Annotated in this window: 87 protein-coding genes, 1 tRNA gene and 3 pseudogenes; 54 read left to right on the plus strand and 37 right to left on the minus strand. The window is 40.3% G+C overall.

What is annotated here, in order from left to right; genetic code table 11:
• Positions 1-607, plus strand: a pseudogene (locus PL9631_RS17075) (transposase); the annotation flags it as partial.
• A gap of 256 nt (positions 608-863) precedes the next feature.
• Here PL9631_RS17075 and PL9631_RS17080 read toward each other — a convergent pair.
• Positions 864-1919, minus strand: coding sequence for a glycoside hydrolase family 10 protein (locus tag PL9631_RS17080; RefSeq protein ID WP_083622173.1), 1056 nt, complete (start codon positions 1917-1919; stop codon positions 864-866).
• An 836-nt stretch (positions 1920-2755) separates the two neighbouring features.
• Here PL9631_RS17080 and PL9631_RS17085 point away from each other — a divergent pair.
• Together PL9631_RS17085 and speD are read left to right on the plus strand one after the other, a co-directional pair.
• Positions 2756-3811, plus strand: coding sequence for a pentapeptide repeat-containing protein (locus PL9631_RS17085; RefSeq protein ID WP_083622174.1), 1056 nt, complete (start codon positions 2756-2758; stop codon positions 3809-3811).
• A gap of 101 nt (positions 3812-3912) precedes the next feature.
• On the plus strand, positions 3913-4332 hold the full coding sequence (speD, locus tag PL9631_RS17090; RefSeq protein ID WP_083622177.1) for an adenosylmethionine decarboxylase: 420 nt from the start codon (positions 3913-3915) through the stop codon (positions 4330-4332).
• Between the two features lie 293 nt (positions 4333-4625).
• Here speD and PL9631_RS17095 read toward each other — a convergent pair whose 3' ends face one another.
• Positions 4626-5237, minus strand: coding sequence for a hypothetical protein (locus PL9631_RS17095; RefSeq protein ID WP_083622178.1), 612 nt, complete (start codon positions 5235-5237; stop codon positions 4626-4628).
• A 154-nt stretch (positions 5238-5391) separates the two neighbouring features.
• Here PL9631_RS17095 and queF point away from each other — a divergent pair, with 154 nt between their 5' ends.
• The 8 genes from queF to PL9631_RS17135 all read left to right on the plus strand — a co-directional run bounded on the left by queF (position 5392) and on the right by PL9631_RS17135 (position 11268).
• Positions 5392-5826: a preQ(1) synthase gene (gene queF / locus PL9631_RS17100; RefSeq protein ID WP_083622180.1), complete on the plus strand. Its 435-nt coding sequence runs from the start codon at positions 5392-5394 to the stop codon at positions 5824-5826.
• A gap of 70 nt (positions 5827-5896) precedes the next feature.
• Positions 5897-6094 carry a 50S ribosomal protein L35 gene (gene rpmI / locus PL9631_RS17105; protein ID WP_071782535.1) on the plus strand — a complete coding sequence of 66 codons (198 nt, stop codon included), beginning with the start codon at positions 5897-5899 and terminating at the stop codon, positions 6092-6094.
• A gap of 37 nt (positions 6095-6131) precedes the next feature.
• Positions 6132-6488 carry a 50S ribosomal protein L20 gene (gene rplT, locus PL9631_RS17110; protein WP_083622182.1) on the plus strand — a complete coding sequence of 119 codons (357 nt, stop codon included), beginning with the start codon at positions 6132-6134 and terminating at the stop codon, positions 6486-6488.
• A 122-nt stretch (positions 6489-6610) separates the two neighbouring features.
• Positions 6611-7153, plus strand: a complete 543-nt coding sequence (locus PL9631_RS17115; RefSeq protein WP_083622183.1) for a tetratricopeptide repeat protein — start codon at positions 6611-6613, stop codon at positions 7151-7153.
• 191 nt (positions 7154-7344) lie between these two features.
• Positions 7345-8247 (plus strand): lipid kinase, encoded by a 903-nt coding sequence (locus tag PL9631_RS17120; RefSeq protein ID WP_083622185.1) that lies wholly within the window; start codon positions 7345-7347, stop codon positions 8245-8247.
• A gap of 286 nt (positions 8248-8533) precedes the next feature.
• Complete coding sequence (locus tag PL9631_RS17125) at positions 8534-8749, plus strand: hypothetical protein (protein ID WP_083622186.1); 216 nt, start codon at positions 8534-8536, stop codon at positions 8747-8749.
• Positions 8750-8953: 204 nt separating this feature from the next.
• The gene (locus tag PL9631_RS17130) at positions 8954-10021 is read left to right on the plus strand and encodes an amino acid ABC transporter substrate-binding protein (RefSeq protein ID WP_083622188.1); all 1068 of its coding nucleotides are present in this window, start codon (positions 8954-8956) and stop codon (positions 10019-10021) included.
• An 86-nt stretch (positions 10022-10107) separates the two neighbouring features.
• Positions 10108-11268, plus strand: a complete 1161-nt coding sequence (locus PL9631_RS17135; RefSeq protein ID WP_407947591.1) for an amino acid ABC transporter permease — start codon at positions 10108-10110, stop codon at positions 11266-11268.
• Position 11269: 1 nt separating this feature from the next.
• On the opposite strand, the gene PL9631_RS17140 is transcribed toward PL9631_RS17135, so the two are convergent.
• The gene (locus PL9631_RS17140; protein WP_083622192.1) at positions 11270-12157 is read right to left on the minus strand and encodes an alpha/beta fold hydrolase; all 888 of its coding nucleotides are present in this window, start codon (positions 12155-12157) and stop codon (positions 11270-11272) included.
• Positions 12158-12360: 203 nt separating this feature from the next.
• Between PL9631_RS17140 and PL9631_RS17145 the strand changes: the two genes are divergently transcribed.
• The 6 genes from PL9631_RS17145 (at position 12361) to PL9631_RS17170 (ending at position 18426) form a co-directional block, all read left to right on the plus strand.
• Positions 12361-14073, plus strand: coding sequence for an FAD-dependent oxidoreductase (locus PL9631_RS17145; RefSeq protein ID WP_083622194.1), 1713 nt, complete (start codon positions 12361-12363; stop codon positions 14071-14073).
• Between the two features lie 144 nt (positions 14074-14217).
• Positions 14218-15753 carry a carbohydrate porin gene (locus PL9631_RS17150; protein WP_083622195.1) on the plus strand — a complete coding sequence of 512 codons (1536 nt, stop codon included), beginning with the start codon at positions 14218-14220 and terminating at the stop codon, positions 15751-15753.
• Positions 15754-15913: 160 nt separating this feature from the next.
• The gene (locus PL9631_RS17155; RefSeq protein ID WP_083622197.1) at positions 15914-16459 is read left to right on the plus strand and encodes an NYN domain-containing protein; all 546 of its coding nucleotides are present in this window, start codon (positions 15914-15916) and stop codon (positions 16457-16459) included.
• A gap of 125 nt (positions 16460-16584) precedes the next feature.
• Positions 16585-16656: transfer RNA gene (locus PL9631_RS17160), tRNA-Asn, on the plus strand.
• A gap of 137 nt (positions 16657-16793) precedes the next feature.
• On the plus strand, positions 16794-18149 hold the full coding sequence (locus PL9631_RS17165) for a DUF3370 domain-containing protein (RefSeq protein ID WP_083622304.1): 1356 nt from the start codon (positions 16794-16796) through the stop codon (positions 18147-18149).
• Positions 18150-18219: 70 nt separating this feature from the next.
• On the plus strand, positions 18220-18426 hold the full coding sequence (locus PL9631_RS17170; RefSeq protein ID WP_083622199.1) for a hypothetical protein: 207 nt from the start codon (positions 18220-18222) through the stop codon (positions 18424-18426).
• Between the two features lie 86 nt (positions 18427-18512).
• Here PL9631_RS17170 and PL9631_RS17175 read toward each other — a convergent pair whose 3' ends face one another.
• Positions 18513-19859, minus strand: a complete 1347-nt coding sequence (locus PL9631_RS17175; protein WP_083622201.1) for a peptidylprolyl isomerase — start codon at positions 19857-19859, stop codon at positions 18513-18515.
• A gap of 180 nt (positions 19860-20039) precedes the next feature.
• On the opposite strand from PL9631_RS17175, the gene PL9631_RS17180 reads away from it, so the two are divergent.
• Entirely contained in the window at positions 20040-20588 is a 549-nt protein-coding gene (locus tag PL9631_RS17180; protein WP_156090605.1) for a peroxiredoxin, read from the plus strand.
• A 299-nt stretch (positions 20589-20887) separates the two neighbouring features.
• Here the strand turns inward: PL9631_RS17180 and PL9631_RS17185 are convergent, their stop codons facing one another.
• The 5 genes from PL9631_RS17185 to PL9631_RS17205 all read right to left on the minus strand — a co-directional run bounded on the left by PL9631_RS17185 (position 20888) and on the right by PL9631_RS17205 (position 25284).
• Positions 20888-21091 (minus strand): DUF751 family protein, encoded by a 204-nt coding sequence (locus tag PL9631_RS17185; protein WP_083622204.1) that lies wholly within the window; start codon positions 21089-21091, stop codon positions 20888-20890.
• A 76-nt stretch (positions 21092-21167) separates the two neighbouring features.
• Positions 21168-22232, minus strand: coding sequence for an ABC transporter ATP-binding protein (locus PL9631_RS17190; protein ID WP_083622206.1), 1065 nt, complete (start codon positions 22230-22232; stop codon positions 21168-21170).
• A gap of 34 nt (positions 22233-22266) precedes the next feature.
• The gene (locus tag PL9631_RS17195) at positions 22267-23130 is read right to left on the minus strand and encodes a carbohydrate ABC transporter permease (RefSeq protein ID WP_083622208.1); all 864 of its coding nucleotides are present in this window, start codon (positions 23128-23130) and stop codon (positions 22267-22269) included.
• On the minus strand, positions 23131-24039 hold the full coding sequence (locus PL9631_RS17200) for a carbohydrate ABC transporter permease (protein ID WP_083622209.1): 909 nt from the start codon (positions 24037-24039) through the stop codon (positions 23131-23133). It abuts the gene before it with no gap.
• Between the two features lie 9 nt (positions 24040-24048).
• Positions 24049-25284: an ABC transporter substrate-binding protein gene (locus tag PL9631_RS17205; RefSeq protein WP_231516765.1), complete on the minus strand. Its 1236-nt coding sequence runs from the start codon at positions 25282-25284 to the stop codon at positions 24049-24051.
• A 340-nt stretch (positions 25285-25624) separates the two neighbouring features.
• On the opposite strand from PL9631_RS17205, the gene PL9631_RS17210 reads away from it, so the two are divergent.
• The 5 genes from PL9631_RS17210 (at position 25625) to PL9631_RS17230 (ending at position 28527) form a co-directional block, all read left to right on the plus strand.
• Entirely contained in the window at positions 25625-26056 is a 432-nt protein-coding gene (locus tag PL9631_RS17210) for a globin family protein (RefSeq protein ID WP_083622212.1), read from the plus strand.
• Between the two features lie 39 nt (positions 26057-26095).
• The gene (locus PL9631_RS17215) at positions 26096-26650 is read left to right on the plus strand and encodes an HPP family protein (RefSeq protein WP_083622214.1); all 555 of its coding nucleotides are present in this window, start codon (positions 26096-26098) and stop codon (positions 26648-26650) included.
• A gap of 40 nt (positions 26651-26690) precedes the next feature.
• Positions 26691-27296 carry a MarR family winged helix-turn-helix transcriptional regulator gene (locus PL9631_RS17220; RefSeq protein WP_231516766.1) on the plus strand — a complete coding sequence of 202 codons (606 nt, stop codon included), beginning with the start codon at positions 26691-26693 and terminating at the stop codon, positions 27294-27296.
• 9 nt (positions 27297-27305) lie between these two features.
• Complete coding sequence (locus tag PL9631_RS17225) at positions 27306-28031, plus strand: response regulator transcription factor (RefSeq protein ID WP_083622218.1); 726 nt, start codon at positions 27306-27308, stop codon at positions 28029-28031.
• Between the two features lie 241 nt (positions 28032-28272).
• Positions 28273-28527, plus strand: a complete 255-nt coding sequence (locus PL9631_RS17230) for a hypothetical protein (protein WP_083622220.1) — start codon at positions 28273-28275, stop codon at positions 28525-28527.
• A gap of 80 nt (positions 28528-28607) precedes the next feature.
• Here the strand turns inward: PL9631_RS17230 and PL9631_RS17235 are convergent, their stop codons facing one another.
• Positions 28608-29540: a glycosyltransferase family 2 protein gene (locus PL9631_RS17235; protein ID WP_083622222.1), complete on the minus strand. Its 933-nt coding sequence runs from the start codon at positions 29538-29540 to the stop codon at positions 28608-28610.
• Between the two features lie 174 nt (positions 29541-29714).
• Here PL9631_RS17235 and PL9631_RS17240 point away from each other — a divergent pair, with 174 nt between their 5' ends.
• Positions 29715-30917 (plus strand): argininosuccinate synthase, encoded by a 1203-nt coding sequence (locus PL9631_RS17240; protein WP_083622224.1) that lies wholly within the window; start codon positions 29715-29717, stop codon positions 30915-30917.
• 641 nt (positions 30918-31558) lie between these two features.
• Positions 31559-32363 (plus strand): annotated as a pseudogene (locus PL9631_RS17245) (transposase).
• A gap of 365 nt (positions 32364-32728) precedes the next feature.
• Here PL9631_RS17245 and PL9631_RS17250 read toward each other — a convergent pair.
• A complete protein-coding gene (locus PL9631_RS17250) occupies positions 32729-33127 on the minus strand; it encodes a transposase family protein (RefSeq protein ID WP_083622226.1) in 399 nt (132 codons plus the stop codon).
• Positions 33106-33477 carry a transposase family protein gene (locus PL9631_RS26235; RefSeq protein ID WP_083622228.1) on the minus strand — a complete coding sequence of 124 codons (372 nt, stop codon included), beginning with the start codon at positions 33475-33477 and terminating at the stop codon, positions 33106-33108. The genes PL9631_RS17250 and PL9631_RS26235 overlap by 22 nt, the downstream gene beginning before the upstream one ends.
• 295 nt (positions 33478-33772) lie before the next feature.
• On the opposite strand from PL9631_RS26235, the gene PL9631_RS17260 reads away from it, so the two are divergent.
• From PL9631_RS17260 to PL9631_RS17275, 4 genes are read left to right on the plus strand one after another with little or no spacing between them, the layout of a single operon-like run.
• On the plus strand, positions 33773-34174 hold the full coding sequence (locus PL9631_RS17260; protein ID WP_083622230.1) for a tetratricopeptide repeat protein: 402 nt from the start codon (positions 33773-33775) through the stop codon (positions 34172-34174).
• 27 nt (positions 34175-34201) lie between these two features.
• A complete protein-coding gene (locus PL9631_RS17265; protein ID WP_083622232.1) occupies positions 34202-36505 on the plus strand; it encodes a rhamnosyltransferase WsaF family glycosyltransferase in 2304 nt (767 codons plus the stop codon).
• Positions 36499-37188 (plus strand): sulfotransferase family 2 domain-containing protein, encoded by a 690-nt coding sequence (locus tag PL9631_RS17270; protein WP_083622234.1) that lies wholly within the window; start codon positions 36499-36501, stop codon positions 37186-37188. Before PL9631_RS17265 ends, PL9631_RS17270 begins: the two co-directional genes overlap by 7 nt.
• Before the next feature lie 43 nt (positions 37189-37231).
• Positions 37232-38677 carry a WcbI family polysaccharide biosynthesis putative acetyltransferase gene (locus PL9631_RS17275; RefSeq protein ID WP_083622236.1) on the plus strand — a complete coding sequence of 482 codons (1446 nt, stop codon included), beginning with the start codon at positions 37232-37234 and terminating at the stop codon, positions 38675-38677.
• Positions 38678-38919: 242 nt separating this feature from the next.
• Here PL9631_RS17275 and PL9631_RS27545 read toward each other — a convergent pair.
• Positions 38920-39449 (minus strand): annotated as a pseudogene (locus tag PL9631_RS27545) (transposase).
• A gap of 70 nt (positions 39450-39519) precedes the next feature.
• Here PL9631_RS27545 and PL9631_RS17285 point away from each other — a divergent pair.
• Together PL9631_RS17285 and PL9631_RS17290 are read left to right on the plus strand one after the other, a co-directional pair.
• Positions 39520-39684, plus strand: coding sequence for a hypothetical protein (locus tag PL9631_RS17285; protein ID WP_156090606.1), 165 nt, complete (start codon positions 39520-39522; stop codon positions 39682-39684).
• Between the two features lie 55 nt (positions 39685-39739).
• Positions 39740-39916, plus strand: coding sequence for a type II toxin-antitoxin system HicB family antitoxin (locus tag PL9631_RS17290; protein WP_156090607.1), 177 nt, complete (start codon positions 39740-39742; stop codon positions 39914-39916).
• Here the strand turns inward: PL9631_RS17290 and bchD are convergent.
• Positions 39913-41886 (minus strand): magnesium chelatase ATPase subunit D, encoded by a 1974-nt coding sequence (gene bchD, locus PL9631_RS17295; protein ID WP_083622237.1) that lies wholly within the window; start codon positions 41884-41886, stop codon positions 39913-39915. The two genes, PL9631_RS17290 and bchD, sit on opposite strands and share 4 nt — an antisense overlap.
• Before the next feature lie 76 nt (positions 41887-41962).
• Here bchD and PL9631_RS17300 point away from each other — a divergent pair, with 76 nt between their 5' ends.
• On the plus strand, positions 41963-42511 hold the full coding sequence (locus PL9631_RS17300) for a pentapeptide repeat-containing protein (RefSeq protein ID WP_083622239.1): 549 nt from the start codon (positions 41963-41965) through the stop codon (positions 42509-42511).
• Here PL9631_RS17300 and PL9631_RS17305 read toward each other — a convergent pair whose 3' ends face one another.
• A complete protein-coding gene (locus tag PL9631_RS17305) occupies positions 42512-42730 on the minus strand; it encodes a hypothetical protein (RefSeq protein WP_083622240.1) in 219 nt (72 codons plus the stop codon). It abuts the gene before it with no gap.
• A gap of 220 nt (positions 42731-42950) precedes the next feature.
• Here PL9631_RS17305 and PL9631_RS17310 point away from each other — a divergent pair, with 220 nt between their 5' ends.
• Both PL9631_RS17310 and PL9631_RS17315 read left to right on the plus strand, forming a co-directional pair.
• Complete coding sequence (locus tag PL9631_RS17310) at positions 42951-43178, plus strand: antitoxin family protein (protein WP_083622242.1); 228 nt, start codon at positions 42951-42953, stop codon at positions 43176-43178.
• Positions 43165-43608, plus strand: coding sequence for a PIN domain-containing protein (locus tag PL9631_RS17315; RefSeq protein WP_083622245.1), 444 nt, complete (start codon positions 43165-43167; stop codon positions 43606-43608). The genes PL9631_RS17310 and PL9631_RS17315 overlap by 14 nt, the downstream gene beginning before the upstream one ends.
• Positions 43609-43661: 53 nt before the next feature.
• On the opposite strand, the gene PL9631_RS17320 is transcribed toward PL9631_RS17315, so the two are convergent.
• Complete coding sequence (locus PL9631_RS17320) at positions 43662-44036, minus strand: type II toxin-antitoxin system RelE/ParE family toxin (protein WP_231516768.1); 375 nt, start codon at positions 44034-44036, stop codon at positions 43662-43664.
• 80 nt (positions 44037-44116) lie between these two features.
• Positions 44117-45199 (minus strand): IS630 family transposase, encoded by a 1083-nt coding sequence (locus PL9631_RS17325; protein ID WP_083616166.1) that lies wholly within the window; start codon positions 45197-45199, stop codon positions 44117-44119.
• A 162-nt stretch (positions 45200-45361) separates the two neighbouring features.
• Here PL9631_RS17325 and PL9631_RS17330 point away from each other — a divergent pair, with 162 nt between their 5' ends.
• From PL9631_RS17330 to PL9631_RS17350, 5 genes are all read left to right on the plus strand, one after another.
• Positions 45362-45619, plus strand: coding sequence for an AbrB/MazE/SpoVT family DNA-binding domain-containing protein (locus tag PL9631_RS17330; protein ID WP_083622248.1), 258 nt, complete (start codon positions 45362-45364; stop codon positions 45617-45619).
• The gene (locus tag PL9631_RS17335) at positions 45607-46008 is read left to right on the plus strand and encodes a type II toxin-antitoxin system VapC family toxin (RefSeq protein WP_231516769.1); all 402 of its coding nucleotides are present in this window, start codon (positions 45607-45609) and stop codon (positions 46006-46008) included. Before PL9631_RS17330 ends, PL9631_RS17335 begins: the two co-directional genes overlap by 13 nt.
• Positions 46009-46687: 679 nt before the next feature.
• Positions 46688-47626 (plus strand): ribbon-helix-helix domain-containing protein, encoded by a 939-nt coding sequence (locus tag PL9631_RS17340; protein WP_083622250.1) that lies wholly within the window; start codon positions 46688-46690, stop codon positions 47624-47626.
• Between the two features lie 202 nt (positions 47627-47828).
• Positions 47829-50231, plus strand: a complete 2403-nt coding sequence (locus tag PL9631_RS17345; protein ID WP_083622252.1) for a DUF1565 domain-containing protein — start codon at positions 47829-47831, stop codon at positions 50229-50231.
• Between the two features lie 91 nt (positions 50232-50322).
• Entirely contained in the window at positions 50323-50898 is a 576-nt protein-coding gene (locus PL9631_RS17350; protein WP_083622255.1) for a Uma2 family endonuclease, read from the plus strand.
• Positions 50899-50933: 35 nt separating this feature from the next.
• Here PL9631_RS17350 and PL9631_RS17355 read toward each other — a convergent pair whose 3' ends face one another.
• On the minus strand, positions 50934-51464 hold the full coding sequence (locus PL9631_RS17355; RefSeq protein WP_083622257.1) for a helix-turn-helix transcriptional regulator: 531 nt from the start codon (positions 51462-51464) through the stop codon (positions 50934-50936).
• A 4-nt stretch (positions 51465-51468) separates the two neighbouring features.
• On the minus strand, positions 51469-51735 hold the full coding sequence (locus PL9631_RS17360; protein WP_083622258.1) for a hypothetical protein: 267 nt from the start codon (positions 51733-51735) through the stop codon (positions 51469-51471).
• A gap of 258 nt (positions 51736-51993) precedes the next feature.
• Between PL9631_RS17360 and PL9631_RS17365 the strand changes: the two genes are divergently transcribed.
• Positions 51994-52569: a Uma2 family endonuclease gene (locus PL9631_RS17365; protein ID WP_083622260.1), complete on the plus strand. Its 576-nt coding sequence runs from the start codon at positions 51994-51996 to the stop codon at positions 52567-52569.
• Between the two features lie 88 nt (positions 52570-52657).
• Here PL9631_RS17365 and PL9631_RS17370 read toward each other — a convergent pair whose 3' ends face one another.
• Together PL9631_RS17370 and PL9631_RS17375 are read right to left on the minus strand one after the other, a co-directional pair.
• On the minus strand, positions 52658-54229 hold the full coding sequence (locus tag PL9631_RS17370) for a hybrid sensor histidine kinase/response regulator (protein ID WP_083622262.1): 1572 nt from the start codon (positions 54227-54229) through the stop codon (positions 52658-52660).
• Between the two features lie 205 nt (positions 54230-54434).
• Positions 54435-60818, minus strand: coding sequence for a HAMP domain-containing protein (locus PL9631_RS17375; protein WP_083622264.1), 6384 nt, complete (start codon positions 60816-60818; stop codon positions 54435-54437).
• 392 nt (positions 60819-61210) lie between these two features.
• On the opposite strand from PL9631_RS17375, the gene PL9631_RS17380 reads away from it, so the two are divergent.
• From PL9631_RS17380 to PL9631_RS17395, 4 genes are all read left to right on the plus strand, one after another.
• Positions 61211-62182: a carbohydrate kinase family protein gene (locus PL9631_RS17380; RefSeq protein ID WP_083622266.1), complete on the plus strand. Its 972-nt coding sequence runs from the start codon at positions 61211-61213 to the stop codon at positions 62180-62182.
• A gap of 114 nt (positions 62183-62296) precedes the next feature.
• Positions 62297-62698 (plus strand): photosystem II protein Psb27, encoded by a 402-nt coding sequence (gene psb27, locus PL9631_RS17385; RefSeq protein WP_083622268.1) that lies wholly within the window; start codon positions 62297-62299, stop codon positions 62696-62698.
• Positions 62699-62883: 185 nt separating this feature from the next.
• Positions 62884-64398 (plus strand): family 10 glycosylhydrolase, encoded by a 1515-nt coding sequence (locus tag PL9631_RS17390; RefSeq protein ID WP_083622269.1) that lies wholly within the window; start codon positions 62884-62886, stop codon positions 64396-64398.
• Between the two features lie 82 nt (positions 64399-64480).
• Positions 64481-65338, plus strand: a complete 858-nt coding sequence (locus PL9631_RS17395; RefSeq protein WP_042157494.1) for a prohibitin family protein — start codon at positions 64481-64483, stop codon at positions 65336-65338.
• Between the two features lie 3 nt (positions 65339-65341).
• On the opposite strand, the gene PL9631_RS17400 is transcribed toward PL9631_RS17395, so the two are convergent.
• Complete coding sequence (locus PL9631_RS17400) at positions 65342-65722, minus strand: DUF5615 family PIN-like protein (protein WP_042154316.1); 381 nt, start codon at positions 65720-65722, stop codon at positions 65342-65344.
• 11 nt (positions 65723-65733) lie between these two features.
• Positions 65734-65976, minus strand: coding sequence for a DUF433 domain-containing protein (locus tag PL9631_RS17405; RefSeq protein ID WP_083622271.1), 243 nt, complete (start codon positions 65974-65976; stop codon positions 65734-65736).
• Between the two features lie 116 nt (positions 65977-66092).
• Here PL9631_RS17405 and PL9631_RS17410 point away from each other — a divergent pair, with 116 nt between their 5' ends.
• A complete protein-coding gene (locus PL9631_RS17410; protein WP_083622273.1) occupies positions 66093-68033 on the plus strand; it encodes an ABC-F family ATP-binding cassette domain-containing protein in 1941 nt (646 codons plus the stop codon).
• Here PL9631_RS17410 and galT read toward each other — a convergent pair.
• The 4 genes from galT to murA form a co-directional block, all read right to left on the minus strand.
• Entirely contained in the window at positions 68026-69042 is a 1017-nt protein-coding gene (gene galT, locus PL9631_RS17415; protein WP_083622309.1) for a galactose-1-phosphate uridylyltransferase, read from the minus strand. The two genes, PL9631_RS17410 and galT, sit on opposite strands and share 8 nt — an antisense overlap.
• Before the next feature lie 148 nt (positions 69043-69190).
• Positions 69191-70234: a DUF2891 domain-containing protein gene (locus PL9631_RS17420; protein ID WP_083622274.1), complete on the minus strand. Its 1044-nt coding sequence runs from the start codon at positions 70232-70234 to the stop codon at positions 69191-69193.
• 110 nt (positions 70235-70344) lie between these two features.
• On the minus strand, positions 70345-71001 hold the full coding sequence (locus tag PL9631_RS17425) for a DUF4340 domain-containing protein (RefSeq protein WP_083622276.1): 657 nt from the start codon (positions 70999-71001) through the stop codon (positions 70345-70347).
• A 167-nt stretch (positions 71002-71168) separates the two neighbouring features.
• Entirely contained in the window at positions 71169-72515 is a 1347-nt protein-coding gene (gene murA, locus PL9631_RS17430; RefSeq protein ID WP_083622278.1) for a UDP-N-acetylglucosamine 1-carboxyvinyltransferase, read from the minus strand.
• Between the two features lie 218 nt (positions 72516-72733).
• On the opposite strand from murA, the gene ald reads away from it, so the two are divergent.
• Positions 72734-73819: an alanine dehydrogenase gene (gene ald / locus PL9631_RS17435; RefSeq protein WP_083622281.1), complete on the plus strand. Its 1086-nt coding sequence runs from the start codon at positions 72734-72736 to the stop codon at positions 73817-73819.
• Between the two features lie 218 nt (positions 73820-74037).
• On the opposite strand, the gene PL9631_RS17440 is transcribed toward ald, so the two are convergent.
• Entirely contained in the window at positions 74038-74880 is an 843-nt protein-coding gene (locus PL9631_RS17440; RefSeq protein ID WP_231516770.1) for a hypothetical protein, read from the minus strand.
• 437 nt (positions 74881-75317) lie between these two features.
• Here PL9631_RS17440 and ctpB point away from each other — a divergent pair, with 437 nt between their 5' ends.
• The gene (gene ctpB / locus PL9631_RS17445) at positions 75318-76616 is read left to right on the plus strand and encodes a carboxyl-terminal processing protease CtpB (protein WP_083622284.1); all 1299 of its coding nucleotides are present in this window, start codon (positions 75318-75320) and stop codon (positions 76614-76616) included.
• Between the two features lie 219 nt (positions 76617-76835).
• On the opposite strand, the gene PL9631_RS17450 is transcribed toward ctpB, so the two are convergent.
• Positions 76836-77615: a transposase family protein gene (locus tag PL9631_RS17450; RefSeq protein ID WP_331281244.1), complete on the minus strand. Its 780-nt coding sequence runs from the start codon at positions 77613-77615 to the stop codon at positions 76836-76838.
• A gap of 378 nt (positions 77616-77993) precedes the next feature.
• Between PL9631_RS17450 and PL9631_RS17455 the strand changes: the two genes are divergently transcribed.
• The 3 genes from PL9631_RS17455 to PL9631_RS17465 all read left to right on the plus strand — a co-directional run bounded on the left by PL9631_RS17455 (position 77994) and on the right by PL9631_RS17465 (position 85585).
• Positions 77994-80747: a tetratricopeptide repeat protein gene (locus PL9631_RS17455; RefSeq protein ID WP_083622285.1), complete on the plus strand. Its 2754-nt coding sequence runs from the start codon at positions 77994-77996 to the stop codon at positions 80745-80747.
• A 135-nt stretch (positions 80748-80882) separates the two neighbouring features.
• Positions 80883-83411: a tetratricopeptide repeat protein gene (locus PL9631_RS17460; protein ID WP_083622287.1), complete on the plus strand. Its 2529-nt coding sequence runs from the start codon at positions 80883-80885 to the stop codon at positions 83409-83411.
• A gap of 203 nt (positions 83412-83614) precedes the next feature.
• A complete protein-coding gene (locus tag PL9631_RS17465) occupies positions 83615-85585 on the plus strand; it encodes a glycosyltransferase family 2 protein (protein ID WP_083622288.1) in 1971 nt (656 codons plus the stop codon).
• Between the two features lie 119 nt (positions 85586-85704).
• Here PL9631_RS17465 and PL9631_RS17470 read toward each other — a convergent pair whose 3' ends face one another.
• Positions 85705-88557, minus strand: a complete 2853-nt coding sequence (locus PL9631_RS17470; protein ID WP_083622290.1) for a glycerol-3-phosphate acyltransferase — start codon at positions 88555-88557, stop codon at positions 85705-85707.
• Positions 88558-88708: 151 nt separating this feature from the next.
• On the opposite strand from PL9631_RS17470, the gene psb35 reads away from it, so the two are divergent.
• Positions 88709-88882, plus strand: a complete 174-nt coding sequence (gene psb35 / locus PL9631_RS26245) for a photosystem II assembly protein Psb35 (protein ID WP_197046408.1) — start codon at positions 88709-88711, stop codon at positions 88880-88882.
• A 196-nt stretch (positions 88883-89078) separates the two neighbouring features.
• Here psb35 and PL9631_RS17475 read toward each other — a convergent pair whose 3' ends face one another.
• The 5 genes from PL9631_RS17475 to PL9631_RS17495 all read right to left on the minus strand — a co-directional run bounded on the left by PL9631_RS17475 (position 89079) and on the right by PL9631_RS17495 (position 92698).
• Positions 89079-89837, minus strand: coding sequence for an LmeA family phospholipid-binding protein (locus tag PL9631_RS17475; RefSeq protein ID WP_083622291.1), 759 nt, complete (start codon positions 89835-89837; stop codon positions 89079-89081).
• Between the two features lie 225 nt (positions 89838-90062).
• On the minus strand, positions 90063-90344 hold the full coding sequence (locus PL9631_RS17480; RefSeq protein WP_083622293.1) for a type II toxin-antitoxin system RelE/ParE family toxin: 282 nt from the start codon (positions 90342-90344) through the stop codon (positions 90063-90065).
• A complete protein-coding gene (locus PL9631_RS17485; RefSeq protein ID WP_083622294.1) occupies positions 90325-90552 on the minus strand; it encodes a hypothetical protein in 228 nt (75 codons plus the stop codon). Before PL9631_RS17485 ends, PL9631_RS17480 begins: the two co-directional genes overlap by 20 nt.
• 103 nt (positions 90553-90655) lie before the next feature.
• Positions 90656-91270, minus strand: coding sequence for a pentapeptide repeat-containing protein (locus tag PL9631_RS17490; RefSeq protein WP_083622296.1), 615 nt, complete (start codon positions 91268-91270; stop codon positions 90656-90658).
• A 24-nt stretch (positions 91271-91294) separates the two neighbouring features.
• On the minus strand, positions 91295-92698 hold the full coding sequence (locus PL9631_RS17495; protein ID WP_083622297.1) for an HD domain-containing phosphohydrolase: 1404 nt from the start codon (positions 92696-92698) through the stop codon (positions 91295-91297).
• Positions 92699-92913: 215 nt separating this feature from the next.
• On the opposite strand from PL9631_RS17495, the gene PL9631_RS17500 reads away from it, so the two are divergent.
• Entirely contained in the window at positions 92914-93933 is a 1020-nt protein-coding gene (locus PL9631_RS17500) for an adenosine deaminase (RefSeq protein WP_083622298.1), read from the plus strand.
• A 110-nt stretch (positions 93934-94043) separates the two neighbouring features.
• The gene (locus tag PL9631_RS17505; protein WP_083622299.1) at positions 94044-94826 is read left to right on the plus strand and encodes a calcium-binding protein; all 783 of its coding nucleotides are present in this window, start codon (positions 94044-94046) and stop codon (positions 94824-94826) included.
• A gap of 7 nt (positions 94827-94833) precedes the next feature.
• On the opposite strand, the gene PL9631_RS17510 is transcribed toward PL9631_RS17505, so the two are convergent.
• Positions 94834-95763, minus strand: a complete 930-nt coding sequence (locus tag PL9631_RS17510) for a sensor histidine kinase (protein ID WP_231516771.1) — start codon at positions 95761-95763, stop codon at positions 94834-94836.
• A gap of 695 nt (positions 95764-96458) precedes the next feature.
• A complete protein-coding gene (locus PL9631_RS17515) occupies positions 96459-98441 on the minus strand; it encodes an ABC transporter ATP-binding protein (protein ID WP_083622302.1) in 1983 nt (660 codons plus the stop codon).
• 130 nt (positions 98442-98571) lie between these two features.
• On the opposite strand from PL9631_RS17515, the gene PL9631_RS27550 reads away from it, so the two are divergent.
• Entirely contained in the window at positions 98572-98661 is a 90-nt protein-coding gene (locus PL9631_RS27550; RefSeq protein WP_456238472.1) for a type II toxin-antitoxin system HicB family antitoxin, read from the plus strand.
• Positions 98662-98964: the final 303 nt, after the last annotated feature.

Genomic DNA, 98964 nt, shown 5'->3' on the forward strand with positions numbered 1-98964 from the left:
GTTTTTGATGATACGGTACTCGATAAAAGATTTTCCTCAAAAATTGAACTTGTCCGCCGTCAATATATATGCAGCGCAAAAGTTAATGGCTTTGATTGATAATTTAGGGAAAATTTATTATGTTCCGCTCAAAAAAAACCGGCTGGTTGATGATACAGGAGGTCAAAAAAAATATCAGCCTATTGAACAGTTAATGTGGTCTGAAATTGAAGAAAAACAGGGAAAGCTAATCAAAATAAATAAATTCCCCTCATATAAAAAGGTCAAACTATTTCGGGTGACTGTTTCTGCCAACAGAACGGAATATGTAGCTACAAATGATTTAAATCAGTCTTCAATAGATGAGGTCATATCTGAATGTAAACTGCGATGGAAAATTGAGGAATTCCACCGAGAAATTAAACAATTAACCGGGATAGAATCTTGCCAATGCCGTAAAGCGAGTGTTCAAAAAAACCACATTGCTTGCGCTTTATTAGTTTGGGTTTTTCTGACTCGTATGGCTAAGAAAGTTTCTCAAACTGTCTATCAGTTAAAAGCTGGTTTATTAGCAGATTACCTGAGCCAAGAGCTTAAACATCCCTCTCTAAAACTTTCTTTTATTTAGTTTACTCATCAGTTCAAACACAGATTGATTCTCTTTATTATCAGCGCGATGCCGACAGATGGCGGCATCACCATCGCGTAGCGTGCCGGACGCATATTGCCCTTCTGTTTGAATAATGCGCTATATATAGCGTCCTTGCGTAAGTCCTGATCAATTCAGTTAGAATTACTCACTTTTCTCGCCTCGATTTTGCCAAATGAAACACCCCTTCCCCCCCTCCGTCCCCTACTCCCCCTGCTCCCCTGCCCTCCTTAACCTATCTCAATTTAGCAGGAATAGCATAGGGGCCTTTTTTCAAAGCCGTTGCCAAGGCATTATTATTCAATCTTAGGGCTTCATAAAAGAAAAATATTTCTCCCTGAACTCCTTTAAAACGATTATAGTCAATTGACTTTAATAAATCATCAGTCGTAATGCAATAGGAACCTATTTTTGCTAAAATTCCTGGAGAAAGTTTAGGTAACTGCCAATCCCTAAACTGAACATCAACTAATTGATCAACTAACCCTTTATAACTCCAAAAATTGCGTCGATATAATTGAGGGTGAATCCAATCAACTAAATCTTGATCAATCCAAGCAATATAATCCTGTAAATATTCATCTAACCCCCATTTATAAACACTAGGAGCCATGGAAATCATCAAATGTGGTTTAATTGCCTTAACTTCTCGACGTAAACGAATTAAAAAATTTGTTAGGATATTCGCCCGCCATTGTACCCATTGGGGATCTTTATGATAGGTCGGAGGTTGACGCCCAAATTCTTGTCGATAAAGAGCAACCGTTTTCGGATCATAACCTCCTTCCGAGGGCATTGCCGGCATCCGGTCATCCCCCTGAATCCCATCAATATCGTATTTTCTTACCACTTCTAAGACTAAACTTAGGACAAAATTTTGTACTTCTGGGTCAAAAGCATTCATCCACTCAAACCCATTTTTAGCAACTAATCCCCCCGTGGAATTAATCCCCGACCACTCAGGTTTTTGAGATAAAATTCGGCCGCCATTTTGTTGATAGGAACTCGCAAATCCAAATTCAAACCAGGGAATTACTTTCAACCCAACCCGATGACCTTCCTCAATCACTTCCTGTAACGGGTCACGTCCCTTAGAATAGAAATCGATTTCAATGCCGAAGGTTTGGGCCATCACCTGAGAGCGATACAAAGTCACGCCCTTATTCCAAACCACCGGAAACACCACATTAAAACCCGTATCCGCCAAAAATCCCATCGCTTCGGCAATGGTCTGTCGAGAAAACATAACTCGACTGTCCGTATTGGTTAACCACACACCGCGAATTTCCATAAAACCTCCTGAAAGCGATCACACTTTAATCTTAGTATGGAGGTTTTCCCGGTTTAGTGATTCAGTCCTTAAAACTTTTAGCTTGACTGAGATCCAGGCTAACTTGAAAAACCCATCTTGCCGAGTTAAGCCGCCAGCGATTATGATTAGTTTAAGAAATAATTGTGATCAATCGAGGCAAAAAGATCAGTTAATCTTTGATCCTAACCCACAAAAATCCCCTAACTCTCAAGGGAAGGCAGTTTTGCCTAAACCGTCGTAGAATTAGGAAGAAGGAGGGTTTAGGATTAAAACATCCTATGAATATCCCAAATCAACAGCGATGGAGGAGTTTCTTCCGGGTTAGACCTCTAGCCCGTCGTTTTCATCCGAAACCGATATTTCACTCGAACTCGGTTGTAAGTTTACCTAGGCTTGGGGTGTTTCCCGTCCCAGGTAATCAACCTAGGTCTAGGGCTTATAAACCCTCTCAGTCTCCAATTATTTTATCGACATGGCGGGATATTCCACTTCAGCCGCAATGTGATTTTCAGCAATTCTGTTTAGTAATAATCTGGCGATTAATCGCTCAATACACCTATATTGCAGGTGATACCAGTTAAGCCCGATTAACTTTGGGGTTGGCGATTCACCGAAGTGTAGTCCGGTAGCAAAGCCCGATACAGTTAGATTCTAGCAAAGAATTTAGACTGAAATCCGATCCCGGTTGAGTTATCCGTGATTACACACCCATAACTGTATATTGTGCATTCCTTTTTCCCCGCCATGAACTGCGATTAAAGCCATTCATGGTCGATTTCTACTATTAACACATTAAATAAAACCGTTCATTTTTTATGAAGGCTAGTGAAAGCATTGATGTCGATAAGCTATTAACCCGATATGCAACGGGAGAGAGAAATTTTAGTGGCATCCATCTGATGGCGGCCTGCTTGAAACAGGAAAATTTGAATCGGATTAATCTAAGTAATGCTAACTTACAAGGGACTAATTTATCTCGCGCCCGCCTCATCGGAGCCAATCTCAATGGGGCTGATTTGAGTCAAGTCAACCTGTCCATGGCGGTTCTGGTTGAAGCAAATCTCAGTGGTGCTAGTCTGACCGATACTATTTTACGCAATGCTGACCTGAGTGGAGTTATGCTCAGTGGTGCGATTTTGTCTCAAACCGATTTGACTGGGGCGAACTTGACCGGAGCGAGTTTAATTTCAGCCTGTCTCCTGAATGGTTGCAAACTCAACGATGCAATTTTAGTGGGGGCAACCCTCAGCCGAGCAATTTTAAGCGGGGCTGATTTAAGTGGGGCTAACTTAACTCGAACCATTTTAACTGAAGTTGATCTCAGTGGTGCTAATTTAAGTCATGCTAAATTAGTCCGAGCTTACCTCAATCAAGGGAATCTGAGTGGGGCTAATCTGAGTCATGCCGATCTGAGCGAGGCTAGTCTACGAGAGGCTAATTTAGGTGTGGCTAACCTGACGGTGGCTAACTTACAAGGGGCCGATTTAAGTGGCGCGAACTTAAACGGAGCCAATTTAAAAGGAGCCAACCTCCAAGACACAAATCTGAAAAATTCCTATTTAAACGGTTTGAATTTGCAGAATGCTGATTTAAGGCACTGTGATTTGACCAAGGCTAATTTGCGCGGAGCGAACCTCAGTTGGGCGAATTTAGAGGGAGCGACTTTATTAGAAGCCGATTTGCGGGGAGCGAACTTGAGCCATGCTAATCTCACTGGAGCCGGACTGCTTTTGACTTCCCTCAAAGGAGCCAATTTAACCGGAGCCAACCTCTGTGCAGCTAACTTAATCGGTGCGAGTCTCAATATTGCTAACCTGAATGAAGCCACCCTCGAAGGAGCAATTATGCCTAACGGAGCCAGCTATTCATAGAAATTCAGAGCGGTTTCGATAAAACTATTGCACAATTTCTAAAAACGTGTGATATGATCAGAGGGTTTGATACACTTTAGGGTGGAGGTAAAACCCGAAGAATGAAACAATTGGGAACTCATCTGGTCGTTGACGCTTGGCAGTGTCCTGCAGAACTTCTGAACGATCCCGAACGCATCCGTCGCGCGATGCTTGATGCAATTTCTGCTGGAGGGGCTACCCTCATCGACTTATGTGTACACCAGTTTAGTCCTCACGGAGTAACTGCAACAGCCACTTTGGCTGAGTCTCACATTGCTATTCACACTTGGCCAGAATTAGGCTATTTCGCCGCTGACTTATTCTTTTGTGGAGCAGGCAACCCCCAGCGAGCCATTAAATTTCTAGAAACCGCGCTTCAAGCCAAACAGGTAAGATCCAGAGAATTCAAACGCGGTTACGAACCCGAAGCGACTGAGATCCCAGATTCAATTAGCGAAGAATCTTTAGCAACTTTAGTTGAAACTGGAACTCGCGGCTAGAACCCGTTCATCGGTTATCCGAGTCAAGTCAAATCGAAACAAAAGACTGTGTTTCTCATCCTTTCGTTGGTATTGATAGTTTCCTACAATTTAATAGTGAAAAGATTAATACCAACACCGAGTTAACATAGTCAACTTTCCATCTGGAAATTCTATTACAGTCACTTAATAAAGTGACTAAATCCTTGAAAGTTGCATTAATATTCACAACTTCAAAAACAGTATTGGCGGAGGGTCTTCCTTCCGCCATTATTTTTATAAAATCATGTTTGGGAAACAATTCCTAAGTAAAACTAGCGTTGTTGGTTCAACAAAGGACGAACAATCCAATAACCCGCACCAAAGGCGACTACTACAATCAAAACAATTGATACAATTAGCCAAAAACCGCTCAATTCAGAACGCTGAGATTTAGACATCGGGCGTAACCGAGCCTCCGTTGGTTCTGTAAATAAAGGTTGGGCTATTTCGGGATTTAAGGGGGGTTTGGGAGACTCGGAAAACGGAAAACTGGGTTCATTTCCCCTGGGTTCAAGTTTAATTGAGGGTGCAATTTCCATCATGGGGGAAGTCGTGGGAGTGGCTCCGAGATGGGTCGGAATTTCAACGGTAAAAGAACTCGCTCCCGGGGGTGAAAATTGAGATTTTTTGCCCTGACTGATGTTTTGGGCTTTATTAATGGCTTGGTGTAACTGAATCGCCGATTGCACCACAGTTTCTAATTCTTGCCTAAGTTGTTGATTTTGCTGGGTTAGCTGTTGATTTTGGGTTTTGAGGGTTTGCAGTTGAGATTGAACCGTTTGCAACTCCGCCGTAACTTCTCGATAAATGGAAATGGGAATCGATGGAGAGTAATTACTCGATGCCACTGACGGATTAGGGCTAGAGGCGTCAGCATTTTGCATAAGACTTTTAATTGAGGGTGAACATTTTATTAGAAACTTATTATGTTTCAGGATACCTGTGATTAGAACGATTTAAACGAATTTTTTCCAGCAATTTCAGAAAAATTTCCCCTTCCATCACTACACTTTAAAGAGTTACTGTTGAATTCTAACCATGAGTCACTCTTATACTGAACCCACAGAAGTTCCTACCGCCAGTCCAGAAGCATTAAAGTATGGTGAACGGGAAATCGAGGAAGGTCAATTGATTACCTTTCCCAATCCCAGAATCGGTCGTCGCTATCAGGTTGAGATTACCTTACCTGAATTTACCTGTAAATGTCCTTTTTCCGGGTATCCCGATTTTGCTACGATTTATTTAACCTATGTTCCCGATCAGCGGGTGGTGGAATTAAAGTCGATCAAACTGTACATTAATAGTTATCGCGATCGCTATATTTCCCACGAAGAATCCATCAACCAAATTTTAGATGATTTTGTCGCCGCTGCCGATCCCTTAGAAGTCCGAATTAAAGGGGATTTTAACCCCCGGGGGAATGTGCATACCGTCGTGGAAGTTGCCCACCAGAAGCCCAACCCCAAACTCTAAAGCGCGGGACTTGTGAGAATATCAACTTCCTATGATACAATTGTAGGCTGTGTCGAATTTAGGCGAATCCATGCCCAAACTCAAAACTCGTAAATCCGCAGCCAGACGATTCAAAGTCACTGGCAGTGGAAAAATTGCGCGTCGTAAAGCTTACAAAAGCCACCTGTTACAGCATAAAAGCTCTGCTCGCAAACGGAATCTGTCTAAGATGGCGCTAGTGAGTGAGACTCAAACAGATAACGTGCGTTTGATGCTGCCCTATTTGTAAGCCTCTAAACGAATTTTATTAAAGGAAACAAACGTAAATGACCAGAGTTAAGCGCGGTAATGTTGCTCGCAAACGCCGCAAAAAAGTCCTGAAACTTGCCAAAGGATTCCGGGGGTGTCAGTCTACTAACTTCCGCACCGCGAATCAGAGAGTCATGCAGGCGTTGAAAAATTCCTATCGCGATCGCCGTAACCGGAAACGGGATTTTAGACGGTTATGGATTACTCGGATTAATGCCGCGGCTCGGATTAACGGAATTAGCTATAGTCAGTTAGTTGGCAATATGAAAAAAGCCAATATCTTACTAAATCGTAAAATGTTAGCCCAACTTGCTGTTTTAGATCCTCAAACCTTTGGGAAAGTCGTTGATCTTGCCAAAAGTGGCAACCCGTAGTTTTAACCCGTTAAAACCACCTGTTCAACTGAATAAAAAGATTGCCCATTGTTGGCCAAGGTGAAGGATTGAATTAAATCTATCCTTCGCCTTTGTATTAAAAAAACTCTTCTTTTAAAATTATGGATAAGAACCTTCCCCTTGCCTATTTGTTACTTTTAGTGGGGTTGCTTGCAGCAGCTATTGTCTTTGTCATTCGTCAAATTATTAAAACCCGTCGGATAGAAACCACCCTTTTTGATTTACAAAATAAATTATCTAAGGAACCCGGAACCGCTCAAGAATACTACGAATTGGGCAGTATTTATAATGACAAAAAACTTTATTCTCAAGCCGTTACCATATTACAAAAAGCCTTAAAAGCCGGTGAAGATGAAGACCCTCAAAACCTAGCCATGATCTATAATGCCCTAGGATATGCTCATTTGGCTAAAGAACAGTATGATATTGCGATTCGTCAATATAAAGAAGCCTTAAAATTAACTCCCATTTATCCCACAGCTTCTAATAATTTGGGTTATGCTTATGAAAAGAAGAAGCTAACCGCCCAAGCTTTAGAAGCCTACGAAGAAACTTTAAAAAATGATCCCGATAATCAAACCGCAAAATATCGGGCCGAATCTTTACGCAAACGGATTGGAATTCCCTCGGAATCGGCTAAGTAGGGGAGCAGGTTCGGGGGCAGGTTCGGGAGCAGGGGGAGCAGGGGAGGCAGGGGGCACTTCGACAGGCTCAGTGGCCGCAGGGGGAGCAGGGGGAGCAGGGGAGGTAAACTCCTTTTCTAACCCATTACCCATTACCCATTACCTATTACCCATTTATTACCCATCATTAACTTAACTTTGAACCAACTGTTATGGCGATTTTTCCCCGTCCGGCTTATGCAAAAACCGCTTTACTGTTGGTGAATCATCATGCCAGCCAAGCCCAAAAGAATTTGTCGCAAGTGATTTATCAGCTTCAGGCTTTGGGTTTTGATATTATTCAAGAATCTCCTGAACATCCCGAGGAGTTTACACCGACGATTCAACGGTATCGAGAGCAAGTGGATTTTGTGATTGTAGCCGGGGGGGATGGAACTTTAAATGCGGCGGTGGATGGACTGGTGGAAACCAATTTACCCCTAGCCATATTACCCTTGGGGACTGCTAATGATTTAGCCCGGACTTTAGGGATTCCTACGACCTTGACGGAAGCCTGTCAAGTGATTGCCCAAGGACACCGACAAAAGATTGATTTAGGTTGGGTGAATGGCAAACACTTTTTTAATGTGGCTAGTTTAGGGTTGAGTGTGAGTATTACGAATAAACTCACCAAACAGTCAAAACAACGCTGGGGGGTGTTAGCCTATGCCTGGGCAGCGATTCAGGTGACGCTGAAAGCTAGGCCTTTTCATGCCTTAATTGAACAAGATGGCCAAAGAGAACGGGTAAAAACCTTACAAATTGCGGTGGGAAATGGTAAATATTATGGGGGCGGAATGCCCATTGCCCACGATGCGGCCATTGATGATCAACGCTTGGATCTTTATAGTTTAGAAATCAAACATTGGTGGCAAGTGCTGTTTGTCTGGTTAACATTGAGAACGGGAAAACATCGCCAACAATTAGGGGTTAGGGCAATTCAGGGTTCGGAATTCGCAATATATACCCGTAAACCTTATCCGATTAATACGGATGGGGAAATTACGGCCTGGACACCAGCCCAGTTTCGGGTAATTCCCCAAATTTTAACGGTTTTGGTTCCTAAACCCCAATAGAACGCTAAATATAAAAAATCAGTATAAAACAACACAAATTTTAACTCTATATTCAGGCATTTGTCAAGATTTGATGCAAAGGATTAAAAAAGTTATAGTTCTTGTGACATCTTGTATTTTTTTTTCTCCAATTTGGGAAAACTCGGTTATTCTTGAAACTTGAAGAAAGTAAAGAAAGTATTAAGCCTTTTCGTCATTGACGCATCGGACTACCTTCTAACTGACTCAGAAAAACACTGTTATTTTCTGTATAAAAACAGACAAAACTGCATCCATCGGAGATTTTATGACTCCTACAATGCTTCGTCAACTTTGGTCACTGGTAGAAACCACTCAAGCATCCACTTTGGTTGATCTTGATGATGCGAGTCTTGTCCAGTGTTTAGTCAAACAGTTCAAAAAACAAGCGGCAATTAACGCAAAAGAGGCTGATCTATTAAGGGATTATATCTGCTCTCGGATTGCTTTAATTCGAGATATGGCAGAAGGCCGCCTATCTTGAGACGCTTCTTAGGCTTCCCTCCTATCTGTCCAATATTTTCCCACTTTATGGAGGTATAACTCTGGGGACATTTTTCTCAAAAAGCTGCATGGAAAATTCTCAGATTAAGGTAAGCTTAAAGCGTTTGAGGTCGCTCCTTGAGAGTTAATGACCTCAAAACCTTTTTTGTTAACTGCCTAACTCATACACGAGTAATATAAAACTATGCACAAATGCGGTTCTTTGCTAGTAGCAACCCTACTGTTAGTTGCACCCCTAACAGCCTGTGAATCCTCGAATTCTACTAGCACTGGTACAACTTCGTCTGGGGGAAGCTCAATTAATAGTCGCCTTGATACTATCAAGCAGCGAGGAAAGTTAATCTGTGGAGTTGATGGTAAAATCCCCGGATTCAGCTTTGTAGATGAAAGTGGTCAATATTCCGGCCTGGATGTGGATATCTGTAAAGCAGTCGCCGCAGCCGTTTTTGGTGATCCTAAAGCCGTTGAATATCGCAATTTGGATTCTACAGAACGATTTGAAGCTTTAAAATCGGGGGAGGTCGATATACTCTCCCGCAATACCACCTGGACGATTAGCCGCGATACCTCTGTTGGACTGGAATTCGCCCCGACTACATTTTTCGACGGTCAAGGGATGATGGTTCGTCAAGATAGTGGGATTACTAAATTAGAAGATTTAGAGGGCAAAGCCGTTTGTGTAGAGGCAGGAACAACTACCGAGCTAAACCTAACTGATGCTCTGCGCCAAAGAAATATCAAGGCTGAAACCGTTACTTTTCAACAGGCTGACCCGGCCTACGCGGCCTACGCAGAAGGTCGATGTCAAGGGATGACCTCGGACAAATCCCAACTGGTCGCCCGTCGCAGTACCCTCCCTAATCCCGACGAGCATATTCTTTTGGATGTTACGATGTCGAAAGAACCCCTTGGCCCGGTAACAGTTAATAATGATTCCGCTTGGTTTGATGTGGTGAAATGGACAACTTATGCTTTGATTGAGGCGGAAGAATTAGGGATTAATCAAGGGAATGTGGATCAACTCAAAACCAGTGAGAACCCCAATATTAAAAGATTTTTAGGAACAGAAGGCGACCTGGGTACGGGGGCGCGATTAAGTAATGATTTTGCGGCTAATGCGGTTAAAGCTGTTGGTAATTATGGTGAAGTTTACGAACGTAACTTAGGTCAAGGTTCACAATTTAAACTACCCCGAGGACAAAATGCTCTGTGGACAAATGGGGGTTTGATGTATTCTCCACCTTTACGTTAAAGTCGGTTATCAAGTATCCCCATTATCAGTAGAGACGTACCATGGTACGTCTCTACACTCATAAGTGATTAATAATTAATGATATTATGACCAACCCAGATCAAAAAATTCCCCTTTGGCGAGATGACCGATTTTGGCGAATTGCTTTGCAGGTTTTAGTAATTGTAATTGTGGTTAGTGTATTTGCTCTTTTGGGAGGAAACCTAAATCGCAGTCTCAGACAAACTGGAAGTAGTTTTGGCTTCGATTTTTTAAGAAATTCGGCGGGATTTAATATTCTTGATAGTTTAATTCCCTATACTCCCACTGATCCTTATATTCGGGTTTTATTTGCCGGATTATTAAATTCTCTGCGGGTAATGTTTTTTGGGATTATTCTCACAACTCTATTAGGAATTACTGTTGGTATTGCCCGTTTTTCTGATAATTGGCTTTTGCGTCAGTTATCGTTTATTTATGTGGAAATTGTTCGTAATACTCCATTATTATTACAGCTTGTTTTTTGGTATGGGGTTTTTGTGCAGCTTCCTCAGATCAAAGAAAGTTTTAGTTTTTTTAATGCAGTTTTCTTTTCTAAGCAAGGGATTTTTATGCCTTGGCCGTCGGGAATACAAGGAATTATAGGATTTGCAGTTTTATTAATTTGTGCGATCGCAGCCTTCATTATATCAAAAAAACGCATCAAAGTTATGATCGAAAGGGGAGAATCGGGAAAACCTCAATTGATCACTTTGGGAATTATTGGTATTATTGCTTTATTAATATTAACTATCGGATTAAATTGGCAAACTCCCATATTTAATCCCACAACCAATAATATAGAAGGAGGATTACGACTGACAATTGAATTTACAACCCTTTTAGTCAGTTTAGTCGTTTATACGGCGGCTTATATTGCGGAAATTGTGCGGGCGGGGATTCAATCTGTGCCCAAAGGTCAATGGGAAGCGGCTAGATCTTTGGGTTTACAATCGGGTTTAGTCATGCAGTTAGTGGTATTTCCTCAAGCCCTGCGGGTGATTATTCCCCCTTTAAATAGTCAATATTTAAACTTAGCAAAAAACTCCAGTTTGGCGATCGCCGTTGCCTATGCGGATATCTATAATGTGGCGACAACCACCTTTAATCAAACCGGACGTGCCATCGAAGTTATGTTAATTATTATGGGAACCTATCTCACTATTAATTTATTAATTTCTTTGGGAATGAACCAATTAAACCGCAGTGTTCAGTTACAAGAACGATGAATTAAGACTCAAAAAAATCATCTTCAATTTCTCTTTGAATACAACACTGATTCAGAATATTTTTGATATGATTAACTACATTATTGGTCTGTTCTAACATCGCTAAATGTCCACAATTGTCAATTTCAATCACATTATTATCCCCCTGACGAAATAGCCAATGAAAGCTGGCTAAATGGCGAACATATTGGGGCTCCATAATTAAATCTTGACATCCCGCCAAAAAATAAACCGGTTGCCCGAGTCGAGAAACTACCTGGGGTAAACGATGGACTTCCGCCTCGGTAGTGGAATCTAATAACGCCCCTAATGCCGCTTCAGGGCAAGCTATAACAAAATCGATTAATCTTTGGCGTCCCCATCGTTGTTGAATCGGACACGCCACTTGAGCACGGGTAAAGATTAAATCCAATAGGGGTAAATAACATAACCATCGGGGGCGGAATTTAACAATTTTTTCTCCCACGGAACGAAATTTCTCAAATTCTTCTTTGAGGTAAATTCCTCCCCCGGCGTTGATACAGATAACTCCTTTCACCTGTTGCGAGAGTTTATCTGCTGCTAAAAGGGCAATAGTCCCGCCCAGGGAATGACCCACTAACCAGGCATTTTCGATATTCAGGCTTTGTAATAGAATCGCTAAATCTTCGGCGTAGGAAATAGGGGTATAGATGGCGTGTGATGGGTTTCCCGCCAATAATTGAGAATTTCCAAATCCCCGTAAATCGTAGGATAAACATTGATATTCGGGCGCTAACAGGTCGATGACAGGTTGCCAATACTGACGACTCAGTAGCCACCCATGAATAAACACCAGCACGTCACCCGATGATCTTGGTGGCGTCAATTCGTAACTGTGTTTAACTCCCTGGATATCGATAGTAGCCATGATCCTATCGTATCGGTGAAATGTACTTTTCTCAATACCGCGTGGGGCAATAACCCAGAAATAACCCAGAACTGACACCAGTGGTACATTAGCAAGCGGATCAAATCTAAGCTCAGTGCAAAATAACACCGGGCAAAATGTTCACTCCTGCAAAATAGAGGGATAATCAATAGGTAAAAATCGAGTTAAGTGAGAATAAGTCAATGAAAGTCGTCATTGTGGGTGGAGTGGCCGGGGGGGCATCCTGTGCGGCTCGTCTGCGCCGATTAGATGAAACGGCTGAAATCATCATGGTAGAACGCGGCCCCTATGTTTCCTACGCCAATTGTGGGCTCCCTTACCATGTCGGGGGATTGATTGAAAAAGAGTCCAGTCTATTAGTCGCGGATGAAAGCACATTCCGAAACCAGTTTGCGATTGATGTGCGGACACGCTGCGAGGCGATCGCCATTTCACCAGAAAATAAAACCGTAGATTTGCGGAATGTTGCCACGGGTGAAGTTACCACCGAATCCTACGACAAATTGGTACTCTCACCCGGGGCTGCTCCAATTCGTCCCCCAGTGCCCGGAATTGATCTTCCGGGTATTTTTTCTGTTAGGACTGTACCCGATGCCCGCACCATCCGCACCTGGATTGAACAGGGTACAACGGAGCCCTGTGGAATGGACACCTATTCGGGATTTCAGACGGTTAAACGGACAAAGCGGGCGGTGGTCGTCGGTGGTGGCTTTATTGGACTGGAGATGGCAGAAAACCTGATTCATCTCGGACTGGAAGTGACCCTAATCCAGAGGGGTAATCAAATCCTGTCTCCCATCGATCAGGAAATGGCCCGTTTTGGCGAACGCTACCTAGAAAAACACGGTCTTCGCATTTCCCTGAATGACGGTTTGACCGGATTTCAACAAGCTGCCAATGGCTCGTTAGAAGTTCTCACGAAATCGGGTAAGACTTATCCCGCAGATATTGTCATCCTGGGAATTGGGGTAAAACCCGAAACGGATCTGGCGAAACAGGCAGGACTAGAAATTGGCGAGCGAGGCGGCATCCGGGTTGATGACCAAATGCGAACTAGCAAACCGGATATTTTCGCCGTTGGGGATGCGATCGAGGTTAAAGATTTTGTTACCGGGCAATGGGCTCTCTATGCTCTGGCTGGCCCCGCCAATCGTCAGGGTAGAATTGCCGCCGATGTCATTGCCGGGCGTAACTCCCGTTTCCGAGGGACTCAAGGCACTGCGATCATTGGCTTGTTTGGAGGTGCGATCGCCTGGACGGGTGTTAGTGAAAAAGTCCTAACCCGACTCGGGGATACGGATTTTGAAAAAATCTATATCTATCCCAACTCCCACGCCGGATATTATCCCGGTGCGAAAATGCTGGCGATGAAAGTCATTTTCCGCAAATCCGATGGCCGGATATTGGGAGCGCAAGCCCTGGGTTTGGACGGGGTGGACAAGCGGATTGATGCTATTGCCATGGCAATTCAGATGGGTGGGACAATTTATGACTTAGAAGAAGCCGAGCTTTGCTATGCACCGCAGTTTGGTAGCGCTAAAGCTCCTGTCAACTTTGCGGGAATGGTGGCCGCCGATGTTCTCAGAGGTGATATGCCTTTAAGTCATTGGAATAACATAGAATCAGGCCTGCTTCTCGATGTCCGTAATCCAGCAGAACTCGAAATAGAAAATGTACCCGGCGCAGTCAATATTCCCTTACCTGAACTCCGCGCTCGTTTGGGCGAACTTCCTCAAGATCAAGAGATCCTCGTCTTTTGCCGATCGGGTCAGCGTGCTTACTACGCAACCCGGATTCTAGTACAAAATGGATTTAAAGCCCGAAATCTATCGGGAGGGATGATGTCACATTCGGTTATTTTAAGGGAGGAAACCGTGGGTGGTACTTTATACTAAAATCTTGATTGAATAAACCCCAACCTGAAAAATCTATACTTTCGGGTCTAGTTATTATTAAGAAACCAGGTTGATATCCTCAGATACTAACCTGGGGGTCTGTTTTTTAAATGTGGTTTTACCTCATCAAAAATCAAGGTAGTAATGAACACTATCCCATCCGATGTCCTAGTCTTTTTTGGAGCTAGAGGCGATGATGCTAGTAAACTTTTGGTTGGTAGTCTGTTGACATTATCAATCGCGATCGCACCCTTCCCTGTGAGAGCCAATCAGCGATCGCCGATCTCTACCCCTTCAGAGAAAATCAATTCTAATCATCAGCAATTACCAGAATATTCAAAATTATTCACTGATCACCCAGCCATTCTCTCATTATCAGAGATACCTGTCTTTTCTACTCAGGCGAAAGATCTATTCGTTGAAAATAGGACAGATTCAACCCTTGAGACTCCTTCCCCTCAAACCAACCCAACTGAGACTGAAGATCAACCTCAATCCCCAGAATCCCAACCTGCAAACCCTTTTAATGACAAGCTGACGGGTGATTGGGGTGATTTTCGCAGCACTCTTGCCGATCACGGGATGACATTCGACTTAGAATTCACCCAGTTTTACCAGGGGCTAGTATCCGGTGCCGGAGATCAACCCTTTGAATATGGCGGTCGGCTGGATAGCTTTGTAAAATTGGATACCGCCAAACTCGGACTCTGGGAAGGAGGAAGTCTGAATACCCATATTGAGTATCGCTTTGGCAATCTCCCTGGAGCTTTAGGGAATACTTTTTTCCCGACCAATACGGCGATGGAGTTTCCCTCAGAAAGTCCTAATACGGTGATCGCGACATCTCTCTATTTCTCCCAACGCTTGGGCGATCGCGCTTCCTTCCTAATCGGCAAAATCAATGCCCTCGATCTGCTGGAAAACGATCTCTTTTTTGGGGGATGGGGCAACCGCCGATTTATGAATTCCGTCTTTGCGGCTCCACCCAGTGGGTTAGTGCCACCGGTGTTTATCGGTGCGATCGCCAATGTCAGACTTGATCCGGTCAATCTGTCGTTTTGGGTCTATGATCCTGATGATCGGACTCGGGATTACTGGCCAGGGGATCTGTTTAGCCATGGGGTAACTTTTTCCCTCACCACCTCCTATAACACCCAGATTGCCCAACGTCCCACCAGCTTTTCGCTGACAGGCATCTACACCACCAAAGCAGGAACGGATTTTAGTTCTATATCTGAGAGTTTTAGGGCGGGCATAGAACCTTTGACAAAGCAGGGGGCTTATAGCGTTGCCTTCCAATTCTCCCATCTATTGCATCTAAATCCGAGTCATCCCCGACAGGGGTGGGGCGTATTTTTCAAGGGGGCTATCTCCGACGGGAATCCGAATTATGTCCAGAAGTCTCTGATTGCAGGCATTGGAGGGATGGGACTATTCCGGGGACGGGAGTTAGATAGTTTTGGCTTAGGGTATTACTACTATGACTTAAGTAATGATCTGCAAGACACCCTAAATTCCAGAAAAAATAGGTTTGGCGATGAACAGGGATTCGAGGTGTACTACAGTTATGGGGTGACTCCCTACTTCTATCTCACGGCTGATTTTCAATATATTGATCCTCCCCGTAATTTCATAGATGATGCCTTTATTGCTGGACTTCGAGCAAATATCCGGTTTTAAGGTGAGAAAGTCATGGGGTCAGGGCGATCGCTGCGTCCGTTGCATAAGTCCTCTTACCTTAAATTACCCTAAAGTTCTGTGATAATATGTAAACAAAAATGGGTTATGGGCGATTTTTGATGGGTCGTCTAACCCAGGCAAGTTTATTTAAAATTGAACCATGAGTAGCTCCCTCACAAAAGCTGTCTTATTTGTAGACGGCTATAACATAATTGGAATCTGGCCCCTATTGCGACAGAAACGCGATGTTGACGATATGGAAACAGCGCGCAGACACTTGATTGAGACTTTAGTGGACTATAGCGCCTTTGAAGGACTCGATGCCCGACTGGTCTTTGATGCTCACTATCAAAATACCCCCGGCGTTAGCGAAACCATTACTCGCAATGTGTCGATTCATTATACCGGTTTTGGGCAAACCGCAGATACCTATATTGAAAAACTCTGTGCTTCCTTGGGTCGTCAACTTAGGTTGTCCCGACGTCGGTTAATTGTGGCGACCTCAGACCGCGCTCAACAGTTGACCGTCACCGGCTATGGTGCGGAGTGGATGTCCGCCGAACAGTTGGCTGAAGCCGTCGAAGCCACCACCCAGCGTCGTCAGCGTCGTCATCAACCCCGGAAGCCATCTCCGAGCCGTTTTTTGGCTCATTCCTTAGACCCGGAGGCTCAAAATCGTTTGGCTCGGTTAAGAATGGGGTTGTAATTACTGTATCAAGGGGGTTTCAGCTTTTGCAACCAAAGTCAAAAAATTTTTTTTCAAAAAAGCTTGCAAAAATTCAGGATCTAGCGCTACTATTATTAACTGTGGCTAAAAGAGAGACACAACGTTCCTCGGTAGCTCAGTGGTAGAGCGGTCGGCTGTTAACCGATTGGTCGTAGGTTCGAATCCCACCCGAGGAGTTTAACAAAATATTCTTTGAATTTCAGGTTAGACTATAGCCTAATCTGAAGTTTTAAGTCCAGTATCCTACATTTCTATTGAGAAAGGTAGGATATTGTTTTGTATATGCTCAAAACCATTCAATCTGATATCGATGATCTTACCCTTATTTCTGAGTTTAACTCTATTTGCTCAAGCTGCCCCTCCGGTGAATGAAATTGTACAACCGCAGCAGGTGCGACCCTTACCCGGAAAATTAGATCAAATTCCTGTGTTTAATAGTAATAGTCCCGAACTAATTTTAAACGAAGGAATTTTACTATCTACCTTTCCAAAAAATAATAAAAAACAGCCAGAAGCCCACTTAAATTTTCCCTTCAAAGGCAAATTTGATATTTTTGCCCATCATGTTGCTAAACCACCCCAAGAAAATGATTTAAGAACCCTTTATTTAGGAATATTAGCCTATAATCCGGGGAATCAACCCGTTACTATTAATATTTTAGAAGCCGCTAGTTATTTAAGTCAACCCGACGCGCCTTTTATTCCCCTGGATGCGGTTTTAGATAATTCGGCAGGTAATATTTTTGCTGGGCCAGGAAGTCGGGTAATGAATGATATTTTACGGGGAAAACGACAAACTGAATTTGAGGAAAAAATTATAATTCCGCCCCAAAGTAGTCGTCTATTATTAAATGCTCCCATTCCGGTTAAAGATTTAGAACCGCCTTTAAATGGTCGGTCTACTTTAATGCGTTTAGAGAGTAATGGCGAGGTTTATATTGCTAGTTTGGCTAAATATGCAACGGTGCAATCAAATAGAATAGAAATCGCCCCGACATTAACAGAATGGGAACAATTATTACAGCAAGGAATGTTAGTTACACCGAGAGATCGTAACCCGACTCCTCCTAATACCAATTCTGAGCAAATTATCTATGGGCGGGTGGCTGGAGTGGCATTGGGTTCCCGTTGGAATGCTAATATTGTTGATCCAAATCGTTCTATTTTAACTATTCCTGAACCGGGAGAAATCTTTTCTTATCCTATTTCCACTTTACCCAGAGGACAGTTAGGAACCAATCAAATTCAAAGCGCTCCTTTAGTAGTTAGATATCCCGATACCGCCTATCAAGCCCACGGAAATTATGGGGTAGAATATAACTTAATTTTACCACTTTATAATCCCAAAAGTCAACCCCAAAAAGTTGTTTTAACCTTACAAACTCCCATCAAAGAAGAAAAATTATCCCAACCGGGATTAAGGTTTTTTGACCCTCCAGCCCCTCAAGTTTTCTTCCGGGGAACGGTTAGATTGAGTTATGAAGATGATCAAGAAAAATCCCAAATTCGCTATATTCATTTAGTTCAAAAACGGGGACAACAGGGAGAAGCGTTAGTAGAATTAACCCTAAAACCCCAAGAAACTCGACCGATTAAAGTTGATTTTCTCTATCCCCCAGATGCGTCTCCTCCTCAAGTTTTGACTGTGAAAACATTACCTATTAAATAATAGATTTGAGTCTTTATTTAACCACAAAGACACAAAGAATTTATAAACACTAATTTTGTAGGTTGATTTTATGTCTCAAAGCGATGCACCCAAACCTAAACTTCCTGTTGATAAACCCCCGCCACCGCCCCCAAAACCGCCAGACTGGGGAACGTTGGGATGGTTAATTATTGCTTTATTTTTTTTTATTATTATCATAGGAAATTCTACGGGATTGGGAGATAGTCAAAACCAACCTTTAACTCCTGATTTGGATCAAAGAGAATGGGATAAGTAGGGGGCTATTATTACTATAAATAATCTCGTTGTTGTGCTTTAGCACCCCTATTAAGAGCGCTAAAGCGCAACAACAATCAAAAACCATTAACCAATTGTTAAGGCTAAATCCGTGGGTGATGTGATAACCGTAGCCGTTTGAACAACACTGGGTTGGACGTTTTTAACAACTCCTAAAATTCCCGAATTGGCAACTCGAATAATGGTGTCATTCCCAGAGGATGTAAAACTTAAATTAGCCAGATTAATTGTGTCAAGGACATGAATTTTATCGCCTTCGGTGACATTAAAATCCGTAATAATATCGGCTAAATTGATATCAGAAACCGTGGCGGCTTCATCCCCTCGTAATAGGAAAATATCAGCCCCGCCACCTCCGGTTAAAATATCTGTTCCTAAATCTCCGATTAGAAAATCTTTACCATCATTACCATTTAAACTATCATTACCTTGTCCACCTCGAATAAAGTCTGAACCTGCACCTCCAAAGATGGTATCACTCCCCCGATTTCCATTTAAAATATCATTACCCTGTCCGCCAGTAATACTATCATTATCTTTTCCTCCCAAAATATAATCATTGGCGTCATTTCCATCCAGAGAATCATTCCCTTGATTGCCATTAATTACATCATTTCCGATGGAACCTGTAACCCGATCATTTCCGCCTCCAGCTAATAATCCGCGAGGATTATTTTGGGTAATATCAGGGGTCATGGTTATGACATTATCGGCATCTAAATCACGAGGATAGGCATAGGATAAAGGCAGACTACCACGATTGATAGTATTAATAAATCCATTCAAAATATTGACATCTGAAATAATTCCAGACACTCGACTGGGAATAATTCCATCAACGACGGCGGCATCCCAAATTACATTACCGACTCGAATTTGATTGACGATATCGAAGCCTTGAGTTACTGTGCCAAAAACCGCATAATTGCCATCCAAATTTGTGGAATTATCCGCTAAATTAAAATAGAATTGGGAGGAAGCGGTATCGGTTCCTGAACTAGACCGCGCCATGGCAATGGAACCGACGATATTACTTAACACCGGAGGAACGGTAATTCCTGCTTGTTGAAAGGTTTGACTATAAAGGGGTTCTGTGGCGCCTTGGGGTTTAATTTCTAAGGGAATATTTCGGACTTGACCCGTAGCAGGGTCAATAAAACCGCCAATTCCTAACACATTAGGATCAATATTAGGATCTTTACTTTGGGGGTCACCACCTTGAGCTACAAAGGGATTGGGGTCAATAACAACGCGATGAAATAGGGTGTTATTATAAACATTTCGTTCAACTAAATCAACGAAATTTCCCGCCGTTATCGGAGCATTTGCACCATCAACTTGAATGGTAATAGGTAATCCTTCAACCACCATAATCACGGTGGCAGCACTGGTTAATTGGGGTAGATCAGCCATAATAAAATAATGTGTTAGATTGTCTTAAATTAACCTAATTTTCTCTTGATATTTTACAATAAAGATTGTAATTAGGATAAGATATTGCCAATATTGAGACACCAAACCTAAAATTTAAGTTCCTGTTACTTCTGAAATTGTGTAAACTTATATAAAGAGTTGTGATTATCCTAAGTAATAATGTCCCGTCGTTTATTTCTGAGTTTTCTGTTATCTCTGGGTTTCGTGGTGTTTAGCTTCAACCTAAATTCACCCGCTTGGGCGTTAGGGGGAAAACTGCCCACTTTGAATCAACCCGCCCCTAATTTTACCTTACCAACTAATAGTGGAGAGGGAAAAATTTCTTTATCTGATTATCAAGGACAATGGGTTATTCTCTATTTTTATCCAAAGGATTTTACCTCTGGATGTACTTTAGAAGCTCGTCGTTTTCAACAGGATTTACCAAAATATTTAGCGAAAAACACCCAAATTTTAGGGATTAGTGCTGATGATATTCAATCCCATGCTGAGTTTTGTGATTCGGAAGGATTAAAATTTCCCTTACTGGCTGATGTTGATGGAAAAGTCAGTAAATCCTATGGTTCATGGATTAATTTTATATCCATGCGTCATACTTTTATTATCGATTCCGAGGGGATTTTAAGGGAAATATTTCTAGGGGTTAATCCGGCTATTCATAGTCAGGAAGTGTTAGTCCGTTTGGATGAATTGCAAGAAACAAGTTAGTTGGAATCAGGACTTACGCAAGCAGGCTATATATAGCGTGTCAAAAGTAGGCGATCGCATACCAATGATCATAGCAATCGCCCTAAAAAGTCCTAATTATTTATTTCCCCCCCAATGTTGGGGGCTAGGGGGCTAGATAATGATCAGGTTATGAAGGATTGATCAGCAGTTTTAGAGACTATTTCTCAAGCAGCAATATTTGCCCCCTAAATCCCCCAAAATTGGGGGACTTTAAGAGGTTGTCCTGTTAATTTAAACAAAATATAAAAAGGGAAATTTAAACCTTCCCTCCCTTTTTTTTAAACCGGGTTTAATCCTAACATTGCCTTTAAGGTAAAAAAGGTAAATGCAAAAACACTTAATAATAAAATTACTAATGCAGTTGCAGTTACCGGGCGATTTAAGAGGGGTTTTAGACGTTCAAATAGGAAAAAGAAAATTCCTAGGGTAAAGGTAATAAAATAACGGGGATAGCGAGAAACGTTTTGAAAAAATTCTTGCATTGTCGGGGTGGGAATAAACTTCAGATTAAAGGTTTTATAATTTTAACAGATTTTGGGATTATTTTTTAAGATAATTTTAAAATAAGCGATCGCCCGATTCAGCATCAAACCAGTGTATCCGTTGGGGCGATAAACTTAAGTTTACTGTTTCACTTTCCCAAGTTTGCTGGGCTGGAACCAAAAAACGGATTGTTTGATGGGATTGATTGATTCTCACATTCAAAAGTTTTTCTTTTCCTAAATCTTCCACTAAAAAAATTTGACCTTCTAAATCCACAGAATCTTCCCGATTTTCTAAATGAATATCTTCGGGGCGAATTCCCAATATAATTTGAGAGGGTTGGGTTTTTAACTCCGGTAATGGAATTTGAAATGCTCCTAAAATCCCATAATTTTCTCGACAATTTAAGCGAATTAAATTCATCTGAGGACTTCCCACAAAACCCGCAACAAATTGATTGGCTGGAGCATTATAAATCTCTGAAGGAGATGCTAATTGTTGTAAATAACCTTGATGAAGTACAGCAATTTTACTTGATAAAGTTAGAGCTTCGGTTTGGTCATGGGTGACATAAACAACGGGTTTTTGTTGAGAATTAAATAATTGTTTTAAATCGGCTCTTACCTGTTCTCGTAATAGCGCATCTAAATTACTTAAGGGTTCATCTAATAAAAACACCTCGGGATTTCTGACTAAAGCTCTCCCTAAAGCCACCCGTTGACGTTGCCCCCCGGACAGTTGAGCAGGTTTTCTGAGTAATAAATGTTGAATATCTAAGCGATGAGCAACATCATTAACACGGGATTGAATCTCATCCGTTGGAATTTTTCTTAATTTTAAAGCCGTCGAAATATTATCAAAAACCGTTAAATGGGGATACAGAGCATAACTTTGAAATACCATGGCAATATTTCGTTCACTCGGGGGAAGGTTGGTCACATCTCGATTGCCTAAAATAACTTTTCCCTGGGTGGGTTGGTCAAGTCCTGCAATCATTCTTAATAAGGTTGATTTTCCACAACCCGAAGGGCCTAATAGGGTGAGAAATTCTCCATCATTGACTTCTAAAGTTATATCTTTTACCGGAATAACCTGGGAGGAAAATTGCTTTTTTAAATTGATAATTTCGAGTTTTGCCATGATTCATGATCTCCATTAATTGTTAAGATTATGGTTAACCTTTGACGGCTCCTGCGGTAATTCCTTGAACAATTCGGCGTTGAAAAATCAAAACTAAAATAATTAATGGAAATGTTCCCGCTAAAGTTGCCGCCGCCATTGGCCCATAGGGAATTTCTAATAAAGAAGTGCCCCCTAGTTGAGCAACAGCAACGGGGATGGTATATAAATCTTCTCTGGTAATAAAGGTTAAGGCAAAAATAAATTCATTCCAAGCAAAAATAAAGGTTAATAGGCCTGTGGTGACTAAGGCAGGAAGGGTTAAGGGTAAAACAATATTTAATAGCATAGATAAAGTATTGTAGCCGTCAATTTTGGCAGAATCTTCTAAATCTTTAGGAAGTTGTTGGAAAAAACTTCTTAAAATTAAAATGGTCAAGGGTAAATTAATTGCGGTATAGGGGATGATTAATGCTAAATAATTATTTCCAATCTGAAAAAATTTAACTAATTCTAATAACCCCATAAATAACAAAATATAGGGAAACAATGTTATAACCAGAATCAGTCCCAAAATCAAATTTTCTCCGGGGAGTTTTAATCTTGTTAGGGCATAAGCAGCCGGAGCACCTATGGTTAAGCATAATAAAGTTGAAATAATGGAAACAAAAGCACTATTAAAAATATATCTTAGAAATTGACTACCTAAGCTGAGATAATGTTGAAAAGTCAGTTGTTCTAAACTGGGAAAATAAATATTAGGAACTGTTGAAATTGCAGCATTGGTTTTAAAAGAAGTCAGTAATTGCCAAAAAACCGGAGCTAAACAAAACAAAATAGTGAAGATTATACCCAGGGTGAGTAGAATCTTTTTTCCAGGAATAAAACTAATAGAATTTGAGGGATTAAAATTTGCCATTTATTGATCTCCAATCATATTAACACGCAGTTTTGATAGGAAACAAGCCGCAATACAAACCGCAACAATTAATAATAAAAAGGTGACGACCACTAAAGCCGCCCCATAACCAAAATCAAGATACCGTCTAATGGTGGCATAAATATAAACAGAAACGGTTTCCGTTGCCCCGGCTGGCCCCCCTCCAGTCATGACTTGAACTAAATCAAAAATCCCAAAGGCTTGAGCAAATCTAAACAATAAGGCAATGATAATTTGAGGGGTAATTAAAGGAAGGGTAATTTGAGAAAAACTTTGAATTGAGTTTGCCCCATCCATGGCATGGGCTTCATATAAATCTTGGGAAATAGATTGCAGTCCGGCTAGTAAAATAATAGCAATAAAAGGGGTAGTTTTCCAAACATCGGCAATAATTAAAGCGAACATTGCCCGACTGGGTTCTCCTAACCAAGTCATGGGGCTATTAATCAGATTAAGACGTTGTAAAATATCATTGACGACACCATATTGGTCATTAAAAATCCAAGCCCAAGCTAACCCCATCACCGCCGTTGGTAAAGCCCAAGGAATTAAAGTTGCGGTTCTGACCAAACCTCGACCTTTAAAACTTTGATTCAGAATTAAAGCTATGAATAAACCCAAGATTAATTCCAAGATAATAGAAATACTGGTAAAAACCGTTGTATTCCAAAGGGTTTGCCAAAATCGACCATCTGCTAAGATGCGTTGATAATTATTCAATCCTGAAAAAATAGGTTGTAATTGAGTTCCTAAATTTTGTGTGAATACGCTTAATGAAAAAGCTCTTAAAATGGGGTAGATAAACACTAAAGCAATGATGAACAAAGCTGGCAAAATCAACAGCCATCCGGTTCGTTTTTCTTGTTTTTCCAAAGAATTAGTATTCATGCTCAAAATTCATTCATTAATGTTTAACAACGTGCGAGTTTCTCCTGCGGCTGCTTTCATGGCGGCTTCTGGAGTTTTACTCCCGGTTAACGCCGCACTTAAATAGCGTTGGAGAATATCTGAGACTTGAGCATATTGGGGAATGGGTGGGCGCAAAACTGCATTTTCAGCCCCTTGTAATAGGGCGGGTAAATAGTTATATTGGGCAACTAAAATATCATCGGTAAATAGGGACTTTTGAGAGGGAACATAGCCCGTTTCTAAAAAATATTGTCGTTGGATATCGGGTTGATTAAAATATTCAATCACTTGCCAGGCTTCGCGTTGATGCTTAGAATTTTTAGAAATCCCAAATCCCCACCCTCCTAAACAAGCACCGCTTTGTTTTCCAGGTAAATGAACCATCGGTTGAATCCCATATTTTCCGCCAATAGGAGAGTTAGCAGCCAAAGCATAAACGTACGGCCAATTTCTTAAAAAAACTGTATTTCCACTTTCAAATAATCGGCGAGTTTCTTCTTCTGCATAGGTCGTAACGCCGGGGGGAGAAATACTTTGTTGAATGGTTTGTCGTAAAAACTTAACGGCTTCTATACTTTCGGGCGCATCTAATCCGATAGCTTGGGTTTCAGAATTCACCCAAAATCCTCCATATCCCTGTAAAATTTCCGTGAACATGGCGGCTAATCCTTCATATTGTTTTCCCTGCCAAACATAACCCCATTGGGCTAAATTTTGATTTTGAAGGGTTTGGGAGGTGGTGAGTAAATCTTGAAAGGTTTTAGGGGGTTTTAATCCGGCTTTTTCTAATAAATCTTTTCGATAATATAACATTCCAACATCAGTTCTAAAGGGCATTCGATACAATTTATCGTGATATTTTCCCCCCTGAACATCCCCTTGAATATAATTATCTAGGGTCTGAGGATCAACTTTTTTAGTTAAATCTTCTAACCACCCGGCGGCGGCAAATTTTTGTACCCACACCACATCCATATAAGCTAAATCATAGGGAGAATCCCCCAGTAAATAGGCAGAAGTATATAAATCTTCCACCAGATTACTATTATTTGGAGCTTTAACCACTTCTAAACGAATTTGTGGATGGGTTTGATGGAAACTATTAATAATGGGTTGCCATTGAGTTGATTCTAAGGCTTGAACTAAAACTTTAATAGTAACAGGTTGTTGTGTAAATACAGGTTTAACTATTAATAGACTGATGATTAAGCCTATTAATGCCATTAAAATCAATCGATAAAAGAGTGGAAGTTTGAACTCTGAAAAAAACATTTTTAATCTAAGTTATAATAATGGGTTTTTAGTCTGAACTTTATCCATGAAGAAACAATATTACAGCTTTAGTGCTGGTTTATTCTTAATTACTAAAAACCCAGTTTATTTAAAAAAGCTAAATTTCTAGTAATTTTACATCTATCTTAAGTTATAAATCTCTCTCGATTGTGGGGTTCTTCCAAATTAATAATTGGTTCTTAATAGGTAGGGGTTGACAGGTTGAGGAAACCATGATATTAGTTAGGAGTCCTAATAATTAGGATTCCTAACTAATGCTCTAGTGACTGATATGACATTAAATATTCAGGTTCTACAGACGAGTTTCCAACTGGTAGAGGATCGAGAGCAAGATTTTAAGCAGGCTTTCTACACCAATCTTTTAGGTGATTATCCAGAAGTCAAGCCCCTATTTGCCCATACAAAAATGGATGAGCAAGGAGATCATCTGTTTGGGTCATTGAAGTTTGTCGTTGAGAATCTTTGTAAGTCTGAACTTGTGGAACAAACTCTCAAACACTTGGGAACTCGTCACCTTAAATATGGTGTCCTCCCCCATCATTATCGCCTAGTGGGGAACTCCCTGCTCAAAACCCTAGCCGGATTAGCGGGCGATGCCTGGACTCCCGAGGTCAAAGAAGCATGGGTTGATGCTTATAGCGTGATTACAACTGTCATGTTAGAGGGTGCACATTATCCCTCAGAGGTTTTAAAAGTAGCCTAAAAAGAGGAATAGGATGGCGGTTTTTTGTGATGTTTTCAGATGAATAAAACTAAGTTTTTGAGAGGGATTAAACATCGACGGTTAATTGTTTATATTCGGAATTCCCGTCGTCGAGGTCGATCTTATCAGCCTCAGTTCTCCTATCCTCAAGTGTTGCTCTCTTGGCTGGGTAGTTTTGTTGGAATTAGCATCCTCGCCTATCTTTCTGCCCATAGTCATTATCCCCTAATTGCTGCTCCGATGGGAGCAACGGCGGTTCTGGTTTTTGGTGTTCCCGATAGTCCTCTAGCCCAACCGCGCAATGTCATCGGCGGCAATTTTTGGGGGGGATTAGTTTCCATTTTATGCGTGCAGATGTTTGGTACGGCTCCTTGGGTCATGGCCTTAGCTGTCGCCACCACCATTTTGCTGATGAAACTCACACGAACAATTCATCCGCCATCGGGGGCTGTTGCCCTGGTGGGTGTGATGAGTGGGGTATCTTGGCATTTTTTGTTCACTCCCGTGTTAGCGGGATCAGCTATTATTGTTCTTTGGACTTTTGTATTTAATAACACAGCACCCGGCCGCACTTACCCCAAACATTGGCTATGAAACTTAATTGATGGCTAACCCTATGAGTAAAGATGAGTCTATGAATTTTTCTGATTTTGATCAAGACTCAACCGCAGAACGGATTCTGATCGGGCTTTCTAAGGTCAGCCTTGCCCTAAAAAGTCAATCTTGGCAGGATGCCGGACAATATGGACTCTCGCCCACCCAAGCCCAAATTCTATCGTTGTTACAGGCAAAGGGGTCTGAAGGAATGCGTTTATCTGCGGTGGCAAAAGGTTTAGCTGTCACCCCCGCAACGGCCAGTGATGCGGTACGGGTTTTGTCCGAAAAAGGTTTGGTACAAAAAATCCGATCTCCCCAGGATGGACGGGCGATCGCCATCACCCTCACTCCGAAAGGCAAAAGCACCGCGGCAGAAACCTCTTGTTGGTCTGATCTATTCTTAGATGCGGTGGGACAACTCTCTGAACTAGAGCAGACGGTTTTTTTGCGAGGATTGATTAAAATGATTCTGAAGTTGCAAGAAGGGGGTCAAATTCCGATCTCAAAAATGTGTGTGACTTGTCGCTTTTTTCAGGCTAATCGTTATCCGAATAGCGATCGCCCCCATCATTGTGATTTTGTAGATGCTCCCTTTGGCGATCGCAATTTACATCTGGAATGTCCTGAACAAATTGCCATTTAATTCTAATTTATGGATATTTTAATTGTTGAGGATGAACCCGAAATTGCTCGTTTAATTCAGCATACTTTAGAAGCGGAAGGATTTTCTTGCCAGATTTCTAATAATGGTTTAGCCGCTTTACAAAAATTTCAAGAATTACAACCGGATTTAATTATTTTAGATTTAATGATTCCGGGGTTAGATGGGTTAGAAGTCTGTGCTAGAATTCGTCAGAAACCTGGGCAAAAAGACCCTTATATTTTAATGTTAACCGCTAAAGGTGAAGAACTAGATCGGATTATTGGTTTATCTACAGGGGCGGATGATTATTTTGTTAAACCTTTTAGTCCTAGGGAATTAGTTGCTAGAGTTAGAGCGTTATTAAGACGGAGTTTGCGCCAAGGAAGTCAACCGAATCAAGTCTATCAAACCGCGCATTTTTTAGTGGATTTAGACCAAAGAATAGCCAGCTATCAATTAGAGTCAGGGAACACAGAAACCCTGGATTTAACGACTTTAGAATTTAATTTATTATCAACTTTTCTGAGTTATCCGGGTCGGGTTTGGAGTCGTACCCAACTGATAGATAAACTTTGGGGAGATGACTTTTTTGGTGATGAAAGGGTTGTGGATACCCACGTCGCTAGACTGCGGAAAAAAATTGAACCTGACCCCTCCCATCCCACTTTTATTAAAACAGTGACGGGGGTGGGATATAAATTTGAAGATGCTGTTATAGGAGGGAATAGGGAATAGGTAATGGGTAATACTTCGACTTCGCTCAGTAACAGGGTAATGGGTAATGGGTAATGGGTAATGGGTAATGGGTAATGGGTAATGGGTAATGGGTAATGGGTAATGGGTAATACTTCGACTTCGCTCAGTAACAGGGTAATGGGTAATGGGTAATAAGACTTTATTGGCTGTTGCTATATTTTTAATTAAAATTGAGGGATTTAAGGTAAAATAGATTAACTGTATTGATAATTTTATCATAATGAGTAAATCAAAACCTCTGACAGACCTAGAATTAATTGACTGTGCGAAAGCTAATGCTAAACAAGGTGTTGAAAATGCGGCTCAACTAGCGGGTTATGGAGAGGATATAGACAAATTTATGGACGCACTGCAAACCGCTTGTCATCGCATTGGAGTTAATATTGATTCTTTATCGGATTTAGTTAAAGAGCAGCAGCAAATTAGACACATACCAGGTTTAGAAATTGCTCCAGATTCAGAATCGAGTTTATAAAGTGTTTTTATAAGTCAAGAGGGTTGGAAGACCCAACCCCTACGATAAAATGTTACAACCTCGGCGCGGATTTCTATAGTTTATGTCCCCCTATATTTTAACTCATTATAAGCTGAATAAACCGCTTTAACATTATACCAATTCAGAAATATTCGAGCAATTTCTAAGGCTAATTGTGATTTTCCTTGATTAATTAAATATTGTAAAAACCCTGCCATTGTCCGCTCGTTTAAACGTCCTCCTAACGATAATAAACCCCATAATATTTTGTGTAATATCGTCATTTGAATCATCATTTTAACTTCAAAAGAGGGATGCTTTTGATAAAATAAAACCCCCATTCTCCCCCGTTGAATTTCTCGATCTATTAATTTCGGTAATTGTTCCAAACTAAACGCTGGATGCCAATGATAACCTACGGCATCGGGACATTTAATTAATGTTAAACCTAATTTCTTTAACCTAACTCCTAATTCTAAATCTTCCCAGCCATATTGTTGAAATTGAGGATCAAATAATCCGGCTTCTATTAACCAATGACGAGCGATCGCTACATTTCCCGTGGCAAAATAAGCCGCCGAAAAATCAGTAATTTTATAAGGTTCAGAAGTGGGATCTTCAAAATTACAAGTATTAATTACCCGACCATAGGTAAAAACTTTATCTGAAGTTTGATATCCCTCAACTAAACTATCAGCATGGGATTGTAAAAACGTTTTTGTTACGACTAAATCACTGTCAATAAAAATAATAATCTCCCCGTTAGCTTTTTCTATCCCTAAATTTCTCGCCGCGGCAGGCCCTTGATGGGATTGACAAAATAGCCGAACATGGGGAAACTCTAACTGATTTTCCTCTAACCAATTTAAGGTTCCATCCGTTGAACCATCATCAACTAAAACCACCTCATAGTTAGTAATAATATGATCATATTGTTGCTGTTCCAACGCTTTTAAACACTTTTGTAAAATCGCTAAACGATTATAGGTAGGAATGACAATACTTAAAAACACAGTTTTTCTAGCCTGAAACTTAAATCACTATTATTATCAACTACTGACCCGAAAAAAATCCAGTCCCCCTGCCCTCAAAATGGCCCCCACTCAAATATATAGAATTCCTGACGTCTAAAGGGCATCAAAGGCGAGATAATGTAACATTTGGTTACTTCAGGAGAAAAATTAATCATGGGTCGCGCTGAAAAAGTTGTGCTTGCTTATTCTGGTGGGGTGGATACCTCCGTTTGTATCCCCTACTTGAAAAATGAGTTTGGTGTCAAAGAAGTCATTACCCTGGCCGTAGACCTGGGACAAGGGGATGAATTAGGGCCTGTTCAACAAAAAGCCTTGGACTCCGGCGCCGTCGAGTCCCTGGTGATTAATGTCCAGGATAGATTTGTCAGGGACTATGCGTTTCCGGCCATTCAAGCCAATGCTTTGTATGAAAACCGCTATCCCCTGGCCACGGCCTTAGCCCGTCCGTTAATTGCTAAAACCTTAGTGGAAGTCGCCGAAAAATACGGAGCCGATGCGATCGCCCACGGTTGTACCGGAAAAGGAAACGACCAAGTGCGGTTTGATGTTTCCATTGGCGCGCTCAACCCGAAATTGAAAATTCTGGCCCCCGCCCGGGAATGGGGGATGAGTCGGGAAGAAACCATTGCTTACGGGGAAAAATTCGGCATTGCTTCCCCGGTGAAAAAATCCTCTCCCTATAGTTTAGATAGAAATTTGTTAGGGATTGCGATTGAGGCTGGGCCTTTGGAAGATCCTTGGACGGAGCCCCTGGAAGAAGTCTATGCGATTACTAAACCGATTTCTGAGACTCCTAACGAACCTGAATATATTGAAATTGGGTTTGAAACTGGAGTTCCGGTGAGTTTGAATGGCGAGGCGATGGACGGTGTTCAGTTAATTGGCAAATTAAATGAAATTGCCGGAAATCATGGGGTCGGACGCCTAGACATGATTGAAAACCGTTTAGTCGGGATTAAATCCAGGGAAATTTATGAATCTCCGGCGATGATTGTGTTAATTCATGCCCACCGAGATTTAGAAAGTTTAACCTTAACCGCCGATGTGACTCGTTATAAACGGGGCATTGAAGAAACCTATAGTCAGTTGGTTTATAATGGCCTCTGGTATAGTCCGTTAAAAGCGGCTTTGGATGCCTTTATCCAACAAACTCAAGAACGGGTTGCGGGTGTTGTCCGAATCAAATTGTTTAAGGGAAATGCCACAATTGTTGGCCGGAAATCTGCCAATTCTCTCTATAGTTTAGACTTAGCAACCTATGGCTCCGAAGACGTTTTTGATCACAAAGCAGCGGAAGGGTTTATCTATGTTTGGGGTTTACCCACTCGTGTTTGGTCTGAGAAAATAAGAGACTAATAATCGGATTAGAAATCAAATTCATCCTGGGGGTGAGGCGTGCTTCGCCCCTAAACAGAAATATCGGTATTGTTTAAGATTAATAATATTGAGAAAATGTGGGTTTTGGTTAAAAAGTCGAATTCGTGATCAATTGAATCAGTTTAATTGTTTACGAGATGCGATGGAGGATGTCTTACGCCTTGCGTCCTGACTGCCGAACGCGGTTGCTATAGTACATAAACCTAAAAAAATTAAGTATAAAACAATACATAAGTTGGTCAGTACCTTAATTTCCAATCACCTTCCTAAAATGCTGAAATCCTACTTTAGTCATGGTTTTATCCTAGAAAATGACTCAATTTTAATACGGTTGTAATTTGAACGATTTTTATTAAAATTAATTCCCTGAAAAAATCCATATTTTTACTGAAAACAAACACGGCAAAAGCTGAAGGGGGGACGAAATCAGCTACAAGACAGACTCTATAAGCCTCATAGCTCTTATACCTTGTTGATAGTACTTACATTTATTGCGACAGGACTTACGCAGTGACGCTATATGTAGCGTACTAAGGAGTTAGCGATCGCTAACCCAAAAGAAATCTGGAAACGGAGAATAAGAAATGTTAAAATAGCATCAGAATTTATGCCCAAAAATTATGAGCATCAATTATCTATACTATTGCCAATATCTCCTGAGTAGCCAAATCAACTATACTCTAACTAACTTTGCTGCACATATTCAAGAGTTTAGCCATGATACAATTAATCGTTACTTGAATTCAGAAAACTTAACACCCGAAGTGATTTGGGAAAAAGTGCATTCAGAACTTCAGAGCCATCCGGAAGCTTGTTTGGTTTTTGATGATACGGTACTCGATAAAAGATTTTCCTCAAAAATTGAACTTGTCCGCCGTCAATATATATGCAGCGCAAAAGTTAATGGCTTTGATTGATAATTTAGGGAAAATTTATTATGTTCCGCTCAAAAAAAACCGGCTGGTTGATGATACAGGAGGTCAAAAAAAATATCAGCCTATTGAACAGTTAATGTGGTCTGAAATTGAAGAAAAACAGGGAAAGCTAATCAAAATAAATAAATTCCCCTCATATAAAAAGGTCAAACTATTTCGGGTGACTGTTTCTGCCAACAGAACGGAATATGTAGCTACAAATGATTTAAATCAGTCTTCAATAGATGAAGTCATCTCTCAATGTAAACTGCGATGGAAAATTGAGGAATTCCACCGAGAAATTAAACAATTAACCGGGATAGAATCTTGTCAATGCCGTAAAGCGAGTGTTCAAAAAAACCACATTGCTTGCGCTTTATTAGTTTGGGTTTTTCTGACTCGTATGGCTAAGAAAGTTTCTCAAACTGTCTATCAGTTAAAAGCTGGTTTATTAGCAGATTACCTGAGCCAAGAGCTTAAACATCCCTCTCTAAAACTTTCTTTTATTTAGTTTACTCATCAATTCAAACACAGATTAATTCTCTTTTTATAAGCGCGCTCGCGTAGCGTGCCAGAGGCCTATTGCCCTTCTGTCTCAACCAGATCCTTAATGCGCTATATATAGCGTCCTTGCGTAAGTCCTGTAAGTCAGTGGGAAACTTGTATTCAGATTTGTCGTCAACTGATTGAGCAGGAGCCAGAACAGGTAGAAGCCTATAGATTAGACATCTCCGAAAATCTCCAAATGCCCTCTATCGCTACTTTTTGAGTCTCTAGCACTCCTGTGCCGGGTTCTCCTAAAGTAACGGATTCATAGGCTTTTTCAGTTACATTAATAATAATTAATGAATTTTATTTCTGATATTCAATCATTTTTCAAAAGTATTCTGGGCAATTCTTAGATGATAATACAATCGCTCCTATTCGCCATCTTATTAGTCCACATACTGTCAAGATTACTGCTTCATAATTTTGGCTCTTTAACCGAAATCTTTCGGAAGCAACTCGATAAATTTTTATCAGTCTTATTAAATGTTCGACTACAATCCTTTGTTTGGCTTTTAACCGATTTTCTTCTCGATGTTCAAGGGATATTTCTTGATTCCTCGGTTTCTTATGTGGTGTATTAATTGCTGTTTCCCCTACATAAGCTTTATCCCCCCTGTATTTTTGATGATTCCCCAATTCCTCCCTTCTTTCTCTCCACAATTTCAGATCGCTTGTTGCTCCGGTATAACCCACAGCTACATCCACTATTTCTTTCCCGCTCGGCATGACAATGACTTGATTTTTAAACGTATGTGTTTTNTCGGTTTCTTATATGGTGTATTAATTGCTGTTTCCCCTACATAAGCTTTATCCCCCCTGTATTTTTGATGATTCCCCAATTCCTCCCTTCTTTCTCTCCACAATTTCAGATCGCTTGTTGCTCCGGTATAACCCACAGCTACATCCACTATTTCTTTCCCGCTCGGCATGACAATGACTTGATTTTTAAAGGTATGTGTTTTTTTCTTTCCTGAGTAATATTTTTTCTGCTCTTCATTGTCTGTTGGTCTTTGCATGGGCTGTTCATAGCTATCTACTATTAACTCAAATTCCAGCAGAATTTTTTCTACCCACATCTGATGCAGATAAATTAGAGTTAGTAAGATTTGTTCCTCCACAGACAATTTTTGGTGACGACCCCCGCCTGCTTTAATCAACCTGATCTTAGCTTTTTCCTGTTCCTGCCGTCTTTCTTGCTCTAATAACTCCGCGNTAGTTCTATCAACTGTTCATATTCCATCCCTAATAGCCTTTTTGTTTGCTGGGGATTCTTGTCCAGATAGCCTCTTAATTTAGTCATCTCTCCTTGGGGTAAAATCCAATTTTACCATCAAGTATCCCTCCCCATTTTTATTTCGGAGATGTCTATTGATGGCCCGGGCTTTATACCATCAAGGAGAAATTGCCCCCGCCTTGGCTGTTTATGAACAATTGCGAAAACTTCAGCCAGAAGATCCGGATATCTACGGGCTTTTAGGGGATATCTATGCAGAACAGGAGCAATGGGACGCTGCCATCGAGTATTACCAAACGGCAGTTCAGTTAAACCCGAAATTGACTTCGGTTCAAGAAGCATTGGGGGATATCTGGTCGCGTCAAGGGCAGTGTCAAAAGGCGATCGCTTGTTATCAGCAAGTGCTGGAGAGGTCGCCTGAGTTATGGGAAGTGCATCATAAATTAGGTGATGTCCTCTGGCAACAGGGGGAACTAGAAGCGGCGGTTGGAGCGTATCAACAGGCTGCGGAGTTATTTATCACAAGTGCCTTAATTTAATCTTTCGTATTGTCTCAAGTAGTAGTTATGGTTATTCAGCAACAACCCTCAAGTCTTTCTGATCTTCCCCAGGTGTCTTCTATGGTTAAAAGTCGTCGTCGCTCAGTTTCTCCGGCCGAACCTCCTTATCGGTTAGCCCAGGCTTTAGTTGAGCAGGAAAAATGGCAAGAAGCGATCGCAGCCTATCAGCAAGCGTTGATAATAACACCCACTTGGGTTGAGGTGCAACGGGAGTTAGGGGATTTGTTCCTGAAGTTGGAACGCTGGGATGAGGCTGTTGAGGTTTATAAAACAGCGATCGGCTTGCGGTCGGATGGGGCTGAGGTTTATCATAATTTAGGGGATGCCTTACTGAAGTTGCAGCGCTGGGAAGATGCGATCGCAGCCTATCAAAAAGCCATTGAATTGAATCCTGAGTTTTCCTGGTCTTATAATAATTTAGGGGATGGGTTGCGGGAGTTGAAACGCTGGGATCAGGCGGCGCAAGCCTATCGGAAAGCGATTGAGTTGAAACCAGATTTTGCTTTATCTCATCATAATTTAGGGGATGTTTTAGTTAAAAAAGAAGATTGGGAAGGAGCGATCTCGGCTTATCAAAAAGCGATTGAATTGGATCAAAATTTTGCTTGGTCTTATTATAACTTAGCGGAAGTATTAGTGAAGTCTGAGCGGTGGGAAGAATCGATTATAGCTTATAAAAAAGCCATTGAATATGGTGATTTTTCTGAAGCTCATAAAAAACTGAATAAAATTTCAAATAAAGTCAAGCAAGAAAAAACTGAAATATTAAACCCAAATTCAAAGAGTTCTATTACCTTAATGAAGGCTTTCTTTGATGAAGAATGGTATTTAGACACTTATCCTGAAGCTAAAAAACTGATTGATGAAAATTCAAAATTTACATCCTTTAGTTATTATATTAATTTTGGCATAAAAAAAAGACATTCTCCTCATAAAAATTTTGATGAAGAATGGTATATTAATTTTTACCAAGATATTAAGTTAGCCATTGAAAAAGGTTGCATTTTATGTGGCTTTGAGCATTATTTACTCAGTGGTCGTGTTGAAGGAAGATTACCCAAACCCGATTTACAGTCTACTTCAGAATTAAAATATCCATTGATCACTAAACCTGTCGCTATTGAAAATCTATGCTACCTAGAGCAAAAACTTAAAAAACATGATGTTATTGTAGAATCTGAACCTGAATCTAGAGTTAATATATTAGTACCTACTCTAGACATGGATATTGTCTATGGAGGCTATATTGCCCTCTTACACTTGATTCATCGGTTAATCGAAGAAAAATTCAAAGTTAGATTAATGATTTGTGACGATGAGGGATGTAATATAGATTTATTTAGACTGAGCTTATCTCGCAGTAAACCTTACCTATTTTCTACAATAAATCAATGTGAGATCATCAATATTACTTCCAAAAAAGATAAAGTATTGATTACCACCCGTGATCGATTTATTGCTTATGATGCTTGGACATCAATGATAGCGTCTCATCTTGCCTCTTTTACAAACTTGAAAAAATACTTTTTTTTAATTCAAGAGTATGAAGCTATTTTTCACCAAAATAATTCATTGAAAGCATTGGTAGATAGTGCCTATCGATTACCTCACATCGCAATTTTTAATACTCAAATTTTAGCGAATTTCTTTGAAAATGAAAATTTAGGTATCTTTTCTGGTTTATTAGAAAAAGACTACATCGTTTTTGAACACGCACTAGGTAAATTGTCTCCGCCTACTTTAGAAACTTTAGAATCCAAGAAAAGAAAATCATTATTATTTTATGCTAGACCAGAAGCTCATGCAGCCCGAAATTTATTTGAAATTGGAATTTTAGGGTTAAAAAAGGCAGTTGAAAATGGAGTGATTGACTCGACTTGGAACTTGGATGGCGTTGGAACTTTAGGCAAATCTTATCTATTAGAATTAGGGAAGAATCTGACCATTAAAATCTTTAGTAAGATTCCTCAAAACGAATATGAGAAAATTTTACAGACCTATGATGTGGGGCTGAGTCTAATGTATGCTCCCCATCCGAGTATACTTCCTTTTGAAATGGTGAAAGCAGGTCTTATTGTTGTTACCAATGTTTATGGAGATCGTAACTTTGATACTTTACGTCAAATCTCATCTAATATTGTTCCTTGCTTTGCTGATGTAGAAAGTGTCGCATCTGCTATTGAGCTTGCCGTCAATAAATCTAAAGATTTTAAATTCAGAATTCAAAACTCCAAGCTCAATTGGAGTTCAAATTGGAATGAAACTTTTGACAAAAAATTCTTTGAATTATTTAAGGGGTTTATATGGTAAGCTACATATCGATTCATATTCCTAAAACAGCAGGAACGACTCTGGGTTATCTTTTAGATTATGGTACCTCCCGCCGAATTTTGTGGGATTATTGCCCTGATTATAGTAATGCACTCTTAAAACCTCAAGAAAAAGAATATTTACTCAAACACAAGGAATTTATCGAAAAACAGTTTGATGTGATTCATGGTCATTTCTATTATTCTAAATACAGTTGGTTATTTCCTAATGCGAAATATATTACCTGTGTTCGTCATCCAGTCACAAGAGTAATTTCACATTTTCAGCATATAATGAACGAAAAAAATGAACAAGACTATTTATATCAAGCTATTAAAAGTAATCAAATAGATATCATTGATTTTGCTTCTATTTACGATATTGGTAATGCTCATACTGTTCATTTAAGAGGACAATCGATTCAAGATTATGATTTTATATTTATTAATGAAAGATTTGATGAGTCATTTTATCTATTTCAAAAAAAATTCAACTTTCAACGTCAGGATGAATATATGAATAAAAATATAATACCTTTTATTAATAAAAGTGAAAACAGAAATATAAAAAAACTAGAGTTTAGTAACGATATTATCCAAGAAATTTATAAAAGAACATTTGATGACAATGAAATTTATAAAGAATCCATTTTAATATTTGAAGAAATAATGAAAGATTTCTAGTTTTTTATAATTTGAACTTACAAAACATAAATATAAATTACCTATGAATATGAAAAAAAAGTGCTTTTTTTACGCTAACTGTCAACAGGGGATTTTGATAAAATATTTACAAGAATCTCAAGAGTTTATTAATAAATATGAGATTAAAATGATTGGTGGGTTAGTTCATGAATTTTTACAAGGAGAGAAAAAACTTGATGATAACTCTTTGAAAGAGGCAGATCTCTTTATTTATCAGCCTGTCCGAGAAGAACATGGTTTTTTGAGTTCTGAATCTGTAAAAAATAGGCTAAAGCCTGATTGCTTTTGTATTTCGTTTCCATCACTTTACTTTACAGGTTATCACCCTCAATACTATCCTAACCCTAAAATAAAAACCAATCATGTTTATCCTTTTGGAATGATATATCATGGAGATCGTAATATTGATAAATTTCTAGAACAAGGTTATAGCCAAGAAGAGTTAATAAAGCGTATTTGTGATGAAAATTTTTATCAAGAAGCAGAATTAATTGATCATGTTCATAGTACCTTAGAAGAACTTAGAAATCGAGAAAATGGCTTAACTATTAAAGTTGCCGATTTTATAGAATCAAAGTATCAATATGATTATCTATTTTATACTCACAATCATCCCTCTGACATTTTAGGGATTTATGTTGTCAATCAAATATTATCTGTTCTAAATATGCCTTCCATCAAGACAGAAATTATCAATGCCAAAAATGGTGTCCTAGATGAACAACAACTTCCCATTTATCCAAGCGTTATTAAACATTTAAAACTCAAATTTATTTCACCTAAAGATACTTACAAAAATAGTGTTTTTTGTACTAATACGATGACTTTCCAAGAATATGTAGAAGAATATATAAATTTTTATCAAAATATTGATAATCCTAGCAGTGCAATATATCAACATCATCTTTCAATAGCACTAGAAAATCAAAATGATTGGGAAGCTGCTCTTATTGCTCAATGTAGTGCAATTATTATTGATAATAATCGAGCTTATCTATTTGATAGATTGGCTAAAATATTCCTTAAAAAGCAACGATTAGAAAATGCTATTTTTGCTTATGAAAAAGCTATAAATATCAACAAAGAATGGACAAAATTTTATGAGATATTGGCTTACATTTATATCAACAAAGGAGATCAAGAAAAGCAAAACGAAAATTTGGATAAAGCAATAATTTTTTATAAAAAAGGCATTCAATATTATCAAAGTTGCCTAGATTATAAAAATAAAATTTTTGGAGCTTTAAAAATCGATAATATTATGGTTGATATTCATGTCAAAATAGCAGATTCTTTATTGATTAAACAGCAAATTGATGAAGCCAAAAGTTATTATCAAAAAGCAATAGATCTTAATCCTAATTGTGATAGAGCTTACATAGGGCTAGGTCATTTACTGGAAAATCAAGAATTATATAAAGATGCAGCACAGTGCTATCGACAAGCAATTAAAATTTCCTCGCTTTGATACAATTCCTGAAATTTGTTTTTAGTTGAACTTGTCATATTTTTTAATCTTCTTATAAATTGTCACCAATTATTTGCGATCGCACCCCTTGATTCCTTTATATTAACGTGAGTTCGATGGAGTTTGATCGCCACACCCTTCGGCTGACGCTCACGGCGAAGCCACAAGCTGTAAGTTATCAGGCGGGAAGTGAAATTAGCTTGTCAGTTTTAATGTTTATTTAATGCGCGGGAAATTTGAGTTTATTCAAAATGATAAACTGGTTGTTTAATGTCATACAATGATGGTTTTTCTGGTTGATAAGTATAAGCAATCATTCCGGCTACCAAATTCACCATAAAATTAGCTACACTTCGATGTCTTGTATGTTCAATTTGGCATAAGTTTTTCAGCTGATCGTTCACTGATTCTATTATACCTCTTTTTCTTAATTTCATTTTATCTGACCACAACATTAGTTTATTTTTCATGTTTTTCTTCAGCCTAGTTATCAGTTGCAAACCTTTTTCATGTAATTGCCTAAATAATTTTTCGGAAATATATCCCTTGTCTCCAAAAATTTTCCCCACAATTCCCTCTGTTAATTCTGGGACTACTTTTCGGTCATCAATATTGTCATTATTTCACTTAAAGTCAAGCGGGTTTTGGGTCGGCTTTGACCCACCACTTCTGGTAACAACATTTGTGCCAATAAGGGTTCAAATACTTGACAAAAGTCATCCAGGTCACAAAAAACTTTTGTTATGTCTAAGTGTGATGCTCTGTGATCCATAAAAGCCTCCTTAATTGTCTAATATTTGCTGGTTACATCTCTATTTTCTCACGCTTACTGATTAGATCATATGCCCAATAGTCATCTGTTTTGTCGCGATCGCCTGCCCAATAGTCATCTGTTTTGTCGCGATCGCCTGCTCAATAGTCGTCTGTTTTATCGCGATCGCTTGCCCAGTAGTCGTCTGTTTTATCGCGATCGCACTCCATCGAACTCACGTTATATTAATCTATAATAGAGAGAACATTCATCTATTTGACTAGATACAATCAGTATCTAAGGAGATATTCATGAAAGCAAAGTTAACGGCTATCATTGAAACAGCGAAGGAAGGAGGATACTGGGCTATTTGTCCAGAAATACCTGGAGCCAATGGTCAGGGGGAAACTATAGAGGAAGCCAAAGAAAGCTTGAAAATGGCTATTCAACTAATTTTTGAAGATCGTTTGGCGAGTGAATACTATTAAGAACCGATCGCATCTCTTAAAGCATTTTGGGTCATGGCGGCGATCGCTTGATCCGTAGCTTTAGGAAGGTGATAATATTTCCCCCCAGCCGTTTTTGCTAACTCCTTAGCAAACCCGGTAGAAATGAATTTACTCTCAGTATCAATCACTAACAATTGCATCTTTAACCCGCGAATTTTTGCAGCAATTTCTAATATTTCTTTCTTAATATCCGGCTTTTCTCCTTCAATTTGGGGTTCTCCCAAAGACCGAGATAAAGAAATATTTCCCCGTCCGTCGGTAATTGCCACAATCACCACCTGACCAATATCCCCCGACTGTTTAGCATTTACCCCGACTCTCACCGCCTGAGTTAACCCATGGGCTAAGGGTGATCCTCCCCCACAGGGTAAGCGTTCTAGGCGTTTTCGCGCCGCAGCAATCGAACGGGTGGGCGGTAACAACACCTCCGCCTGTTCCCCTCGGAAGGGAATCAACGCCACCTGATCCCGACTTTGGTAGGCTTCGGTTAATAGTTGTAACACCGCCCCTTTTGCCGACTGCATCCGGTTCAGAGCCATGGAACCCGACGCATCTACTACAAATACCACCAACGCCCCAGATTTCCGGGCTAACCGTTTCGCCCGAATATCCCCTTGTTCCACAATCACTTTCCGCCCCGGTTCCCGTAGCCGTCGAGCTTGTTGATAGGGTGCAGCCGCCCGTAACGTAGCATCAACGGCAATTCTCTGGACTTTCCCCCGGGGTAAAACGGGCTTAATGTACCGCCCCCTATCATCGGAAAAAATCACGCTACGGCTGCCGGATTTCCCTTGACGGTTCGCCATTTGGGTAAAATACAAGACGCTATCATCCAGGATTACGCCTTCTGGGTCGAAAATAAATTCTTCAGGGATGGTGGCTTCTTCTTCCGGCTGGTCTTCTTCGTCTTCCTCGTCCTCGTCTTCTTCCTGCTCCTGGTCTTCCGGGGACTGATCTTGAGGCGGTGGGGGTGGCGGGGGTTGTTGGGGCTGATCTTCGGGGGGTGGGACAATTTTAGCCCGGGGAACAATCACTAATTCCACCGCCCGACGTAAATCATCGGCGTTGACGGTGGTACGTCCTTCCAAGGCGGCTGAGGCTTTAGCCACTCGCACGGCAAACAATTCCGCCCGATGACCCATGACACCGCCACGCACGGCTTCTTGAACTAAATATAAAATTTGTTCCGGGGTAATCACCACATCTTTTAACCATTCTCGGGCTAAAATAATTTGGGTTTTTAGATCATCTAATTCTTGGTTATATTGAGTTAAAAAATCCTGGGGCGATCGCGCATAATCCATCACTTGATCTACGGCTTGCACCCGTTCATCTAAACTGAGAACACCATCGGCGGATAGGGCGATCGCAATTCTATCTAGTAAATGATCTCGTAATGACCCTTCTTCGGGGTTAAAGGTAGCGATAAATAAAGGTCTACAGGGATGTTCAAAACTAATGCCTTCCCGTTCAATTAAATTCCGGCCTTCTGTCAGAACTGTTAATAATAAATTGGCTATATTATCATCTAATAAATTAATTTCATCCACATATAAAACCCCTCGGTTTGCTGTGGCTAAAAGTCCTGGTTGAAATACGGTTTGACCCTGTTTAACCGACTGCTCTAAATCCACCGAACCCACTAATCGATCTTCGGTGATCCCTAACGGAATTTGGACAAAGGCGGTGGGGACAATTTCCGTCGGTTGCGTCTGATCAACGGGTTCAGCATTGGCGATCGCACCTTTGACCACTTCTATCGGAGGTAACAAAGCGTGTAATGCCCGCGCCATCACGGATTTAGCCGTTCCCCGTCTTCCGGCGATCACCACACCCCCCAAACCCGGGTCAACCGCCGCCAGTAACAGGGCGAGCTTAATGGCACCTTGTCCAATGACCGCAGTTAAGGGAAAGGAGGTAATCCTAGGGGCGCTAGTGGGCGCAGACATAGCTTTAGAAATGACAGAACAATGTCCTACAATAGCAAATAATGGTACTTTTGTTAATTGGTTTTCCTAAAAAGTTATGAGAATTATCAATTTCGGATTATTTCAAGGGCTGAAAAACCATACCAATACTTCGGAGATAAATATACAATTACGATTAATAATTGTTACGGGTTTAATTAGTTTAGGTCTGGGGTTTCCGGTTTTAGCAGAACGCCAAGGAGATGTGGAAAGATTAATCAGTACCAATCAATGTCAACAATGTGATTTGAGTCAGGCGAATTTAGCGGAAGCTAAGTTAGAAGGGGCGGATTTATTGGGGGCAAATTTGCAAAAAGCCAACCTGAGAGGAGCTAATTTAAAAGGGGCGGATTTAAGTTCAGCTAATTTAATTGAAGCAGATTTATCCGGGGCAGATTTACGCGATACAAAACTCCATAGCACCACGTTAAGAAAAGCGAATTTAAAGGATGCTGATCTGTCTTGGTCTGATCTTTATCAAGCGTTTTTAGAGGAGGCTCAATTTAATAATGCTAATTTATTAAATGCTAACCTGAATAATGCTAAATTACAAGGAACTAATTTTTGTGGGGCGACTATGCCCGATGGACAAAAAGGGAAATGTTAATCATTGCACATTTGAAAGTTCGTCCACAATTTTAATTTTTCCTCGAGACACCCCTCGGAGTAATCGATCTACACAAAGTCTTTCTTCTTCTGAGAGAGATTCATCTAAAATTGCTGCCAGGAGTCCATAACGATCCGCAAGGGTTAAATGACCTGTGGTGTTCACTTGTGCGAATAAATCACTCAGAGCCGATTGTAAGAGTTGAACTTTAGGAACCATAAGTATTCAATCTGAACCCGATAGTTTAATCTTTACAGATTTTTTACAAAACAGACGTGATTTTACAGAAGATTTAGTTGTGATTTATGGGACTATAATTGGTGATTGAGATAACCGGAAATTTGTGATCTGGCTAAAATACTGTTGCGATCGCACCCTAAACACTCGTACAATAAAATAGGTTACAATATAAAGGAATTAAATTATCACCTAATTAATTATGCACCAACTAAGTTTTAATGCGGTTTTTGAAAACGGGGTTTTTCGCCCCTTAGCTGATTTCCAATTAACAGAGGGTCAAACCGTAAAACTTATTATAGAATCGGAATCTATCAAAAAAAAGAAAGGCTTTCCCACAACGGGAATTATTGCTCAACTAACAGCAAATCCTATTGTGATTCCTGACTTTCATTCCCTGACAAGAGAGGAAGCAAATGAACGCTGGTAAACCGCAACGTTTTTTTGTTGATTCTAATATTTGGCTATATCGTTTTATCGTTAATCCTAATGATTCAGATGCTAGAGAAAAACAACAAATAGCTACAAGTATTACCAGTCAAGAAAACCTCGTGATTAGCACGCAGGTTGTCAATGAAGTCTGCTCAAATTTAATTCGCAAAGCCAGGTTTAATAATTCACAGATTCAAAGTCTAATTGAGGATTTTGAAGCGGGATGTGAAATTTTACCTGTTTCCTTTGCAACAATTCAGTATGCTGTAAAATTGCGGGATTACTATTTATTTTCATTTTGGGATAGTATAATCATTGCTAGTGCAATTTTAGGCGATATAACTATTCTATATTCAGAAGATATGCAAGATGGTTTAATCATCGAAGATACTTTACAGATTATCAACCCATTCAGAGATTTAAAATGAGTGATCGCACTATCAACAACCCTACACCCCAAGAAGCGATCGCATTAACAACTTTACTCCAGATCAAGGGGATTAAAAGTAATTGAAGATTGTGCGCTATGACGAAGATAAAGAATATAAACTATGTCCTCTCGAATGGTGAAAATAATTCGGTATTTATTCCTTGATTTCCCATAAATAATTTGTCTGATTTCTTCAGGAAAATCATCGTTTTCCCTAGCTAAAGCAAAACGTTTAGGCTGATCTTGTAGAGTAGCAATAGTATTCATTAAATCTCTAAACCATTGATCAGCATAATTAGGGTTAAGATTTTTTAACCAAAGATAAGCAGATTCTATTTCTAGTTTAGCATTCTGGGTTAATTTAACTTGAAATTCCCTGTTTATGCTGCATTTCTTCGATGAATTGATGTAGGGGTTGTGTATCACCTGTTGCTATATCTTCTAATCCTTTTTTAATCCCAATAAGTAGGTGGTCATAAATAAAGTCAATAATAGAAAAAGATTGTTTAGGATAATTCTTGAGAGTTACTCAGGGAATTAAATCGCAAGCGATCGCAGGTACAATCATTTCTTTCGTTTCTATCTTCAATGGCTTGAATCACAGCTTGGCTCAAATCATATTCATCTTCAAACATTCTTCCCGCCAGTTCATGAGTTTTTAATTGATGCCATTCTGGTTCGATTTCATTCAATTCAGGGCTATAAGCAGACAGGAAGAAAAATTCTAATTTTTTGTCTTGCCACTCCCTTTCTTTTTCTTGTATTTTTTGACTTTTATGGACACTGTAGTTATCTTGAATCAGTACGGTAATTTGTCGAGTATTTTGAAAATGCTTTTCAGCTTTTTCCGCTTGCCAATCTATAAATTTTATGTAATTCTCACTTGTAATTCCTGACAAACTTAAACCGTACTCAAAACTTTTTCCTTTTTCTAATACTCCAATTACATTCAATCTTTTTCCTCGCTTTTTCGTCTGGTTTATTTGTTTCTGCTTCCCCTTTTTTACATAGGTGTAACTCACAGGACTCCATAAACAAAAACCTGCCTCATCTAAATATTTTAATCTGACCAAACCCTCTTCTTCATAACGCTTTAACGTCTCCAAATCTCTTTTCTTGCTCGCTGTTTTTTCGGGATTCTGTTTTTTCTTTAAACTGGCTTTTGTTCTTTTCCAGCGCCAGTCTTTTTTTTTTAAGATTTTTCTAATTCTTTCTGCGCTTAGTGCGATCGCTCTCTCTCGCAGAAGTTTTTCCGACAGTTGACGGCTATTATAAGTTCTTTCATCTGACTCTATACAAGTTTCTAAATATTCTATATCTTCTTCTTTCCACCTCCGTTTTCTTCCCGAACGAGGAGCATCAAATAATCCTTCTTTTTCTTGATTTATCCATCGAGTTATTGTTTTTCTTACCATGGCTTCTGAACACCTTAAAGTCTGGGCTATTTTTGAGACCATCCATCCTCCATCACTAAACATTAATATATCTATTCTCTGCCTTGTTCTTTTCGGAACTTTCTCTTGCTGATACAGAGTTAGTAGCTCTTGTTTTTCTTCTTCTGTTAGTTGAATTCTTAACCTCAGTGGCATGACTATTCCTCTGATATTTCTTCATTTCTTATTTTAACTCTATTTATGACCACCTACTTACTTCCCTGCATTCCCGACAAGCGATCGCATAATAATCGGTTTGATATACACAGTAATCTATGTTAAACTTAAGAGAGGAAAAAGTATGTAAATATTATTTCAATGGAAATTACTAAATTGTCAAGTCAAGGTCAAGTTACTATTCCTCAAATTTTAAGAGATCAGTATCATTGGAAAGCGGGTCAAGAATTAATCATAATTAATCTGGGTGACGGAATTTTATTAAAGCCTAAAAAAAAATTCCCAGAAACAAGATTAGATGAAGTTGCTGGGTGTTTGAATTATCAAGGAAAAGCCAAAACAATTGAAGAAATGGATCAAGCAATTGCTCAGGGAATAGAAGAATTATGGAATCAATGATTGCTATTGATACTAATATTATTGTTAGATTTATTACTAGAGATGATGAACTACAGTATCAACAAAGTTTAGGATTGTTCAAAAATAAAAATATTTTTATTCCTGATACCGTCATCTTAGAAACTGAATGGGTGTTGCGGTTTGCTTACAAATTTAAGCCTTTAGAAATTTGCCAATCTTTTAGGAAGGTTTTTGGTTTACCAAATGTTTATTTAACAAATGAAAAATTGATTCTACAAATTATTGAATGGCATGAAAATGGTGTGGATTTTGCCGATGCTTTTCATTTGGCTGCGAGTAATCATTGTTTAGAATTTTATACTTTTGATGAAAAATTTCTTAAAAAGTCTCAAAGTTTATCTATTTCAACAGTAAAAAAGCCGGATTGATAAATAAATTAGTGTAATTAAAGCGATCGCACTCCTAACTCCCACACATCCTAAAAACCGGGTTTCTTTAAGAAATCCGGTTTTTAATCCCCATAGTGGTTGAGATTATCAAATATCTAAGTCTAACTCCATCTGATTAACTTTCACTTCTTTTTGTTTTTCAGCAGCCTTACCCTACATGGTTTTTCCATAAATCTTACACGGATTGCTATAATATTCCGTAAACCCTTAGCAGGCGACGACACGCGCTCCACAGACCGCCTTCTTCATTCTTTACAAAATTTACAATTTTTTGTGTTTGCACCAACCTATACTGCTAAATGTAGGCTATTGCAGGATAATGTTGAACAGGAATTCAAAGCGTGAACGTTTTGAACCAGCAGGCAAAAGGATACTGTAACATCCCGCCACAACCCAATCTAACCTAACCCTCGGTATTAACTGGGTATTCACCCGTTAAAGACTTTAGAGGGTTAAATTTAGTAGCAGATTAAAGCTGAAACCCTTAGAAACATCTATCCTCCCCAAAAGTGAGCCAGACCCCCTCATGATGGAAAGTCTACGACCCTCAAATTAATCAATTTAGGATAAATGATTTTAAATTTCGGGTTTAGTTCATAGAACATCCCCAATCCTAAATCCTTGCACTCTCAGTGAAATTTATAAGGAATATATTCTCATGGCCACTAATAGAAAAAAACGCACGACTCCTGCTACCCGTCCCGCTTCTGCCATTAGTGACAAAGTAAAAGTTACGGTTTCTTTAACGGCTGATGTTGCTCAACAGGTGGAAGCACTCGCTAAGGAATTAGGAGTATCAAAATCAGAATTATTTGAACGTTTGGCAGCATCCCAGTTAAATCAGCCAACTCAGGGGGAAGAAACGTCCTCGGAAACTCCAGCCACCGATGATACAGCCTTAAAACAACAGATTGAAGCCCAAGCTAATACGATTCAAGAGTTACAAAAGCAACTCGCCCAAACCCATGAAGCCTTAAAACAAGAAGCAGAACAACAAAAACAACTGGAACAAAAGGTAACACAAACCATTGATCCTAAAACGTATCAGGCTTTACAAGAAACCTCTAAACAACAAGAATCAACAATTGCTGAATTACATACTCAATTAAATCGAATTCCTGAGTTAGAGCAACAATTAACAGCAACTATTTCCGCAGAAACCCACCAGGCTTTACAAAACCAGTTAGAACAGGAACAAAAAACGATAGCGCAACTCAATCAGCGCATTGAAACCCTGGAAAAAGAAGTGGAAAAAAGCAATAGTGCTCTAGTTCAAATGCAAGTTAAACAAGAGAGAATTGCCGAATTAGAAGTAAAATTAGCTAACGGGATTTCAGAAGAAAATTATCATAACTTAGAATATCTCTGTGCGGCTCAAAAAACACAAATGGCAACTCTTGAACAAAAATTAGCAAGTTTAATTTCCACTAAAACTCAACATCAAGAAACAGCTAATTATGATGCCCTAAAAAACTATTTGCAAGAACAGGATGATTTAATTAACGTTTTGCAAAAACGGGTTTCAGAACTGCAAGGGTTAGCTTCCTTTGGAGAATCTCAACTCTCCAAATGGCGAAATCGTACCTTCAACGGTTAAAATCAAAGCCAACAATTTAGGATGGGCTATGCCCATCTTGACCCCAAAACCCCCCAAGGGTTTCACCCTCTAAAGACAGAACTCCCAAAATAATATTATTAAAATAAATTAAATTTTTCCGGTTTTCCGACCGAATCCCTAACCCGGGAGGTGTAACTAAAGATTAGAATAAAGCGCAGATGGTTTCATCACAAACAAAATTATGGTAGCTCTTTACGTCAACCCCGCCACTGGCAATGATTTTAGTTCCGGGGAGTCGAATAAACCCTTTAAAACCCTAAAAAAAGCCCTTTCCCAAGCTCAGTCGGGAACCACAATTTATCTCGAACCCGGAACGTATAGTAGTTTAAGTGGTGAAGTGTTTCCCCTTACTGTCGCTTCTGGAGTCATCGTCATTGGCAATGAGTCCGGTAAAGGCAGTGGCATTTTAATCGAAGGGAATGGACTTCACAGCAGTAGCAGTGCGGGGAGTCAAAATATCACAATTTTGATGGAAAATAACGCCCAATTGCGAGGCGTCACCGTTACCAATATTCAAACCCGAGGAACGGGAGTTTGGATTGAATCCCAATCTCCAATAATTGCCAATTCTACCTTTACCCGATGCAAACGAGAAGGGATTTATGCCGTAGGTTCGGGAAATCCTCAAATTCTCAATAGTATTTTTGTGCAAAATGAAGGCTATGGGGTTTCCATTGAAGGAGACATGAAAGGGGAAATCGGAGGGAATACCTTTGAAAACACCGGATATGGGATTTCCCTGAAAAATCAAGCCGCTCCGTTAATTCGGGATAATGCGATTGTCGAAAACCGTTCTGGGATATTAATTGCCGGGGACTCCCAACCGATTCTGCGTCAAAACTTAATCGAACGCAATAGCGGGGATGGGGTGGTAATTATGAATCAAGCCACACCGGATTTAGGAACCGCCCAAACCCCAGGCGGAAATACGATTCGCAATAATGGCGGTTTTGATGTCCAAAATGCTGGAACGGCCAGCTTAACCTCCTTTGGAAATATTCTTAGTCCTACTCGCGTAAAAGGAACTATACAACTCGTGACTCAAAGCGTACCAACTGCCGCATCTGCAACCTTATTTGTTAATTCCGCCACCGGGAATGATTCAGCCTCCGGCGGTCAATCTACCCCCTTAAAAACCATTGCCAAAGCTATTAGTCAAGCCCAATCGGGAACCCTAATTCAAGTCGCCCCCGGAACCTATAACGCCACTACGGGGGAAGTATTTCCCCTGATTGTGCGCTCGGGAGTAACCATCGTTGGGAATGAGACGACCAAGGGCAAAGATGTCGTAATTCTGGGGAGTGGTCGCTTCAGTAGTCCTAGTTCGGCGGCTCAGAATGTGACGATTTTGATGGAAAATAACTCAACGGTGAAAGGGGTCAGCGTTACCAATGACCAAACCCGGGGAACGGGAATTTGGGTCGAATCGGTTTACTGTAATATCGGTAGTTGTACCCTGACCAAATCCAAACGGGAAGGGGTTTTTGCCACTGGAACGGCTATTGCTGGGGTGACGAATAGTGATTTTATCGAAAATGTGGGGAATGGTATTGCTTTAGCGGGGAATGCTAAGGGGGAAATTCGGGGAAATAAATTCCAAAATACCGGGTATGCAATTTCTGTGCAAGCCCAAGCCTCGCCCTTAATTATTGAAAACGAAATTCTGGAAAACCGCTCTGGGATTGTGTTATCAGGACAGTCTAAACCGGTATTACGAAAAAATCAAATTAAGAAAAATCTTCAAGATGGTTTAACCGTAATTGCTGATTCTGCCCCCGATATGGGTAGCCCTCAAGATAATGGGGGAAATGTATTTGTTGATAATGGCAAATATGATGTACAAAATGCCAGTAAATTTACCTTGGTTTCCGTGGGAAATCAGATTAACCCGACCCGAACTTTGGGGAGTATTGAGTTTAGTGCCAATCAAACCCCAACTCCTGGCCCGAGTCCCACACCGACCCCCGGAGGCTCTACTCCCACACCGACTCCAACTCCGGTTCCCGGAGGGGCGAAATTCAACGATATTGGCTCCCATTGGGCGAGAACCTTTATTGAAAGGTTAGCGGATATGGGGATTATTAGCGGTTTCCCCGATGGTTCGTTTAAACCGGATGCCACCTTAACCCGCGCCCAACACGCTGCAATGTTAATGAAAGCGTTTGAATTAACACCAATTCGGGAAGGAATTGTGTTTACTGATGTGGCGGCGGATTTTTGGGGAAAAGAGGCAATTGATAAAGCAAATCGGGCGGGTTTCCTATCAGGTTATCCCGATAAAACCTTCCGACCAAATCAAAATTTAACTCGTTCTCAAGCGATTGTTTCCTTAATCAATGGTTTGAAATTAACCGGAGGAACATCTAATAGTTTGGGCGTTTATACTGACCGCGCTCAAATTCCGGCTTTTGCTACTAATGCAGTAATTACGGCGACGGAATTAAATATAGTGGTTAATTACCCGAAAAAAGAGGTTTTTAACCCGTTAAAAGATGTTACTCGTGGGGAAATTGCAGCAATTTTCTATCAAACTTTAGTAGCCGTTAATCGGGCGCAAGCAGTTGATTCTCCTTATATTGTTTAATTCCTAGAAACTAGAAACCGGGTTTCTGTTAGAAACCCGGTTTCTAACACAACTGTGTAGATAGATAAGGTTCAATCAAGGAGATAAAAATATGACGGCACTAATTTTAAATAATCCAGAAACTGCCCCAATTACCGATGAGCAATTTTATCAAATTTGTGTCGCCAACCGCGAATTAAAATTAGAACGAACCGCCAAAGGAGACTTAATTATTATGCCGCCCACCGGAGGGGGAACGGGAAAACGAAACTCAGATATTAACCTAGATTTGGGTTTGTGGAATCGACAAACTCAATTAGGAATTGTCTTTGATTCTTCTACTTGTTTTAAACTTCCTAATGGTGGAGATCGTTCGCCAGATGCCGCTTGGATACCTCTGGCAAAATGGGAATCTCTCACCCCCGAACAGCAAGAGAAATTTCTGCCAATTTGTCCTGATTTTATCATAGAATTGCGATCGCCTAGTGATTCTTTAAAACCCCTACAAGATAAAATGCAGGAGTATATTGATAATGGTTCTCGTTTAGGTTGGTTAATTAACCGCCAAAACCGTCAAGTCGAAATTTATCGTCAGGGGAGAGAAAAAGAAATTTTAGAAAATCCTACCACCTTATCGGGAGAAGATATTTTACCGGGATTTGTTTTAAATCTTTCATTAATTTGGTAAATAGATAATCTTCATACTGCCCACATAACGTATTTTTACAATAATAATTGAATTTTTTCCTTTTCTTCAGAATCAACTGTTTCCCATTGCCTAACAATATTAAAATCCTTACTAACCTTAGATAACTCTAATAAAGTCGGGTCAATTCTATTTCTATATTTTTTCTCCTCATATAACCAGTTCAATATATCTGATAAGTGCCAGATAGAAGGAGTCCCGCTATAGATAGGTCTGGGACATTTTTCTTCACTCTTTATCAACAAATTACGAATATTTTGCCGTGTACATCCGAGCAATTTAGCAACCTCGGTTAAACTAATATAATCCGGGCTAACTTCAGTCAAAACTGCCTGGGGAATAGCCCGTTTCACATCCTGAATTGCGCTATAAACTGCTTTTCTAGCAGATGAAGATTCACGGATAAAATTGAGGGCAATTTTCCCTTTTTTACCGATTCCAATTAAGGCATCATCACAGCCTTCTGTTGCCAAACTCTCTAGGTAATTATCGGGATTAACTTTAGTATCTGGGAGATTAAAGTTTAAAATAAAATTATATTCTGACATCTTTTTAGTTCTCCTCTTTCTCTTTTGTTTGATTATGAACAGTGCAGTTATCGATAACACGACGGATTAGTTTAGCATGATTGCCTGGATTTCTAGGGGTACTCCAAACACTGGCAATACAAAATTCTCCACAGCGACAATCATTGTTATTGTAAGGGCAGTAAATCTTTCCCCAAGCATGAGAGCCACCCTCTACAATCCGCCATCCATTTTGTTCAGCATACTTCAAGGCTGCTTCAATTTCTGGCTTAGGATGTTTTTTCCTAGACATAAAATTCTGAGCTTGTATTGACTATAGTTTATTCTGATCAAATTGTCAAGTGACAACTTATTATAACCTGGATGGAGTGAATAATTTTGCCCGGTTCCCAGGTTCTACCAGAGAACCCTGTTCATGAGGCTCCGCCACCGATGAAAGCACTTTTCCGTTGGTAATATTCTTCGGTTTCACAGTTTAATCTACTTTTAGGGTAAAATCAGGAAAAAGATCGAGGAATATTAATGTGAGTTAAATTAAGGAGATAAAAATATGACGGCATTAATTTTAAATAATCCAGAAACTGCCCCAATTACCGATGAGCAATTTTATCAAATTTGTGTCGCCAACCGCGAATTAAAATTAGAACGAACCGCCAAAGGAGACTTAATTATTATGCCGCCCACCGGAGGGGGAACGGGAAAACGAAACTCAGATATTAACCTAGATTTGGGTTTGTGGAACCGACAAACTCAATTAGGAATTGTCTTTGATTCTTCTACTTGTTTTAAACTTCCTCATGGTGGAGATCGTTCCCCAGATGCGGCTTGGATACCCTTAGCAAAATGGGAATCTCTCACCCCCGAACAGCAAGAGAAATTTCTGCCAATTTGCCCTGATTTTATCATAGAATTGCGATCGCCTAGTGATTCTTTAAAACCCCTACAAGATAAAATGCAGGAATATATTGATAATGGTTCTCGTTTAGGTTGGTTAATTAACCGCCAAAACCGTCAAGTCGAAATTTATCATCAGGGGAGAGAAAAAGAAATTTTAGAAAATCCAACCACTTTATCGGGAGAAGATATTTTACCGGGATTTGTTTTAAATCTTTTATTAATTTGGTAAATAGATTTGTATTTCCGTTGTTTTTAGTCTTCAGCCTATATCCAATTCAAATACTAGGAAAACCTTTAGAAACCGTCTTGACATCAATTTATGTTGTTTGTATCGGCAATGTGAAGTAAAAAAGACTTCCTTGGTCTAAAACACTTTCGGCCCAAATTAATCCCCCGTGTTGTTCCACAACACTTTTACAGATAGCTAAACCGAGTCCGCTACCCTTTTTCTCACTCGCATCGGATACATTAATTTGTTGAAATCGTTCAAAAATGATCTCTAATTTATCCGAGGGAATACCCCGGCCTTGATCTTCGATTCTAAACAGAAGACAGGGTAAAGAGATTTTAGACTGAAACGATCGCGGCAATCTTTCACGGCTTTCAATAACTTCTGCGGATAAATAAACTGTGGCATGGGGTGGGGAAAATTTGATCGCATTACTGAGTAAATTTGTCAGAGTCAGATCGATGGCTTTTGGATCAGCCGAAACTTGAACAGAAACAGGATCAACCTTCAAGATGACTTCCGACTTATCTGCCAAACTCTGAACATCGTGGATCGCCTGCTGCATCAAGTCGGATGCCAAACAAAGTTTTGTATTCAGGATAAACTTACCCGCAGTCAGACGTTGTACGTCGAGAAGATCCTTAACCAATTGAATCATGCGCTCGGTTTCCTCTAGGGCAAGTTCTAGCATTCTTTGAGCTTTTTCGGGATTTTGAGCGTAAATTCCTATGCTTAGAAGTTTGAGAGAGGTTAGAATCACAGTCAGTGGATTGCGTAATTCGTGACTTGCAAAAGAAATGAAATTTTCTTTCATTTGTTCAATATTACGCCGCTCAGTAATATCCTTAAAGGTAATCACTACACCGACAATTTTTCCTTGTTCTAATACGGGTGTACTTATATATTCTACTGGAAAAGAATAACCGTCTTTACGTTGAAATTGTCCCTCATAATTGTGAACAGAGCCATCTTGTAAAGAAGCACAACTTGGACACAGTAAACCATGATTCTCATTATTTATGAAGTCAGTATGCAAAATCAGGCATTCTGATTTACCAATCAATTCTTCTGAAGTGTAACCCAACATTTTGGCGGCGGCGGGGTTGAGAAATGTTGTTTGACCTTGGGCATCTACACCGTAAATTCCTTCGCCAACGGCATTAAGAATTAATTCTTTTTGATGGTTAATTCGACTGATTTCCTGTTCTTTTTCTTGTAAATACTTATTCGCTGCTTGCAGTTTTTCTGCTTGCTGTTTCAGTTCGTTTTTTTTATTGAATAAATCAATAAAAATTACCACTTTTGCTAAAAGAATCTCTGGGACGATCGGCTTTAATAAATAATCAACGGCTCCGACTGAATAACCTTTTAAAACATACATTTCCTCGCGGCTAATCGCGGTGATAAAAAGGATGGGTGTGTCGCTGCTTGCGGGACGGGAATGAATAATTTTAGCCAGATCAAATCCGTCCATTGTTGGCATTTGCACATCTAATAAAATGACGGCAAACTCATCTTGCAGCAAATGTTTTAAAGCTTCTTCCCCAGAATTTGCTTTCACTACATTTTGTCCCAATGGCGCTAATGTCTCTGCCAACGCCATCAGATTTGCAGGGCGATCATCTACTATCAGAATATTGACTTGAGAACTATTTTTCATATTAGTTAAAGTTATCTAAAACTCGACTCTAACACAATGTTGCCCATTCGTGGGATGCTCCAGATTAGATTGATTGGGCGATTGAAATCGCGACTACATAAACAAAGTCCGCCTGCGCGGACTGAAGAAATTCAACCCGCGCAGGCGGGTTTCGTCTGTGTAGACGCGGTTTTAACCGCCCGGTCAAATTAATTCGGCTACTTTCCTAACACCGAAGCCAAACCCGCAATAGTGAAAGAAGTTGCTGAATATCGACGGGTTTAGGAATATAATCGGAGGCGCCTGCTTCTAAACATTTTTGTCGATCGCCCTGCATTGCCTTAGCCGTCAGAGCAATAATTGGTAATCGTTGGAAAGACTCAATCTGCCGGATCGCTTGAATCGCTTCATAGCCATCCATCTCTGGCATCATAATATCCATTAACACCACATCAACATCAGGGGTGCTTTGCAGCAGGGCAATTCCATTGGCTCCACCATCAGCATAGATCACTTTTAACTGGAAGGATTCCAGCATACTGGTGAGGGCAAAAACATTTCGCACATCATCATCGACAATTAGTATTTTCTTACCGCGCAACTCAGGAGCTTTCTGCTGTAACTCTCTGAGTAATTGTTGCTGCTTGGCTGAAAGTTGCTCGATCGGTTGATGGAGCATTAGTGTTGTTTTGTCGAACAGATGGGGCATGGCGAACTCCTCTTTCAACACAATTACCGCGTCTGCCTGTTCTAAGATTACTCTTTGTTGATCGGATAAGTCCGGGTTCGCGTAGGCGATGATCGGCAAATACTCAAAAGCGTCCTTTTTCGCGTTTTCCTCACGAATATGTTGAATCAAGCTAATGCCATCCATGTCGGCTAGGCTTAGATCCACTATGAGACAATCGAAGGGCTGAGTTTGCAGTAAATTTAATGCTTCTGTGCCATTATTAATCGCAGTTATAAGAACATTCTGATTGCTAACTAGCTCAGTAAATTGTTGCTGTTGGTTAACCTCGGATGCTACCAGTAACAAATGGCGCGGCTCTTGTTTGATTGAATCCTGAATCCGGGCAAACACCTGATTTAATTGTTCATTACTAATTGGTTTCTGCCAAAAAGATGCGGCTCCTTGTCGCAAACCCTGATGATGATCTCTCTCGGTTATGGTGATGATATGAACGGGAATATGTCGGGTAGTGAGATCATGTTTAAGGTGATCGAGAACCACCCAACCATCAAGAATTGGCAGGGCAATGTCGAGAATAATCGCGTCTGGTTTGTATTGGTGTGCGAGTCTTAACCCGATTTCTCCTTGAGTAGCAACTAGGATTTTAAAGCTTTGGTTGTGTCCAAGTTCTACTAATATCTGACTGAAGGAGTCGTCATCTTCAATTACTAATAAAGTTCGATCACCTGCCACAATCTGATCGCGATCATCTAAAAGCGAACTATAACCTGAAGATGGCGTTGAAACTGGGGGAGGCGACGAGATCCCCGACTTCTCCAAGAAGTCGGGGATCTGTGTAGCTGAGGCAGATGGCGCGATCGCAGCCACGGTTTCTGGTTTACTTTCTTGATAAATTTGTGGTAGGTAAAGGGTAAAAGTGCTCCCCTTTCCGAACTGACTAACCAGGGTAATTTTACCACCGAGTAATCGTGTAATTTCGCGGCTAATTGACAAACCCAAACCTGTACCACCATACTTGCGGGAAGTTGTGCCGTCTGCCTGCTGGAATGCTTCAAAGATGACTTTTTGTTTGCTTAATTCAATCCCAACACCCGTATCACTCACGGCAAAAGCTATTACCTGTTTGGCTTGGTTCAGACTCTGATCGTCCATTCCCCATCCCTGAGTCACCGTCGCTACGGATAATCGAACTTCTCCTTTTTCTGTAAATTTAAAGGCGTTGGAGAGTAGGTTTTTCAGAATTTGCTGAAGCCGTTTAACATCGGTGTAAATAGTTCGGGGTAAATTAGCATGGAACTCAACTGTAAATTTCAAGTGACGTTCTTGCGCGACTTGGGTAAAAGTACGCTCAATAAAGTTCTTTAGTTCGGGTAAGGGTAAATACTCTTGCTGGACGGATATTGTACCGGATTCGATTTTGGCTAGATCAAGAATATCATTAATTAAGGCTAATAAATCTGTGCCTGCCGAGTGAATTGTTGCGGCATATTCAACTTGCTTTTCACTCAAACTGCCGTCATTATTTTGGCTCAACAATCGAGCTAATAATAGTAAGCTGTTTAGAGGTGTTCGCAACTCGTGAGACATATTCGCCAGAAACTCGGATTTGTATTTAGACGTGAGGGCGAGTTGAGTTGCTTTTTCTTCTATTGCTAATCGAGCCAGGTCTATTTCTCGGTTTTTACGCTCTACTTCTTCATTTTGATTGGAGAGTAATTTGGCTTTTTCTTGTAATTCTGCGTTGGTGTTTTGCAGTTCCTCCTGTTGGTTTTTCAAGAGTTCTTCTGAGGTTTGTAATGATTTAGCTTTTTGTTCTAATTGTTTATTAGTTTCGGTAAGTTCTTTTTGTTGACTCTGCAATTCTTCTGTTAAAGATTGAGATTGTTTGAGTAGTTCTTCGGTTCGCATTCCGGCCGCAATTGTATTTAAAACAATCCCGATACTTTCAGTTAATTGATCTAAGAAGGTTAAATGAATTTCACTAAAGCGATCGAAAGATGCTAATTCCGTTACGGCTGTTACTTGGCCTTCAAATAGAATTGGCAACACCACCACATTTAACGGGGGTGCTTCCCCTAAACCCGAACTGATGCGGATATAATCACGGGGAACGCGAGTCAGTAAAATTCGCTCTTTTTCTAAGGCGCATTGACCGACTAAGCCTTCACCTAATTGAAAACGATTAGCTAGATGTTGCCGTTCATTAAACGCATAGGTACTGAGGAGTTTCAGGTATGCTTGCGCTCCTACTGACGAATCCATCAGATAAAATACGCCATGTTGTGCGGATACCAGAGGAGCCAATTCGGAGAGAATTAATTTTGATACGGTTTCTAAATCTCGTTGTCCCTGTAACATCCGGGTAAATTTGGCCAAATTAGTCTTTAACCAATCCTGCTCAGTATTTTTCTGAGTGGTTTCGCGGAGGTTGGCAATCATCTGGTTGATGTTATCCTTCAAGACGGCAACCTCACCCTGAGTATCAACCGCAATTGATCGGGTTAAGTCGCCTCTTGTTACTGCGATCGCAACTTCAGCAATAGCTCGGACTTGGGTGGTTAAATTCGCGGCCAGTTCGTTCACGTTGTCGGTTAAATCGCGCCAAGTCCCCGACGCTCCGGGCACTTTTGCCTGACCGCCTAATTTGCCTTCAATACCGACCTCCCGCGCCACCGTTGTCACCTGATCGGCAAAGGTAGCCAGGGTATCGATCATCTCGTTAATCGTATCTGCCAGGGTTTCAATTTCTCCCTTGGCTTCTAATACCAGTTTGCGTTTCAAATCCCCATTCGCCACCGAGGTCACAATTCGCGCAATTCCCCGCACTTGGGCCGTGAGATTACTGGCCATTAAGTTTACAGAATCGGTCAAATCTTTCCAAGTACCCGCGACCCCTTTAACCTCCGCTTGTCCCCCCAGTTTTCCTTCCGTACCTACTTCTTTGGCAACCCGTGTTACTTCAGAAGCAAAGGAGTTAAGTTGATCCACCATCGTATTAATAGTATCTTTCAGTTCCAGCATTTCGCCTTTAACATCAACGGCGATCTTTTTAGATAAGTCCCCATTTGCTACCGCTTTCGTGACTTCAGCAATATTCCGCACCTGCCCTGTTAAGTTCCCGGCCATCAAGTTAACGTTATCAGTTAAATCTTTCCAGGTACCGCCAACCCCCCGCACATAGGCTTGACCCCCTAATTTACCTTCTGTTCCCACTTCCCGTGCCACCCGCGTTACTTCCGAGGCGAAGGAGTTAAGTTGATCTACCATCGTATTAATAGTATTTTTCAGTTCCAGAATTTCCCCTTTAACATCGACGGTGATTTTTTTGGAGAGATCACCATTCGCGATCGCTAATGTGACTACGGCAATATTCCGCACTTGATCGGTTAAACTGCCTGCCATAAAGTTGACATTATCAGTCAAATCTTTCCAAGTACCAGCAACCCCTTTCACCTCAGCCTGTACTCCTAATTTTCCTTCCGCGCCTACTTCACGGGCAACGCGAGTTACTTCGGAAGCAAAGGAATTGAGTTGATCCACCATGATGTTAATAGTGTTTTTTAACTCCAGCATTTCTCCCTTAACACCCACAGTAATTTTTTTAGATAAATTACCATTAGCCACCGCCGTTGTCACTTCGGCAATATTCCGCACCTGAGCGGTTAAACTACCTGCCATTGAGTTCACACTATCTGTCAAGTCTTTCCAGGTACCTGCCACCCCTCGGACTTCTGCCTGTACTCCTAGTTTGCCTTCTGTTCCCACTTCTCGCGCCACCCGTGTCACCTCAGAGGCAAAGGAATTAAGTTGATCTACCATCGTGTTGATGGTGTTTTTTAGTTCTAAAATTTCCCCTTTGACATCGACGATAATCTTTTTGGAGAGGTCGCCATTAGCCACCGCCGTTGTCACTTCGGCAATACTTCGCACCTGGGATGTTAGATTACCCGCCATTGAATTTACATTGTCGGTGAGATCCTTCCAAGTTCCGGCCACTCCTCGGACTTCTGCCTGTACCCCCAATTTTCCTTCTGTTCCCACTTCCCTCGCCACCCGTGTCACTTCCGAAGCAAAGGAATTAAGTTGATCCACCATGATGTTAATGGTGCTCTTTAACTCGGACATTTCTCCTTTAACATCTACAGTAATTTTCTTGGATAAATTACCGTTAGCTACGGCCGTCGTTACCTCGGCAATATTCCGCACTTGGGAGGTTAAACTCCCGGCCATAAAGTTGACGGATTCGGTTAAGTCTTTCCAAGTTCCGGCCACCCCTTTAACATCCGCTTGTCCGCCTAAAATGCCTTCTGCTCCTACTTCTCGCGCTACCCGTGTTACTTCAGACGCGAAGGAATTTAACTGATCTACCATTGTATTAATGGTGTTTTTCAGTTCTAAAATTTCGCCCTTGACACTGGCTGTAACTTTCTTGGAGAGGTCGCCATTAGCGACGGCGGTGGTCACTTCGGCAATATTCCGCACTTGGGATGTGAGATTACCCGCCATTGAGTTAACGTTATCGGTCAGGTCTTTCCAGATCCCGGTCACGCCTTTGACTTCTGCCTGTACTCCTAATTTACCCTCGGTTCCCACCTCTCGCGCCACCCGTGTCACTTCAGAGGCAAAGGAGTTCAACCGATCAACGGTGCTGTTAATGATGTTTTTTAACTCCAGCATTTCGCCTTTGACATCAACGGAAATTTTCTTAGATAAGTCACCATTGGCGATGGAAGTCGTCACTTCTGCCACATTTCGCACCTGGGCTGTTAAACTCCCGGCCATAAAGTTGACGGATTCGGTTAAGTCTTTCCAGGTACCAGCCACCCCTTTTACATCGGCTTGCCCCCCCAGAATCCCCTCCGCACCCACTTCTCGCGCTACCCGGGTGACTTCCGAGGCAAAGGAACTGAGTTGATCCACCATCCGGTTAATCGTGTTTTTCAGTTCCAGAATTTCTCCTTTCACATCTACTGTGACTTTCTTGGAGAGATCCCCATTCGCTACAGCCGTTGTCACATCGGCAATATTTCGCACCTGGGCTGTGAGATTACCAGCCATTGAGTTTACTGAATCAGTTAAATCCTTCCAAGTCCCCGCGACTCCGGGTACTTGTGCCTGTACGCCTAATTTGCCTTCGGTTCCGACTTCTCGCGCTACCCGCGTCACCTCAGAGGCAAAGGAACTCAGTTGATCCACCATGATATTAACGGTGTTTTTGAGTTCTTGAATTTCCCCTTTCACGTCTACTGTGACTTTCTTGGACAAATCCCCATTGGCTACCGCCGTTGTCACATCGGCAATATTCCGCACCTGTGCTGTCAGGTTCCCTGCCATTAAATTAACTGAATCGGTCAAATCTTTCCAAGTTCCGGCAACGCCTTTCACCTCGGCTTGTCCCCCCAAAATCCCCTCTGTTCCCACTTCCCGTGCTACCCGTGTCACCTCAGAGGCAAAGGAACTCAACTGCTCTACCATCGTGTTAATGGTCTGGGTTGTTTGGAGAAATTCTCCCTTGAGTTGTCTGCCATCAATATCTAAGGGAATAATCTGGGATAAATCACCATTAGCCACAGCCCGAATCACCCTGGCGGTTTCTGCCATGGGCTGCACCAAGTCGCTAATCAACATATTGATGGAGTTAATCGCGTCCATCCATTGGCCATTCGCATTATTAACGGTAGCCCGTTGGGTGCTTTTGCCCTCTTTCCCGACTACCGTACTGATGCGCTCAAATTCTTGCACCATGAGTTCGTTGCGCTCAATAACATCGTTGAGTTTGTCGGCGACTTTGCCGGCTAATCCCGTTTTATTGATCGGCATTCGGACAGAAAAATCGCCTTTCTCGAAGGCATTGAGTATTTCAAGGAGTTGAGAGACATCGAGATCGTCGGTGTTGGGAGGGAGAGATGTAGTTACCATAATGTTTGGGTAGTGGGGAAAGAATAAGTGAATTGATCGCGGCATTAATGCTCACGACTTCAGGATTAATAAAAATCTTTTATAATCAATCTATTGTTGGGGGCGATCGCCATCCCAAGAGAAATCATTAGGGTTGAGTAAAATCACTCAATCTTTGAGTTGTGGCTGCCGTGATTATAGCACAACAAAAAAGGGTAAAACTAATCGAGGGGTTTCAAAAATAGCCCGTTTTCTGCATAGCCATTAGGTGATTACGGGCATGGGATGGCTTTTCATATTTTGCCTTAATTTTAGTAGAGGTTGTAAAGGTTTGAGTAAAATAAAATTTAGGGTGTGTGCGCGTTGCTTACGCAGCCTACAATAGTTTAGAATGTTAATTGTTGTAAACTATTATGACTCATCCGCAAGTAATTTGTATGGGTGAAATCCTATTTGATCGGTTATCGGATGAATTAGGAAAACCCTTAGAAACCGTGGAATTTTGGACGGATTACCCTGGAGGCGCTCCGGCTAATACTGCTTGTGGATTAGTAAAATTAGGGATTCCCACGGCTTTTATTGGCTGTATTGGGGAAGATCAATCGGGAGATCAATTAGTGGAATTATTAACTAAAACTGGGGTTAATATTACGGGAGTTCAACGCCATTCTAGCGCGCCGACTCGGATTGTTTATGTGGTTAGAGATGCAAAAGGCGATCGCAGTTTTGCAGGATTTGGAGAGCGAAAAACCACGGAATTTGCTGATACTTATTTACAATCAGAACAACTACCAAAAGACTTATTTAAAACCGCAAAATTCCTGGTTTTAGGAACGTTAGAATTAGCCTATCAACCGAGTCAAGACGCTATATTAACAGCCCTTAAATTAGCGAAAAATTATAAAGTTAAATTATTTGTTGATATTAACTGGCGACCGATGTTTTGGCAAGATCCAGATCAAGCAATTAAACTCATTTTAAACTTTGTTCAAAATGCCGATTTTCTGAAATTAACCGACGAAGAAGCAGAATTATTATTTAATACCGTAGATCCAGAAGCGATCGCTAAACAGTTACAAATTCAAGGAGTATTTGTCACCGCCGGAGAACGGGGTTGTACCTACTATTTAGGAGGTAATTATGGGAAAATACCCGCATTTTCTGTTAATGTGGTCGATACAACCGGAGCCGGAGATGGTTTTACCGCAGGAATTATTTATCAATTCTGTCAACTCGGAATAGAATCTATTAATAATCCTCAAATAGCTGAAAAAATAGTTAGGTTTGCCAGTGCAGTCGGGGCATTAACCACAACAAAACCCGGTGCGATTGCAGCCCAACCTACTTTAACAGAAGTTGAAACTTTTTTAGAGAAATTTTTGTAATAATTTTTCCCAATTGTTCATCAAAAATAGGGAGAAACAAAGAAAAATCCATTTTAATATGGGGATAGACCCGGATTTTGATTATAATTTTTAATGCCAATTGTAATAAAGCACATGAAAAAATACATTTCTCGTCTGTTAGCCCTGGTTCTCGTGGCCGCCATTACTTTAGTCGGATGCGGTGGGAGTCCCTCGGGGATGTTAACGGGCACTTATTCTAAAGATACTTTAGCCGTTGTCGATAGCCTGAGAACCGCGATTCTGTTACCTGAAGATGCACCGGAGAAGCTAGAAGCTCAAGGTCAAGCCAAGGAGCTCATTAACGAATTTATCGCCCGTTACCGTCGGGATACTGCTGTAACGACCCTGAGTTCGTTTACAACTATGCGTACAGCCCTCAACGCCCTAGCTGGTCATTATAGCTCCTATCCCAACCGTCCCATCCCCGATAAATTAAAAGAACGTTTGGAACAAGAATTTAAACAAGTCGAAACCGCCGTTAGTCGGGGAGCATAATCAGTGATTACTGTAGAGACGTGCCACGGCGCGTCTCTATTATTGCTCTGTTTATTGATCCGTTTTAGGGGCGGTTTCTATAGTCTGGATAAACTTGCCCGTATCCATTATTAGTGTGTTTCCCTACTGATTTTATTTGGAACGTGGTGAATACTTGAAAATGTAGTAAAATTCAATAAAATTTTATGTCAAATTTAATGATTCAGCAACGCCATTTTTTAGGGTTATTATTAAACTTTTTGATAGCCATTTCCTTGAATCCCTTTCTGTTAATTTCTGTAGCCCATTCTCAAACCCTAGCTCAGTGCAAATTATCTCCCCAAGCGATCGCACAAAAAGAAAGTTTACGACAAGCCGTATTAACAGGAGATTCACAAGCACTTAAAAACTATAATATTATTCTAACTCAACACGCGCAACAAGTCAATCAATGTCGTCAACAAATTAATCCTAAAAATCAAGCGATTTGGTTAAGATTATATCCCTGTGATACGAGAACCGGAGAAATTGATCGAATTTTAGATAATATTATTAATAGAGGCTATAACAAAGTTTATTTAGAAGTATTTTATGACGGTCAAGTGTTATTACCTTCAAGTAAAAATCCCACAGCATGGCCAGCAGCCATCCGAATACCTGGAACGGAAAACCAAGATTTATTAGCAGAAACCATTCAAAAAGGTAGGCAACGAGGCTTAAAAGTCTATGCTTGGATGTTTATGTTAAATTATGGCTATACTTACACCTTAAAACCGGATCGAACATCGGTTTTAGCCGTCAATGGGAAAGGAGAAACTACCACAACGGCAGTTTTAGACCAGACCAAAATAGACGAATATGGAGAAAGTTTTGTCAATCAAGGGTTTGTTGACCCCTATCATCCCGTAGCCAGACAAGATTATTTAACCCTATTAAATGCTATCTTACAACGTCGTCCCGATGGCGTTTTATTTGATTATGTTCGCTATCCTAAAGGGTTGGGAGCAGATTCCGTTGCCTCCAAAGTAAAAGACCTATGGATTTATGGAGAATATGCTCAACAGGCATTTTTAAATCGAGCCAGTAGTCAGAAAGGACGAGACTTGATGCAGCGATTTTTACAGCAAGGATTTATTACCGAAATTGATGTTAAAACAGTGAATGAAAAGTATCCTGATGAAAAGGATAAACCCTATTGGCCTGATGAAAAAGAGTGGAAAACCTTAGCATCTATTCCCAAGATGGGAGAAACCTTACAACTACAATTATGGCGGCTGAGTGTTGCCCATGCCAGACAAGGAGTTTTAGATTTTTTAGCCCTAGTCAGTCAACCCGTACAAAGCCAAGGAATTCCCGCCGGGGCGGTATTTTTTCCCGAAGGAAATCGCAGAATTGGGCAGATGGGATTTGACTCTCGAATGCAGCCTTGGGATCAATTTTCTCCCTCTATAGAATGGCATCCCATGTCCTATGCTGTCTGTGGTCAAGTGAATTGTATTACCGCTCAAGTGCAGCAAGTTGTAACTCAAGCTCCCCCAGGAACTCAAGTGATTCCAGCCCTAGCGGGAGATTGGGGAAAATCAATTAAAAATCGCCCTTCTTTACAACAGCAAATGGCGGATATTTATGCCACAATTCCTCAAATTAATGCCTTTAGTCATTATGGATATGACTGGCAAGATTCTGAAGAAACCAGGCAAAGAAAGTTTTGTAAACAATAATCAATCCTATCGGATTAACCTTAGCTGTGGTTCAGATTTGATCAATAACGCTATAATTGTTTTATCAATTGGAGTTAGTTTTATGAAAAGTGCAGAACCTCAAGCTGGGTTAACCAGTATTTTTTTGGGAATTGCCTTAGCCGTATTAGCCTTAATTTCGGTCAATTCTTTTGTGATTATTAACCCAGGTCAAGCGGGGGTATTGAGTGTTTTAGGAAAAGCTCAAGATGGGGTATTATTAGAAGGAATCCACTTTAAACCCCCCTTAGTTTCTGCGGTTGATATTTATGATTTGACCGTCCAAAAATTTGAAGTTCCGGCTCAAAGTTCTACCAAAGATTTACAACAATTATCAGCGAGTTTTGCCATTAACTTTAGGCTTGACCCGATACAGGTAGTTAGGATTAGACGAGAACAGGGAACCTTACAAAATGTTGTTTCTAAAGTGGTAGCTCCCCAAACTCAAGAATGCTTTAAAATTGCGGCGGCTAAACGAACCATTGAAGAAGCAATTACTCAACGGGAATTATTAAAATCAGATTTTGATCAAGCCTTGAATGAACGATTAGATAAATATGGAATTATTGTCTTAGATACCAGTGTAGTTGATTTGTCATTTTCTCCTGAATTTGCTAAGGCAGTTGAAGAAAAACAAATTGCTGAACAAAGATCAAAACGGGCGGTTTATATTGCCCAGGAAGCCGAACAACAAGCCCAAGCTGATATTAACCGAGCCAAAGGAACAGCCGAAGCCCAAAGGTTATTAGCCGAAACATTGAAAGCAACGGGAGGGGAATTAGTCTTACAAAAAGAAGCAATTGAAGCATGGAAACAGGGCGGTTCGGAAATGCCCAAAGTGTTAATTATGAATGGGGATAATAAAAGTATGGTTCCCTTCTTATTTAATTTAGGAAATCTGACAGAAATGAGTTATGAATAACCGTTAGCGTTCAGACTCTTGTGATGGTTGATATTCCCAAATTTTGTTTTTTTGAATTATCCATAATTTACCTTCTAATTCTGCTTCCTCTAACCCACTAATTAGGGTATCAATTGCTTGATCTAAATCCTGCGGAGTAGGCGAAGAAGGTAAACGGATAACCACAATTCCTGAATAATTAGAGGGTTTATAGCGGAAGGAATTGCTAAACCCTCTATCCAAAGTAATTAAACATCTTCCCTCACAATGGCAAATTTTAATTAAACTGAAATCGTCCGTTGAACTCAGATTTTGACTTCTGACAGTTTCAACATCATGACCTGCTAAACGTAAGCGTGCTACAACACGAATATTACCTAGGTTTTCATCAAGTTTGATTTTCATTTTATGACTAATTAGCGAGATATGACCGGAATTTCTATATAAAAATTACGCGACATTTCAGCACCATAAGCAATACAAGCTAGAATATCTTCTCGTTCTATTCCAGGATATTCTTCTAAAAGGTATTCAATGGTGACTCCACTGGCTAAAAAATCCAAGATTAGAGACACCCAAATGCGATGACCCCGAATGCAGGGTTTACCAAAACAAATATTAGGGTCAATAGAAATTCGAGACAGTAAATCTGCTGGCATTATACTTTACCTATTGTCATCGGTGTAAGATCGACTATTTCATAGTATAATTATACTAGATTCCTGTGAATTAATTGATTCGGCTACGATTATCTATTTTTAATCTCTTAACACTTATGTCTATTTTTACCTTACAATCCGTTAAAAAAGAATTTGGAACCAAAGAAATTCTCCGAGATGCAAACTTTAGTTTAGATGCCACAGATAAAGTCGGTTTAATTGGAACCAATGGGTCAGGAAAATCTACTTTATTAAAAATGATTGCGGGACAAGAATCAATTGATGAAGGGCAACTTTGGGTTAATCCCCGGGCAAAAGTTATCTATTTACCGCAACAACCCAATTTAGATGAAAACCTCACGGTTTTAGAACAAATTTTTGCCGATAGTGGCGAACAAATGCACCTAATTCAAGAGTATGAAGACCTATCTCATAAATTAGCAAAACATCCCGAAGATTCCCAACTATTAACCCGATTTTCCCAAGTCATGCAACGCATGGATGCCACCAATGCTTGGGAACTAGAAAACACAGCTAAAATTATTTTAACAAAATTAGGAATAGAAGATTTTGACACTCCGATTCGCCAGTTATCCGGGGGATATCGCAAACGCATTGCTTTAGCAACAGCGTTATTAGTAGAACCGGATGTTTTGTTAATGGATGAACCCACAAACCATTTAGATGCGGCTTCCGTTGAATGGTTACAAGATTATTTGAAAAATTATCGCGGGGCTCTATTATTAATTACCCACGACCGCTACTTTTTAGACCAAGTAACTAATCGAATTTTAGAATTAGACCGGGGGGATTTATTTACCCATGCGGGAAATTATTCTTATTTTTTAGAAAAGAAAGCCGAAGCCGAGGATGTTGCTGTTAGTCAACAACGCAAACATCGGGGGGTTTTACGTCGGGAATTAGAGTGGTTAAGACGGGGGCCAAAAGCTAGGAGTACCAAACAAAAAGCCCGGATTCAAAGGGTTGAAGGGCTGCAAGATATGGAATTTAAACAAGTCCAGGGGAAAGTTGAAATTTCTACCCCCGGGCGTCGGATTGGTAAAAAAGTTATTGAATTAAATCATGTTTTTAAGTCCTATGATAATCGCCCTTTAATTCAAGATTTTACCTATAGTTTTAACCCCGATGACCGTTTAGGAATTATTGGGGGAAATGGGGTAGGAAAATCAACTTTATTGGATATGATTACGGGTCGAGTAAAACCAGACGAGGGAATAGTAGAAATTGGGTCAACTATTCATATCGGTTATTTTGACCAACATTCTGAGGATTTATTGGCGGCGATGAACGAAAATCAGCGCGTGATTGATTACTTAAAAGAAGTCGCAGAATTTGTCAAAACCGCCGATGGAACCCAGATTACAGCCTCGCAAATGTTGGAACGGTTTTTGTTTCCACCGAATCAACAATATTCTCCCTTAAACAAACTTTCTGGGGGGGAAAAACGAAGATTATTTTTATTACGGGTGTTAATGAGTGCGCCCAATGTGTTGATTTTAGATGAACCGACAAATGATTTAGATGTTCAAACCCTATCGGTTTTAGAAGATTATTTAGAGGATTTTAATGGTTGTGTAATTGTAGTTTCCCATGACCGCTATTTTTTAGACCGAACTGTTGAAACCATTTTTGCGTTTGAATCTGGGGGCATTTTACGACAATATCCCGGGAATTATTCGGTTTATTTAGATTATAAAAAAGCCGAGGAATTAGAGTTAAGCCGTCAAGGGGTAAAAGTCGAAGAAAAAACCTTATCTGCGGTTCCAGATGGGGACAAGTCTCAACGCTATTCCTGGGATAAAAGTGGACAGCGTAAATTATCTTCTAAGGAAAAGCGAGAATATGAAAAGTTAGAGACAAAAATTGCTGAATTAGAAGCAAAAAAAATAGACTTAGAAAAACAACTCTATCAAGCTCCTCCCGGGGCAGTTTCTAAGGTTCAAGACCTCCATCAACAGGTGGAAAATATTATCCTAGAAATTGATAATGCCACCGAAAGATGGTTGGAATTAGCGGAAATTGCGGCTTCTAGCTAATAATATCAGGAGGAACTTTAACCGAACGCAAAAACACCGCACTTTCTTCCGGTAAAGCCGTATTAATATACATCCCACTGCCCAATTCAAATCCGGCGGATAAGGACACCCGAGGAATTAGGGCAATATACCAATGGGAATAATCCGTGCGCTGTTCGGCGGTGGGAATAGAACGAATTGTATAGTTATAATCGGGATTATTTAATCCATAGTAAAGTTTAGCTAGAACATTTTTTAAAGTTTTAGCTAAATCCAAGATTTCCTCATCAGTAATTTCATCAAAAGAGGAACTATGACGACGGGGAAAAATCCAAGTATGGAAAGGAGAAAGGGCGGCATAGGGAATAAAAGCTACAAAATGTTCACTGGTAAAAATAATGCGTTGTTGGGCTTGTAATTCTTCCTTTAAAGTCCGACAAAAAATACATTCTCCGGTATCATCATAATGGCGAATAGCTTCCCTGGCGCGGTCACGCCATTGATAGGGAACAAGGGGAATTGCAGCAATTTGGGAGTGAGGATGTTCTAAAGAAGTTCCCGCTCCTTGACCATGATTTTTAAAGATAATAATAGTTTCTACCCGTGCATCTTGGCGAACATCAATATAACGTTGGCGATAAACTCGAATAATATTTGCTATATCTTTGATTTCCATTAACGCCATTGTTAAATCATGGCGAGGGTGTTCAATTATTACTTCATGAAACCCAAACCCTGATAAAGAGTGAAAAATGCCATCGCTTTCTCGGACTCTTTCACCTTCAGGAGATAAAGCAGGATACTTATTAGAAACAACGCGAACTTGCCAGTTTAAATCATCTGATAACTGCAATATTTCTCGACTTCCAGTTAACAACTCATTCCCTGGACAAAAGGGACAATTAGAACGATATTCAGGAGTAGGAATAAGTTGGGTTTCAGTTTTGGCAAATTCATCGGGTCGTTTTGCCCTTTCAGTGGCAATAATTACCCAATCTCTGGTAATTAGATTCTGTCTGAGTTCAGTCATATAAGAGGGAACAGGGAACAGGGAACAGGGAATAGGGAACAGGGAACAGGGAACATTGAAGGAAAAGGTTTCAATCATTCTTTGTCCTAACCGCGCAGGCGCATTTGCTATTTTATCGCAAATATTATGGGCAAATAAAAATAATTGATTATTTTTTGTTGCAATTTAAACCTCTTTTTGTTCCTAGATAAACGGCAAAACTTCCTAACCAATGACTGCCGCCATAGAAATTACCAGATACAGGCTTTAACCCGACTTCGTGATGAAGATTTGCTATGCTTTGTAAAGCGGGGATGCGGGTATCTGTGGGTAATAAACCCGAGATTGTTCCTTCTAACATCCACGCCCGACTCAAGTTTAACCCATCAAAATGGGATTGTCCGTAATCTTCAGGATTATTAATAATAATCGGAGAAAACCAATCGGTTTCTAATTTTTGGGAAAGTTCGGGTAAAAAAATAGTTAACCATTCTCCAAATTCAGAAGCGGGCAGAACCCGGCGCATTAAATCAGCTTCTGCTAGACAAGGAGAGAGAAAATCATCACCCAAGGGTTCAAACTGAAGGGAATAATTGTAATCATGGTAATATAATTTTTGGATTTTATATTCAACTTCTTCTAATAATTGTTGATCCTGAGTAAGGGTTGCCCAATCCCAAATTAATCCCAAGGAAAAAGCCGTTTGATTGTGTAATCCGGTGCGGTTGGGATAGGATAAATTCAATAACCAGTTGTGAATATTATTAATAATAACGGTTTCTAAAGGTTGTAAATATTCTAATAAGAGTTGACCCTGTTCGTCTTCCCATTCAGTGAGTTCGGCTGTTAATTGTAAAAACCAAGCCAACCCATAGGGACATTCAAATCTAGGCTGAGATTGTAAAAAATTAGCTTCAATTTTAATATGTTCCGGGGTGATATTTTGGGTTAAAATTTCTCGAGCAGAGGAGACAAAATCTGCCTGGGGAAAATATCTAATTAACCTAGTTAACATCCAATGGTTATGCACCGCCGAATGCCAATCTAAACAGCCATAAAAGGCGGGATTAAGTTGTCGATGGGGAATCAAATCCCGGGAACTTTCTAACCAATAATATTGAACATGAGGATACTCTTGTACAACACATTTTAAGCCGAATGCAGCAAATCGACTGGCTAAGTTTATGGCAAATATTTCTGATTCTAAATTCACGATTTTTTGGGTTAATTTATGCCAGTATAAAATTACTAGGTTAGGTTATCATACTTTTTTTATTGCGCTCGTTGTTGCGCTTCAGCGCACTCCTAACAAATAAATTAGCATTATTTCGGACTAACTGAAGGTGTAGGAGTCGGTTGAGGTGTAGGAGGTGTTTGGGGAATTTCCGGGGGAAGTTTCCACTCCTCCAGGGGACGATTAATAGTAGATAAAATATCTTTAGAAATTACTAAAATACTGACTTCTTTTCCAGAAGATTGAGGGGAATCAATTTGAGCATATAAAGAATCTCCGCGAAAATCGATGTTCCCTAAACTTAATCTATGGATGGTATTATTTTTAAGTTTAATTTCTATTTTATCCGTTACGGTATCTAACCCATAATCCTTAATTTTTTCAGCAGAAATCGTTAACTTCTGAATTCCTGAGTTAACATCCGAGGGATTACTTTGATTTTTAAACAATTCCCTGAGCAAATAATCTACTGAAGCAGGATTAGCCAAAAATTGTATCGGTGCGGTGATTTTCCAAGGAGATTTTTTTAACTCATCGGCGTTAGTTACCCGTTCCAAGATAACTGTTTGTTGGGGAGTTGTAATAGTAAAAGATTGAATTTCATCCTTGGGAAAAGAAAAAATTTGTTGTTGTTTAGCTTGAATTTCTTGTTGTTGTGTTTTCTCCTGAATTTCAAACAGATAAACAGCCCCAGTCAAACCCAAGGCTAAACCCATTAAAATTAATGTTGAACGTTGAAATTTCATCAGTAATCAGTCATCAGTAATCAGTTACCCATTATCAGTTGTAGGGGCGGGTTCATCAAGATTTAAGTAATTAACAAAGATCTAAAAGAACCCGTCCGTACCAGTTGCTAGTAAACAGCTATCAGAAATATTAAGTCTTATGCTGATAACTGTTTACTGATAACTGATTACTCCGTAGGTGTAGGATCAAAACGCTCAAGTTTAGCACCCAATTTTCGGAGTTTAGCTTCCAATTGTTCATAACCGCGATCCAAATGTTTTAATCCTTGAATCGTAGTTTCTCCTTCCGCGGCTAAGGCTGCTAGAACTAAGGCAGCAGAAGCGCGTAAATCCGTCGCTGTGACTGGAGCACCCGATAGCAAAGGAACACCTCGGACTAAAACCGTATTCCCTTTAACCCGAATATCAGCACCCATGCGACTGAGTTCAGGAACATGACCAAAACGATTTTCAAATACCGTTTCACTGATCAAACTATTGCCTTGACACAGCGTTAACAGAGCCATAAAGGGGGCTTGCATATCCGTAGGGAAGCCGGGATAGGGTAGGGTCTCAATATCCGTCGCCTTTAGCTGTTCCCCAGCCAGAATACTTAAATGGTTTAGCCCTTCCATGCGGATTTTGACACCCATGGCTTTAAGTTTAGCCAGTACAGGAGTTAAATGTCCTGGAATAATGGGGGATAGGCTGATTTCAGAGCGGGTAATCGCCCCAGCTATTAAAAAAGTTCCGGCTTCTATTCGGTCAGGAATAATCGAATAATCGGCAGAATGCAGACGGGGAACCCCAGAAATGATAATAGTTTTAGTTCCCGCCCCATGAATTCTGGCTCCCATGGCCCGGCAGAAATTCGCTAAATCGATGACTTCCGGCTCTTGAGCCGCATTTTCAATGATGGTTTCGCCATCTGCTAAGGTGGCCGCCATCATCAAAGTTTCCGTCGCCCCGACACTGGGATAGTCCAGATAGATGCGAGCACCCTTCAGCCGAGGGTTAGCCCCCGCTACATGGGCATGAACAATGCCATGCTCAATGTGTACTTCCGCACCCAGGGCTTGAAGTCCACGAACATGAAGATCTACAGGTCTAGCTCCAATAGCACATCCCCCAGGTAAGGGAACCCGGGCTACCCCTAAACGAGCTAATATTGGCCCAATAGCAAAGAAACTGGCCCGCAGTTGGCTCACCAGTTCATAGGGTGCTTGGGATTCTGATAACTCACCCGCCTTAATGTCGATGATGTCAGCCTGGCGGTCAATTTTGACACCCAAGGCCATGAGAATCTCACTCATGCTATTGACATCGGCTAAAGACGGAACATTCCGTAGCCGACAATCTTCGGAACAGAGTAATGCACCCGCCATTAAGACCAAAGCAGAATTTTTAGCCCCGCTAATTCCCACATGACCTGCTAGGGGTTGACGTCCCCAAATTTTGAGGCTGGACTGGTTAGCGTGGGACGCAGTTGAAACATTGGATGAATGTATAGCTAGTGTAATGGGTCTATCCTCCAAAAACGGTTTGTATGTTTACGTTACTTAGATTTTTTGTTCTGATTCTACCGAAAAGATTCTAAATGTCTAGGGGTTAGACAAATTTCATGTCCCTTATAAACCCGGAATCAGGCTTGGGGTGGGTTTTATAGGAATATCGTTCTTGGTATATCAAAAGTCTTATAGATTTTCAAATCCAGTGTAAAAATCTAATTAACACTTATGAGAAATCAGAATTTATGGAAATCGGTATTCCCAAAGAAATCAAGGATCAGGAATTTAGGGTGGGCTTGAATCCTGATAGTGTCAGGGTTTGCACGGAACGAGGTCATCAAGTTTTTATAGAAACAGGTGCAGGGGAGGGTTCAGGGTTTAGCGATCGCGATTATACACGAGCCGGGGCTACAATCGTTAATTCTGCGACGGATGCTTGGAGTCGGGAACTCGTGGTTAAAGTCAAAGAACCTTTACCCGCCGAATATGAATTCATCCAAAAAAATCAACTGCTGTTTACCTATCTCCATCTGGCGGCCAACCGACAACTCACCGAACATTTAATTCAAAGTGGTGTCCAGGCGATCGCCTATGAAACCGTAGAACTTGCCGATGGTCGATTACCCTTATTAACACCCATGAGTATCATCGCCGGACGTTTATCTATTCAGTTTGGCTCCCGTTATTTGGAACGACAACAGGGAGGCAGAGGCGTACTTTTAGCCGGAATTCCGGGGGTAAAAGCCGGGAAAGTTGTAATTTTAGGCGGCGGCGTGGTGGGGACTGAAGCGGCCAGAATTGCTATCGGAATGGGGGCAAAGGTGCAAATTTTAGATGTCAATTTGGATCGGTTAGGGTATTTAGAAACAGTCTTTGGTTCGAGTGTGGAATTACTCTATAGTCATCCGTCTCAAATTGAAGAAAGTGTTCCTCAAGCTGATTTATTAATTGGTGCGGTTTTAATCTTAGGAAAACGCGCTCCTAAATTAGTTTCTCGTTCTACTGTCGCTCAAATGCGCCCCGGTTCTGTGATTGTGGATGTAGCGGTGGATCAGGGCGGATGTATTGAAACCCTACGTCCGACCTCTCACACCCATCCTACTTATACCGAAGAAGGTGTTATTCATTATGGGGTTCCCAATATGCCTGGGGCTGTGCCTTGGACAGCAACCCAAGCCCTGAATAATAGTACCTTACCCTATGTGATTCAGTTAGCTGATAAAGGAATTAAGGCATTAGAATTAAACCCAGTTTTAGCTAAAGGATTAAATGTTGAAAATCATCATTTAGTTCATCCGGCTGTTCGAGAAGTTTTTCCCGATTTAGTTTAATTAACCGGATTTGTACATCGTTCCTATAGAGGGGTAATTCACGAATTGCCCCTCCCCCTATTTGATTTATTTTTATATGAAATCCTTTAATATTTGCTACAAATACTTAATCGGATGGCTAATCACTTTTTTCTATTCCCTATTCCCTTGTTACTGAGCGAAGTCGAAGTATTCCCTGTTCCCTGTTCCCTGTTCCCTGTTCCCTCCCAGCAATAATTTCAGGATTTAATATTAGTTTTAGATTTCGGAGATTCATCGGGAATAGTATATTTTAATTCCCCATCTTTTTGAACTTCCACTTTAACACCCAATTTAACTAATTCTTGAATTGCTCGTTTTCTCACCACTTTATCCTGTGTCGCACTATAAACCATCAACCAAGATTGAATACGGATTAATTTATTATCGGGATTTTTTCTTAAAGATTCCGCAAATTCTCGTAAACGAGGAGCAAAATCTTTGTACGGCGTTCCCTCTGCCCACTTGGCTGCCATTTCATGGGATTTAATTGTAGCTTTGGTATCCCCGATTAATAATAATTCATCAACGCCTTTCGTTCTCCAAACTAACCAAGATAGAGGATTCTTTTCCGGGGAAATCGACTGTAATCCCCGTTCTATCAGTTTAACCGTTAAATCCGGTCGGGCTTGGTAAAACGAAACCGATGTCGATAGGAAATTATACATATCTACCCACAGGGGATCATGAGTCACGATCACCTCAAAATAATCATCTAAAAGTTCATAATCTGTTTTCTCCCGGGCTAGATCATCCCCAAAATATTGCAGAAAGTTTAAAAATGTCCAACCCGCTACTAAATTCCCATAACCCAATGAGGGTAAATTTTTCAGTAATTTTAACCGCGCGGCTTCCCGTTCTTTTTCTTGTTGAGCCGCGATCCTCGCCTCTGGTTGTGTCGTTTGTACCCGAGAGACTTCTAACCCGCCTGGAGCATAGAGTTGTACACCCATAATCCCGACTAAAGCGATTCCAGCGATCGCCATCGGCATCAGAAAGGAAAATCCTTTTCGCAAAGCAGACTTAACTGAAAGATCAACCACAATTATTGCTACAATTCCTTGTGCCCTTGCAATAATATCATGAATTTTTTTACCGGATTTGAAAAACTCAAGTTAAACTTTGATTGAGGCGATCGGTAGAGGTGACTGATTCTTTGATCCATATCAATCAACAATACTAACCCTACCCATCCTATTCTGAGTCAGGCTATAATCGCAGTAGCAAAAACAATTTAATTCAGGAAAATCCACGCGCCATCATGAAGGATCAACAAGAGGCTTTTTTCGGGCAACGGTTTTGTATTCCCTAAGTTTGGCACGGGGGTCAGATTAGGGTAAACCGTAAAGATCATCAATCTTAACAAGTTTTGTCCTTTTGCCAGCCCAACTCAGAATCAGATCACTTTAAAATTAAATCTAGGCTTTCAATCCTAACTCTAACCAGGAGTGAAGGATATCAAGCGATATAGGGAGACTCAATGAATCAAAACATTAAACGCTTTTCTCCGCTCCGTCAGGCTTTATTTACAGGCGCGATCGCAGCCGTTACCGCTTTCGTCATGCCCGCTTGGAGTAGTAGCGTCCATACCCCCCTCAAAGATAGTCCTAAAGCCGTATTAGATGAGGCTTGGCAGATTGTTTTTCGAGAATTTGTCGATGGTGAGTTTAATAAGGTCAACTGGCAGGCCCAAAGGGAAGAACTCCTGAGCAAAAACTATACCTCCCGGGAAGAAGCGTATACCGCTCTGCGAAAATCCCTAGAAAAACTCCAAGATCCCTATACTCGCTTCATGGATCCCAAACAGTATGAAGCGTTAACCAATCAAACCGCCGGGGAACTTTCCGGGGTGGGAATGCAGTTGACCCTGGATGAGAAAACCAAAGCCATTACCGTTGTCGAACCGATTAAAAATTCTCCCGCCATCAAAGCCGGAATTTTGCCCGGAGATCGGGTGCTTTCTATTGATGGAGTTTCCACCGCCGGAATGACTGTCGAACAGGCCGCTAATAAAATTCGCGGGTCTGTCGGTACAAATGTCAGTTTACGAATGGGACGCGAAGGAGAAAAAGAATTTGATTTGACTCTAACTCGCGCCCGCATTGAATTGGAAACCGTGACCTATCGTGTCAATAACGAGGGAAATCGCAAAATTGGTTATATTCAACTGCGGGAATTTAATTCCCATGCAGCCGAACAAATGCAAGAAGCCATTGAAGCCTTAACTAAAGAAAATGTTCAGGCTTTTGTGTTGGATTTACGCGGCAACCCCGGGGGATTATTACGCACCAGTATTGATATTGCTCGGATGTGGATGGATACGGGGGCAATTGTTAGTACGGTGGATCGCAATGGCAAAAGCCAAGAGATTCGCACCAACCGCACAGCCATGACAAAACTGCCCGTGGTGGTGTTAGTCGATGGTAATTCCGCTAGTGCCAGTGAAATTTTAGCGGGTGCCTTAAAAGATAATCAACGAGGTGTAGTGATGGGAACTCAAACCTTTGGCAAAGCCTTAGTCCAGTCGGTGTTTGCCCTCTCCGATGGTTCCGGGTTGGCGGTGACGATCGCCCATTATTACACACCCAGTGGAACTGATATTAGCCATAAAGGAGTGACTCCCGATGTTAAGGTCGATATCTCCGATGATCAGAAAAAACAATTAGCTACTGATCCGAAGTTAATCGGGACACCCCAAGATCCTTTTTACGCCAAAGCCATTTCTATTCTGGCGGGGGTGGGTGGCAATCGACCCTTGGCTATTAACGAGTCTAAGTAATATTGACAATCCCCCGAATAGAATTTGGGGGATTATTGGTTTAACCGGACGTAGTGACAATGCAATAGACATCTCCGAAAATCCTCAAACGCCCTCTATCGCTACTTTTTGAGCCTCTAGCACTCCTGTGCCGGGTTCTCCTAAAGTAACGGATTCATAGGCTTTTTCAGTTACATTAATAATAATTAATGAATTTTATTTCTGATATTCAATCATTTTTCAAAAGTATTCTGGGCAATTCTTAGATGATAATACAATCGCTCCTATTCGCCATCTTATTAGTCCACATACTGTCAAGATTACTGCTTCATAATTTTGGCTCTTTAACCGAAATCTTTCGGAAGCAACTCGATAAATTTTTATCAGTCTTATTAAATGTTCGACTACAATCCTTTGTTTGGCTTTTAACCGATTTTCTTCTCGATGTTCAAGGGATATTTCTTGATTCCTCGGTTTCTTATGTGGTGTATTAATTGCTGTTTCCCCTACATAAGCTTTATCCCCCCTGTATTTTTGATGATTCCCCAATTCCTCCCTTCTTTCTCTCCACAATTTCAGATCGCTTGTTGCTCCGGTATAACCCACAGCTACATCCACTATTTCTTTCCCGCTCGGCATGACAATGACTTGATTTTTAAACGTATGTGTTTTTTTCTTTCCTGAGTAATATTTTTTCTGCTCTTCGTTGTCTATTGGTCTTTGCATGGGCTGTTCATAGCTATCTACTATTAACTCAAATTCCAGCAGAATTTCTTCTACCCACTCCCAATCACTCTCGTTTTTTTTTACTTGCTCAACTAAACTGGCTGGCAGTAATTCTCTGAAGATTTTTATCCAGTTATGGAAAATATCATTCGCTGTTGATTCACTCACTTCAAACTGTAACCCTAACATTTGAAATGTGGGCATCTGATGCAGATAAATTAGAGTTAGTAAGATTTGTTCATCGACAATAGCCTTTTTGTTTGCTGGGGATTCTTGTCCAGATAGCCTCTTAATTTAGTCATCTCTCCTTGGGGTAAAATCTAATTTTACCATCAAGTATCCCTCCCCATTTTTATTTCGGAGATGTCTAATGAATAAGTTCAAAATGAATTAATAATAATTCAAAAAAAGTATAATTATAAAAAATAGTCAATAAACTAAGCTTTTAGATGCTCAAGCTAGTTGAATGAATAGGGTAGTTTCTATGTTAGATAGGACTTACGCAGGTCGCCCGAGAAACCGGGTTTTTTAGATAATATGTGGGTCACAACGAAGTATTTTCGGAAAAAAACCCGGTTTCTTTGGTTGGGTGCGTAAGTCCTGTTAGAATTAAATCTAACTGTCGTTAAAATTTTTTACCGCTCCTATTTGTCAATCTGAGCCCAAAAAACTGTGAATCCAAGCATTGAAGACTTAATCCAATCGGCGATCGCTGACTTAGATATAGGAAATCTGCGAGAAGCTTATCAGACAATCTCGCAAATTTTAGCACTAGATCCCGATCAGGCTCAAACTTATAAAGTTTTAGGGGATTGGTATGAAGTGCAAGGACTATTTACAGAAGCCATTTCCGCCTATCAAAAAGCCATTCAATTAGACCCGAATTTTGTAGAAGCCTATGCTTATTTAGCTCAGGTTTTTCGTAATACAGGGGAGTTTGAACAAGCCTTTTTATCCTATAAAAAAGCTCTTAATCTACGTCCGAGTTGGACAGAATTATATTTTCAATGGGGTCAAGCCTATTTCTGGAGTGGGGATGTTCCCAAAGCGATTCGATGCTATCAAAAAACCTTAGAACAAAATCCTAATCATGTTCATTCCTATTTTGCCTTAGCCATGGCCTATGGACAGTTGGGAGAGACAAAACGAGCGATCGCCCTCTATCAACGAGTCATTCAGCTTCAGCCCAATTTAGCAAATGCCTATAATAATTTAGGATGTTTATTATTTTCAAAAAATGATTATGATGGAGCCTTAGAAGCCTGGAATAACTCTCTAATTTATAATGAAAATGAAACAGAAAATTCTTTAATCTATAATAATATTGGTCAAGTATTGGCAGCCCAAGGTAAAACAAAAGAAGCTATTAAATCCTATTATCAAGCATTGGAAATCAAAGATGACTTTCCTCTTCTTTATACTAATTTAGGAAAAATTCTCCAGCAACAAAATCAGCATAAAAATGCAGTTTATTACTTTAAAAAAGTTATTGAATTAGAACCAGATAATCTATTTTCCTATACTGACTGTGGAGCCTCTTTACTTAATTTAGGAAAACTTGATGCAGCGTTGAGTTGTTTTAAAAAAGTTATTGAGCTAGAACCTAAATTTGTAGAGGGTTACTGTCAGGGAGTGCAGAAATCTTCGGGATCTGATGAATTATCTTTAGCCCGAAAGTCCTGTGCTGATTTTCTCAGGACTTTACAAAAAGAGGATAACCCTGGGCATACAAGCGTCTATGAACATCTATATCAAACCTATGTCTATCTGGGAAATACTTTAACTATTTACGGCAAGTTTGATCAAGCAGTGGGTTACTATCAAAAAGCCACACAAATTCAACCTTATTCAGTAGAAAATTATCTAAAATTAGGTAATTGTCTATTCAAAAATAAAGAATTAAATGCGGCTTTAACTGTTTATCAAACGGCTCGAAGTTTACTCCAACAGTCGTCTAATTTTTACCCAACTCAGTTACTAGAAGTTAATTTGCAATTGGGGAGAATTCTGGAAAAACAAGGATATTGGGAGTCTGCCACGGACTACTATAGTCAGGTTTTGCAGATGCAGCAAGATAGTCGGTTTCAGTCCTGGATTAGTAACTCTCCCTCAACCTTAAGTTTATTGCAAGAATGGGCTAATGCTCCCTATATTCAACGGATGGAGATTCCCCAAGGAGTTTGTGATTCAACCCTAACCTGGCTGAAAAATAGTAATTTACAGGATAATAATTATTGTGATCTATCGGAATTATTGGGCTCACAAAACTTGGAGAACTGGAAACAGACACTCCCTAAACCCAATCAATGCGGGGGTTTAGATTGTGAACCCTGTCTTAAAAATGTGTTCAAATCGTTTCAGTGGCAGAATTTGGGACAGGGGATTAAAAAAGCTTTGACATCGAAAAATAATACAGTTTCAACGCCTTTGTTTGTGGCGGTTATTCCCAATGGACGAGCCTGGATTGTTCCCCAACAGAATTATTGGCTAGTTTGTAAAGCGATCGCCATTATTACACCCGATAACCAACTATTAGCTGATGTTTCCCGGGAATATCCCGCCCCCCTGCCCGGTTGTGCCAGCTATGATGCCCAACAGCATCAAGTTTTTCAAGAGGAACAATTACCCCCCCTGCAACAGATTGAAGGGCGGGTGGCGGTGTTGTCGGGGTTGTCGGGGAATGTCTATTTTCATTGGATGGTGGATATTTTACCCCGATTGGAATTGCTGCGCCAAAGTGGGATTAAGTTCGATCAAATCGATTGGTTTTTAGTCAATAGTTACCAAGCACCCTTTCAACGGGAAACCCTAACTCGTTTAGGAATTCCTGAGTTTAAAATCCTCGAAAGTGATCGGTTTTCCCATATTCAGGCACAGCAATTAATTGTTCCGTCCTGGGCAGGATATATGGGATGGTTGCAACCCTGGGCGATGGATACTTTACGCCGTTGGTTTCTCCCTCGGGGTCAAAATCCGGGGCGGAATTATCCCGAACGAATTTATATTAGTCGAGGGGATGCGACTTATCGCCGGGTTTTAAATGAAGACGAGGTGATTCAATTCTTACGTCCTTGGGGTTTTGTGACCGTGCAACTCGAAACCCTATCCTTTGCGGAACAGGTGGCTTTGTTTGCTCAAGCTAAGGTGATTATGGGCGCCCATGGTAGCGGTTTAACTAATATTCTGTTTTGTCAACCCGGAACCCAAGTGATTGAGTGGATGTCGCCCCACTATAATCGTCATTATTATTGGGTGATTAGTCAATATTTGGGATTAGAACATTATTGCCTGACGGGGGAAGGTTTTTCTTGCTATCCCCTACGGGGGTTAATGTATCAAAATCCCCTGACCGAAGATATTTGGTTAAATCTGGTTTCTTTAAAACGGCTATTAGAAATACTATTTGTAGCGAAACTGCGGAAATAAGGAGCAGCGGTAGGGGCGAATGGCCATTCGCCCCTACTTGGTTTAAGCTTCAAAAATCTGATATGTGAAACCCGAAACCCGATAGAATTGGGTTTGGGAAGATCTCCATTGAGTGTCAGCAACAGCAAACCAACTATGTTACCTAACGAAATTCGCGCCCGCAGTGTACAGTTTCTCCATCAACAAATAGAAATCTATATTAATCAAGGGCAGTTTGAGGATGCAATCAAGGCTTGCAAAGAGTTGTTACAAATTCAGTCTGATTATGCGCCCGGTTATAAATTGATGGCGGATATATGCCAAAGACAGGGGAAATTACAAGAAGCCCAGGACTGGTATACTCAAACCTTGCAATTTCAACCCAATTGGCCAGAAGTTCATGCGAACTTGGGCAGTCTGTATGCCAAATCACAACAATGGCAAAAAGCGATCGCCTGTTATGAAAAAGCTATCACCCTAAAACCGAATTTTAGTGGTGCTTATCGGAATTTAGCGAAAGTTTGGACACAACTGGGGGACTCCCAAAAATCAGCCCAGGCCTTATATCAAGCTCTTAAATTAGAACCTAATCAAGCAAACGCAGAAGAACATTTTAACCTGGGCCAGCAGTTGGCACAACAGGGAGCAACCACCGAGGCGCAGATCTGTTATCGGAATGCGATTGCACTCAATCCCAATTCAACCCTAGCCCATCAAGCTTTGGCCAGTCTGCTCAAAGACCAAGGAAAGCCCCAGGAAGCAACCCAGGTCTACCGTAAAGCGATCGCATTGAATACTCCGACCCTAGGCGCGCCAGCCCCTTCCGATACCTTGGCCGCAGCCACAGCCCGGGAATTATCACCCCAAGAAACTTTGGCCGGGGCAACTCGTCAGCAAACGGTGAGTCATAACACAAAACCCCCGATGAATCATCCTGGTAATCCCCAAACCTACTTAAAACAGGCTCAAGCCTATTGTGCCTTGAAGGAATGGGATCAAGCGATCGCGACCTGTCAAAAAGCCTTAAAATTACAGCCCGATTTAGCAGAAGCCTATAAAATTCAAGGGAATGCGTTACAAATTTTAGGGGAAATGTCGGCGGCGATTCGGTGTTATTCAAAAGCCTTAGAAATTCAACCCCAATATGCAGAAGTTTATGCGAATTTGGGCAGTGTATATGCTCAGGAAGAACGGTTAGAAAAAGCCGCATCCTATTATCAACAAGCTGTTAGTTTAAAACCCGATTTTGCCGGAGTTTATCGTAATTATGCGAAGATTCTCACCCAAATGGGGCAGTTAGAACAGGCATCCCAATGTTTGGAAAAAGCCTATAGTTTGGAACCACAAAAAGCCACGGCAGAAGAACACTTTAATTTAGGGAATACTCGGTTTAAACAAGGTAGATTTGATGAAGCGATCGCAGCTTATCAAAATGCTCTACAACTTAATCCTCAGTTGGCAGGAGTTTATTATCAATTAGGGAAATTGCATCAAGCCAAAGGGGAAATCGAAGCGGCAATTTCTGCCTATCAAAAAGCCTTGGAATTAGAACCCTCTCGGTTAGAATTCTATTATGGCTTTGCTGATTTATTCAGCAGTCAAGAACGGTGGGATGATGCAATCCGAGTTTATAATAAAATCTTGGAATTAGACCCTAATCAAGCCGTTGCTTATTATAAGTTCGGAGAGATTTTTAACCGTCAGTGGCGTTTAGAAGAAGCGGTTAACGTTTATAAAAAATCGATTTCCTTGAATCCCAAATTGGTTTCTTCCTATTATGGATTAGGGAAAGTTTTTGTTAAACAGGAAAGTTGGCAAGAAGCGGTGCAAGTCTTCCGTCAGGCGGTGCAAATGAACCCCAGTGGAGATGCAGAAGCCTATAAAGGGTTCGGGGATGCTCTGGCGAAAGTTGGGGAAGTTGAAGCCGCTACCCGCGCCTATCAAAAATCGACCGAACTGGATCAAAATCAAGCCGAAGTTTATCAGAAATTAGGGGATTTATTCCGAGATCAAGAACAGTTTGAAGAAGCAATTTCTGCTTATCAACATTCCATTGAACTGAATCCGAGTGTGTTCTGGACACAGAATAATTTAGCGGATATTTTCTTTAAACAAGAACGGTGGGAACAGGCAATTGCTGCGTATCAAAATGCGATTAAGTTAGATTCTAGCTACTCTTGGTCATACAATAGTTTAGCTGATGCTTTAGTGAGTTTGGAACGCTTGGAAGAAGCCATTCCCGCCTATCAAAATGCGATTAAACTTAACCCTGAATTCCCTTGGTCTCATTACAATCTAGGGAAAATTTTAACAGAATTAGAGAATTGGGAGGAGGCGGTTGTCGCCTATCGCGGGGCAATTAAAGTTCAATCCGATTTACCGAATATTCAAGAAAAACTCGCCGATGCTTTGAGAAATCGAGCTAAATTAGATTTACAGGAATCCTTGAATTATTATTATCAAGTGATTGAAGAAAACCCGGATCATGTGGCGACTTATCATAAAGCCATTGAGATTAAACCTGATGATCCCCAACTATATATTCAGTTAGCGAATACTTTAGTGAATCATAATCACTTAGATGGGGCGATCGTATTCTATCAAATGGCATTGCAGTTAGAACCCGATCATCCTGAAGTGGTTAAAAAATTAGAGGGAATTGTCGAAAAAAAAAAGCTAGGTTAACCCCCTATTTTTCCGTCTCTCAATCTCAATCCGAATATGATCAACTGTATCAGGCGTGGCTAAAATACAACACAACCCGTAGTGAGGCGTTCACGCCTGATAGCCCTGAAGGGCTTACTACTGGTAGTGAGGTGTTCACGCCTGATAGCCCTAAAGGGCTTACTACGAAGGATTTTAGCTATCAACCCCTGATTAGTATTATCATGCCTGTTTATAACACCCCTGAAACGTTTCTCCGGGAAGCGATTCAATCGGTGTTAGATCAGGTCTATTTTAATTGGGAATTGTGTATTGCGGATGACGCCTCTCCTGCGGCCCATATCAAACCGATATTAGAAGAATATCAACAGAAAGATAGCCGGATTAAAGTGGTTTTTAGAACCAAAAATGGTCATATTTCCGCCACTTCTAATTCTGCTTTAGAGTTAGCAACGGGGGAATTTATTGGGTTATTAGATCATGATGATGTTCTGACTCCCGATGCGTTATATGAAGTGGTGAAGCTATTAAATCAGCATCGGGTCGCGGATATGATTTATTCCGATGAAGATAAACTAAATGAAACGGGAGAATTAACCGGACATTTCTTTAAACCTGATTGGTGTCCTGATTCCTTTTTATCTCGGATGTATACTTGCCATTTCGGAGTTTATCGCCGGGAAATTATTAACGAAATTGGAGGATTTAGAACTGGATATGAAGGCAGTCAAGATTATGATTTAGTCTTGAGATTTACGGAAAAAACCGATCATATTTTTCATATTCCTAAAATCCTCTATCATTGGCGAATTCATAGCAGTTCTGCGGCTGGAGGAACGGAGGCGAAACCCTATGCTTATGAAGCGGCTAAACGGGCGTTACAAGATGCAATTGAGCGCCGGGGAGAACCGGGAATTGTTAAAGATGTGCCGCTGTATTTAGGACATTATCAAGTTCGCTATAAAATTTTAGATTACAAACGGGTGAGTATTATTATTCCCACTAAAGATTTAGGAAACATCTTAAATCGTTGTTTGGAATCTATCTTTACTCTCAGCATTTATCCTGATTATGAAGTAATTGTCATTGATAACGGCAGTACGGAAGTCCAAACCCAGGAAATTTTAGAAAAATGGCAAGAAAAAGAACCAAATCGGTTTAGATATTATTCTTTAGATATTCCTTTCAATTTTTCTAAGATTAATAACTATGCCGTTAGTCAAGCCACTGGGGATTATTTACTATTCTTAAATAATGATACCGAAGTAATTTATCCTGATTGGATTGATGCCATGGTAGAACAGGCACAACGGCCTTCTATTGGTGCGGTGGGTGCATTACTGCGGTATCCCGATAAAATTATTCAACACGCGGGTGTTGTGGTGGGAATTGGTCATTTTGCCGCCCATAGTCACCGGATGGCATCGGAAACAGACCCCGGATATTATGGTCAAATTATTTCTATCAGTAATTATTCGGCGGTGACGGCCGCTTGTTTGATGTGTCGGCGAGAAATATTTGCACAGGTGGGAGGGTTTGATGAACAGTTAGCCGTGGCTTATAATGATGTTGATTTCTGCTTAAAAATTGTTGAACAAGGGTATCGGAATATCTATTTACCCCACGTTGTTTTATATCATTATGAATCCAAAAGTCGGGGTTATGATACAACACCGGATAAGGTAGAAAGATTTATGCGGGAAGTGACGATTACCCGACAAAGATGGCAACGTTATGTTGATCATGATCCTTGTTATAATCCCAATCTAACCCTATCGGCATCGGATTATAGTTTAAGACGATTTGCCGAGGTAGAAATTAGTAAAATAGCTTTAGATTTTGATCGGAATAAATTACAAGATTGTTCAATAGATCAGCCAGAGGTGGGAACTTATTATGGCATTAGTCAAATTTGTTTTAAAGGTTGGGTACTGGCAAAACAGGAGAAAATAACCACCGTTCAACTTATTGGGAATCACGGCCAAGTGATTAAGGAAATTCCAGCTAATTTCCCCCGGGCTGATGTTAATTTATTGCATCCTGAAAACCCCAATTCTCAGTTTTGTGGGTTTTGTGAAACCATTGAACTCAGAAATTTGTCGGAACAAACAGAATTGTTATTTCAAGCTGTTCTTAAAGATGGAACTTATGCTAAATTTGCAAAAGTAAAAATTAGCTATAGCAATTCTATTTGAGTAAAAGGGAATAGGGAATACTTCGACTTCGCTCAGTAACAAGGGAGTAGGAAATAGGATTTACAAGTGTCCTAAGTTTAATGGGTAGGGCTATAGGAAGTTTTTCCCCTGTTCCGGTGCTATAAAATTTCAACAGTCCCTTGATAACCATCGACTCGCACCCGTTGACCGTCTTTTAAATAGGTAGTCGCGCCTTGAATATTCATCACCGCCGGGATGCCATATTCTCGGGCGATAATTGCGCCGTGGGAAAGTTGTCCGCCCACTTCAGAAATAATCGCTTTTGCTGTTAATAGAAGGGGCGACCATCCCGCATCGGTGTAGGGAACTACGAGAATCATATCTTCTGTTTGATCAATCATATTGCTTAAACTACGACAGATTTTAACCGTTCCTTCTACACAGCCAATACTAGCAGGAATCCCTTGTAAAATTGCCGAATTTTGCCGGGGTATTGATCGGGGTTGAGGTAATAAGTTACCATAGACAACGGGGGGGACGGTGCGATCGCTATCTTCTTGAAAAACTTGCCGCCGTTGACTAACTTTATAGATAAAATCTGGGGCAATATCCGATTGTATCCAATCTTTAATTTCATCCCATTCTAAATAGAAAATATCACCGGAAGTTTCTAGGATTCCTTGATGAATAGCTTGGGATTCTATGGCTAATATTGTCCATCGTAAATGAGCTAAAAGTTTACCGTAAATTTCAGCAATTTGGCTTTTTGTTAAAGTGCGTTGATAACATTGAGCTTGTCGCCATCTTTCCCATCGGGTTAAGGTAGAAACCGTTGAATTTTCCATCCGGTAGTTGGTATTTTTAACAATTTTAAAGAGCATTTCTTTTAATATCTCTGGTTGTTCTAACCAATTTGGCACAGAAATATCTGTTCCGACTTCACTTAAATAGCCGTAGGTTTGTAACCAATCTTCAAATTGTTGATTAAACTGGGGATTTTCTGCTAGAATCTGATAAAAGTATTGGTAGCTTATTTGTTCGGGTTCTTCCGAGGTTTCTCTAATCCGATCAGCCAGGGTTTGTAAGGCTTCCATCGAAGCAATTTCCGGGGCAGTATAGGTAGGTATCCAACTATCAGAGACTTTAAATAAAGTTCGTCGAATCGCTAACCCAATGGGGGCAATAATATTATAATAGGTCGCTGATTTTAATAGCTTTTGAATAGTTTCAGACCGTTCTAAAAGTCGAGTTAAAGTTAGGGATTTTAGGGATGATTCTGCTTCTAGTTGTTGTAATATTGGTAAAAATAGCTGTTCTAATTCCCGTTCAAAATCCTTTTCTAAATGTCGTTCCCGTTGAATTAATCGCCACAAACCGGGTAAGGATGGTAAGAGTTTCCCAATGGGGGGTTTTCCCATTTTTTGTCCTCGAACTAAAAACTCTAATCCCTGTTCGGGTAATCCCATCATTGCAAAGATTTCCCCTAATAAGGTGGCGTTAAAATAGGCATGGGAACCTAATAATGTCGCGGTTTGATTAAAGTCTAATTGTGCTACTTTTTTTCCTAAAACTAAAGTAAATATTTCCCCCCAAACCCCACAGGTTAAGGGGCGATTAATTGACCAGGTTAGGGGAGGAATTATCCCGGGAATTACTTCGGCGGCAATAGTTCTTGTCCAAATTGGGTGTAAATTTGTAATGGGGCGAGTTTGAAAAATCCAGACTTTTACCCCATCCCAACACCACTCAATATCTTGGGGTAAACCGTGATAAAAGGTTTCTATTTCTTGGGCGAGTTTGACTAATTCTAAAATAACGGTTTTTGGTAAAATATCAGGTAGTTCTAAATCATCAATAGGGGTATTAATTTCTATTTCTAAATGAACGGGAGTACATTGCCCTCCCACCACGGATTCTGCCCCCTGGGGTAAGGCTTCAATAATAATTTGTGCACCGCCATCTAGGGGGTTACGGGTAAACATCACCCCGGCGACTTCACTGGCTAAATAGGGTTGAATTAATACGGCTATTCCGGTATCAGAAAGTTGTTGATTTTGACGATAGGAAATGGCTTCTGGAGTCCAATAGGATTGACGACATTGAATAATTGCCTCGTGTAATTCTGAAGCTGAATAAACAGGGCCAATGCTTTGATATTGTCCCGCCGCCGAAGAAGTATTGCTATCTTCTCCAATAGCAGAAGAACGGACAATCAGGGGAAAATTAATCGGATCAATTTCTTTTTTTAAAGGAATATTAATATCTTCTAAACGGTTAATAGCGGGTAAAACCCAACCCAATGTAACTTTAAATCCTGCCCGTTTTAATCCGCTTAATCGGGTTGCTTTTTCACCGCATTGTTGCAGATTTAGTTTATCTTCCAAATTTAAAAATTGTTGTTTCATATAATATCCGAGATCATCTTTTTGAGATAGGTTAATTAGAACTAATTGTAAGGCTATTCCTAGGGCTGCGATGAATTCCCAAGGAGATAGGGGAGGAAATTCAGGGGTTTGATGCCAAAACCAGACCCAAAACGGCCCACTTAAACAGCCTAAACGGGATGCCCACAGTCGGGACGAATACTTAGAAACGGGTAATAATAAATCACTGAATCGCCAGATTAATAATCCGGTAATTCCACTACTGATGGCAACAATTGGAGAATAGACTAATATTCCCCAGGTAGCATTAGTTACTCCCCCACCTTTGGCGACAAAATATCGTCCTGTAACCAATAAAATTAAACTCACCAGTTGCCAAACTGGTGCATTCGGGAATAGGATTTTAGCCGCAATTACCGGAATAATTCCTCGGGCTATTTCTAGGATGACGGCAACAATTCCTGCTCGTTTTCCCCCCTGGTAAAAAGCGGCGGAAACACTAATATTTCCTGTTCCTAAAGTTGATAATTTTTTCCTTGATAGGAGTTGGACAACCCAATCGGTTAAGGGTAATGTTCCTAAAATAAAACTCCCCGCTAATAGTAGTCCTATTGTCCAAAAAGACATGAGAAATATTCTCCGGTAATTACCAAGATCTTCCGCGTGAGATCTTAGGGTTAATTGGGGTAGGATGTCATTGGTATAACCTTTAAGGTTTAGTTAACCAAAAATGAGATAATAGTCAACGTATCATTATAATTAAGGAAAAATCAAGATTATGGCAAGTAGTAATACTCTATGGATTCCGATTGCTGTGCTAATTGTCGGATTTGTGGCGGCGGTGGGTATTGGATCAATTGCTTGGTATAACTCTAAGCGTCCCCCGGGTTGGGAAGATAAAGGAAGACCTGATTATATTCCGAAAGTGAATGAAGAAGATGAGAAAAATTAACAGTTAAGGTTAATTTAACCACCCAGATAAAAAGATATAAAGAAGTTGTAAACACCCTAACCCTAGGTGCTTATTTCTCTACTTTCAATCTGAAAGTCGGGAATAATAGTTAATTTTCCCGACTTTAAACTAAAAGTGATGGTCTTGAACAATTCTCCTCCGTCAATATAATTTTTCCGGGTTAATCCACAACAGTTTAGTTTTTCTTGCCTTTAGGAAATTGGTTGATTTGGGCTGACCCATAAAAGATGAGGGAATTGTTTTGAATTCTCAGTCTATCTACTTTTAATTGGGTTCCATCTAAGGCAAATTTGTCAAGATCTAATAAGTCATTAACATGGTTTACTAGGGCTTGACTCAGGTTAATTTCCTCCTGATTTCCGTTATATTGAACATCAACAAATCGGATTTTTTGACGGTCTTCTACCTCCACCTGAGTTGTGAAATCAACTTGGACGGGTTCTTCTGAATTTCCGAGTAGAATTCCCGATTGAATTCTCAGGGCTTTTTCAGGAGTCACCGTCATCAGGGTTTTGGTAAAGGTTAAGGATTCTCCCTGATATTGCAGGCGCTGGAGTTTTTCCACCACAAACGGGGTGTTAAAGGAGTCCGTTAAGTCTTCCTCCGTTAACACCACCCGCAAACTGGCTTGAGTGGGTTGTCGTAACTTGACTTGACCTGTAAAAATCGCGCTGAAGTCGATGGACACCGCTTGCACATAGAGTTCCATGACCGCAATCCGGAGGCCATTGTACATCAGCATCCCGTTGCCGATAAAATCGAAACCATCGACGCTTCCCTGCAAAAGCTTGGCTACAGGTTCCGCCCGAACGTTGGCTTCAATTTTTTCAGAACGCTTGAACAAAGCTGCGATCGCAGCCCCCACCGCCTTGCTGACAAGGCGATCACCACTCTGATTCTGAAAAGAAGTGCTTCCAAACAAAGCCTGTACCATTCCTATTGCTCGTTAGCTGACTTGCCTATTATAACTTTTTATAAAGTTTTGTAACAATCAGTAATACTTATCAAGAGAATAAGGGGAGATCGGGGTGCGGTGGGATAAGAACACCGGAACCCTGGAAGAAAAGAGTTAACCGCCTAGGTTTGCCGTATCAGTCTATATCCTAACACCCCAGCCACGGTTGCTATATCTGAAACTTTTACTATTTTTGAGAATAGCTTAATAAACCTCATCATGGCTTCCAATATCAATTAAAAAAATTACTCTCTCCACTAATTCCTTATCCTCGGAAAATTCAAAAACAATCCGACAATTATAATTCACCCAACAAGCCCATAACCCATCTAAATTTCCGGTTAACTTATGAGACTTTAAAGAAAAATTAAACGGATCATCAGCCAGAATTTCTAAAACATCAATAATTTTTTGCTGTAAATGTGGATTCTTCTTGATCAGTTTTTTAACTCCCCGCTTAAACCCATTACTCCAGACCAGTTTCATCCTCATCCTCTAATAAATCAGCCATCAGATCACCAACTGTTCCTGGCTTGGCTTTCCCTTCGCGAAACGCCAATTTAACCGCCTCAGCATTCGCCAATATTTCCCCTCGTCGTTGTTCAATTCGTCGCTTACGGATCAACTCCCATAAATAATCCTGTTCCTCAAATGATAATGCCTCAATCGACTCAATCAGGTCTTGAAATATCATCGGGATTACCTCACTTTCACTGATTAATTAACTCTCTCCTAGCTAATTATAAGCTGATTTTTAAAACAAATTAACCACAATCTTATTTCAGGCTGTACAACCATCAACTATTTCCTAACTGTGTTCCTTCGAGACAAGCGCCATCTAAAACCACACCTAAAAATAAGGTTTGTTCAAGAATCGCGCATAGTAAATTAGCCCGTTCTAAATTTGTTCCTCGCAATACCGAACCGGATAAATTGGCTTCTTCTAAATCGGCTTGAGATAAATCAGCACCAGATAAATTAGTATTTCTTAAATCCGCTTGATATAAAATTCCTTGGGATAAATTCACGCCGCGTAAATCAGCACCCCTTAAATCAATCCCACTTAAATCCAAATTTCCACAGGTGGCTCCGGTTAAAAAAGCTCCGGCAAAACTTGCTTCTTTTACCTCAGCATCGAATAGAATAGCGCCCCTTAAATCCGCATTTCTCAAGTCAGCGCCGGATAAATTAGCTCCAGATAAATCAGCCCCTCTTAAATTGGCTCGGAGTTGGGCCCCGGATAAATTAGCCCCGGATAAATTAGCCCCGGATAAATTAGCCCCGGATAAATTAACCTGCGCCAAATTTGCCCCGGATAGATCAATACCGGACAAATTCATATTAGTTAGATCTTTAATTCTTCCTTGTTTAAGGGCATTAAAATCAACCGATAGGGTGCGAGTCATAGTCATAACCAGTGATGATTGAATGTTAGATTATTTTTGTAATTTGGATTTGGAAGTCAACTCCTCCTCTAACCAAATATTGGGTAATTGAGTGGGTTGAGTTGGCAATTGCATCAACCCCATTTCTGTTAATTTGACAACGGTTCTCAAGGATTCAACCAAAGTTGGATCAAACCGAGTACCACTCAACTCCTGACATTTTTCTAGTGCCTCTGTCAAACCTAGGGCCGAACGTTTACCTCGGGGTTGAATAAAGGCTTGAAAATAAGCCACAACTGCCAAAATTCTGGATTTAATATCAATTTCTTCGCCTATTAAACCATCAGGTTTGCCCGTGCCGTCCCAATGTTCTAAATAGTGATAGATGACATCCCGAACTTCCGATAATTCTGGCATAGATTCTAATAATCTAGCCCCAATTAATGTCCGTTCCGACCAAAACTTTTTCGTGGCATCATCCATTTCTTCGGGGGTTTGATTAAACACCTCATCCGGTGCAGATGCTAACCCAATTCTATAGAGTAATCCGGCTAATTGTAACCGTCTTAACGTCACCGTTGGTAAATCTAAAATTTGACCAATGGTTTCGGCTAAAGCCGCTACTTGTAAGGAAGCACAGGGGTTATCCTGATCTCGTTCATCAATCCGTTGTGCCATTCTCAAAAAAGCCTGTAATTTATTGCCACTAATATTCCGACTGACCCGTTTGGCTTGGCCTTCTAATTCCCATAATTCGCGGGTTTGGCGGTTAACCGTAATTAATTCTTGTTGAGAAGATTGTAAATAACTGATAATCCGAGAAACGACGCTGGTTAAATCAGGAACCTGGTGATAAGGTGTAGCTACAATTTGCTGATGTTGTGCCAATAAATTGTCCGCCAATTCAGGATTATAGGGTCGAAAACGTTTAATTAAAATTTCAGCAGATTTACGAACCAACTTTTGATCAAATGTCCATAAACCATAAAATTTTCGTTCCGTATCAATGGTAGGTTTACTATGATGAGCATATTCATCTCCCATCAATTCATGACACAATAGCATGGTCGTATAACTCGGAGCTAAAATGATTAAATTCCACTCCATCACCAAACTATCAGAACGGTCTAAATTAATTAAAGAAACATTCTCTAATTGTCCGGTGCGATGGGTCAAAAATCCACTATCCCCAACGGCACTAATCACAACATGGCGACAAGATTGAGCCATATCATAATACCGTTCAGCTTCTTGAAGGTACCATTTTCCCTCCTGAAATGTGACTAATACCAGTGGTTGTTGATCCCTGGGCGCATCACTATTTTGGAAAATGTGATCTTCGAGGGCATGACACAGGGCAACTAGGGTATTTTTGAAGTAGACACCATAACTAGACGGCAGTTTACCATCAGGAAGGGAGGCTTTCAGTTGATTGAGTGTGGATTCTGGATTCATTATACAAACGGGAGTCCCGACTATTCCTTAAATCTTAACTGTTATCGGCATAATTTTAAGAGTGAACCATTAAAATTTTTCAATTTCTGGTCGAGATCGTCCTGCATCTGGGGTAGGATCAATCCCTGTAGGATATTATAGCCTTGGAAACCCTCTGCATTTTTGGTTAAATTTTGCCTTCAACTTAGCTCACCATCAAAAAACAGAAAATAGACATGATTAATCAGTTTATTGAAAAAATACCTAAAGCGGAATTACATATTCATATTGAAGGGACATTAGAACCGGAATTGATGTTAATCTTGGCGGAAAGAAATCAGGTTAAATTAACCTTTGATTCCGTAGAAGCAGTGCGACAGGCCTATCAATTTGATGGTCTACAATCTTTTCTGGATTTATATTATTTAGGTTCTCAGGTATTATTAAAAGAACAGGATTTTTATGATTTAACTTGGGCTTATTTGGAAAAAGCTGCCGAGCAAAATATTCGACATACGGAAATATTTTTTGATCTGCAAACCCATACAGAACGCGGCATATCTTTTGAAGTGGTAAGCTCAGGAATTATTCAAGCGTTACGGGAAGGGCAGAAAAAGTTAGGTATTTCTTCCCGTTTAATTCTTTGTTTTCTGCGGCATTTAAGTCCAGAATCGGCAATGGAAATCTTAAAACAAGCGATTCCTTATCGAGATCAAATTATTGCTATTGGCTTAGATTCTTCTGAAAAAGATCATCCTCCTTCAAAGTTTCAAGAAGTATTTCAAGTCGCTAGGAATTTGGGATTTTTGACTGTTGCCCATGCCGGAGAAGAAGGGCCACCAGAATATATTTGGCAAGCGATTAATTTATTAAAAGTGAATAGAATTGATCATGGCGTTCGTTGTCTGGAGGATAGGGAATTAGTACAGTATTTAAAGGAAAAACAAATTCCTTTAACGGTTTGTCCTTTATCTAATGTGAAGTTAAAGGTTTTTCCCAGTTTAAAACAACACAATCTTAAAAAACTACTGGATTTAGGATTATGTGTTACGATTAATTCCGATGACCCAGCCTATTTTGGTGGATATCTTCAGGAGAATTTTATCGAAACCCAATCCGCTTTAAACTTAAATCTACAAGAGATTTATCAACTGGCTAAAAATTCTTTTTTAGCTTCATTTTTAGACCATCAAGAAAAACAAGATAGAATTCAGGAGTTAGACCAATTTATGGAACAGTTTAGAGAAAAATCATGATATAATTTTTAACAAATGATTGTCAGGTTGAGTAATTTTAGAGTAAAATAATTTATACTATTTAAAGCCAGTGATTTGCTCTGCTTTAATGTTTTAGGGAGAGTCGATTTATGACGATGCAACCAGATTTTTTATCCCCATCTGTTCCCCAACCCGTACCCATGTCTACAGGAACTACAACCTCCCTAGTGGGAGTTAATATCATTACCATTACCCAAATAGATGTCAATAGAAAGGGTGAATATATTGGAACAACTGGCCCAGATTATATTGAAGTTTCGCCGTTTTTAGCCCCGTTTAACTTTGCTATTTATGGTTTACAGGAGCTCGATACCCTATCAGGAGGTGCGGGAGATGATAGTTTATTTGGAGGGAAAGGAAACGATTCTTTAATCGGTTTAAATGGGAATGATATTATTCAAGGAAATCTAGGTGCGGATTATATTAATAGTGGCGAGGGAAATGATTCCGTTTATGGAGGACAGGGAAATGATACCCTTTTAGGCGGAGGAGGAAATGATTCTTTGGCGGGAGATAAAGGCGTTAATCAATTAACCGGAGGATTTGGGGTTGACCACTTTTCTATTCGAGCTTTTCCTCCCGAGAATACAGGTAATGTATCGGATTTTATTCCCGATAATGCCGATATAATTACGGATTTTACCCCGGGAGAAGATGTCATGATTGTTAGTGGAGTTCCTTCCTTTGCTCAGTTGAATTTAACCTCCATTCCCCCGGAAGCCGTGCGAGGATTATTTCCCAGTATTGAACGTACCCTCGGCGGTGGAACCTTAATTGAAGTTCAAGCTACAGGTCAAATTATTGGGTTTTTAGAAAATATTGAACCCCAACAGTTATTAACATCTTCCTTTCTATTTTTCGAGACTCTTTGAGGTTAGTTTATTCCGTTAAATCGGAATTACTGGTTTCTCCATCACTTAAGGGTAAAAAGATTTCAACGAGAGTGCCTTGATTTTTCCCAGGACTGACTAATTGAATTCTACCCCCCATCATTTCGACTAAATTTTTGGAAATCACTAATCCTAATCCCGTACTTCCTAGGGTGTGGAGTCGGGATTCATCTTCCACAACAAAGGGTTGAAATAGTTTATCTTGAATGTGAGGTGCAATCCCGATTCCCGTATCTTTAATCGTAATCACGGCCATTTCTTCGCTCTCTTGAGTTTGAGGGTGCTCACCATGACGAATTTCTGTACTAATTGAAATACTCCCTCGGTCTGTAAATTTAATCGCATTTCCAATAATATTAATGAAAATTTGTTTAAGTTTGGTGGGGTCTGCTTTAACCTTAATCCGGTGAGAATAGTCTTGTTTATAGAGTCGTAGTCCTTTTTGACGAATATTAGAAAATTGTAGGTAAATAGCAGCCGTTAAACAGGCCTGTAAGTCAATAGTTTTAATATCAAAAGAAATTTTACCTTCCTCAATTCGAGCCAAGTCTAAAACTTGATTGATTAAGGTTAATAAATGCAAAGAAGAATCGTGGGCTTGTTTTAAAAGTTCTATTTCCTCATCTCGATCATCACATAAATCATCTAAGAGGAGTTGTAAGGAACCAATAATCCCATTCATCGGAGTTCTTAACTCATGGGAAGTTTGCCTAAGAAACTCATCTTTTCGATGATTCATCTCCTCCAAAACTTTATTTTTAGATTCAATACTGCCATATTTATCAACCGTTGTTTTTAACTGTTTTTCCAGATCGGCTTTTTCCAGTAGAAACCTCTCTTTTTTGGTTTCCAATAGTGCCTCTAAGGAAGAATTTTTTTGTTTTAACTGTTGCAGATTTTGATAATAAATCAACGCCATTAGAGAACTGAAAAAAGCCACTATGACGCAAATAATCGGTATCCAACCCATGGGTAGCAAAAAACTGTACCCAAGATACGTCAGCAGTCCCACGGCTATCAAACCGATGATAGCCATTGGCACTCCCCACTTTAGCTCCGTTGATTGTCTGAGCTTTTGCCCCATAATATATTACACCCGTCAGTCGCTCCCAAGGTTTAATTTAAGCGACGTTGAAACTTCCCTTTCTATGCTATCTTGCAAAGTTGATTTTGAAATCCCCTTTTTCCGAGGATGAAAATCTTAATAGCAAGCTGTCGTTTTCCTGATTAGGCTTGATACCGCCCCATCCCCTATCAGGCCTCAATTATCCCTCTATGACTGTGGAGGATGTACAGGAGGTCACAGCCTTAGAACCTTGGCAAAATCAAGGTTTTCCTTTCCAGCCCAGCAAATATCATGAATGAATATGGTATTGAACCGACAAACTTGACATCCCCCCTGGGTTATAACTATAGGATTCGATTACCGATTTTAGAAAAAATTAACTTAAATATTGAAAGTCAGGTTGCTTAATTAGGACTTACCCATGGGGCCCGAGAAACCGGGTTTTTGAAAAAATATGTGGGTCACAACGCAGTATTTTCGGAAAAAAACCCGGTTTCTTTGGTTGGGTGCGTAAGTCCTGTTAATAGCACCATTTTCTGCTCATCCGTTCAATTAAAGTTACTACTTCTAATATTTCCTGAAGGAATAGAGGCAATTAATTGACGAGTATAGGCTTGTTTGGGATAGCGATAAATTTCCTCGGCGGTTCCGGTTTCTTCGATTTTTCCTTGATTCATTACAATAATCCGATCGCTCATAAATTTTACCACACTTAAATCATGGGAAATAAAAATATAAGTCAGATTAAATTCTGATTGTAACTCTTTTAATAGGTTCAAAACCTGCGCCTGTACCGACACATCCAGGGCCGAAACCGATTCATCACAAATAATAAATTTAGGATTCAATGCCAAAGCTCTAGCAATACAAATTCGTTGTCTTTGTCCCCCGGAAAATTCATGGGGAAAACGGGTCATTAAATCAGGATTTAAGCCGACTCTTTCTAATAAATAAGCTACGCGATCGCGTTTTTCCTTAAAATTATTTCCCACTTGATGAATAATTAAAGGTTCCATTACCGCCTCCCCAATGCTGATTCTAGGGTCAAGGGAACTAAAAGGATCTTGAAAGATAATCTGCATATTCCGCCGCACCCAACGCATTTTATGATTGAATTGTTGCTGATTCTGATAATTTTTAAATCCACTAAATATAGCTGTTTGTAAATAAGGTGCGGTAATATCCTCACCTTCAAATAATACCTGACCACTCAAGGGTTTAATCAGTTGTAAAATTGCTCTGGCTAAGGTACTTTTTCCACAACCTGATTCTCCCACTAATCCCAAGGTTTCCCCGGGATAAACCTCAAAAGAAACATCATTAACCGCCATAAATAACCGTTTAGTTTGACCCCATACTCCGGGTATTTTAAAACCGACTCTTAAATTTTTAACGGATAAAAGTGGATTATCGGAGGCCAAACTTGATAAAAAGGATTTAGAACTTAAAGCACTATTAGAAATATTATTATAAATTTTATTAACTTCCGATTTAGGTTTTTCCCGAATTTCTTTTTCTCCATTTTCCAGGGTGACAACTTCCATAAAATCCGCCACCGTTGGTAGTCTGACCGCCGGGTTATCTAAGGTAGGACGACAAGCTAATAATCCTTTAGTATAGGGATTTTGAGGGGATGTAAAAATCTGGTTAATAGTTCCTGACTCGACCATTTTTCCCTGGAACATTACCGCCACTTGGTCAGCAATTTGAGCAACAATTCCCAAATCATGGGTAATAAAAATCATTGCCATTCCCCGATATTCTTGTAACTCTTGAAGTAATTCTAATATTGTGGCTTGTACCGTCACATCTAAGGCCGTTGTCGGTTCATCCGCAATTAATAATATGGGGTTACAAGAAATAGCCATAGCAATCATTACCCGTTGTAATTGTCCCCCGGATAATTCATGGGGATATCGATCTAACATAGCTCGTTTTTGAGCATTAACCTGTTGAATAACTTCTCTTTTTCTAGTGCGTTTATCTTGTAATTCCTGGGGAGAACGGGATGTTGCTTGATGGTTTTGTTCTTCTAAGGCTTGCTGCATTAATTGATCATCACTTGGGAGTAATTTAACTTCCTGTAATAAGGATGCGGCTTTCCACATCGCCTGTTTAGGAGATATTTTTTGATGCTGAATAATGGCTTCTGTTAACTGAAATCCAATGGTAAATACGGGATTTAAGGAGGTCATGGGTTCCTGAAAAATCATGGAAATTTGACCGCCTCGATAGGTCTGTTTTTGAGTTGATGAAAGTTGTAATAAATTAACAGGTTGGGAATAGGAGTTATAGTCTTCAGATTCGGGAATTTGAAACCAAACTTCCCCGCTAACTTGAGTGGTTGCGGTGGAAAGTAACCCCATAATTGCCAATGCTGTGACGGATTTTCCTGAACCGGACTCGCCCACAATTCCCAGGGTTTGTCCCCGTCCGACCTGGAAGGAAATACCATCAACGGCGGCGACCGTCCGTTCGTCGGTTTCAAACTCCACCCGCAGATTATTCACGTTCAGGACAGGATATTGCATGGAAGTTACCATCTACATATATATGAATCAATTTAACAGAAGATGGGGAAATAGGGGATAGAATGGCGTCGCACTAACCGGAAAGGATGGCATCAATGCTAAAATAGGAAAATATTTACTTTACCTAATTATGAATATTAAAGCTATTGTTCACGAAGCAGAAGATGGAGGATATTGGGCAGAAGTTCCTGCACTTCCTGGATGTGTGACTCAAGGATAAACGTGGGAAGAAGTGATGGAAAATGTGCAAGAAGCGATAGAAGGTTAGTTAGAGGTGGCAAATGAAAATCTAAAGGAAAAAGAAACTGACCGCATTGTGGAAATTGCAGTATGAAATCAATTTCTGGTAAAAATTTTTGTAAGATTTTGGAAAGAAAAGGCTGGATTTTGAAAAGAATCAAAGGTATCCCTCTTTTGTCACTCTCCGAATTAAGCTAGTAGTAAATCAACTAAGGAATGAAAAATAAATAACTTGCACAATTACAACCTGGAAACCTTGATCTACTGTAAACTATTGCTCAAT

Source organism: Planktothrix paucivesiculata PCC 9631, assembly GCF_900009265.2.
Taxonomy (GTDB): Bacteria; Cyanobacteriota; Cyanobacteriia; order Cyanobacteriales; family Microcoleaceae; genus Planktothrix; species Planktothrix paucivesiculata.

Excerpts from the sequence above, each read along its gene's own strand:
- galT (WP_083622309.1), bottom strand. The coding sequence starts at position 69,042 with ATGACTGAACTCAGACAGAATCTAATTACCAGAGATTGGGTAATTATT.
- PL9631_RS17475 (WP_083622291.1), bottom strand. The coding sequence starts at position 89,837 with ATGGTACAGGCTTTGTTTGGAAGCACTTCTTTTCAGAATCAGAGTGGT.
- PL9631_RS17250 (WP_083622226.1), bottom strand. The coding sequence starts at position 33,127 with ATGCCGAGCGGGAAAGAAATAGTGGATGTAGCTGTGGGTTATACCGGA.
- PL9631_RS17310 (WP_083622242.1), top strand. The coding sequence starts at position 42,951 with ATGCACCAACTAAGTTTTAATGCGGTTTTTGAAAACGGGGTTTTTCGC.
- PL9631_RS17170 (WP_083622199.1), top strand. The coding sequence starts at position 18,220 with ATGTCTCAAAGCGATGCACCCAAACCTAAACTTCCTGTTGATAAACCC.
- rplT (WP_083622182.1), top strand. The coding sequence starts at position 6,132 with ATGACCAGAGTTAAGCGCGGTAATGTTGCTCGCAAACGCCGCAAAAAA.
- PL9631_RS17135 (WP_407947591.1), top strand. The coding sequence starts at position 10,108 with ATGACCAACCCAGATCAAAAAATTCCCCTTTGGCGAGATGACCGATTT.
- PL9631_RS17365 (WP_083622260.1), top strand. The coding sequence starts at position 51,994 with ATGACGGCATTAATTTTAAATAATCCAGAAACTGCCCCAATTACCGAT.
- PL9631_RS17200 (WP_083622209.1), bottom strand. The coding sequence starts at position 24,039 with ATGAATACTAATTCTTTGGAAAAACAAGAAAAACGAACCGGATGGCTG.
- PL9631_RS17500 (WP_083622298.1), top strand. The coding sequence starts at position 92,914 with ATGATTAATCAGTTTATTGAAAAAATACCTAAAGCGGAATTACATATT.
- ald (WP_083622281.1), top strand. The coding sequence starts at position 72,734 with ATGGAAATCGGTATTCCCAAAGAAATCAAGGATCAGGAATTTAGGGTG.
- PL9631_RS17490 (WP_083622296.1), bottom strand. The coding sequence starts at position 91,270 with ATGACTATGACTCGCACCCTATCGGTTGATTTTAATGCCCTTAAACAA.
- PL9631_RS17290 (WP_156090607.1), top strand. The coding sequence starts at position 39,740 with ATGAAAGCAAAGTTAACGGCTATCATTGAAACAGCGAAGGAAGGAGGA.
- PL9631_RS17085 (WP_083622174.1), top strand. The coding sequence starts at position 2,756 with ATGAAGGCTAGTGAAAGCATTGATGTCGATAAGCTATTAACCCGATAT.
- psb35 (WP_197046408.1), top strand. The coding sequence starts at position 88,709 with ATGGCAAGTAGTAATACTCTATGGATTCCGATTGCTGTGCTAATTGTC.
- PL9631_RS17130 (WP_083622188.1), top strand. The coding sequence starts at position 8,954 with ATGCACAAATGCGGTTCTTTGCTAGTAGCAACCCTACTGTTAGTTGCA.
- PL9631_RS17395 (WP_042157494.1), top strand. The coding sequence starts at position 64,481 with ATGAAAAGTGCAGAACCTCAAGCTGGGTTAACCAGTATTTTTTTGGGA.
- queF (WP_083622180.1), top strand. The coding sequence starts at position 5,392 with ATGAGTCACTCTTATACTGAACCCACAGAAGTTCCTACCGCCAGTCCA.
- PL9631_RS17465 (WP_083622288.1), top strand. The coding sequence starts at position 83,615 with ATGCCTGTTTATAACACCCCTGAAACGTTTCTCCGGGAAGCGATTCAA.
- PL9631_RS17300 (WP_083622239.1), top strand. The coding sequence starts at position 41,963 with ATGAGAATTATCAATTTCGGATTATTTCAAGGGCTGAAAAACCATACC.
- PL9631_RS17470 (WP_083622290.1), bottom strand. The coding sequence starts at position 88,557 with ATGTCTTTTTGGACAATAGGACTACTATTAGCGGGGAGTTTTATTTTA.
- PL9631_RS17360 (WP_083622258.1), bottom strand. The coding sequence starts at position 51,735 with ATGTCTAGGAAAAAACATCCTAAGCCAGAAATTGAAGCAGCCTTGAAG.
- PL9631_RS17380 (WP_083622266.1), top strand. The coding sequence starts at position 61,211 with ATGACTCATCCGCAAGTAATTTGTATGGGTGAAATCCTATTTGATCGG.
- PL9631_RS17190 (WP_083622206.1), bottom strand. The coding sequence starts at position 22,232 with ATGGCAAAACTCGAAATTATCAATTTAAAAAAGCAATTTTCCTCCCAG.
- PL9631_RS17195 (WP_083622208.1), bottom strand. The coding sequence starts at position 23,130 with ATGGCAAATTTTAATCCCTCAAATTCTATTAGTTTTATTCCTGGAAAA.
- PL9631_RS17185 (WP_083622204.1), bottom strand. The coding sequence starts at position 21,091 with ATGCAAGAATTTTTTCAAAACGTTTCTCGCTATCCCCGTTATTTTATT.
- speD (WP_083622177.1), top strand. The coding sequence starts at position 3,913 with ATGAAACAATTGGGAACTCATCTGGTCGTTGACGCTTGGCAGTGTCCT.
- PL9631_RS17495 (WP_083622297.1), bottom strand. The coding sequence starts at position 92,698 with ATGAATCCAGAATCCACACTCAATCAACTGAAAGCCTCCCTTCCTGAT.
- PL9631_RS17515 (WP_083622302.1), bottom strand. The coding sequence starts at position 98,441 with ATGCAATATCCTGTCCTGAACGTGAATAATCTGCGGGTGGAGTTTGAA.
- PL9631_RS17150 (WP_083622195.1), top strand. The coding sequence starts at position 14,218 with ATGAACACTATCCCATCCGATGTCCTAGTCTTTTTTGGAGCTAGAGGC.
- PL9631_RS17240 (WP_083622224.1), top strand. The coding sequence starts at position 29,715 with ATGGGTCGCGCTGAAAAAGTTGTGCTTGCTTATTCTGGTGGGGTGGAT.
- PL9631_RS17275 (WP_083622236.1), top strand. The coding sequence starts at position 37,232 with ATGAATATGAAAAAAAAGTGCTTTTTTTACGCTAACTGTCAACAGGGG.
- PL9631_RS17120 (WP_083622185.1), top strand. The coding sequence starts at position 7,345 with ATGGCGATTTTTCCCCGTCCGGCTTATGCAAAAACCGCTTTACTGTTG.
- PL9631_RS17140 (WP_083622192.1), bottom strand. The coding sequence starts at position 12,157 with ATGGCTACTATCGATATCCAGGGAGTTAAACACAGTTACGAATTGACG.
- PL9631_RS17125 (WP_083622186.1), top strand. The coding sequence starts at position 8,534 with ATGACTCCTACAATGCTTCGTCAACTTTGGTCACTGGTAGAAACCACT.
- PL9631_RS17400 (WP_042154316.1), bottom strand. The coding sequence starts at position 65,722 with ATGAAAATCAAACTTGATGAAAACCTAGGTAATATTCGTGTTGTAGCA.
- PL9631_RS17205 (WP_231516765.1), bottom strand. The coding sequence starts at position 25,284 with ATGGCATTAATAGGCTTAATCATCAGTCTATTAATAGTTAAACCTGTA.
- PL9631_RS17315 (WP_083622245.1), top strand. The coding sequence starts at position 43,165 with ATGAACGCTGGTAAACCGCAACGTTTTTTTGTTGATTCTAATATTTGG.
- PL9631_RS17345 (WP_083622252.1), top strand. The coding sequence starts at position 47,829 with ATGGTAGCTCTTTACGTCAACCCCGCCACTGGCAATGATTTTAGTTCC.
- psb27 (WP_083622268.1), top strand. The coding sequence starts at position 62,297 with ATGAAAAAATACATTTCTCGTCTGTTAGCCCTGGTTCTCGTGGCCGCC.
- PL9631_RS17390 (WP_083622269.1), top strand. The coding sequence starts at position 62,884 with ATGTCAAATTTAATGATTCAGCAACGCCATTTTTTAGGGTTATTATTA.
- PL9631_RS17335 (WP_231516769.1), top strand. The coding sequence starts at position 45,607 with ATGGAATCAATGATTGCTATTGATACTAATATTATTGTTAGATTTATT.
- PL9631_RS17265 (WP_083622232.1), top strand. The coding sequence starts at position 34,202 with ATGGTTATTCAGCAACAACCCTCAAGTCTTTCTGATCTTCCCCAGGTG.
- bchD (WP_083622237.1), bottom strand. The coding sequence starts at position 41,886 with ATGTCTGCGCCCACTAGCGCCCCTAGGATTACCTCCTTTCCCTTAACT.
- PL9631_RS17305 (WP_083622240.1), bottom strand. The coding sequence starts at position 42,730 with ATGGTTCCTAAAGTTCAACTCTTACAATCGGCTCTGAGTGATTTATTC.
- PL9631_RS17405 (WP_083622271.1), bottom strand. The coding sequence starts at position 65,976 with ATGCCAGCAGATTTACTGTCTCGAATTTCTATTGACCCTAATATTTGT.
- PL9631_RS27550 (WP_456238472.1), top strand. The coding sequence starts at position 98,572 with ATGAATATTAAAGCTATTGTTCACGAAGCAGAAGATGGAGGATATTGG.
- PL9631_RS17350 (WP_083622255.1), top strand. The coding sequence starts at position 50,323 with ATGACGGCACTAATTTTAAATAATCCAGAAACTGCCCCAATTACCGAT.
- rpmI (WP_071782535.1), top strand. The coding sequence starts at position 5,897 with ATGCCCAAACTCAAAACTCGTAAATCCGCAGCCAGACGATTCAAAGTC.
- PL9631_RS17370 (WP_083622262.1), bottom strand. The coding sequence starts at position 54,229 with ATGAAAAATAGTTCTCAAGTCAATATTCTGATAGTAGATGATCGCCCT.
- PL9631_RS17355 (WP_083622257.1), bottom strand. The coding sequence starts at position 51,464 with ATGTCAGAATATAATTTTATTTTAAACTTTAATCTCCCAGATACTAAA.
- PL9631_RS17340 (WP_083622250.1), top strand. The coding sequence starts at position 46,688 with ATGGCCACTAATAGAAAAAAACGCACGACTCCTGCTACCCGTCCCGCT.
- PL9631_RS17410 (WP_083622273.1), top strand. The coding sequence starts at position 66,093 with ATGTCTATTTTTACCTTACAATCCGTTAAAAAAGAATTTGGAACCAAA.
- PL9631_RS17155 (WP_083622197.1), top strand. The coding sequence starts at position 15,914 with ATGAGTAGCTCCCTCACAAAAGCTGTCTTATTTGTAGACGGCTATAAC.
- PL9631_RS17175 (WP_083622201.1), bottom strand. The coding sequence starts at position 19,859 with ATGGCTGATCTACCCCAATTAACCAGTGCTGCCACCGTGATTATGGTG.
- PL9631_RS17425 (WP_083622276.1), bottom strand. The coding sequence starts at position 71,001 with ATGAAATTTCAACGTTCAACATTAATTTTAATGGGTTTAGCCTTGGGT.
- PL9631_RS17080 (WP_083622173.1), bottom strand. The coding sequence starts at position 1,919 with ATGGAAATTCGCGGTGTGTGGTTAACCAATACGGACAGTCGAGTTATG.
- PL9631_RS17375 (WP_083622264.1), bottom strand. The coding sequence starts at position 60,818 with ATGGTAACTACATCTCTCCCTCCCAACACCGACGATCTCGATGTCTCT.
- PL9631_RS17485 (WP_083622294.1), bottom strand. The coding sequence starts at position 90,552 with ATGATATTTCAAGACCTGATTGAGTCGATTGAGGCATTATCATTTGAG.
- PL9631_RS17270 (WP_083622234.1), top strand. The coding sequence starts at position 36,499 with ATGGTAAGCTACATATCGATTCATATTCCTAAAACAGCAGGAACGACT.
- PL9631_RS17460 (WP_083622287.1), top strand. The coding sequence starts at position 80,883 with ATGTTACCTAACGAAATTCGCGCCCGCAGTGTACAGTTTCTCCATCAA.
- PL9631_RS17480 (WP_083622293.1), bottom strand. The coding sequence starts at position 90,344 with ATGAAACTGGTCTGGAGTAATGGGTTTAAGCGGGGAGTTAAAAAACTG.
- PL9631_RS17505 (WP_083622299.1), top strand. The coding sequence starts at position 94,044 with ATGACGATGCAACCAGATTTTTTATCCCCATCTGTTCCCCAACCCGTA.
- PL9631_RS17180 (WP_156090605.1), top strand. The coding sequence starts at position 20,040 with ATGTCCCGTCGTTTATTTCTGAGTTTTCTGTTATCTCTGGGTTTCGTG.
- PL9631_RS17510 (WP_231516771.1), bottom strand. The coding sequence starts at position 95,763 with ATGGCGTTGATTTATTATCAAAATCTGCAACAGTTAAAACAAAAAAAT.
- ctpB (WP_083622284.1), top strand. The coding sequence starts at position 75,318 with ATGAATCAAAACATTAAACGCTTTTCTCCGCTCCGTCAGGCTTTATTT.
- PL9631_RS17220 (WP_231516766.1), top strand. The coding sequence starts at position 26,691 with ATGAATTTTTCTGATTTTGATCAAGACTCAACCGCAGAACGGATTCTG.
- PL9631_RS17230 (WP_083622220.1), top strand. The coding sequence starts at position 28,273 with ATGAGTAAATCAAAACCTCTGACAGACCTAGAATTAATTGACTGTGCG.
- PL9631_RS17115 (WP_083622183.1), top strand. The coding sequence starts at position 6,611 with ATGGATAAGAACCTTCCCCTTGCCTATTTGTTACTTTTAGTGGGGTTG.
- PL9631_RS17225 (WP_083622218.1), top strand. The coding sequence starts at position 27,306 with ATGGATATTTTAATTGTTGAGGATGAACCCGAAATTGCTCGTTTAATT.
- PL9631_RS17210 (WP_083622212.1), top strand. The coding sequence starts at position 25,625 with ATGACATTAAATATTCAGGTTCTACAGACGAGTTTCCAACTGGTAGAG.
- PL9631_RS17095 (WP_083622178.1), bottom strand. The coding sequence starts at position 5,237 with ATGCAAAATGCTGACGCCTCTAGCCCTAATCCGTCAGTGGCATCGAGT.
- PL9631_RS17145 (WP_083622194.1), top strand. The coding sequence starts at position 12,361 with ATGAAAGTCGTCATTGTGGGTGGAGTGGCCGGGGGGGCATCCTGTGCG.
- PL9631_RS17260 (WP_083622230.1), top strand. The coding sequence starts at position 33,773 with ATGGCCCGGGCTTTATACCATCAAGGAGAAATTGCCCCCGCCTTGGCT.
- PL9631_RS17330 (WP_083622248.1), top strand. The coding sequence starts at position 45,362 with ATGGAAATTACTAAATTGTCAAGTCAAGGTCAAGTTACTATTCCTCAA.
- PL9631_RS17215 (WP_083622214.1), top strand. The coding sequence starts at position 26,096 with ATGAATAAAACTAAGTTTTTGAGAGGGATTAAACATCGACGGTTAATT.
- PL9631_RS17285 (WP_156090606.1), top strand. The coding sequence starts at position 39,520 with ATGCCCAATAGTCATCTGTTTTGTCGCGATCGCCTGCCCAATAGTCAT.
- PL9631_RS17325 (WP_083616166.1), bottom strand. The coding sequence starts at position 45,199 with ATGCCACTGAGGTTAAGAATTCAACTAACAGAAGAAGAAAAACAAGAG.